This window comes from Acidithiobacillus ferriphilus, from assembly GCF_028215975.1.
Lineage (GTDB): Bacteria > Pseudomonadota > Gammaproteobacteria > Acidithiobacillales > Acidithiobacillaceae > Acidithiobacillus > Acidithiobacillus ferriphilus.
The window spans coordinates 512738-628080 of record NZ_CP116458.1 but is presented as its reverse complement, the minus strand read 5'-3'; the positions used below and the strand labels follow the sequence as shown (position 1 = coordinate 628080).

Below are 115343 nucleotides of genomic sequence, written 5' to 3'. Positions count from 1 at the left end.
CGGCGCCGGAATCTGCGAGCCGGGATCAGCCGCCATCAGCACGGCGGGTATCTTTCCCCAGCCCAGGGCGGCGGCAAGCCGTGGTCTGGGCGTCCGACCCAACGCCAGATAACGCAGGGGCGACAACCGCTCCAGCACCCGTCCCACCGCTTGGGGGTGGTCGCAAGGCCCGAAACCATAGCCGAGCCGCTCGGCACTCTCGGTGTGCTGTTTCAGGAGGGCCGGGTACTCCGTCTCGAAAGTCATCACCATGCGCAGATCACGGCGCTTTTCGGCGATGGCTTTCGCCAGCTCAATACCCAGTCTTTGCTGATCAGCATCGCTGAAGCTCTGCATCCACAGGATAGGACCGCGCTCGCCCGGAGCTTTGATCCAACCCCAACGGGCATTCGCCTGCGCCGTCCGCCCGGCGCGTGCGTCCCGCCAACTGGCCCAGCGCGCGCGCAGCAGGCCATTTTCGTAATACGTCATGATATCTTGTCTTGCATTTCAATCCGCCCGACGCGTGCATCGGCGCGTTGCCGCAAATCAATCATGGTCGCCTCAAGCGTCTGCTGCAAAGCGATCAGAGTATCCTTATCGGCGTCGCGCGGGATCCGCAGCGGTTCGCCCCAGAGGATCACCCCGCGCGCGCCCGGCAGCGGCAGCAGAAAGCCATCCCAACTGGCGAAACGTTTCGCCCAGCGTGCCGAATAGGTTACCGGCACGATAGGCAGACCGGAAATGCGCGCCAATTCGATAACGCCCTCTTGCAACACTTCGCGGGGGCCGCGCGGACCATCGGGGGAGATGGCCAGGTCGTACCCCGCATGGGCGGCCCGCAGCATCCCCCGGGCGCCCTTGACCGCCCCGCGCCGGGTTGAACCGCGCACCGCGCCGTAACCCCAGTGCGCCATGGTGGCGGCAATCAGTTCGCCGTCCCGATGTTCGCTGACAAGGATTTTTATCCTACGTCCGCCCACCCGCCAGTAGGCATGGGCGACCATAACACCCCGCCCATGCCAGAAGGCCAGCAGGAAAGGCTGTCCGGCCTCGATCAGGGCGCGGACGCTGGCATCCCCCTCCTCGTGCCAGCGCACACTGAGGGCCATACCTTTGATGATATAGGCCGCCAGTGCGGCCACCACGCGTAAGGAACGCCCTTCCAGCCGCACGGGTCAGTGATTGCTCAGGGTTGCGAAACTGATCCGGGTCAGGCCAGCTTCCTGCGCCGCGTCTAATACATCGATGACGTACTGCTGCGTCGTATTCTTGTCCGCGCGCAGGACAATCACCCGTTCGGGATCTTTGGCCGCCAGCGCTTTGAGTTGTCCGGCCAGATCGGCCATAGACATAACCTGCTTATTCATGCGCACCTGGCCGCTCGCGCTGAGATCGATGGTGATGGGCGATTTCGGCTCACCGGCGGCGGCCTGCTGGGCTTTAGGCAATTGCATGGAGAGATGGGACTGGTGCACAAAGCTGCTGGTGACCATGAAAAATAACAGCAGCACCAGCACGATATCGACCATGGAGATCACATTGATCTCCGGCTCTTCACTCACCCGCGGGCGCAGATTCATTTTTCAGCCCCGCTGGCTATGAGATTCACCAGTTTCAGGGCCTCTTTTTCGAGGGACAACACCAGCGTATCGACCTGCCCTTTGAAATAGCGATAGAACATCAGGCTGGGGATGGCAACGATAAGGCCGCTGGCGGTGGTGATAAGCGCCTCGGCGATGCCGCCCGCCAGCGCCTTGGGATCACCCGTGCCCACCATGCCGATAGCCGCAAAAGCGTGCATGATACCGAACACGGTTCCGAGCAGCCCCAACAGGGGCGCCACCCCGGCGATACTGCCGAGAAAGTTGAGGTAGCGGTCGAGATGCGCCACCTCATGACGACCGGTCTCTTCCACCGACTCTTTGATCACGTCGCGCGGCTGTCCCGCATCCTGCAGAGCCGCCAACATCATCCTGGCCAAGGGCGTGTCGTTTTCATAGAGTAACTTGACCGCCTGTTGTACCTTACCCACCCCTACCAGCTCGGCTATCCGGGCCGCGAGATCACGCGGCGCGACACGCCCCCGCCGCAAGACCCAGAGACGATTACCCGCGATGGCCAAAGCCACAATTGCCGCCAATATGAGAATCGGCAGAACAAATCCGCCCATTTTAAATAACCCCAGCAACTCTTGCACATCGCCTCCAGAACCCGTTCGATTGTGACGAAGCCGGAATATAGCATATCGCCCAGGAAACGGCAGCGACCGGCCCCGTGCAGACGTCCGTGTTCAGGCGCCGGGTTGCCAGTAGGCGGGCGCTGGTGGCAGGGCACGATGTAAGCGCCCGCCCTGCCAGGTCCATGTGCCCGACTTGCCCTCGCCCAGGTAAAAGACCCGCGCCTGCGCTGCCGCAGCCGATAACGCCGCTCTTTCCGTGTTGCCCAGACTGGCGGGGGCGAAGATGGCCTGCACACGATGCAGCGTGGCACCGTGCTCCGCCGCAAGCCGCTTGACCGTCGCGGCGTCGGCGTCCCCCAGAATAAGCACATCGGGTCCGGCGCCCCAAGTCACCATGCAGGGCTGGACAGGTGCACTCAGGGTCAGAAAATGCATTCCTGTCGGTGCCACGCCGTCGGCCCGACAGAAAGCCGGTGCTGGCGGTCCGCCGGGATAGTCGCGGGCTCCGGCAGGCCACCACTGACGAGCCGCAGCAGGCTGCGGCTGGGGTGCGGAAATGTCGCTGCGCAACCACGCATCCACCCGCGTCACGCCCTGCTGGCGCAGCGCCGCCGTAAGCGCGAGGCCGCCGCTGCGGCGACTGGCCGCCTTCCAGAGATTTGCCGAGAAAATACCGCTCTGTGCCCCTTTCTGCCAGAACAACAGCATGCCCGATCCCGCATCCAGAGCACGCAATTCCAGATCGGTGGTGTCGCCGGCGGGGATCAGGAGCGGCACCATGCCCAGCAAAGCCAGTCGGCGCCCTGGCCAGCCCACCGGCAGGAAAAAGATGCTGAATCCCAGCACCGCCGCCAGCAAGGCCCAGGTGCGACCAGTACCCGTGCTGATCCGGGCAAAAGGAATGTGCAGCAAAACACGGAGGAGCGCCGTCACTGCGTCCATTTCCAGAGCCACCAGATGAAAAAACAGGCGACTGAGAAGTTCCAGATCCAGCAGCGCGAACAGGGCGCCCAGCAAGGCCAGCGGCACGGCCAGCAATTCCACCAGCGGAATCACCAACACATTCGCAACGGGGGAAATCAGGGATACCTGTCCGAAGAGTCCCGCCAGCAGGGGCATCAAGGCGATGGAGACTGCCCATTGACTGCGCAACAGCGCGCGCCAGCCGGCTTCGCCGTAGCCAATGGCCACCAGCGCCGCCACCGCGCCCAGAGACAACCAAAAGCCCACATCCACCAGCGCGCCGGGATTTCTCAGCACAATCAGCAAGGCAGCCAGGGACAGTCCCTGCCAGGCATTGTTGGGGCGTCCCAGCAGATGGGCGAGGGCCGCTGCGCTGATCATCCAGGCGGCGCGTTCGCCGGGGATCTGCATACCGGCAAAACTGGCATAGGCCCAGGCCGCCGGGATACTGCAGAGGATACCCGCCGTCTGCGCCGGCCAGCGGGCGACCAGCCAGGGGATACGCCGCCACAGCCACTGACTGAGCCACAGGGCCAGTCCGGCGACCACGGCCACGTGGGAGCCGGAGATCACCAGCAAGTGGGCGGTACCCGTATCCCGGTACACTTGCCAAATCTCGGGCGGGAGCTGGTTACCGACACCGATACTCAGCGCCTGTACGAAGCCCGCCGCCTCATGGTCCAGCGCCATATTGCTGGCATGGAGCACTACTTCACGGGCCGCCGCGATATGGTCTTGCAGATTCCAGCGGGAAACCGGTAACAACCGACCACCCTGCAGCCGCGCCACCCCGCCCTCCCCGGCCCAGAAACGCTGGCGGGCGAGATCGGCAAAGGGGCTGCCGGGTAAACTCGCCAGAGATTCGCTGCGCAACCGCAACTGCCAGCGCTGCCCCACTACCGGCACCTCCGGAAAATTGCCGTGAATGAGCAGGCTGGCGGGCCGACCACTCGCCGAGGCATCCGCCGACCAGTGCTCCGGCGTCAAAAGAAAGCGATATTCCCGACCTCCCAACTGGGGTATGGAGACAATGCGGCCCCGGACACTGAAGTCCTGATCCACCGGCCAGTGCACAGCGAGACGCAGATCGGCCTGCCAGATGCCCCAGGCAAAGGCCCCCGCCACGGCCATCAGCAGCAGCGCAGGCCGCCATTTCCAAGCTAGGAGCAGTCCGAAAAGCATCACGGAAAGTGGAATCCACAAAGCGGGCAATTGCCGGAAGCTGTGAAAAAATCCCAGCCCCAGCCCCGCTGCGATGGCCAAAAACGGTAGTGACGGCCAGGATTTGGCCCAGGGCGGCAGCTTGGCTACACTAGCCCCCTTATGACCTAGGAAATATCGCATTGCGCCTACCTGCATTCTGTCGCCTTCCCACCCGCGAGGACATCCTTAGCAAACGTCCATTGGGACGCTTTACGCATTTTCTAGCCCGCCCGGTACTGTGGCATCCCCATCGTCACAACGTCGCGCGCGCCGTGGCCATCGGCACCTTTGTTGGCAGCCTGCCTTTTTTTGGCCATGTTCTGAGCATCTTGCTCATCAGCCTCTGGCGTCGCGCCTATATTCCCATCGGCGTCGTCATGCCCTTCATAGTGACCGGCCCCTTCACCATCGTGCCCTTTTTCTTCGCATCCTATGAACTGGGGTTCTGGCTGCTCAACCAGTTGGGGCTGGCCCCGGCTATCACCATCCATTATGCGGATATCCACGCGATGTTCCATGGTCAGATCAGCATGATGATCATGGGAGACCGCCTCTGGCACGCCTATCTGCTCACTTGGCTGGGCAGCGTCATCCTCGGCGGGGGACTCGCCCTGACACTGTATTTTGGCGTGCTCGGTGGCTGGCGGCTCTGGATACTGTGGCGACTGCGCCGTCGTCGCCTGCACCGCGGTCGGTTTTAATGCAGGGCTTTCAGGGGCAGTAAGACGCCATCTTGCAGCCGGAGCACGCGCCCCATGTGCGCCGCCAGCGCTGGCTCATGGGTGACAATAACCAGTGCCGTGCCCATTTCCTGATTAAGGTCGAGCATCAGTTGGTGGACGCTCTCCGCCGACTCACTATCTAGATTGCCGGTGGGTTCATCGGCGAGGAGCAGCGCCGGACGGGTAACCAGGGCACGCGCCAGGGCAACCCGTTGCCGTTCGCCACCGGAGAGCATGCCGGGCTTGTGGTCCAGGCGCTCGCCCAAGCCGACGCGGGTCAGAATTTCCTTACCCCAGGGCTCGACAGAGTGGCGCGACACCCGGCGTATCAACAGCGGTAGCAGCACATTCTCCAGCGCGGTGAACTCGGGCAGCAAACGATGCAACTGATAGACGAAACCGACACTCTGGTTACGTAAGCGGCTGCGCGCCGACTCGCCAAGTTTGTAGACCTCCTGCCCGAGAATCCGCACCTCCCCCCCCGACGGGCGTTCCAGACCGCCCATGAGGTGCATCAACGTGCTCTTGCCCTGCCCGGAGGCCCCCACAATGGCTACCCGCTCGCCGTGACGAACTTCCAGATTTATGTCGCGAATGACTTCCAGATGTTCGCGGCCAATGGCGAAGCTCTGGCGCAGGTGCTCGACGGAAAGAATGATCTGCTCACTCATAACGCAGGGCCTCGGCAGGGGCGATGCGCGAGGCACGCCAGGAGGGATACAACGTCGCTATCCAGCTCATGATGAGCGCGGCAATAGCCACATGGATCACATCCCAGGGCTCCAGCTTGGAGGGTAACTGGCTGATGGAATAAACCTCCGGCGAAATGAATTGGACGTGAAACAACTGCTCGATGGCTGGTACCAGGGTCGGAATATTCAACGCCAGCAATACCCCGAAAAAGACACCGAGGAGCGTGCCAAAGAGTCCGATGATTCCACCCTGCACCATAAAAATAAGCATGATGCTATGCGGCGTTGCGCCGATGGTGCGGAGAATGGCGATATCCGTCTCCTTATCGGTGACCACCATCACCAGTGTCGCCACGATGTTGAAGGCGGCGACGGCGATGATGAGCGACAGGATCACAAACATCACCAGTTTCTCCATGCTCAGTGCCTTGAAGAAGTTCTCATGGGTCTGGGTCCAGTCCTGGATATAAAAGGCGGCGCCGAGCTGTTGTTGCAGACGGGCTGCGAAGGCCGGGGCGGCAAAAGGGTCTTTGATCTGCATGCGTAAGCCAGTCACGCCCTGATTCAATCCGTAGAGCCGCTGCGCGTCGCCCAGGCTGATATAGGCCATGCCGCTGTCATAAGCGTAAATACCGACGGAAAAGAGTCCGACCACCGTGAACTGGCGCAAGGCGGGGGTTACCCCCAGCGGGGTGACCCCACCCTGGGGAGAGATCAGGGTAATTTTGTCCCCCACTGTCACCCCCAGTTGCCGCGCCAACGCACGCCCGAGGACGATACCCCAGGGATGGGTCCGCAGGGATTGCAAGTCACCCATTTTCATGTCGCTGGCCAGCTTGTTGACGCGGCTTTCCAAAGACGGATCAATACCCTCGATGACCGCACCGCTGACCAGTCCGTCGTGGGAGAGCATGGCCTGCGCCTGCACGTAGGGCGCCATACCCGTCACATCAGGAATCGTCGAAAGACGCTTTACCGCCGTCGGCCAGTCCAGCACCGGCACGCCGTTGCCCTGAATGATCACATCCGAAGTCACCGCCAGAATCCGTGCACGCAAGGTATGGTCAAAGCCGTTCATCACCGCCATGACAGCGATCAGGGCCGCCACGCCGATGACCATGCCCATGATCGCCGTGCCGGTGATGAAGGAGATGAAGTGATTGCGGCGCTTGGCGCGGGTGTAACGCAGCCCGATCCAGAGCTCGTAAAACCTCATGGCTGTTCCGGCCGCAGATGGGGAAAGAGAATCACCTCGCGAATGCTGGGCTGATCGGCCAGCAGCATGACCAGACGGTCGATGCCCAGCCCCACCCCCGCCGTCGGCGGCATGCCGTATTCCAGGGCGCGGATATAGTCGGCGTCGAAGCACATCGCCTCATCGTCCCCGGCTTCCTTCGCCTCCACCTGCGCCCGGAAGCGGGCGGCCTGGTCTTCGGGATCATTCAACTCGGAGAAGCCGTTGGCCAACTCGCGGCCGGCGATCATCAGCTCGAAACGATCCGTGACCTCGGGGTCGAGATCATTACGGCGCGCCAGCGGACTGACTTCCAGGGGATACTCGGTGATGAAGGTCGGCTGTTGAAGATGGCCTTCCACCGTCTTCTCGAAGATTTCGATGAGACGCTTGCCCCAGCCCCAGGCGGGCTGACAGGGCAGGTGCAACTGCGCGAGCTTAGCCGCCAGCACTGCGGGGTCCCGCAGGTCGGCATCCGCCAGATCGGGGTTATGGGCACGCACTGACTCCGTCACCGTCAATCGATGGAAGGGTTTGCCGAGGTCAATCTCCAGTCCTTGATAGCTTATCGCCGTCGTGCCCAGGGCCGCCTGTGCCGCGGCGCGGATCAGGGTCTCGGTGAGATCCATCGCGCGCACATGGTCGGCATAGGCCTCGTACCATTCGAGCATGGTGAACTCGGGGTTATGGCGGGTGGAGATGCCTTCATTGCGGAAGTTGCGGTTGATCTCAAAGACCTGCTCAATGCCGCCCACCACCAGCCGTTTGAGGTAGAGCTCCGGAGCGATACGCAGGTAAAGGGTCATGTCGAGGGCATGGTGGTGGGTGACGAAGGGCCGTGCCGTGGCCCCGCCGGGGACGGGTTGCATCATGGGCGTCTCCGCCTCATAAAAGCCGCGCTGGCGCAGACCATCGCGCAGGGCCGCCACCGTTTCGGCGCGAATCTGGAAGGTGCGGCGGGTGGCTTCAGTGACGATCAGATCGACATAGCGCTGGCGGAAACGGGTTTCCGAGTCGGCGAGTCCGTGCCATTTTTCCGGCAGCGGGCGCAGGGCCTTGCTCAACAGTTGGAGGCTATGCACTTTGACCGAAAGCTCACCGGTCTTGGTGCGGAACAAGATGCCATCCACACCGATGATGTCGCCGAAATCCAGGCCCTTGAAGCGCGCGTAGACTTCTTCGCCCAGGTTATCGCGGCTGACAAAGAGTTGAATACGCCCGGACTGATCCTGAATGTCGGCGAAACTGGCTTTACCCATGACCCGGCGGCTCATCAGCCGCCCGCCGAGCCGTGCCTCGATGGGTTCCTGCTCCAGGGCCGTGGCGTCCATATCGCCATAACGCTGTTGCAGATCGCCCGCCAAGGCGTCGCGACGGAAGCCGTTGGGATAGGCATGGCCTTCGCTGCGCCAGTGCCCCAGCTTGTCGCGCCGCACCTGCATCTGGTCATTGAGTTCCTGATCCACCATCCATCCCCTTCCTGCAAAATACTGAGTGACTACCGCTTACAATCCGGCCTTCAACGCCGCTTCAATGAACATATCCAGCGCCCCATCGAGCACCTTCTGGGTGTCGCCCACTTCGATCCCGGTGCGCAGGTCTTTGATCCGCGACTGATCCAGCACATAGGAACGGATCTGATGACCCCAGCCGATATCGCTTTTGCTGTCTTCCAGCGCCTGCTTTTCGACGGCACGTTTCTGCATCTCCAACTCATAGAGTTTGGAGCGCAACATGCGCATGGCCTCGGCCCGGTTCTTGTGCTGCGAGCGGTCGGTCTGGCAGGCCACGACGATGCCGGAAGGCACGTGGGTGATACGAATGGCCGAGTCGGTCTTGTTGACGTGCTGACCGCCCGCCCCGCTGGCCCGGTAGGTATCCACCTTGAGGTCCGCCGGATTGATATCCACCTCGAAACTATCGTCAATCTCGGGATAAATAAAGACGCTGGCGAAGCTGGTATGACGGCGATTGCCGGAATCGAAAGGCGATTTGCGCACCAGGCGATGGACGCCGGTTTCGGTCCGCAACCAGCCGAAGGCATGGTCACCGCGCACATGGATGCTGGCCGACTTGATGCCCGCCACTTCGCCCTCGGAGACCTCCACCAGCTCCGCCGCAAAGCCATGGGACTCGGCCCAGTGCAGGTACATGCGCAGAATCATTTCCGCCCAATCCTGCGCCTCGGTGCCGCCCGCGCCCGCCTGAATATCCACAAAGCAGTTTGCCGCATCCTGCGCGCCGGAGAACATGCGCTGGAATTCCAGCTTCTCGACCATGGCCAGAGCGGTGGCGAGATCCGCATCGACAGCGGCGAGGAGTTCTTCGTCCTGCTCGCTCAGGGCCAATTCAAGCATCTCGCCGCCATCGGCGAGGCTCGCGGTGAGCTTGTCCATGGGCGTGATGATGGCTTCCAGGGCAGACCGTTCGCGACCCAGCTCCTGGGCCTTTTCGGCGTTGTTCCAGATGATCGGGTCTTCCAGCTCCCGTTGAACTTCCTCTAAGCGACCGCGCTTTTCTTCGAGGTCAAAGATACCCCCTCAGGCCCGCGACACGGACCTGGAGATCGTCGCGCAGCGCACGCATCTCATTCACTTCTCTCATGATTCTTCCTTTTCCATCAGGCTGCGTCAGGATCATACCAGCGCGCACCTCGTTGCCCCGCACGCAAAGGCCGTAATTATGCGCAGTTTCGGCGCCGATCTCCAGCAGTGTTTCGACAGGGTTGGAAGGGCATCAAAAACGTCCATTCCATCCCTGGGACCCTGCAAGGCGATTTCGTTTCCACGGGGCGAGTATACACCACCCGCTCTCCGCAGTGAGTGCATGAACGGTGCGGATGACAGTGCTTTGGGGTTGTCGTTGGGCTAGACTAAACGCATGAACACTGCAGGGGAATGTGCCATACCTATTTCAACTGGAAAATCGCTGTGCTTGCCTTGGGTATTTCGGTACAACAGTGGCTACGGCAATTTACCAGGCCCACCCGATGGCCTACCCCCAGGAGGTCCGAGCGCGCCTTAACCACCCCAACAAAACGATCCGCTCATTAAAATGGATAACTCGTTGCCCGCGACGCTTATGCACCTCGATTCACTCCCAATCGGGGGCATGCGGCATATGATCAATATTTGTAATAAAAATTCCCACAATTAAGGTGACCTATGGCTATAGAAACCAACATTTTTGAAAAAATAGACTTCGCAAACGCTACAAAAGTAGTGCGTCCGACTTTAGGTAATGAGGCACCAATCGCACTATTCAGGCTGGTGCGCCTTATCCTTCTAGAGGATATGTTTGGTGTTAGCTCTACGGCACAAGCATACCTATCAGGAAGACACCTTGGGTATAGCCTTGGATTAAAAGATCTAAGCCAATTTGTAGAGTTATGCGAACAACTTAAAATAGGAGTTGTAAAAACTGGGGAAAATGATAAAGGGCAACTGCATATTGATGTTTACGAGTGCGTTACCTGCTCTGGAATGGAACCTGTCGGGCGCACCCTGTGTTCTTTCGAGGGCGGTTTGATTGCCGGCGTAGCAGAGGGCATATTTAAAAACAAGGTTAACGTCCGCGAGGTTACTTGCATAGGTGGACTTGGACATGAATCATGTGGCTTTGATGTAATACAGAGGTAATGGTAACGCAATAGAATGATACATGAGGTCTAAATTGATGCTTGCCGGGTCTTTGTTGCGGATGCCGCCTAAGAAGCCATGATAACTGTTACCGTTGCTCATTCGCAAAAGCGCATTAGTGAGGGGATCGGAACACCTTCCGTCAAGCACCCTCGCCGACCAACGCAGCATGCCGAATACGCAACTGCAAGGTGATTGCATCCCGGAACGTATTCACATCCAACTCGTAAGCCATGAGTACCGTCTGCCCACTCCCACCGGGCAGATGCCATTTTCCACGGCACCGAACCAGATGGCGTCGTAATCCGTCGAGTCCATTTTCACGATCAATTTCAGATGGCTGCCGTCTCCCACCGGGCGGATCTGTTCAATATGACCGTGGCTTCTGAAAACGGGGTGCTCCCATTGACGACCAAAGGGTTCCAGGGCCGCCAGTTCTTCCACAAGGGCGAAACTGGACGGCACCGCAAGTTCGCCGTCGGTGACCACCTCCGGACCGAGACAACGATCATCCAGCGCGCGTGCCGCTATACTTGCCCACGCCTCTGCAAAGCGCTGCAGACCATCCTGCTTCAAGGTCACCCCGCCAGCGCCCGCATGGCCACCCCAGGCGGTAAAATCATCGGGATAACGGTCGGCTATCTCCGCCAAGGCATCCCGCACATGAAAGCCGTGCACGGTTCTCAGAGAGGCGGTGATATGTTCGCCCTCGGCTTTCGGCGAGAAATAAGCGACCGGTCTACCGAAAGACTCCGCCAGTCGCGCCGCACAAATGCCGTAGACACCCGCGTGGCCTTCCGGGTCGAATATCGTAATGGCCGCCGCGCCATCCCGAACCTGCTGTGCCGCCTGTTTTGTGCTTCTTTGCAGCATGTTCGACTGGACCGCCTTACGTTCGGTGTTGTGCTCCACGAAATGCTGCGCCAGTTCTTCCGCGGCTGGAGCGTTATCACTCATAAGCAAATCAACACTGCCCAGTGCCGAATCCAGGCGCCCGCAGGCATTGATGACGCGAAATGAAAGGCCAGGATGGCCGCGGTAATGGGCCCTTTGCAATGGCTGGCTACGTACAATGCCTGCCAGGCGGGCCGCGCCGCCGGCGAGTTCATGATCGCCAGGCCGCGGGCGATAATCGCCTTGTTATTGGTGGACCGCGCCAGATTGACGCAATCGGCCATGGTTCCCAGGGCAACCAGGTCCAAAAGACCGCCGAGTTTTGGCGCACTGGCGGGAAGGTCGCCGTCCCGAATCAGCCGCTGGCGAACCGCACAGCACAGCAACCACGCCACCTGCACGCCAGCGATGTAAGGATCGGGAAATGCCGAATCCTCGCGCACCGGGTTTACACAAGCCATGGCCGCAGGGGGCGGCCCGGATGCGGGCACGCCGTGATGATCCGTGATGACGACGATAAAACCATGATCCCGCAGCCTGGCGATCCGTTCATTATCCGTGCTCCCCTGATCCGCGGTAATAATCAAGGCGGGGCGGGGGGCCTCGGCAATAATGCGGTCGGTCAGGGTTTCGGTGACGCCGTAACCGTCCCGCAGACGATGGCCGATATAGCTGTGAATCCGCGCTTCCGACACGCCGAAATAATCCCGGAACGCAAACTTCAGCACCGCATGGGCCGAGGCGCCATCCGCGTCAATATGTATTTATTTTGTTCACAATATTTTATTTATAACAATATAATCATCATGATATGTAAATAAAAGTTATAATACGTGTTTATGAACACCAATACGAAGTAAGCGAATCAAGCCCCCATAAAGCACAAGCATTCATCGTCTGGTCTAGGAGCACTCCCCGCTGTGTCCGTCCTACCGTAGGAAGAGGCACCCATTTCTATAGTCTGCACGACTCCCAGCATGAAGGTGCAACAATCCGTATTTAGGCCTTTAGTTATTATAGAAATAGTCATTCTTTATCCTTTTTAAGGACGGTGACAACTACTCCGCCAACAATAAGCTTCACAAAGAGAACCAACATCAGTAGATATATAATATATTTAAAGCTGATATCTATCCCAAAAAATTTAAATGAAAAATATATGATTACCCCGACTGCTGGCGTGATGCTAAAAAATAAAAAATATTTTACTGCCTTCGCCTTAGTCTTTGACAGTTTCATTTCTTCCCCAATTATCTGTTGAGTGATAACATTTATATTGTAATTGTTAGTACCTGTTTAATTGCCGCAACAGTGCTGCAATTGCCTATCATTTACGCAGGCTGCTTGTTCCCAAGAAAATCGCACGAAAGACGGGATCACCTCGCACCTGATGGAGGACGGCGGCCGAAACGTGACCAATCCAATAAACCCATGCAACATAGGAAATCTCTCTATGGACTCCAGAAAGCATGGTAAAAGCAGCGGCACCGGCTGAGGACGAAGATGCGCCGCGCCCACCGGGGATTACAAGAAAAATGAGTACGCCGGTAACCGCCAAGCCGGTCATGGAGAGGATTCCAATGCCATGCCAGAATCCGGGCAGACCAACGGTGCGTCCCGCCTGCGGTAGTTTCCCTTTAAATAGAGCCAGAATGTCTGTCTTTATTACCGATATTCCGTCACTGTTCCATGGGAAAAGAATTTTTGACTGTCCATCAGCGTAGATCCATAGCCACTCTACCATGAGGACAGTTGCGGCCAAAAGACCAACCCATTCATGAATAATGAAGTACAGTCTGGTATTCGGATCTGAGACCCAGAAGCCATCGAACAATTCAAATGTCAATGTGGTGGATAGACCGACATGTAACAACCTTGTGCCGCTATCCCAAGCGGTTTTTTGCATAATTGCCTCCCTCTTTCGTTATTCGCCTCATCTATGTTTGGCTTGCATACCCAATAATGGATCGCACCCGCTGGTCATCGTATATTTTGCTCTCTACCTTGCAATACACCGCGTTCTCATCCGGGAAAATTGCCACTTCTACTACTCCAGGCAATTGCAGAAGCTGCTGGGTGAGTTGCGCGTTATCCTGGCTATCGGCAGGAAGAGGAAATATCCTGGTGGCGACATAACGTGGCTGCTGCATCGTGAACGCCACTATCAACCAGATAAAATAGATGGCCGCCACGGCCCAAAAGACATCGCTGTAGTTGTGTTGACCGGGCAGATAAAGTAATCCTCCCAACAAACCGCCACTGAATGCCCCTAGAAACTCCGCCGTGGTATACACGCCAGTGGCCGTTCCCTTGGCACCCGGATGACAGAATTTGGCCACCAGTGAAGGTAAACTTGCCTCCAGCACGTTGAAACCCACAAAAAACAGAAACAGCGCGATGGCAATGGACCAGATGCTGTGATTGGAAAGCGCCATCCAGGCGACAGCAGCCAACAGAATCGCGATCGCCAGCACAAAGACTTCTCGGAGGCGATGCTTGGCCTCACCGATAATGATAAGGGGGATCATCGCCACGAAAGAAAGCAGCATGACCGGGAGGTACAACATCCACTGATCTGTCCCAGAGAGGAGAGGATGCTGCGGATCAATGAGTACCAGCGGAAGCACCACGAAGAGCGCCGTCAACCCTGTATGGAGTGAAAATATACCAAAGTCCAAACGGAGCAGGTTGGGATTCCTTAATACGTCCTTCAGTGCAGCAGGGTTCATTTCGGCATCACGATGGAAACGTGCCGGGACATCCGGTATCACCTTGTAGAGCACGCCGATGGCGAGAATGGACAAGGCAGCCGTTAACCAAAAGATTCCTTGTACCCCAATCCATTGGGCTAACGGCGCGGATAACACCAGTGACACACTAAAGCTGATGCCAATGGTAATGCCGATAGTGGCCATAGCCTTGGTCCAGCGTTCTTCGCGCACCAGATCTGCGGTGAGCGCGATGATGGCGGCGGCTACGGCACCTGCACCCTGTATGATTCGCCCTATCAACAACCATTCGATGCTGGTGGCCTGTGCGGCGATAACGCTGCCAATGGCAAAAATAAGGAGTCCCGCCGCAATGACGGGTTTCCTGCCCCACTTATCTGACAGCCTACCGAAGGGGATTTGGAAAATGGCCTGGGTCAGGCCGTAAGCACCCAGAGCAACGCCAATGAGTATCGGATGACGTATTGCCCCATGCAATCCGTGGGCATATACGGAAAACACCGGTAATACCAGAAACAAACCAAGCAGGCGTAAGCCAAATATTCCGGCCAAGGCAATAATGGATCGACGTTCACGTCCGTCCAGAGCGTTTTGTGGAGTAGTCATATTCATCCTTATCTAGGGTTATTTGGGCTATTATTAATGAATTACTGATTACTTATTAATTAGATTTAAATAGCTTTATTGTCATTGCATTCCACTGCCCGCCTATCTTTACGTAGGCCTCTTTTGCTATTGCGCAAGAATGTAAGGACATATCGGGGTTATGCTTGGCACACCAACTGAGTTGAACATGAAGCGCTTCAGTATTTTTCGTTCTTGAAAACCATGCCACGCTTTTATGCGGATATGGCGACTCATTAGATGTCACACCAGAGCACCCAGCCAAAAACAACATAGAAAACAAAAAAACAGCGACAGCGTTGCGGTATGACATGGCTAGATACCTTATCATGGTTCACATTCCAGTTTATTGACAAGATATGATGTTGTTGGTTCCCACGTCATCTCAACCGGGTAATTTATTTCACCAAATGAAGCTTGGTTGTATGGGATGTAAGGATTATTTGTCATCCATTTTCTCTTCGACGATGTAATGGTTTTCAGGAACGGGAAGCCCCTCGCGATGCAATGGCAGGGTATAAATGCTGTCCTGCAGAAACACACGGCGTACGGCAAAAGCAGTCAGGGCTGTCACCATGGCCGGCAGCAGAACATGGTAGTTTTCGGTTAACTCCACCACCATCACGGGCGCACTGAGCAAAGCCCCGGTGGTGGCCGCCACCATGCCAGCCATTCCACACAGGGCGAACAAGGCCGCCAGATGCGGGACACCGATGATGGGTTCCAGAAGCATTCCTAAACAACTGCCAAGTGCGGCCCCCATAAACAGGGAAGGCGAGAAAATCCCCCCGGAACCACCGGTACCGATCGTCAGACTGGTCGCTATGGCCTTGAGGGCCAGCAAAAGTAGCAGGAGCAGCGGCCAATGCATCTGATTGAGCAATATGCCGGATATCCCGGCATAGCTGCCGCCGATCAAATAGTAATGGCCCGTCAGCCGACAGGTGATATAGAGCAGGATGCCCACCAGCAGCATGCCGGACATATGGCGCGCATAAGGATTTTGTAGCCGTTTCCGACTGTAGGCATCGACACGGTCCATCAGCCGGATAAAACCGAGACTCATCAGTGCCATGAGACTGCCCACCACGGCAAAAGTCGGCAACATGAGGCTGCCGTTCCAATGGCTGATGTAGGCATGGGCAAAGAGATGACCGCTCCCGAACACCTCCTGCGTCACCCAACTGGCAGAGGCTGTTGCCACGAGTGTGGACAGGACGGTCCAGGGCCGCCAGTCGGGCACGATCACTTCCATGGCCAGAAACCACCCACCCAGAGGCGCATTGAATACGGCGGCGATACCAGCACCGACACCACAACCCAACAAATGGATACGTCGGTGATCCGGCACCCGAAAAAGATGTCCTACCAGGGCACCGATAGCGGCACCGAACTGCATGGCCGGACCCTCGCGGCCAGCGGAACCGCCCGTGCCAATGGTGATGGCTGTTGCCACCGGTCGTATGATCGCAATCACCGGCCGCATATGGCCCCGATCGGCATGCACCGCACGTAGTACCTGGCTGACACCGGCACCCTGTGCTTCCGGCGCGATGTTACGCACCAGCACGGTTACCAGCAGGGCGCCGATCACCGGCACAAGAATAATCCATGCGCCCCACGGGGAGACGGGAGTATGTTCCCGTGCGTTTTGCGCAATATCAAAAGTGCCTAAAATCGCTGCATTATGAATGCCGGCAATCAGATAATGGAAAAGTACGGCACCCAGCCCGGTCAATAAACCCACTCCGGCACCCAGCAGAATCAAACCAGGACCTTCGTGATGCGGCTCAAAACTGCTATGAAACCATGCGGAATGTTCCATCAGAGTACCCCTGTCATTGCGCCGTGTGAGGACGTAGCAAGCGCATGGGCAGGGAGGTGTAGGCCAGCACATCCGCAATCGTCACAATAGCTATAACATCTTCGTGATGTTCCGGGGGGTTGATCCGGCAGAGTAGTGCGCATTCCTGATGAGTGGCGCGGAATCGGGCGACCAAATCATATATTTGGTAATCCACAGGAACACTAAACCAATCCGCGCTGGCGAAATTTTCTATGGGGGTCGAGGTTTGTCGGTGTCGCAGCAACTCACGTACGCGCGGGGCGGTCAGTACCGCACGGGGTTGCGTCCCTTCGACGATCAGGATGTGCGGTATTTCACGGCCGCGATGGAGCAGCACCGCGATATCTGCCAGCGTCCGGCTATCTTTTACCCGGATCAGCGGGGTTTCAATAAACTCTCCAGCCGGGCGCATCAGGTAGAGGTTGCTGTGCCGCGCCTCAGGAATGAAATGACCGCGGCGGATCAGTTTGCGCGTGTAAATCGTCTCCCTGGTTATCAGTCGACGGGCTCCAAAGGCCAGAGAGGCGACGATAATCAAGGGGATGATAATGTGGTAGTCGCTGGTCATTTCAAAAATCATTACGGCACCAGTAACGGCGGCACCGGTAGATGCGGCAACCATCCCGGCCATCCCCAAGGCGGCCGCGATGGTCATACTGACCCCGATTCCCGGCAGTAAATGGTTGGCGATGACGGCATAGAGCCCACCCAGCACAGCTCCGACATACAGCGCGGGAGAGAACACACCGCCCGACCCACCGGAACCCAGCGTAACGGAAAAAGTCAGTATTTTCAGTAAAAGCAGGAGCAGGAGAAAACCGGGGTGCGTAATGACGCCGTCGAGGATATCCTGAACCGTCGCATAACCCACACCTTCTACGTAGTAATGACCGGTAAAGGTGATCATGAAATAAATGACCAAGCCCACGCCCAGCATGCCCGCAGCATGTCGTGCGTAGGGATTTTTGATCCAGTATTCGAAACGATCGTCAGTCCAATACAGACTGCTTGTGAACAGCAGGCCGGCCCCGCCCGTCAAAAGACCGAGCAGAACATAGGCGGCATAGGCACCGGCGCTTTGGTGCAAGGTCCGGTTGATCATGTGCTGAGAGATGATAAACGACGGATAACTACCCAGAAACAGGCGTGATACGAAGGCGGCGGTACCTGTGGCGATCATGACCGGAACAAGGGTCCGCGCACTGACTTCCACCAGCATGAGCTCGATCGCAAACAATATGCCGCCCACCGGTGTGTTGAATGTCGCGGCAATACCGGCGCCCGCTCCCGCCGCAATCAGTCCCAGTCTCTGCCATTCTTGCAACCGCAACCACTGGGCCAGGCTGGAGCCGAAGGCGGCTCCGATCTGAATAATCGGCCCTTCCCGTCCTACCGATCCGCCACTGCCGATACTGATAGAAGACGCGAGCGCCTTCACCAGAACCACCACGGGCCGAATAACGCCGCTCCCATAATAAATGGCATCCATAACTTCAGGTACGCCGTGCCCTTTGGCTTCTGGCGCAAAAGTTCTGACGAGCCAGACCACCACAAGCCCGCCGAGAACGGGGACCAGCACTACCCCTAAACCCCAGAAGCTGGCTGCGGAATGCTGCAAGTCATCAAAGCGTGAGGCAATCTGACCGAAGAAGAAGGCATTATGCATCAGGCCGATAAGGCGCCGGAAAGCGACCGCCCCCAAGCCCGCGACGATCCCCACAAAGAACGCCAGAATCAGATGAAAAGCCGGGTTCGTCCGAAACACCCCCTGCCATCCCATGACGAGGGTATCCATATCGGCGGCTAGGGACGAATCTTCAGGCATCAGGGCACTTTGGTCAGGTTTTTTTTAAAAACTACGCTATACTCAAGGCTTAATCAAATCGATTTAATTGAAAATAATATCGGAGAACCCGATGACGATGGATGCCGAGCAGTTGCTCACCCTCCTCGCGGTTGCAGAAACCGGCAGCGTCAGCGAAGCCGCACTACGTCTGGGACGGGGACAGCCTGCTATCTCGGAACGCCTGCATAAACTGACACGGGAAATCGGCGAGCCTTTATATGTCCGTGAGGGCGGTGGCATTCATCTGACCCCCGTCGGCCAAGCATTGATTCCCGATATCCGGCAGTTGCGCGCCAAGTTACAAGACATTGAGAATCTGCTCATGCGCCAGAAATCCTTGCAAGCCGGAGAACTGCGCATCGCCTCTACCAGCCTGATTGCCAATTATTTACTACCGCAATATTTGCAAAGTTTTCAAAACCAGAATCCAGGGATCAATCTCTACATAAAGAGCGGTGTGACCTATTGGGGAGACATCAATCTTTCCGAGCTGGACGTCTTCTTTTTTGAAGGAGAGATGGATATACCGCATCTACCCGATAGTTATGAAATACAATCTTGGTTGACCGGCGAAATCGTCGCAGTCATGCCCAAAACCCATCCCCTGGCATCATTGTCGGTGCTGAGCCTGGAAGACGTACAACCTTATCCTGTGGTATGGCGAGAGCCTTCTTCCGGAGTTCGAAGGAGGCTGGAGAAAGCGTTCAGACAAAAAAACATTGTGCCCGCGCATTTCATTGAGGTGGCCGATGTGGAATCCGTGGGGGCCATGGTAAAGGCTGGCTTGGGAATAGGCTTTATGACCCATACGGTTTTTGAACAGAGACCGGATTGGGATCTACTGTATAAGCCCATTCCATCCGCTCAACTGATTTGGAAGAGCTTTATGGCTGTTCCCAATCCGGCGAGGCGTTCCCGCGCTTTGTCGGTTTTTTTGGACCTTATGGGCTCTACACCGTTCCGATAAGTCCTAAGACAGTGGACACCGTAAGGACACGATGCATGTCTCAATGCATCGGTTTGGGATCCAGCCAGGTGTTGTCGGTGGCGATGGGCATGGTCGGTACATCATTAAAGAACGCCAGCAAGATGATCATGATGGCGGTGATGGGATAAAAATCGAAAACCAGCATGGCCAGTACGACGAAGACCATAATGCGAATGGTTTCGACGATACGGTAAATCGCATAGCTGTTCATGCGCTCGAAGATGCGGCGTGCCTCCTCAACAGCGCTGATGATGACATTCAGGCCCGGTGCCATCAGCACCAGAGCGGCCGCAGCCCTGGCGGCATCCGTGGCATCGGGCACCGCGATATCTACGTCCGCCTGCTTGAGCGCCGGGGCATCGTTGGCGCCGTCTCCGGTTATACCCACCAGATAGCCATCGGTTTCAACGTGTTGACGACTTGCGATAGGCCCCCAGTGCCCGGTAAGCAATGATCTTGGCCCCGCTGTTGATAAGGAACCAGGCCAGGACGTAGGTCCATACCATTAGGGCATAGCCCCAGCCGATGGGGGGAATGAGCCAGCCGTAGACGGCGGCGAAGGTACCGACGACCTTGGTGGCGATGGTGACGTTGAAAAAGCTCCAGCTCGGCCAGGGCCGCTGCCAGATGGCGCCGGTGTTGCGGGTCAGGAAGATGGTCAGGTGGCCGGCCACCAGCAGTTTCAGGAAAATCAGGGTGCGGATGACGCCCGCCGGTAAATGCAGGTAGGTTTCGGCAATCCAGAACATGGAAAATGAGGCGACGACGCCCAGCACGCCGAGGAGGATGGAGATGATCAGCACCCGTGTCATGTCCCAGCGCACCGGCTGGGGCGCCGTGGGGGCGTTGTCGTAAGCGATCATCATGATGGGAAAATCATTGAGCAGGGCGATCATGACGATCATCACCGCGGTGACCGGATAGAAGTTGAACACCAGGATCGACAGGCTCATGAAGAGCAGGACACGGATCGTCTCGGCGATCCGGTAGATGGCGTAGCTGTTCATGCGGGCGAAGATCCTGCGCGCCTCCTCGACGGCGTCGACGATGACCGTCAGACCGGGTGCGGTGAGCACCAGATCGGCGGCGGCGCGGGCGGCGTCGGTGGCGCCGCTGACGGCGATACCGACATCGGCCTGCTTCAACGCGGGGGTGTCGTTGACGCCGTCTCCGGTCATGCCGACGATATGGTTTCTGGCCTGCAGTGCCTTGACGATGGCGAACTTATGCTCCGGAAAGACCTGTGCGAAACCGTCGGCCTGTTCGGCCTGGGTCTGCGCGGCGTGGACATCGGTGGAGAGGGCTTCAGCCGGAATGATGTTTTGCCCCAGATGCAGCAGCGTGGAAACCTGTTTGGCGATGGCCAGGTGATCGCCGGTGACCATCTTGATGTCGATCCCCATCCGCTGACCCGCCGTGATGGTTTGCGCCGAATCTTCCCGCGGTGGATCGAACAAGGGCAAGAGACCGAGGAAGAGCCAGGTGCCATCCCCATCCTTTCGTGCCACTCCCAGGGTACGGTAGCCCTTTTCCGCCAGGGCATCGATCTGGCGGGTGGCCGTCTGCCTGGTGCCGACGTCCGGCTGCGCCAGATCCAGGATGACCTGCGGGGCGCTCTTGGCTACGCGAAAGCGCTCGGTGCCTGCCGCCACTTCTGCCTCGCTACGCTTGCTTACCGGATCAAATGGTTGATATTTTAGGACGGAATAGGAAGCCAATGGGGCAGACGCGGGCAAACCGCCCAGCACGGCGGTGTCGATGGGGTCGCCCGTATCCCGCTCGGAGGCCAAAGCGGCGGCGAGGATTAGTTCCTCTGCATCGCGGGCCCCGATCACCACGGGTTCACCGAGGGTGAGGCGGTTCTGGGTGAGGGTGCCGGTCTTGTCGGCGCAGAGCACATCCATGCCGGCCATCTCCTCGATGGCCACCAGACGCGAGACGATGGCTTTCAGCCGTGCCAACCGCTCCGCCCCGACGGCCATGGTCACCGATAAGACGGCGGGCAGGGCGACGGGGATGGCGGCCACGGTCAGGACCATAGCAAAGAGGATCGTCCGGATCATGGGCTCATGACGAATCGCCAGAGCCACGAAGAGGATCACCGCGATCAGAACCAGCGCCGAAACGATCAGGAAGTTGCCGATGGCGAGCACCGCCTTGCGGAAATGGGAGACGCTCTCCGCCCGCTCCACCAGTTGCGCGGTCTTGCCGAAAAAGGTCTGCAGACCCGTTGCCGTCACCACACACTGCATCTCGCCCATGCCCACGATGGAACCGGAATAGGCGCCATCCCCCCGCCCCTTGTCCACCGGCAGAGACTCCCCCGTCAGTACCGATTGATCGACCCTGAGGTAATCGCCGCTCAACAGCAGCACATCGGCGGGAATGATGTTTCCCAGCTTCAGGAGGATGGTGTCGCCCGGCACCAGGTCCTGCGCGGCGATCTCCTGCCAAAGGCCGTCGCGCAGGACCCGCGCCCGCAGTGCCAGCTTCCGTTTGAGCATGGCGATGGCGTTGCCAGCCTTGTGTTCCTGCCAGAAACCCACGCCGGCGTTTACCAGCAGGAGGGTCATGATGATGGCGAAGTCCGCCCAATGTGCCACCACGGCGGAAAGCACCGCGGCGATTTCGATCATCCAGGGGATGGGGCCCCAGAAATAGCCCAGAAACTGGCGGAGCGGGCTGAGGTGTTTTTCGGGGATGGCGTTTGCCCCATATTGGGCCAGGCGACGGGCGGCCTCCGCCGACGACAACCCGCGCTGGGGATCGCTCTGCAATTGCCGGAGGACCTCCGGAATACCGGGAGCGTTTGTCGGGTCAGGATTGATTGTCATAAGGACCGTCTCCTGGTCGGCTCAGCCCTTTCCAATCCACAAATGAGTCTGAACAGGCGGGCTGAGTGAGTCTACTCAAGCGACCGGGGTCAGGGCTTTGTTAATGGTACGGAACAGTTTATCCCGTGCCGCGTTTAGGCGACGGGCGGCTTCATTATCGCTGAACCGATGGGCTTGTGCATCCAGGTCAGCGAAGCGGATGCCGGGTCTGAGGAACCGGCTGGCCTCAGGCAGGGACTTGAGCTTGTCGTAGGGCGTCATCATGGCCTCGTAGCGGTAACGTTTGCGCAGGCGGCCCTTGGCGTCGAGGTATTCCTCCGGGAAGAAGCAGGGCCGGTGGAAGTTCAGGTAGGGCGAGAGGACGGTGAAGGTGAAGTCGTTGACCCGCTGGGCAAAGCGTCCGGGAATGTGGCTATAGCCCAGGTGTTTGCGTACCACCGAGCCGTTCTTGCTCTCGGCCAGGGCGTTGTCGTTGGATTGGCGGGAGCGCGACTTGGTGAATTCCTCGACGTGGAGCTTGTTGAGCAGTTTGGCGACGCGATGGTTGATGTACTCGGAGCCGTTGTCGCTGTGGAAGCCGTGGATGGTGAAGGGGAAGGCCTGGATGAGGTACTCCAGGATGGGGAGGAGGAAGCGCTCGCTGATGCGCTCGACGGCGCAGACAAACTGGAACTGGGTGACTTCGTCGACGGCGTTGATGAGGTAGAGGCCCTTGATGCCGTCCAGGTCGCCCTGGTGCACGGAGTCGACGCGCAGCCAGCCGGGGCGGCCGCCGGGACGAGGCTTGCGCCGCTCGCCAATGGCGTTGCGCAGCGGGCGGGTCTTGTCCTGGACTGTGCGCAGGCGCTGATAGCCGGTGCTCTTGCGCAGGTTGTAGAGGTGGCCGTTGGAGATAGCGGCCAGGCGCTCGTAACGGGCCTCGCCGAACACCTGGAACGCACGCTCGGCGAGCTTGCGTGTGGCAGGGCCGGAGAGCGTGCCGTGCAGACGGTCCAGTTCGGCCAGCAGGTGCACGTCCTCGTCCGTGTAGTGCCGCGCAAACGGCTTGGCGGGCGCCCCGCGCCGGTCCTGGACCTGCCGGGTTTCGCGGAACTGGCGGATATGCCGGACCACTTGCTGACGGGATAGGCCGGTCACTTGGCAGAGGAAGCGGGTGATAAGCCCCTTGTCGGCCTTGCGGCGCTGCTCGTAATGGAAGCGGCGCAGGGTGAAAGAGGGGCTTGCACATGGCCTTGCAGCGAGTAGCTCTCCACGCGTTCGACGCGAGCATGGCCTGCATGAGTTTGTGATGGACGCGCCAAGCAGCTGGGCAACTGACGATCAGTGGCCCACATTTCTGGATCATGGCTAGGGGGGGCATGTATTCGTTTTGCGTTATGCGACATCTAATGACACATTGCGCAAAATGACTGCCAGTCTCCCCATGATCACTGCCAAGTCTTTATCATCCGTGCTCGACACCGCGCTGAACGCACCGGCAAGCTCAACCTGCGCACTGAAGAAATTCGCGCGGCATTGCCCAGTGTCACTCCGACAGCCTTGCGCCAGCGATCTCCATACGCTTCGCGATGATCTCCTGGCTTTCTTGCGCGTAAGGCTTTTGGCCTTCAGCTATTATGCTGAGCACCGCCTGGTCGATGGGGGTCAACTCCGCCCATTTGCTGGGGTACTCAGCGGACTCTTGTATGGCCGCTTTGACCTCTTCTAGTGCGGTGGCGATATCGGTGCTGCCCGACTGGACCATATTCGCCATCATCAACCGGAAATGCTCTGGCACCAGCGCCAGATCGGTAAACGCTTGCCATGCCTCCGCTTCATTTAACTGACGCTGGGTCGCATTCGCAAAGGCGCGAAGCATGTGCTGCACGAACTCTGGCCCCAGTTGGGGAAAGGGTATCTGATGGCTAAACTGGAAAAACGGGGCCTTTTCCATCTGAAACATCCGCCGCAGGCCTTCGCTTGATGACCCAGTGAAAATCGCTTTAATTTGGTCTCCATGCTTGTCGAGGGCGCTCCTCAGGGCAGCTACCAGTGCGCCATACCGCTTCTCATCCGCCAGCGTCTGAATTTCGTCCACGAGCAGCAATGTGGGGTTTTTCTTTTGGGCCAACGTGTTCATCCACTGCCGGAGATCCAGCATGCGGTCGCTGGCCTCTGCCGTCCCCTGTTCCCATGATGCCTGTGCGCCTATTGTACCCGCGTGGGCTCTGACACCTTTTGATCCTGGCCAGCCCAACCGGCGCCATATGCCTGGAATAACACCCTCTCCCTCCGCGGCCGTTCGGATGGCATCGAGCAATACCGATTTGGGGTCCTCCCCGGACTCCCACAGGGACACGTAAATGGTGATATACCCGGCCTTTTCGGCGGCGGGCAGCAGGTCCTTACGGAGAAATTCCGTTTTCCCCATCCGTCGCTGGGCAAAGAGCACCAGGCTCTTGCTGAGTCCGATGCCCAACGTTTTCAGGTATTGATCGGCCAACGCTGTTCGCGGGTAGTGCCAGGGGTCTTTGGCCATTTCTATCCTGTTTGATTGCCATGATAGATAATTATGGCAATATGCAAAACAAGGTTGGAAACCGCAAGCCCAGCGGCTTTGATCGATCCGATGGTCTTAAATGCTTCTGGTTGGAACGTCCCATTGGACGGTAGGCAGCGGAACGCGATCAGTCTTTGAGTTCCAGTTGGACCGCATCAGTCCTTGTGGTAACCGGACGTGATAATGCAATTTCCAACGCTGTTTCAAGCCGAATTACCCGCTCCGTTAGATTCTCAATCTTTTCCTGCTGTGACTTTGCTGTGCCAGCCAGTGCCTCAACCTTGTCATTCATCTTGATGACGGTGGTTAACGCATCCCACATCTTGTCCGTGATTGCCATCAATACACCCGCCCAGATTCCATGGCTGCAATACGTTTGTTTGAGGTATCCACAAAGGACAATGCGTCGTCAACGGCAGCACTCGCCTGGGCAGTTGTCTTCAACATCTGGTCAATCATCCCCTCCAGCATCTTCTCGTCCTCGCTCGGGCGGAACGACGAGGCGGCGCGGCGTAGAAACTCTCCCATCGACATATGAGCGTCCCGGGCCATCTTGGCGATCAGTGCCTTCTCCTGCGAAGTCACCAGAACCGGAATGCGTTCATTGGCTGTTGCCATTGCTTTCTCCTTGCTGTGCATGTTCAGCACATGTGTATCATAAATGGAGCCCGCAAAAAATCAAGTGGGCTTGCAACCATGTTTTGCACAAAACGGAGGTTGGTCGGGTTTGATGCGAGCAAAGACTTCCCACCTCAGTTTGCACATAGCCCAAATTTTTATGGCTCAAAGCGACTTACAGTATCGATAGGCGGCTTTGCTGTTTGCGCATTACTCCTCTTAATGATTGCCGGGGGTTGTAAGGCATTGACGGTGGTAATGCCCGCGTCGTCGATCGCTGGCATGGCGCCCCCTCCCACCAAACTTGAACGTCTGCTCTCTGTACCAGACCCTCAGAGGGTAGTCTCGACCGACAGGCACTGGCCAGGAGCGGCGATACACCTTACTGCGCAAGCAGATCAGAGGTGGCTGATCGCTGGGCCATCAACGGACTCTTTGCGATAGCAACCGCATGCCGGACGCGCAATTGCAAGCACGTCTCGTCTCTGAAGGTATTGACATCCAGCTCGAAAGTTACTCGGACAACCTGCCCCATTTCCACTGGACACACACCGTCGCGGACCGCACCAAACCAGATGGCATCGAATCGATCTGGCCCGATGCCCATCAACAATTTCAGGTGTGTTCCGTCCCCGACGGGACGCACGCTGAGGATCCGGCCTTCAGCACGGAAGACTGGCGACTCCCATTGCCGACCGAAAGGCTCTAAGGCAGCGAGTTCTTTGAACAATTCCAAGCTTGGGCGCTGTTCGAGCTCACCATCGGTCAGTATCCGAGGTCCTGGGGTCCACGCTGTCAAGGCACGGGTTGCGACCGCATTGAAGGCACTCGCGAAACGATCAAATCCCTCACGTTTCAACGTGACCCCGCCAGCACCTGCATGACCGCCCCATGTGACGAAGTCGCCAGGATGTGATTCTGCGATCACTGCAAGGGCGTTTCGTATATGAAATCCGGGCACGGTGCGCAGCGAGGCGGTGATATGGTCGCTCCCCTGCTTGGGCGAGAAATAGGCAGCAGGACGTCCATAGGTCTCCACCAACCGGGCAGCGCACACACCATGTACGCCCGGATGCCCTTCCGGATCGAACACGGTAATTGCCATACTCCCGCCCACCGCCTGCTGTTCCGCCAATGGAAGGATTCGGCGCAGCATCTGGGATTGGACCCGCTTGCGCTCGCTATTGTGCTCCACCAAGATATGCGCCAAGCGTATCGCTTCCGCCTCGTCGTCGCACATCAATAAGTCGACGGCCCCAAGTGCGCAATCAAGTCTGCCCCGGGCATTGATGATCGGCCCGAAGGTAAAACTCAATGTCGCCGCCGTAATGGGGCCAGAACAACGAGAGACCGTGTACAAGGCACGCCACACAGGTCGCGCCTCCGGCGCATTCATCAGTGCGAGGCCACGTGTCAGCACCGCACGATTATTTGGCGAACGGGCCAGATCAACACAATCCGCCATGGTCCCCAAAGCAACCAAGTCGAGGAGACCACCGAGACGCGGCGCATTGGCCGGAAGGTGTCCCCAGTCGATGAGCCGTTGCCGTACAGCGCAGCAGAGTAGCCAAGCCACATGAACGCCCGCGATGTAGGGGTCGGCGAATGTCGAATCCGTGCGGACGGGATTGACACAGGCGATAGCTGCGTGCGGCGGGCCTTGCTCTGGAACCCCATGATGGTCCGTCACTACCGTCGTCAAACCATGATCGCGCAGCTTCTCGATACGGGCATGGTCCGAACTCCCCTGATCAGCAGTAATCACGAGTGCAGGACGAGGTGCCGAGTCCAGGATCCGCTGGGTTACGCTTTCCGAAACGCCATACCCTTCCCGCAGTCGATGACCGATGTAGCTGTGTATTCGGTGTTCAGGCACACCGAAGTAGTCACGCAACGCAAACTTCAGCACCGAGTGCCCGGAAGCACCGTCACAGTCGAAGTCTGACAGCAGAATCACCGGCAACCCTTGCTTCACCGCGCGTGCAACGGCCTCAGCTGCGACGCCGATGTCGGGTAAACGGTCTGGCGAATCGAGCGCACTCAACGGCGGGCGAACAAGCAATCCCACCTTTCCCGCATCCTCGTCACCCAATCGACTCGCGATGATTCGCGACTGTAGACGCGTATAACCAGCAGCCACTGCCGCACGCAAGACATCTTGCGACAATGGCCTATCGATGATCCGTATGGGTTCTGGCATCACTCGCCATCCTGGTTGACCATGGAGGGTGTCCTGAATTTTGTGTAAACGGCGTTTTCATTTAACGTTGTGGCATCCGGTCATCGAACTGGATGATAAAGCGGTTTAGAGCGGCTTTCCAATCCCGGATCGGCCTCGCCCAATCTACCGACACTACCGGCAATGATCCGGGCCTGGAGCGGGGTATATCCAAGCTCCAAAGCCGCGCGCAATATCGCCGCTGCCCACAGGACGATCGACAATGCGCGCGGCTTCAGGCACCTACCAGCCCCCCGGCAGCGCATGGCCCGGCCGGGCCGGTCTGCGCCAGAAGCGCCAGCGATCCGTACGGCGAAGCGTAAGGCGCTCTATACCACCGCTGGCAAGCACCCCCGTCAAACACTCCAGGCGCCCGCCGCTCCGCCACAAGGATTGCAGGGCCGGGGCCAGCGCCGCGAAAGACTTTGCCGCATCGGGATAGAGCCAGGCCCCGGACCAGACCCAGAGCAGATCATCGGGGAGTTTTACGGCGGCCTGCAACGCTTTGGGATAGGACAGGGGCAGACCGAGCCAGCGGGCCGCGGCCTGCAGGTAGTCAGCCTCCGCCGCCACGGTCCGCCACTTCGGAATGGGCCGCGCAGAAGGTAATCGCCCCTCCCCCCAGGCCCAGAACAGACACCAGGGTTCCTGACCGCTGGCATCGACATCCTGATTGACGGGATGCGCGGCGAGGAGCATCTGCAACTCATTGAGGAAGGCATTCCAACGCCGGGCATCGGTACCGGTGACTTGCAGGGCCAGAGGCTCACGGCCCCAGACTTGTTCGGGATCGGGACAGTGCAGGTCGGGCGTGTCGGCGGTCAGCACATACCAGCGCCGGGCGCCGCGCCGCAGTGTCCAGGGGGTATCCGCCATGTGCTCAACAGCAGACGTAAACAGTGCCGCGGCGGCGGCTTCCTCCAGGCCGGGCAGGGGCTGTAAGACCGCCCGCCCCGCCTGTCCGCGAAACGCCACCGGCTCCAGGGCGATGACCCAGTGCCCTTCGGTCGCTATACCCTCAGACTCCGCCAATAGAGCCGCCGCCGGCAGCAAGCCGTTGAAACCCAGCAAACGCCCTGCCACTTCCATTGAGGAATCCACCGATAGACGCTCGCTGCGCCCACGCCCCCAGTAACGCGGTAACACCGCTCCCAGGTCGTCCTCCGGCACGCCGCGCAAACCCGACAGCCAGAGGCAGAGATCGGCCATCAGCGGTCCAGGATGGCGCGCTGCACGGCCTCCAGACTGGCATCCACGGTGCGCACTTCGCCACCCTGAGCGATGGCGGTATCGGGATCTTTGAGGCCATGCCCGGTGAGGGTACAGACCACCGTCGCGCCCGCTTCAATTTTTCCGGCGCGAGCCGCGGCCACCACCCCCGCCACCGAAGTCGCCGAGGCCGGTTCGCAGAAAACGCCCTCGTATTGCGCCAGCCAGCGCTGCGCCTCCAGAATCTCGGCATCGCTATGACCGCCAAACCAGCCGCCGCTTTCGGCCTGCACCCGATGCGCCTGATCCCAGGACATGGGATGACCGATACGGATGGCCGTGGCGATGGTCTCGGGGTCTTGCACATAGTGGCCGACGATGAAGGGGGCACTGCCTGACGCCTGAAAACCCAGCATCTTCGGTCGTTTGCCCGTTTTACCGTGACCATAGGTGCAGGCGCCATCGCAGAACTTGCAGGAAGCGGTCAGAGACTGGGACTTGTCGGTCCGCCCGTCGGTGGCCTCACAATAGCCCATCCAGTGAGCGGTGATATTACCGGCATTACCCACGGGCAGGGCGTGATAATCGGGCACCTCGCCCAGCGCCTCGATAATCTCGAAGGCCGCCGTCTTCTGGCCCTGCAAGCGATAGGGATTGACCGAGTTCACCAGGGTGATGGGCGCATTGGCAGCGACATCCTGGACGATCTGCATGCCCGCGTCGAAGTTGCCGCGGATCTGCAACACCATGGCACCATGCATCATCGCCTGAGAGAGCTTGCCGAGGGCGATCTTGCCTTCCGGGATCACCACGAAAGCGCGCATTCCCGCCCGCGCCGCATAGGCCGCCGCGGCCGCCGAAGTGTTGCCGGTAGAGGCACAGATCACCATCTCGCTGCCCTCTTCCTTGGCCTTGGTCACCGCCATGGTCATACCACGGTCCTTGAAGGAGCCGGTGGGATTCAAGCCTTCGAATTTGAGGAAAAGACGTATATCGAGGCCAAGCTGGCGGGGCAGATTGATGCACTCGATCAGCGGCGTATTGCCCTCGCCCAGGCTCACCGCCGGAGTTTCGGGGGCCAGGGGCAGGAAGGCGCGGTAATGATCGATAATACCGGTATAACGGGTCATGAAGTTATCCTGATTGAAGATGAAATGCCAAAACTCGGTGTGGTGGATGGATCACCCTTCCGCCAGACTCTCGACGCGCAGGCGCAATACGGGCTGAACGACCACCGGCAAGGCTTCAATGCGGGCGATGGCCTGCTCAAGGTCACCCTCCCGGCAGCGGTGCAGCAGCAGGACGATGGGCACGCTGTCTGCCTCCGGTGTCTCTTTCTGCACCAACGCTTCGATGGAAATCTCATATTCCGCCAGCATCGTCGCCACCCGTGCCAGGACGCCGGGGCGGTTACGGGCATGAATGCGTAGATAATAAGCGCTTTTCACCTCGGCCATTGGCAACAGCGACAAGATACTCATGGCATTGGGCTGGAAGGCGAGATGGGGCACCCGGTTGCTGGGATCGGCGGTCATGGTCCGCGCCACATCCACCAAGTCCGCCACCACGGCGCTGGCCGTGGGATCGCCGCCCGCACCACGTCCATAATAAAGGCTCTGCCCCGCCGCATCGCTCTCCACCAGAATAGCGTTGAAGGGTCCCTCCACATTGGCCAGCAGATGACTTTCCGGGATGAGCGTAGGATGGACCCGCAACTCGACGCCATCCGCGCGGCGCCGCGCAATCCCCAGCAGCTTGATTCGATAACCCAGCTCGGCGGCATAGACCACATCGGTCTGTTCCAACGCACGGATGCCTTCCACATGGCAATGGGCGAAATCCACCGGAATACCAAAAGCGATAGACGCCATCAGGGTGATTTTGTGCGCCGCATCGCCGCCATCCACATCCAGCCCCGGATCGGCCTCGGCATAACCCAGCCGCTGCGCCTCAGCCAGGGCCTGCTCAAAGTCCCAGCCCGCGTGGAACATCTGGGAGAGGATATAGTTGCTGGTGCCGTTGATAATGCCCGCCAGCCACTGAATTCGGTTGCCCGCCAGCCCCTCGCGGATCGCCTTGATGATGGGAATGGCGCCTGCCACCGCCGCCTCGAAGGCAACCATCACCCCCTGCGCCTGCGCCGCCGCGAAAATCTCGTTGCCATGCTCGGCCAGCAGTGCCTTGTTGGCGGTCACCACATGCTTACCCGCCGCGATAGCGGCCATCAACAAGCTCAGGGTCGGCTCCTGCCCCCCCATCACCTCGACGACCACCTCCACCTCGGGATCGCGCACCACCGCCCAGGGATCGCTGCTGATCCGCGCATCCAGCCCCAATCCTTCCAAACGCGCCGGATTACGCACCGCCGCATGGACTACCCGTAACTCGCGCCCGACCCGGCGCATGATTTCTTCGGCATTGCGCTCCAACACCCGCACCGTGCCCTGGCCCACCGTACCCATGCCAAGAATACCGATCCGTACCGGCTCCATTGCAGACGCCATTACAGATCCTCACGAAACATGTGTTTGATGCCGCGGATGGCCTGTCGGGTGCGATGCTCATTCTCCACCAGCCCGAAACGCACATATTCGTCGCCCAACTCGCCAAAGCCGATGCCGGGGCTCACCGCCACCTTGGCGCGGTCCAGTACCAGCTTGGAGAATTCCAGTGAGCCCATCTTGCGCAATGCTTCGGGAATCCTTGCCCAGACAAACATGGTCGCCTTGGGCCTGTCGACCACCCAGCCCGCCGCGTCCAGCCCTTCGCAGAGCACGTCGCGGCGCTGCTCATACATCAGCCGAATATCTTCCACGCAATCCTGCGGCCCTTCCAGTGCGGTGATGGCCGCCACCTGAATGGGGGTAAAAGTGCCGTAATCCAGATAGCTCTTCATTCGCGCCAGCGCGCCCACCAGCTTCGGGTTCCCCACCGCAAAGCCCACCCGCCAGCCGGGCATGTTGTAACTCTTGGAAAGGGTGAAGAACTCGACGCCCACGTCCTTGGCCCCCGGCACCTGCAAAAAGCTCGGCGCTTTATAGCCATCAAAGACGATATCCGCATAGGCCAGATCATGCACCACCCAGATACGGTGCTCCTTGGCAAACTCGACAATCCGCTCGAAAAAGTCCAGTTCCACGACCGCCGCCGTCGGGTTGTGGGGGAAGTTGATCACCAGCATCTTCGGCTTCGGCCAGGCGGCCTTGACGGCCTTTTCCAGTTCCTCGAAGAAATCCACCCCCGGCAGCATCGGCACATGACGCACGTCGGCGCCCGAGATGACAAAGCCGTAGGGATGGATGGGATAAGTCGGACTCGGTACCAGCACCGTATCGCCGGGCCCCATGGTCGCCAACGCCAGATGGGCAATACCCTCTTTCGAGCCGATGGTGACAATGGCTTCTGACTCCGGATCAAGCTGCACGCCATAGCGCCGTTCGTACCAGTCGGTGATGGCGCGCCGCAAACGGGGAATGCCGCGCGACACGCTGTAGCGATGGGTATCACCGCGCTGCGCCGTTTCACAAAGTTTGTCGACAATATACTGGGGTGTAGGTTGATCAGGATTACCCATGCCAAAGTCGATGATATCCTCGCCCCGCTTGCGGGCCTGATTCTTCAGGTCCGTAACGATGTTAAACACATAAGGGGGCAGACGACGGATACGTTCAAAATCACTGTTCATGTGGCGCGGGCCTTCAGGGTTGTAGCGAATGCCGAAATCGAAGAACAATAGAGAGGCAAGGCGGACCTGTCAATCCGCACGAAGGACATTCAACATGAAATTACACCTGCAACGCGACGGTCACCGCAATCTCATCCATGCCTATGGGCCGCAGGGCATCGTCATTCACGGCAAGAACCACGCACACGGCCTGCTGGTCGGCGCCGACTGGCTGCACAGCCCCTGGGGACCGGGGCATGCCAGCGCGCTTCAGCTCTCGCACTTTGCCGAAGTGCTGGCGCGCAAGCCCGATATTGTGTTACTGGGCACTGGCAAGCGTCAGCATTTTCCGCTGGAACTCATGCGTGCCCTACGCATCGCTGATCTCGCCGTAGAGGTGATGAACACCGGTGCCGCTTGCCGCACCTACAACATCCTGCTGGCCGAAGATCGCGTGGTCATCGCCGCCCTGCTGCCGCCCGAGGCCTGAACACACTGGCATTCGCCGACGTTATCGTCAGCCGAAAAGACTCTCCGATGTCAGGCCTTCCTCTTCAATGCGACGGCGCAGCACCAGCAGTGCCTCCACCTGAATCTGCCGCACCCGCTCCCGAGTAACACCGAGGCGGGAGCCGACCTCTTCCAGCGTCGCCCCATCGGTGCCGTCCAGACCGAAACGCCAGAACAGTACCAACCGATGCTTCTCGGTCATGCTTGCAATCCACTGATGCACCTGCTGGGAGATATCCCGGTCGGCCAGAGCCGCCTCAACCCCCGGCGCATCAACATCGGCAATGATATCCGCCAGGGGTCGGTCCGCGTCTCGGCCATGGGGCACATCCAGGCTCGTCACCCGACCATCCATTTCCAGACAGCCACGCACTCCCTCTACCGGGCGGTTGAGCGCCTCTGCCACCTCCTCCGGCGTCGGGTCTCGTTGCAAGGTTTGCCCGAGACAGCGGACCGCGCGCAGCACGGTACTGAGTTCCTTCATGATGTGGATGGGCAGGCGGATGGTGCGAGTCTGATTCATCAACGCCCGCTCGATATTCTGGCGAATCCACCAAGTCGCGTAGGTGGAGAAGCGAAAACCGCGCTCTGGATCGAACTTCTCCACCGCCCGGATCAGCCCGATATTACCCTCTTCGATCAGATCCAGGAGTGGCAAACCCCGGTTGATATAACGCCGTGCCACCTTTACCACCAGACGCAGGTTACTCTCTATCATGGTGCAGCGTGCCGCCTGATCTCCGGTCTGAACCCGGCGCCCGAGGGTGACCTCCTGTTCTGCTGTCAGCAGCGGACTATGCCCGATCTCCCGCAAATAACAGCGGGTAGCATCCCAATCGTGGGCCTCACCGAAATCTTCCACCTCCTCGGCTTTTTCCGGAATATCCGCTTCCTTCTCCGCGACTCCTGTCTGAATGCCCTCTTCCTCGTCTCTGCTCGCGCTTTTCATCCGACACACTCTCCAGAGGCCACCGCAATCGTTCCCGCCAGCAAAGGGACAAAATGGCAGGCACCCAGCGGAATCACCTGCGCCGCACTGCCATCCCAATGGCTGACTTGCAAATGCTGCCTGCCGCCTTCTTCCACCGGCATCACCAGACTACCCCCGGCCCGCAATTGGCGATAAAGGGGCGCCAGGGCGCAGGGCACTGCAGCCGTGATGACAATCGCATCAAAAGGTGCCTTCTCCGGCCAGCCGCCACTACCGTCGCCATGATGCAGATGCACCTGACGGTAGTTCAGCCGCCCCAGCAACACCTCCGCCATTTCCTGAAGCGGGCCGATACGCTCAATGCTGAAGACCTCAGCCCCCAGTTCTGCCAACACGGCGGTCTGGTAGGCGGAACCAGTACCGATCTCCAGCACCCGCTGCGGCACTTCCCTGTCCTCAAGAATCGCCTCCATCATCCGCGCCACGGTCCAGGGCTGAGAGATAGTCTGTCCATAGCCGATAGGCAGAGACACCGGCTCATAGGCACGCCCCGCCAACGCCTGCGCGACAAAGTGATGACGCGGAACCCGGTTCATCGCGTCCAGCACCCGCTCGTCACGGATGCCTTCCGCGCGCAGACGAAGCACCATCCGCCCCCGGGTACGCGGGGAAATCATACCGACTTCAGGACTCAAGGCTAGCAACGAAGCAGCCATTGACTCAAACCCTCCAGAAAATTGTAGCGGGTCATATCCAGATCGAGCGGCGTAATGGAGACGTAACCGCGGCGCACCGCGTCAAAATCGGTACCGGGACCGGCATCTGCCTCTCGCCCGGAAGGGCCAATCCAGTAAACAGGATCGCCGCGCGGATCAGCCGCCGGTATCACCATGTCGCTCTTGTGGCGACGCCCCAGACGCGTCACTTCGAATCCGCGGATTTCATCGTAGGGCAAATCCGGTACGTTCACATTGAGAATGGTATCGGCAGGTAATGTATGACTCAGCACCCCGATCACCAACTTGGCGGCCACCTGCGCCGCAGTCGAAAAATGGGTGCAATCGCGTCCTGCCAAGGAAACCGCCATAGCGGGCAAGCCGAGAAAACGCCCCTCGGTGGCGGCGGCCACCGTGCCTGAGTAGAGCACATCATCCCCCATATTGGCGCCGCGATTGATACCGGAGACCACCATATCAGGCGTTTCCGCGAAGATGCCGGTAACGGCGAGGTGGACACAGTCCGTGGGCGTACCGCCGACCAGATAGTGAAAACCGTTGAGTCCGGTACGCATCCGCAACGGCCGGTCCAGGGTGAGAGAGTTACTGGCACCGCTACGATCCTGCTCCGGCGCCAGCACTTCCAAATCACCTAAAGGCCTTATTGCTTCGGCGAGCGCCGCCAATCCCGGTGCCAGATAACCATCGTCGTTACTGAGCAAGAAACGTGGCATTAGGTCTCCGAAAGGCGTGCAGTGGCTATCCTGCGGCTATGGTAAGCCACGATGCCCCTTCGGGTCCATCTTCAGATACGCGCCGCACCCGGCACAAACTAATGCGCCGCGCGCCCCGGGGCCGTCGGCGCCGGACCTTCATTCTGCACCTGTTGGATCTGTCGCTGGAGCAACAGCACGCGCAATTGCGCCGCATCCATCGCCTGTTTCAGGCCATTCACGCGATCCAGATAGCGGGCATAATTGCGCTCGTTGCCGGTGCGTATGGCCTTGCCCTGCTCGTAGTTTTTGGTCGCCTGGAGCAGCGCCAACCGCGCCACAACCAGTTCCGCCTGCATACGCTTCAAGGCCGGATTTACCGCGGGTCGGGTGGACGTGGGTGCGGCAGACGGCGCGGGCGATGGGGTGACAACACTACCACTGGACGCTGACTCGGGCGTGCTGACCGAGTTCTGCGGTGCTCCGGAAATCTGCTCGACGTCTTTAGCGCCCGCAGGTGGGGTTTCGCCATAGCTGACGACTCCATCGCCACTCACCCAGCGATAAATGCTTGACGCATCGGCGGAAGCGCTGATCAGAAAGACCGACAGGAAAATACACAAGCCCACCATTAGTGGGCGCTTTGATTCGCCCTTACCAGATGTAAAGGGAGGGGTTCTGCATTTCATCATTCTGCTCTCCTGACCAGCGCGGCATTCTCTATATGGTCGCCAAGCCCCCGATTGTCAAGGCAGCGGCCACAAAAAAGCCCCGTATAAAGCACGGAGCTGATTGGCGCCGGGGAAAGCCCGTCACAGCGGGCCGTATCCGGTACTCAGAGACTATAGTACATCTGGAACTCCACCGGATGGGTGGTCATGCGCAGGGCCTGCACCTCGGCCCACTTCACATCCAGATAACCTTCCAGCCAACTCTCGGAGAACACCCCCCCCTTCATGAGGAAGTCATGATCGGCTTCCAGGGCGCGCAGGGCTTCTTCCAGGGAAGCCGCCACGCCGGGAATGTTGGCCTGCTCCTCCGCGGGCAGATCATAGAGATTCTTGTCCATGGCGTCACCGGGATGAATTTTATTCTGGATACCGTCCAGACCCGCCATCAGCATGGCAGAGAACGCCAGGTAGGGGTTGGCGGTGGAGTCCGGGAAACGTATTTCGATGCGCCGGGCCTTGGGGCTGTTGACGAAGGGAATACGGATGGACGCCGAACGGTTCTTGGCGGAGTACGCCAGCAGCACCGGGGCCTCGTAATGGGGCACCAAACGCTTGTAACTATTGGTGCTGGGGTTGGTCAGCGCGTTGATCGCCTTGGCATGCTTGATGATGCCGCCGATGTAGTACAGGGCAATTTCCGACAATCCGCCATACAAGTCGCCCGCAAAGATGTTCTTGCCATCCTTGCCGAGCGACTGATGGACATGCATGCCGCTGCCGTTGTCACCGACGATGGGCTTGGGCATGAAAGTCGCCGTCTGGCCGTAAGCTGCCGCCACGTTGTGAACGACATATTTGAGAATCTGTACTTCGTCCGCCTTGCGGGTCAGCGTATTAAAACCGACGCCGATTTCGTGCTGCCCGGCCGTGGCCACCTCATGGTGATGCACTTCCACCTTCAAACCCATTTCTTCCATGGCCAGACACATGGCGGAGCGCAGATCCTGCGCCGAGTCAACGGGTGGGACCGGAAAATAACCGCCCTTGATGCCGGGGCGATGGCCCATATTGCCGGATTCATATTCCTTGCCGGAATTCCAGGCGGCCTCTTCGGCATCCACCTTGTAAGCACAGCCGCTCATATCGATATTCCAGGTCACGGAATCGAAAACGAAGAATTCATTTTCGGGACCAAAGTAGGAGGTGTCGGCGATGCCCGTGCTCTTCAGGTAGATCTCAGCACGCTTGGCGACGGAGCGGGGATCGCGCTCATAGCCTTGGCCAGTGGCGGGTTCAATGACGTCGCAGCGGATAATGAGGGTGGTTTCATCTGTAAAAGGATCGAGAACGGCGGACTCAGCCTCGGGCAGGAGAATCATGTCGGACTCGTTGATGCCCTTCCAGCCGGTGATAGAGGAACCATCAAACGCCTTACCCTCGACGAAGGTGTCTTTTTCGATAGTGTGGCCGGGGACGGAGACATGCTGTTCCTTACCCTTGGTATCGGTAAAACGGAAATCGACAAACTTGATATCTTTTTCTTTAATCAACTTAACCACATCACTGGGGCTATAACCCATTTGCTTCTCCTTCAATCAAGAAATATTCACGACCCTGAGCAAACTGCGCATACAAAATTCATACCGGGCCCTTAACCACCCGCTGATAACAATCAGGGCTCCATATGCACCAGTATTGCGCCCAATTATGGTGCAATAAAAAAATATGCACCACTATCGAGCGGTCGGTGTTTTTGGCAATTGCCAGACCACATCCACCTGCTGCAAGCCTGGCACCCGCCCCTGCAAGGCGTCCTGAAGCCGTGTTTCCATGTCCTGCAGGCTAGCGAATGTTTCCGCTGGCGGCAAGTGATAACGCATACAGATCACGACGCCGTTCTTGAGGTAATGCAAGGTCATCTGCTCTGTTAAGGGCAAATTCCGCGCCAGCAGACACTCGCACACCACTTTTTCTATCTCGCTGCGCGGCGGCAGAACCACGCCCCCATCCTCATCATTTTCGCTGTCGATGTGGATGGTGGCATCAGCCAGCTCATCCACCTGACGCAACAACGCTATTCGCACCCGCTCAGCAATCTGGTGTCCCTCGGAGACGCTCAAGGTCGGCATCACCTGCAGATGCACCTCGGCCAGGGCCTGATGACCGATTTTACGGGTCTTGAGCAGGTGCAAATCGCGCACCCCCTCGCAGCCGAGAATCACCTCGCGAATCGCTGCCAACGCTTCATCACTAAGACCACGATCTGCCAGCTCCTGCACCGCTTCCCAACCGGTGACCAGACCGATCCGCAGCACCATAAGGGCGACGATAAGGGCGACGACCGAATCCAAATAAGGCGCGCCCAACAAGCTGCCGCCGATACCGATAAACACGATGACACTGGAAATCGCATCGGTACGGTGATCCCAGGCATTGACGCGCAATGCGGCCGAACGGGTCCTGCGGGCTACCCGGATAGTGATCTGGTAGAGTGACTCTTTGGCGATGATGGCAAAAGCGGCGACGTAGAGGGTCCAGCTCGCTGGCATGCCATAATGACCAACAATGAGCCGCTGGACCGCCTCGTAGCCGATCCCGGCCCCGTTGACGGCCAACAGGCTGCCCGTGGCCAGCGCCGCCAGCGTTTCAAAACGCTCGTGACCGTAGGGATGCTCCTGATCCGGCGGCTGGCTGCTGAAGTGCATGGCGAACACCAACCCAAGATCAGACAGCAGATCCGAAAGGGAATGGATGGCGTCCGCCACCAGCGCACTAGAGTGCCCGAAAACGCCCCCCGCGAGTTTGATGAAAAACAGCACCACGTTGGTGCCCGCCCCCATCAGGGTCACCCGCATGTTCTGCTTGCCGCGTTCCGTGCGACTGATACCTTCTGTCACTACTCAGGGCCTCTCAAAGTCTTGTGCTCACTGGATATTTGGTCGGACAATCGTCAATTCGCTAGCGATTGTCAAGGCAATGCCCGAAGACTTGGTCGCCCGCGACAAAACCAGTCTGGATATTTTCTGGCGGCGGGCTTGCCGAAGAGCGGGGATATGCACAGTATATACGCAGATGCTGTTTAATCCTCCAGGCATCCACACCGAATTTACAGGACGAGGTGAACGTTATGAATACCGAAACGATTCTACAGAAGGCACAGGAACGGGCCAGGGTCGCCGGCAAACGCCACGCCGGGGACCTCACGCCGGAGGAAGCCCATGCCGTGTTGCGCGACCATCCCAAGGCCATCCTGATTGACGTGCGCTCCCAGCCGGAACTGGATTTTTCGGGCTTCGTAGAGGGCTGCTGTCATGTGCCGTGGCAACTGTATCCGGGCATGACTCCCAATGCCAACTTTGACGCAGAGTTGCGCAAGAAAGCCCAACCCGGCGAGTTACTGCTGTTATTGTGTCGGACGGGTGGTCGCTCTTTGGCGGCTGCCGAACATCTGGCCGACTTGGGTTATGGCCATTGCTATAACATCCTCGGGGGCTTTGAGGGCAAACACGACACCCATGGCCAGCGCGGCAAGGTAGAAGGCTGGAAGGCCAGCGGTTTACCCTGGAGACATAAGTAGGTTGCGCCTGATTAAGACTGGCAGGCCAGGCAGAACAGAGCGCTCTTACCCCCCACCGAAAGAGTTTCCAGCGCGCCACCACAACTCGGACAGTGCCCGTCTGCCCGATGGCGGGTGAGGAAGGTCTTGGGCAACAGGTTGCTCTTCGCCTGACAGCGCACGGCACGATCCAGCACCTTGGGGATCTGCTCCAGGAAACGCTCGCGCTCCTCTTCGCTGAGGCTGGTCGCGGTGCGGTCCGGCCGCAGGCGGGCCTGAAAAAGGATTTCATCCGCCCAAATGCCGCCGATGCCCGGCGCGAAGCCGTCATCCAACAAGATATTACGCAGGGCGCTGCGGCGACGGCTCAGGGCTTCGCGCAATACACCAAGCCCCTCCCCTCGCACCATCAGCGGATCGGGGCCGAGCTTGGTCAGGAAGTCCACATCGCTGTTTTCATCCAGCAGGCGCAGGCGATTACCCAACTGAGTCCCCTGAAGACGCAAGCGCTGCTGGCCATTGATCTGAATCTCCAATGCCGCACGCGGCTCTTCCTCGCCCGCCGCCTGAGCAGAACCGCGTTCGAGTTCGCCGCTCAACTCGCCGCCCAACTGCAGGGCGAGGATGTCTTTGCGATCCAGTTCCAGGAAAAGGTATTGACCATAGCGGTGCAAGTCGGTGATGGCCTTGCCTTTGAGTGCGGAGTCTTCGATGCCGGCACCATCGGTCAGTGACTCGCCTTTGGCATTCTGCATCCGCATGACGCCGACCCGCTTGTGCAGGATACCGCGCCGCAGTTTTTGTCTGAACAGTTCTATTTCTGGCAACTCGGCCATGTTTTTCTCCGGAACGATGAAATTTGAGACCCGTGATAAGCACCCTAGTCTAACCCTGTGGGCGCTGGCGCGCCAATGGCAACAAAGGCTGGGGACAAACCAAGTTTGATTATAAATCTGATTTCTGGTACGGTATTTGGCCATTAAGTCAATGAATCAGGTGCCATCCTCCGATGTGAGTTTCAACCCCCGCCCTTATATTGTGGTCACTGCTGACCGCACTCTGGCGAAGCTCTCGCCCTTCTCATTCTCGAACTCTTCTGCCGCTTCCTGCTGCACTGGGGCCTAAGCGCCCAACCCGGCATGGAGACGCATTTGCCTCAAGTGGAGCAGTCCGATGCAACGCCTGTCCCGATTCGAAGAAAACAAGATCAACATCCTCAGTGGCATTACCGTGGCGCTGGCTCTGGTGCCGGAAGCCATCGCCTTTGCCTTTGTCGCCCATGTCTCACCGTTAACCGGCTTGTACGCGGCGGTTATCCTGGTGTTTATCACTTCGCTCTGGGGCGGCCGGCCGGGTATGGTGTCCGGCGCCAGTGGTGCTACGGCGGTGGTGATGGTGGCGCTGGTGGTTTCCCACGGGGCCGAATACCTGTTTGCTGCCGTCATCCTGATGGGCCTGCTGCAACTCTTCTTCGCGGCGGCACGGCTGAGTAAGTTCGTGCGTCTGATCCCCCACCCGGTCATGCTCGGTTTCGTCAACGGCCTCGCTATCGTGATTTTCATGGCGCAACTGGAGCATTTCAAGATCAAGGATGCCCAAGGCGCCATGGTCTGGATGCATGGTACGCCGCTTTATATCATGATCGGATTGGTCGCCCTGACCATGCTGGCTATTTATCTGACGCCGCGCCTCACCAAGGCGATCCCGGCAACGCTCGCGGGTGCGCTACTGACCACCCTCTTCGTCGTCGTCTTCAAGATTCCTACGGTGACCGTCGGCGATGTGGCATCGCTGGCCGGTGGCCTGCCCAGCTTTCATCTGCCGGAAGTGCCATTGAACTGGCACACCCTGGTCGTCATTTTCCCCTACGCCCTGGTTATGGCCGCCAACGGTTTGGTGGAAACCCTGCTGACCCTGAACCTGATCGACGAGATGACCGACACCCGTGGCAAGCCGAATCAGGAATCCATGGCGCAGGGCCTTGCCAATGTGGTCAGCGGTTTTTTTGGCGCCATGGGCGGCTGCGCCATGCTGGGGGAGAGCATCATCAATGTCGGCAACGGCGCCATCAAGCGCCTGTCGGGCGTTACCACGGCCCTCTTTTTGCTGTCCTTTATCGTGCTGGCCTCACGCTGGATTCAGCAGGTGCCCATTGCCGCACTGGTCGGCGTGATGTTCGTGGTGGTGGAAAAGACCTTTGAATGGAGCAGTCTGCGTTTTTTCGGCAAGGTGCCGCGCACCGACATAGTCATCGGCATTCTGGTCGCCGCCATTACGGTGCTGGTCAATATCACCCTGGCGGTGGTGGCGGGGGTCATCATCGCGGCGCTGGCCTTTGCTTGGCAGCACGCCAAGCAGATTGAAGTCAAAACCAGCATCAATGCGGAGGGGCATAAGATTTACACCCTGCAAGGAACGCTGTTTTTTGCCTCGGTGAGCGCCTTCCGTAATCTCTTTACCCCGGCGGAAGATCCGGACGTGGTCATCATCGACTTCGGCGAGGCGCGGATTGTCGATCATTCCGCCATCGAGGCTATTGATGCGCTGGCCGAGCGCTACGAGAAGCGGGGCAAAAAGCTGTATCTGCGCCATTTGAGCGGTGACTGCCGGGATTTGCTGGAGAAGGCAAAGGATCTGGTCGTCTTTAACGTGTCAGAAGACCCGCGTTATCATGTGGCGGATGACAAGATTAGCTGAAGGCATCCCTGACCATGAAGTACTGAACCGCCAGAGGACGGTAGGCATCGAACAGCGCTAGGCAGTTGGTAAACCATTGCGCCACCCCGGTGCCTATGGCAACCTTTGTGCCACATTTGGTATCCGGCATAAGATAACTCCATGGACACTCCCGCCTATTCTCCACAAGAACTCGAAGCCGCCGTGCAGCAGCGCTGGCACGATCAGCAGGCCTTCAAGGCCGCCGCGGCACCCTCGGGAGACAAATTCTATGCCCTCGCCATGTTCCCCTACCCTTCGGGGCAATTGCACATGGGACATGTGCGCAATTACAGCATCGCCGACGCCATCGCCCGCTATCAGCGGATGCGGGGCAAGGAAGTTCTGCAGCCCATGGGTTGGGATGCCTTCGGCCTGCCCGCGGAGAATGCGGCCCTCAAGCACGGGTCAGCCCCGGCGCAGTGGACCATGGACAACATCGCCCACATGCGCGGCCAGTTGCAGCGGCTGGGCCTGTCTTACGACTGGTCGCGGGAGTTTGCCACCTGCACGCCGGATTACTACCGCTGGGAGCAGTGGCTGTTCGTGAAGCTCTGGGAGAAGGGGCTGGTCTATCAGAAGCTGAGCACCGTCAACTGGGACCCGGTGGACCAGACCGTCCTCGCCAACGAGCAGGTGGTGGACGGCTGTGGCTGGCGCTCCGGCGCGCCGGTCGAGCGCAAGGAGATCGTGCAGTATTTCCTGAACATCACCGCCTACGCCGAAGAGTTGCTGAGCGGCCTCGACACCCTGAGCGAGGGCTGGCCGGAGCAGGTGCTGACCATGCAACGCAACTGGATCGGTCGCTCGGAAGGCGCAGAGATTCATTTCCCACTGACCACTGGCGACGGGGTCATCAAGGTCTTCACCACCCGTCCCGACACCCTGATGGGGGCGACCTATCTGGCGGTAGCGCCTGAACATCCCCTAGCCGTTCAGGCGGCGGAAAATAGCGCCGAACTCGCGGCCTTCCTCGAACGCTGCCGTCATGGGTCCGTTTCCGAAGCCAGCATCGAAACCCAGGAGAAGGAGGGGCACTCGCTCGGCCTGCACGTGCGGCATCCCCTTACCGGTGCGGAACTACCCGTCTGGACCGCCAATTTCGTGCTCATGGGTTATGGCGAGGGCGCGGTGATGAGTGTGCCCGCCCATGATCAGCGTGACTTTGAGTTCGCGCGCAAATATGGCCTGCCCATTCGCGCGGTGATTCAGGCCGGGGGTGTCTCTTCCGACGGCGAAGCCATGCCGGAGGCCTACACCGGCAGCGGCACCTTATTCAACTCCGGGACTTTCGATGGTCTGCCCAATGAAGAAGCCAAGGACCGCATCACCGCGGCATTAGCCACCAAGGGACTGGGGCGGAAGACCGTCAACTTCCGTCTGCGCGACTGGGGTATCTCCCGACAGCGCTACTGGGGCACGCCCATTCCCATGATCCACTGCCCCCACTGCGGCGTCGTGCCGGTACCGGAACAGGATCTGCCGGTGATCCTGCCGACCCACTACCAGCTTAAAGACCCGCGTTCGCCGCTGCTGGACGACCCCGAGTTCACCCAGGTGGCCTGCCCGCAATGCGGCGCCGCAGCCCGGCGGGAAACCGATACCATGGACACTTTCGTCGAGAGCTCCTGGTATTACGCCCGCTTCGCCTGCCCCGATGCCGAACAGATGCTCGACCAGCGCGCCGCCGACTGGCTGCCGGTGGATCAGTATGTGGGCGGTGTGGAGCACGCGGTGCTGCATCTGCTCTACGCCCGCTTCTTCAACCGCCTGCTCCGCGATGTCGGACTGCTGCCTGCCGACGGCGCTCACGATGAGCCCTTCCGCCATCTGCTGACTCAGGGCATGGTGCTCAAAGACGGCAGCAAGATGAGCAAATCCAAGGGCAACACGGTGGACCCGCAAGGCCTGATCGACCGCTACGGAGCCGATACCGCGCGTCTCTTCATCCTCTTCGCGGCGCCGCCGGAACAACATCTGGAGTGGTCGGACAGCGCCGTGGAAGGTGCTTACCGCTTCCTCAACCGGTTCTGGCGCCTGGTCCACGAGTATGGCGCCACGCCCCCGGCACTGCCCGCAGAGCTCTCCGCCGAGGCGGTGGACCTGCGCCGCGCCGTGCATCAGTGCATTGATCGGGTCAGCCGCAACATGGACGGGCGCTATCATTTCAACGTCGCCATCGCCGCCATCATGGAGCTGACCAACAGCCTGATGAAGGTCTCTACGGATGCCCCGGCCGACTTACGGGCGGTGCTGGGCGAAGGACTGCGCGCCTTGACCCTGCTGCTGGCCCCCTTTGCGCCCCATATCGCCGAGGTGCTTTGGGAAAAGCTGGGGCAAAGCGGCGTGATCAGTCATGCGTCCTGGCCCGTCGCTGATACCGGGGCACTGCGTTGCGATACCGTGACGATGGTCATTCAGATCAATGGCAAGTTGCGCGAACGCATGGATTTTCCCGCTGATGCGGATAACGCCAGCGTCGAACAGACGGTACTGGTCGATCCGGCCATCCAACGCCATCTGGAGGGTAAAACGGTGCGCAAGGTGATTATCGTACCCGGTCGTCTGGTCAACGTGGTGGCGGGATGAGCCGCGCCCGGCAATGGAATCTCTGGTGGCTTGTCGCAGCCTTGGCACTGCTGCCGAGTGGCTGCGGCTTTCATCTGCAAACCGGCGCCAGTATTCCGTCGAAGCTGACCGGCTTGCGCGTGACGGGCACCGGCCCTGCTGGCGGCGCTCTGGCGCAGGCCGTTGATCGTGCACTACAGCGTGACGGTAACCACGCGCAGCAGGGCGGTCCCTTGTTGCAGATCGACAATGCATATGTCAGCCAGCGGATCATCAGCATCAGCCCAAGCAGCGGCGTGGCGCTGGAGTTTCTCGACACCTTGCACGCCGAAATCAGCGTCATCGGCAGCGACCATAAAATACTCCTCGCGTCGCAACCGCTGCTCATGGAGAACAGCTTCAGCTACAATAGCGGCAACCCACTGGCGACCAATGAGCAGCAGGTCACCTCACAACGCCTGCTGATGGAACAGGGCGCACGGCAAATTCTGCGGCGGGTGCTCAACAGCCCCGGTTTCCGCCGACAGGCTCCCTGAAATGCGGCTGAAGCCGGCGCAATGGGCCAGCCATTTACGCAGCCCTCTGGCATCGGTATATGGCCTCTTTTCCGATGAGCCCCTGCTCTTGCAGGAGGCGGAAGACGCCCTGATCGCCGCCGCGGCGCAGCATGGTTTCGCCCAGAAACAGCGCCTCGGCCAACAAGGTGGTACTGTCTGGGATGCCTTGCGCGACGAGCGGAACGCCGGTTCGCTTTTCGCTGAACAACGCCTGCTCCTGCTGCGTCTGGATAATCCCAAAGTCCCCAAAGAAGGTAGCGCCGCCCTGCAGTACTGGCTGGCCTCGCCACCTCCCGACGCCCTGCTGATCCTCAGTGGCCCCCGCCCTGACGCCAGCACGCAGAAAACCGCTTGGTTCAAGGCCGTCGAAACCCGCGGCCACACGCTCCTGCTGTATCGCCCGGAAGGGCAGGACTGGCCGCGCTGGGTAGAGCAGCGACTGCGCGCCACCGGGATGCAGGCCGATAGCGCCGCCGTCCAGTTGCTCACCGAGCTCAGCATCGGCAATCTCAGTGCCTGCCATCAGGCCATTCAGCGGCTGCAACAGGTCTATCCTGGGCAGAACATTGATGTCACCGCTATCCGCGCGATACTGGCAGACAGCAGCCAGTTCACCATTTACGACCTCGCCGATGCGGTCCTGCGCGGCGAGACGGAACAAATCCTGCGCATTCTCGACCGCCTGCGCAGTGGCGACGGTGAACCGGCGTTGTGTCTGTGGGTACTGCACAAGGACCTGCGCCTACTGGCTGAATTGCGGGCCGGCGGCGTGGATGCCGATGCATTCTTCCAGCAGAACCGTATTTTCCCGCCACGGCAGGGCTGGCTGCGCAATGCCGCCCGGCGCCTGACCCGCCCGGGGCTGCGGGCAGGTATTGAGGACTGCCTCGCCATTGACGCCCGCATCAAGGGACAGGACCCCACGCCGGTCTGGCCGGCACTGACCGATCTCTGCCTGCGGATGTGCAGGTGACGTTAGCACCCATGCGCCAGGCCCTGCCACTCACCGTTCTCGTTCTCGGATTGGTCAGTTTTTTCAATGATCTTGCCTCAGAGATGGTGGTCCCTCTCATCCCTGTCCTCCTGGCCACCATCCTCGCTGCGGGTCCGGTGGCCCTGGGCCTGGTAGAAGGGGTGGCGGATACCGTAGCAAGCTTTCTCAAACTCTGGTCCGGCCGGCATTCCGACCTCATCGGTGGGCGGCGCAAGGGGCTGGCGGTGATCGGCTACACCGTTTCCAATCTGGCGCGGCCGCTCATCGCTGTGGTGGGAAGCTGGCCCGCGCTCCTGCTCGTCCGCAGTATCGACCGGATGGGGAAAGGCATCCGCACCGCACCAAGAGATGCCTTGCTGGCAGATTCCACGCCGCCGGAACGCATCGGCTTTGCGTTTGGCTACCAAAGGGCCATGGACAATGGGGGCGCGGTGCTGGGGGCCTTGGTGGCAGCGGCAGTTTTACATTTTTCCGGAATCCCCTTGGAGGAGGTCATCCTCCTGTCGGCCATCCCCGGCGCCGTCGCCATTTTGCTCATCGGTGGCGGTGTACGTGAGCTGCGACGACCACCCAATCACCGGACCCCAACCCGTATCTCTCTGAACCCGCGCCACCTGTCACTCCACATCCGGCGCTATCTCCTTACGCTGAGCTTGTTCACCCTGGCCCGCGCCACCGAAACCTTCATTCTTCTGCGCGCTTATCAGCTCGGTATGGACGTCGTCCAAGTACTTCTCCTCTGGGCTTCCATCCATGCGGCCAAGAGCAGCACCGGCATGGGTGGCGGACGATTGGCCGACAAATTGGGACGGCGGCCCGTTTTATTCATCGGCTGGTCGGCCTACGGCTGCAACTACGCCTTGTTCGCCATGGTGGAAAGCCTCCCGTTGTTGTGGGCGGTGGCCTTGTCCTATGGTTTGTTTTTTGGTTTCAGCGAAGGGGCCGAACGGGCCCAGATCAATGATCTGACCACAGCCGACGAGCGCGGCACGGCCTTTGGCTGGTATAACCTGGCCACCGGCATCAGCGCGATCCCTGCAGGATTATTGTTCGGCTGGGTATGGGAAGAGGTCGGCGCCCCTTATGCCTTCGGCTTTTCCGCCTGCATCGCCATCGTCGCCACCACACTCCTCGCCACCTGGGTCTACCGCGGCACCCCTTGGCGGCAGTCCTGAATGCTCGCCGTCGCTGCCTGCGCTTCGCATCAAAATGTAGCCCTCACCCGCCAGACCTGATAGATTGCTGCTTTGCCGCTGATTACGACTTTATGCGACTCAATCAAACACCGTTTTCGGGATTTCGCCATGACTGAACCATGGGTTTCAGTCGAACATCTCACCGAGCATCTGGGAGTCACGCGCGACTCGATCTATCGGTGGATTGACCGCAAGGGACTGCCTGCGCATCGGGTTGGCCGCCTATGGAAATTCAAAATTTCCGAGGTGGACGAATGGGTTCGTGCGGGTGGTGCCGATGACGACTCAGGAGACAAGAGCCGATGAGAAGAACTGGGGGAGCCAGTATTTGAGTCAGGAAGGACAACTCCTCGACCAGAAGTCCTTGCGGGCAGTGACCGGCAAGACGGCAGACTGGAACGAAATCGCCAAGGATTGCATTGCCTTTGCCAATGCAACGGGCGGTCACTTGCTGCTGGGCATCGAGGATGGCCAGGATGCGCCGCCAGCCAGTCAATACATTCCTGCCGACCTGCCCGACACCCTTCGGCGCAAGCTGGCCGACCGCACCGTCAACGTTACGGTGCTGCCAGATGTCGTCACCGCCCCAAATGGAGGTCAGTACATCGAGTTGCGCATTCCTCGCGCCCTGGCGGTGGCATCCACCACCGACGGTCGCTACTTCCTGCGCGTGGCCGACCAAAGCAAGCCCGTCACGGGCGACGACGTGATGCGGCTGGCCAGCGAACGTTCCGCGCTGTCGTGGGAAACGCAGACCACCCTGCATATTCCTCGCGTCGAGGCGGAAGCTTCCAAACGCGACAAGTTGCTGCAGGCTTTGCGTGCATCCGACCGCGTCAAGGCATCGGTCAAGGAAAAAACTGACGAGGAGCTACTCGACCACTATCAGCTCGCGCAGGGGCAGGCCCTCACCAACCTGGGCGTGCTCTGCCTTGGCCGCCAGCATCACCGCGCCCAGCTGACCACGGCACCGGTGATCCAGTTCATCAAGTATGACGAGCACGGCCAGAAGGTCAACAAGCTGGTGTGGGACGATCACACGCAGAGCCCGATGGAGTTGATCGAGGCGGTCTGGCTGGAGGTGCCCGACTTCCGCGAGCGCTATGAATTACCCGATGGTCTGTACCGCCAAAACGTGCCGGCTTTCGACGAAATCGTGGTGCGTGAGCTCCTGGTCAACGCGTTGGTGCACCGTCCATACACCCAGCGCGGCGACATCTTCTTGAACCTGTACCCGGACCGGCTGGAGGTAGTCAACCCCGGTCCGCTGCCGTTGGGTGTCACGCCGCAGAACGTGCTGCACACCACCGTGCGCCGCAACGAGCACTTGGCCCGTCTGTTCCACGACCTGAAGCTGATGGAACGTGAAGGCAGTGGCTTCGACAATATCTTCGAGGTGCTCCTGTTGCAAGGTCGCCCGGCACCGGAACTGATCGAAACCCACGACCGTGTGCAGGTCACGGTGCGCCGCCGCATCCTGAAACCCGAGGTCATCGACTTCATTGCCAAGGCAGATCAGACCTACCAGCTCACCCAACGCGAGCGCATCGCCCTGGGGCTGCTGGCCCAGCACGACGCACTGACCGCCCGCGAACTCGCCGCCACACTGGAGCTGCCTTCTACCGAAGTGCTGCAGCCTTGGCTCAAGCGCCTGCTGGAATGGCATTTGGTGCAAAGCGCCGGCCGCACCCAGGCAACACGCTATTTTGTTGATCCGAGCCTGCTGCGCAGTCTGAAATTCACCGGCGAGACCACCCTCAAGCGCATCGAGCCGCATCGTTTGGCCGCGCTGGTGCTCGAAGACCTGCAGCGCTACCCCAGGTCCGCCATCAGCGACATCCATCGGCGCATCGGTGGCGAGATACACCCCAAACAAGTTAAACGCGCTCTGGAAGAGTTAATCGGGCGTGGTGCCGTGCGCTTTGAAGGCAACAACCGCTGGCGGCGGTACTGGGCAGTTTCATGAACGGGCTATCGGACAACTTGCACCATATCGGCGATAGCTGGGCGATAGCGGTTGGGCGACACGGCGGCGCCGGCCCAATGAATCAAATAGTTGCATTGCCCTTGCGCCGAGCGTCATGGGCGATAGACGCGTATCGGGCGCAGGAGGAGCACGCATGACGCCGGAAACCAAGGCACGCCAGCAGATTGACCAGAAGCTGGAACAGGCCGACTGGGTCATCCAAGACGTGAAGCAGCTCAATTTGGCGGCAGGCATGGGTGTGGCCGTGCGCGAATACCCCACCGACACCGGACCGGCCGACTACATGCTGTTCGTCAACCGCAATGCGGTGGGTGTGATCGAGGCCAAGAAGGACAGCGCTGGCGAAAACATCACTGCTGTCGAAAGCCAGACCGAGCGCTATGCCACCGCCAATCTCAAATGGCGCAAAGACAACTCGCCCCTGCGCTTCCTGTTCGAGGCCACGGGTCAGATCATCCGCTTCACCGACAACGCCGACCCTGCCCCGCGTTCGCGTGAAATCTTCCACTTCTTCAAGCCGGAAACGCTCGCCTCCTGGTTCGCGCAGCCTGACACCCTGCGCCGCCGCCTGGCCGAGCAAATCCCCGCGCTGCCGGAACAGAATCTGCGCGACTGCCAAATCAGCGCCGTCACCGGGCTGGAGAAGTCGCTTGCGCTGAACAAACCCCGCGCCCTCGTGCACATGGCGACTGGTGCCGGCAAGACCTTCACGGCGATCACCTCTGTTTATCGCCTGCTCAAATTCGGCGGTGCCAAACGCATCCTGTTTCTGGTCGATACCCGCAATCTCGGCAAACAGGCCCATCAGGAATTCATGGCCTACACGCCGCCGGACGATGGCCGCAAGTTCACCGAGCTGTACAACGCGCAGAGACTGGCCTCACCCAACATCGACCCCCACTCCCAGGTATGCATCAGCACCATCCAGCGCATGTACTCCATCCTGAGTGGTGAGCCGATTGACGAATCGGCCGAAGACGTGTCGCTCAACGAAGTGCAACAAACCGCCCAACAGGAAAAGTTCGTTCGCTACAACCTGGCCGTGCCGGTGGAAACCTTCGACTTCATCATCATCGACGAGTGCCACCGCAGCATCTACAACCTGTGGAAGCAGGTACTCGACTATTTTGATGCGAGCCTGATCGGCCTTACCGCCACACCCGACAAGCGCACCTTCGGCTTCTTCAACGAGAACATCGTGGCCGAATATACCTACGAGCAGTCAGTGGCCGATGGCGTCAACGTCGGCTATGACGTCTACGAGATCGAGACCGAGATCACCCAAAAAGGCGCCGAGCTGAAGGCCAAGGAATGGGTGGACCATCGCGACCGCCAGACCCGCAAGAAGCGCTGGGGCGAAACCGAGGAAGATACCGCTTACACCGGCAAGGAGCTGGACCGCTCCGTGGTCAACATCAGCCAGATCCGCAAAGTGATCCAGGCCATGAAGACCGCCGTAGAAACGCAGATATTCCCCGCGCGCAAAGAAACGCCCAAAACCCTCATTTTCGCCAAAACGGACAGCCACGCCGACGACATCATCAACATCGTCCGTGAGGTGTATGGTCAGGGCAACGCATTCTGCAAAAAGGTCACCTACCGCGCCGAAGAAGATGCCGACAGCATCCTTTCCAGCTTTCGCAACGACTACAACCCTCGCATTGCCGTGACGGTAGACATGATCGCCACCGGCACCGATGTCAAACCGCTGGAAGTGCTACTGTTCATGCGCGACGTGCGCAGCAAGGGCTACTACGAGCAAATGAAAGGCCGTGGCGTGCGCTCGCTGGATGGCGACAGCCTGAAGCGGGTCAGCAACAGTGCCGATGGGGCCAAAACCCGCTTCGTCCTCATCGACGCCGTGGGGGTGGAAAAGTCGCTGCAAACTGAAAGCCGTCCGCTGGAGAAAAAACCCGGCGTGGCGCTGAAAGACCTGCTGCAAGGCGTGGCCATCGGCCACCGCGACGACGACACCGTGCTCTCGCTCGCCAACCGGCTGGTGCGCCTGGGCAAGCAACTTGACGACAAAGCCCAGGCCCGCATAGCAAAAGCCTCGGGCGGCATCCCGGTAGCGGAACTGGGCAAAGGCCTGATCGCCGCGCTCAACCCCGACGCCATCGTCGCCGCCGCGCTGGCCACCGCCCAAGCCAAGGGCATCACCCGCAGCGAAGACACTCTGTTGCCCGAAGAAATCGAAGCCGCCCGCGCCGAACGCGTCGCCGCCGCCTGCGCGCCCTTCGATCAACCCGCCCTGCGTGACGAAATCGAAAATGCCCGCCGCGAACGCGAGCAACTTATCGACCATGTCAACCTCGATCAAGTCACCTTCTCTGGCTACAGCGAGCAAGCCGAAACGCAGGCCAAAGCGGTGATCGAAAGCTTTGCCAGTTACATCGCCCAACACAAAGACGAAATCGCTGCGCTGAGCTTCTTCTACCAGCAGCCCTACCAGCGCCGCGCCCTCACCTTCGACATGATCGAGGAATTGCACGACCGGTTGAGCCGCCCGCCGCTGCTGCTCACCACCGAACGCCTGTGGAGCGCCTATGTCCGCGTGCAGGCCTCGCAGGTCAAAGGCAGCGACACCCGCCGCCAGCTCACCGATCTGGCGTCATTGGTGCGCTTTGCGCTGGGCATGGAAACCGAACTCAAGCCCTTCAGCGAGCAAGTGGACAAGCGCTTCCAGGAATGGATCTTCCGCCACAACGCCCAGCGCGCCACCGCCTTCACCCCCGAGCAGACCGACTGGCTGCGCCTGATCAAGGACCACATCGCCAGCAGTTGCAGCATCGCCCGCGACGACTTCGACTATGCCGAATTCGCCGGCAAGGGCGGGCTGCAAAAGGCCTGGGGCGTGTTTGGCCCGCAACTGGATGGACTGATGGATGAAATGAATCAGGAGTTGGTGGCGTGAGTGATCTGAATTTGCCATCCGGTTGGGTTGAAACAACGCTTGGCAACGCTTTGATTTCGGTCGTCGGTGGCGGCACACCATCGCGCAAGGTGCCAGCCTACTTTAGTGGACGGATACCGTGGTTCACCGTCAAAGACATGAAGGCACTGAAGCCCAACGATGCAGAGGAGCATATCTCCGAAGCAGCAATTGCTGACAGCGCGACGAATCTCATCCCAGCAAACACATTGATTGTCGCGACACGTATTGCCCTTGGTAGGGCTATACGCCCAACGGTCGCATGTGCAATCAATCAAGACTTGAAAGCACTTGTGCTCGGCAGCGGCATCAATCCAGATTTTCTGCTTCATTGGATCGGCGCCACTCAGCGAGTAATACAGGATCTAGGTTCTGGCACGACGGTAAGTGGCATCCGCCTAGAGGCATTGCATGGGTTGCCGTTGCTGCTACCACCCGCCGCCGAACAAACCCGCATCGTCGCCAAACTCGAAGAACTGCTCTCCGACCTCGATACCGGCGTGGCCGAACTCAAGGCCGCGCAGAAAAAGCTGGGGCAATACCGCCAGTCGCTGCTCAAAGCCGCCGTGGAAGGCGCGCTCACCGCCGGGTGGCGCAATCAGAACCGGCCAACCGAAACCGGCGCGCAACTGCTGGAGCGCATCCTTACCGAACGCCGTGCCCGCTGGGAAGCCAAGCAACTCGCCAAATTTGCAGAGCAAGACAAAACCCCGCCCAAGGACTGGCAGAAGAAATACCCCGAGCCGGTGCAGCCGGATACCACCGATTTGCCGGAATTACCGGACGGGTGGGTGTGGGCGACGCTATCTCAAGTTGGTTGGCTGGATCGTGGTCGATCTAAACACCGCCCTCGCAACGCCCCTCACCTTTATGGAGGCCCGTACCCGTTCGTACAGACGGGTGATATTCGCCACGCTGATACGTTTCTATCCGACGTGGAGGCCTCTTACAGTGAGGCAGGGTTGGCCCAGAGCCGACTCTGGCCTGCTGGAACTATGTGCATCACGATTGCCGCCAATATCGGGAAGACGGCAATCCTTTCGATGGACGCATGCTTCCCAGATAGCGTCGTTGGTTTCCTCTCTGGTTCGGATGACGTTTCGATTCGCTATGTCGAGTACTTCATGCGAAGTGTCCAGCAGAAATTGGAAGACGAGGCTCCTGCCACGGCGCAGAAGAACATCAATCTCGAAATTCTAGAGAAAGTGGCGATCCCTGTTCCGCCGACGCTAGAGCAGCATGAAATCGTGCAGATGTTGGATGATTCGATGGGCGCAGCGAGGGAAAGCAACCGCGCCATTGACCTTTCCCTCAAACAATCCGCCGCCCAACGCCAGAACATCCTCAAAGCCGCGTTCTCCGGCCAGCTCGTCCCGCAAGACCCGAATGACAAATCTGCCAGCGTGCTGCTGGCGCGCATCCACGCCGAGCGGGTCGCGCGCGCGACAACCAGAAAACTGCGTGGCCGCAAGGCCAAGGAGGCAAGCCTGTGAAGCCCTATGTGCCGGATGCCCTGCCGCTGACCCATCTTGATCTGGTGCGATTGCTGCCGAAAATCGGCCCGGCCAATGCCGCGTTGGCGCGTTACGACGGTTTGCTGCAAAGCGTGGTGAATCCGGCGGTGATGTTGTCGCCGCTGACCCAGCGCGAAGCGGTGCTGTCGTCAAAAATCGAGGGCACGCAGGCCACGGTCGATGAAGTGCTGGAGTTCGAGGCCGGCATGGAGTTCGATGCGGAAAAAACCAAGGACATTCAGGAAGTCGTCAATTACCGCAAAACCCTGACCCTAGCCACTGCCGTCGTGGAGCAGCGGCCGATTGGCCTTGGTCTGATTCAGCAGATGCACGCTGCACTGATGGATAGTGTGCGGGGTGCCAACAAGACGCCTGGCGAATTTCGCCGCGAACAGAACTGGATTGGCAGCGCCGGTTGCTCAATGGAGCAGGCCAGCTTCGTGCCGCCATCGCCTTTGCAACTGCTGGATCCTTTGCAGGCTTGGGAGCGCTATCTGGCGAGCAATGATGTGGATGTGCTGTTGCAGTGCGCGGTGGCGCATGCGCAGTTCGAGTTGATCCACCCGTTCAAAGATGGCAATGGCCGCATCGGGCGACTGCTGATTCCGCTGTTCCTGTTTCAGAAGGGGGCGCTGGCCAGCCCGATGTTTTATCTGTCGGACTATCTGGAAAGCCATCGCGAAATGTATTACACCCGTCTTCAGGCTATCAGCCGCGAAGGCGACTGGACGGGATGGATTGCTTTTTTCCTCGATGCCGTGGCACAGCAGGCGCAGAGCAATACGACACGCGTTCAGGCGATGCTGGCACTGTACGAGCAGATGAAGGGGCGTATCGTGGAATTGACACACTCGCAGCATGCCATTGCCGTACTCGATGCGCTGTTCGACCGCCCCATCTTCCAGTCGGCCAACTTTGTGCTGCGTTCGGGCATTCCCAAGCAATCAGCGGCACCATTCCTGCGCGTCTTGCGCGAGACCGGCATTTTGCGAGTCATACGCGAGGCTAGTGGGCGGCGGGCGGCAGTACTGGCCTTCCCCGAACTGCTGAACTGTGCAGAAGGCCGGACGGTACTTTGAGTCCGATCCGCTCGACGCAAACCATATTGTGTCCTGAAATTGTCACAATTAAGGACACAAACTCGCTTGTGTCTGTTCGGCCGGACACAGGCGCCCTTCAAGGAGCAGCAAGCCCATGAACACTTTCACCCTCGTCCAGAAAGTCTGGAATTTCTGTCACACCCTGCGCGATGATGGCGTGGGCTATGGCGATTACCTCGAACAGCTCACCTACCTGCTGTTCCTGAAGCTGGCGCACGAGTACGCGCAAGAGCCGTATAACCGCGACACGCATATTCCGCCGGAGTTCGACTGGGCCAGCCTGCGCGGCAAAATCGGCGAGCCGCTGGAGGCGCATTACCTGGCGACGCTGCACAAACTGGGACAGGAATCCGGCATGCTGGGTGCGATTTTTTTTAAGGCGCAGAACAAGATTCAGGACCCGGCCAAGCTGTCGCGCCTGGTGCAGATGATCGACGCGGAAAACTGGATCAGCCTGGACACCGACACCAAGGGCGATCTGTACGAAGGGCTGCTGCAGAAAAACGCGGAAGACACCAAGAGTGGCGCTGGCCAGTATTTCACGCCGCGCGCGCTGATCGAGGCGATGGTGGCCTGCGTGCGGCCCGAGCCGATGAAGACCATTGCCGACCCGGCCTGCGGCACCGGCGGGTTTTTTCTGGGCGCCTACAACTGGCTGACGCGCCCGGGCGCGCAACTGAACAAGGCGCAAAAAGAGTTTCTGCGCGACCAGACCTTCCACGGCAACGAGATCGTGCCCAACACGCGCCGCATGTGCCTGATGAACCTGTTTTTGCACAGCATTGGCGAGCTGGATGGCGAGCCGCTGGTGGCGCGTTCGGATGCGCTGATCACCGAGCCCAAGCGCAAGGTGGATTACGTGCTGGCCAACCCACCCTTCGGCAAGAAGAGCAGCATGACCATCACCAACGAAGAGGGTGAGGAAGACAAGGAGGCGCTGACCTACGAGCGGCAGGACTTCTGGGAAACCACGTCGAACAAGCAGCTCAACTTTCTGCAGCACATCGTCAGCATGTTGAAGGTGGACGGTAAAGCGGCGGTGGTCTTGCCGGATAACGTGCTGTTTGAAGGCGGCGCCGGCGAGAAGATTCGTCGCAAGCTGCTGGAGAACTGTGACGTGCACACCGTGCTGCGGCTGCCGACCGGAATCTTCTATGCGCAGGGTGTGAAGGCCAACGTGGTGTTTTTCGACGCCAAGCCAAAAGACGGGCAGATTCACACCAAGGGGGTCTGGTTCTACGACCTGCGCACCAACAAGCATTTCACCCTGAAAACCCGCACTCTCAAGCTGGACGACTTGCGGGATTTCATCACCTGCTACAACCCGGAAAATCGCCACGAGCGCGTCGCCACCGAACGTTTCAAGTTTTTCAGCTACGACAACTTGATGGCCCGTGACAAGGCCAGTCTGGACATCTTCTGGCTCAAGGACGACAGCCTGGACAACCTCGACGATCTACCGCCTCCAGACGTTTTGCAGCAAGAGATCATTGACCATTTGGAAGCCGCATTGGCTTCATTCCGGGATGTCGCTGCCGGATTGCAGGGGAAATGATCCACGGTGCTGGCGGCAGCCCGCAGCAACCAGCGCCAGAGCTCACTGGCCCTGGCCCCCAATAGCGTGTTGTTCTGCTGTAAACTTCCCGCCACCACCATCCCAAAGCCCGGACATGCTCCGGGCTTTTTCATACCCGCGAAGGGCCAGCCCTGGCGGAACCTCGCAGTTGGTGCGAATTTCGATGATCGCCGGAGGCTGCGGATTTTACCCCTTTAGCCACCCGAATTCCTCTCTTTTCTCTGTTTTTATCTAGCTCGATCAAGACACGAAATCCTGTAACTACGCCGGTTTCCGGGCGGTGGCCAGGTCCCAGTAGCGCAGGCAGTTGTTTGTGTTGGGTACGGTGGCCTTCTTTCGGTATGGTAAAATGCCGTCGCTGCCTACGGATTGCCGGAATGGCCCCGGAACGGCACAATACCAACAATACCCGCGCGGGTTAGGCCACGCGGGCTGCCGTTTCCCGGCACGGGTCAGCGGCGGGCTTTCCGTTGCCCTCACGTCCGGCCCGAGCCCAGCACAGGAGGCTCCATCTTGGATTTACGTAGCGAACTGGAAAAAATCGGTGAACGCGCCCGTAGCGCCCAGCGCCGCTTGCAAAGCGCGGACAGCGCCGCCAAAGATGGCGCCCTGCGCTCCATGGCGGAATTTTTGCGCCGCGACGCCGACCATCTGCAACGCGCCAATCGCAAGGACTTACGCAGCGCCGAAGAAGCGGGCAAGGACGCCGCCTTCATCGATCGCCTGCGTCTGGACGAAGCCCGTATCGAAGCCATGGCCAAGGGCCTCGAAGAAATTGCCGCCCTGCCCGACCCCGTGGGCGAGATCACCGACCTGCGTTACCGCCCCAGCGGCATCCAGGTAGGCCGTATGCGCGCGCCCCTGGGCGTGATCGCCATGATCTACGAATCGCGCCCCAACGTCACCGCCGATGCCGCTGGCCTCTGCGTCAAATCGGGCAATGCCGTCATCCTGCGTGGCGGTTCCGAGTCCCTGCACAGCAACATGGCCATCGCCGAGCGCCTGCGCGCTGCCCTCGGCAGGGCCAACCTGCCCCTCGACCTGGTCCAGTACGTCAATACCGCCGAGCGCGAAGCGGTGGGTATCCTGATCGGCATGGATCGCCATGTGGATGTGGTGATTCCCCGCGGTGGCAAGGGCCTTATCTCCCGCGTCAAGGCCGATGCCACCGTACCCGTGATCATGCATCTGCATGGCAACTGCCATGTGTATGTGGACGCCGACGCCGATCCCCGCAAGGCACTGAGGGTAGTCCTCAATTCCAAAACCCAGCGGTTGGGCACCTGCAATACGGCAGAGAGTCTGCTCATTCATCAGGAGCGGATGGACGACCTGCTCGGCCCCATCGCCGCGGCTTTGCAGGAGAAGGGGATCGAGATTCGCGCCTGCGAACGCGGCCTGCCCCGCATCCCCGGTGCCATCGCCGCCACCGCAGAGGATTACGCCACCGAGTACCTGGGGCCGATCATTTCCGTCAAAGTGGTGGACGATCTCGACGCCGCGATGGAGCACATCAACCGTTACGGCTCCCAGCATACCGAGTCCATCATCACCGAAAATTGTACCCGCGCCCGCCGCTTTCTGCGCGAGGTGGACGCCAGTTCCGTCATGGTCAATGCCTCCACCCGCTTTGCCGACGGCTTTGAATACGGTCTGGGTGCAGAGATCGGCATCTCCACCAACCGCCTGCATGTACGCGGGCCGGTGGGACTGGAGGGCCTGACCCTGCAGAAATGGATCGTCCTGGGAGATGGCCATATCCGCTCCTGACGCGCCTTCGACGGCATTACAGGCCTTGTTGACGGCGGTGGCCGATGGATTGCCCCATGCCTGGCCTACCGATAATTTAGATGAACTGCTCGCGGAGGCCGGCGAATGGGGCTTCCCCCTCTATGCGCGGGATGGCGGCATGCACCTGAAATATCCCGCCGCGCCCCTCTCCGCCCAGGAAATTGCCGATGTCGGCGGCATCGACCCAGCGCGTATCCACCTGTCACTGTGCTGCGCCTCGACCAATACCGAAGTGTTGCAGGATACCCGCGTCGACGTCCGCCTGACCGAGAGCCAGTGGGCCGGGCGCGGGCGGCGCGGGCGCCAGTGGTCTTCATCTTTCGGGCGCCATCTCTACCTGAGTTATGGCTGGACTCAGCACAGCCCGGTCAATGCGGCACTAACCATCGTTGCCGCCCTGTCCGTGTTCACCCTGCTACAGGCACGCCTGCCCGATCTCTGGGTCAAGTGGCCCAATGATCTTTGGGTAGGGGGGCGCAAGCTGGGGGGTATTCTGGTCGAAGCCCGCCCGCGCCGCCACGGAGAAACCCGGCTGGTGGTGGGTTTGGGACTCAACATCCACGATGACCCCAGTCTGCCGGACACCGCGGTGAGCCTCGCCGATCTCGACATCAGGGTCACCCGCAGTACCCTCGCCGGCGCTATTCTCCGCCAATGGCGTGAAGACTTCGCGCGCTTTGCGGAGGAAGGCTTCACGCCTTTCCTGCCCCTGTGGAAGAAGGCGGATCGCCTGACCCGTCAGCGCGTTCAGGTCAGCGACGCGCAGGGCGTGCGTACGGCCCGGGTGCTGGGCCTCGGCCCGGACGGGCGCCTGCAGGTCTCTTATACGGCGGATACCGGTACGGTCTGGCTGAGTGCCGGTGACGTCAGCCTGCGGCCCCAACATCCATGATTCTCATCTCCGTCGGTAACACTCGCACCCTGCTGGCACGCAGCCGCGATGGCGTGCATTTTGACAGCACCAGCGTTGTCACTTCACTGCCACCCGCGGAAATCCTGCAGCAGCCCGGCTTGACATGGCTCAGCGCGCCTAACCGGGAACCCGTCGCGCTGGGCGGCGTCGTGCCTGCGGCGCTTGCCGCCTGGCGGGAAGCCTTCGCTACGGCAGAGGTCCGCGAACCCGACCCCGGTTTTTTTCGCCGCGCCGTGCCGCACGACTACCATCCGCCGGAAAGCCTCGGCTTTGACCGCCGCTGCTGCCTGCTCGCCGCCGCCATGGACTTCCCCGGCCAAGACAGCATCGTCATCGACATGGGCACCACCATCACTATCGATCTGCTGGTTGGCGGACATTTCCGGGGCGGACGTATCCTGCCGGGTATCGCCATGAGCCTGCGCGGTCTGCATGAAGGCACGGCGCTCCTCCCCGAAGTCGTCCTGAACACCCCAGCGGAAATGCTGGGCAATGACACGAGCAGCGCCATTCAGGCCGGGGTCATCCATCTCTTTGCCGATGCCCTGCGCGGCGCCATTACCGACTATCGCCAGTACAGCCCCCAGGCACAGATACTGATCACCGGTGGGGATGCCGGGCGTTGGCAACCCGGCATCCCCGGCAGCGTCTACCAGCCCCATCTGCTCCTGCGCGGCTTTTATTTGTGGATACAAGGATGGCCGCAGCCCCTTGGCGCCAGCCCCGCCCCCATGTAGGCTATCCTCATGGCCAAACCCTTCCAGCGTGTCCTGCTCGTCAGCAAATACCGTGACCCCTCGGTCCGCCCCGGACTGCAAAGCCTGCGGGATTTTTTGCTGGCCCAGGGCCTGCCTACCTTTCTCGAAACCGGGTGTGCGGCAGATATTGGCGAAAGTCTGGGACTACCACTGCTCTCTTTCGCAGAAGCAAAAGCCGATTCGGACCTCGTCATCGCCCTCGGCGGCGACGGTACCCTGCTGGGGACTGCACGGCAAACCGCACAAAGCGGCATCCCCATTCTCGGTATCAATCAAGGGCGGCTCGGCTTTCTCGCCGACCTCTCCATCGACCAAGTCAGCGAAGCCCTGCCCCCCATTCTGAAAGGCCACTATCAGCAAGATCCGCGCAGCGTCCTCCATGCCGAACTGTGGCGTGGTGAGGAGTGTGTCCATGCCGGCCTCGCCATCAACGAAGTCCTCATCCACAAGGGCGGCGGCGAGAGCATGATTGAACTGCGGGTGCAGATAGACGGCCGTTTCGTCTATACCCAGCGCGCCGATGGGCTCATCATCGCCACACCCACCGGCTCTACCGCCTACGCCATGTCGGCGGGCGGTCCCATCCTCACGCCCGCCCTCGCGGCGCTCCTCCTCGTCCCCATCTGCCCGCATACCCTCACTGCGCGTCCCCTGGCAGTAGCCGATACCGTAGAAATCCGCGTCCGCCTCACCGCCAGCCGCCAGTCGGCCGCACTCAGTCTGGACAGCCACTACAGCATCCCCCTGGAGATCGGCGACGAAGTCGTCATCCGTCGTGCGCCCTGCTCCGCCCGCCTCATCCATCCCGAAGAGGAAAACTTCTTCCAGATTTTGCGCGGTAAACTGCACTGGGCCGAATCCCCCGGAGAAGACTGATGCTCCTCAACCTGCAAGTGCGCGACTTTGCCCTGATCGACGCCGTCAGTGTCGATTTCGCCGCAGGGCTGACGGTGCTCACCGGCGAAACCGGCGCGGGCAAGTCCATTCTGGTGGACGCCATCGCCCTGCTCCTCGGCGACAAAGGCCATGCCGAAGACATTCGCCATGGTGCCGAGCAAGCGGAAATCAGTGCCGAATACGGTCTCGGCCCGGAACATCCCGCGCGTCAGTGGCTGCGCGGACAGGAAATCGAGGACGAGGATGTCTGCCTCCTGCGCCGCATCATTCAGCGCAACGGCCGCAGCCGTGCCTTCATCAACGGTCGCAGTGTCACCAATGGCCAGCTCAAAGAGTTCGGTGAAATCCTGGTCGAGCTTCTCGGCCAGCATGCGCATCAGAGCCTGCTTCAGCCGGAACGCCAACTGTTTCTGCTGGATCGTTTCGCCGGATTGGAGACCATCCTGAGCACCGTTGCCGACCGCTACCGGCAATGGCGCCAAGCCGCCCAGCGCTGCGCCGCGTTACAGGAACAGCAGGGCAGGCAACACGAGCAGGAAGACTGGCAGCGCTTTCTGCTCGCCGAGCTGGAAGCCGCCGACTTGCAGGCCGATGAATGGGAAGACCTGCGCGCTGAAGAGCAGCGTCTCGGCGCCGTGGACAAGCTCCGGGAAAATATCTTGACCGCTCTCGCCCGGCTGGATGGCGAAGATACCGCCGCTGGGCGCTCCCTCGCCGAAGCGCAACGCCACGTGAGCGCCGCCCGCGCCCATGATCCCCGTCTCGCGGAATGCGATGAATTGCTCAACTCGGCACTGATTCAGACCGAAGAAGCCATTACCGGCCTGCGCGCCTATGCCACCGACTTGGAGGCCGATCCAGAGCGGCTGGAAAGCATCGCCCAGCGCCTGCAACTCCTGCAGGATCTGCAACGTAAACACCACTGCGACATAGCCGGGCTGTTAGCCAAGCTAACCGCTCTGCGCCAGGAGTTGCTGGCCAGCGAAGATCTCGACGCCATGCGCAGCGCCGCCGAGCACGAGCTGGCCCAGGCGCGGGCGGCATACGTGGAGGGCTGCGCTGCCCTCAGCGGCGCGCGCCAGCAACAACAGGATGCGCTGGCCCAGGCCGTCGTCGCGCAAATCCAGCAACTGGGGATGCCCCATGCGGCCATCGAGCTACGCCTGAACAGCCACCCCGAAACCGAAAAACCATGGCGCGATACCGGCTGGGATCAGGTGGAAATATGGATTACCGCCAACCCCGGTCATCCCGCCCAACCCTTGGCCAAAGTGGCCTCCGGCGGCGAACTGTCACGTATCGGCCTCGCGCTTCAGGTCATTCTTGCCGCACCCGAACGCATCGACACCCTGATTTTCGACGAAGTGGATGTGGGCATCGGCGGCGCGGTTGCCGAACGGGTTGGCCGCCTGCTGCGCCGCCTCGGCATGCGCCAACAAGTCCTCTGTGTCACCCATCTGGCACAGGTGGCCGCCCAGGGACACCAGCACCTGCGGGTGGAAAAACAGGTCATGAATGGGCAAACCCTCAGCGCGGTACGCGCACTGAACCACACCGAGCGCCAGCAGGAAATCGCCCGCATGCTGGGCGGCATTGAAATCAGCGATGCCGTTACTCAGGCGGCAGCCGCCTTATTGGCCGGTGCTGAGTCCTGAGTATAACGGCCGGGGTCGACACAACACCAAACCACTCCATTCACATGGATGTTTAAGCGTAGCCAATGGTCTACACTAGGCCTCGACGCCTGGGTCGCTTACACTCTGGTTAGTGAGGGGTATCATGGGCATGCCAATGCGCGTCCAGTGCCAAAGACCCGGAGAACCAATGGCGGCCGATTTAATGGAAGGACACAGCACAGACCGCGAGTCAGTCGTCCCGACGCGCGTAGAATATAACAGAGCCGACTCCATCCCGCGGCGGGTACTGCTGGTCGCTTTGGCGATACTGCTGCTGGTGGGCGGTGTGGTCTACGTCGCGGTTCGCTCCATTCACACCCTCGGCAACAGCAGCGACACCCTCGTTCAGGTCGGGTTACCCCTGCAAAAACAATTGCTAAAAATTAAAAGCACCCAGCGTCAAGCGGAATTTTTTCGTCAGCTTGCCCAGGTGCTGCCGCAGGCGGGTTATGAAAAGACCTTCATCCAACTGGTGACCAGTGAAGAGCATGACCTGCAAACACTACAACGCGCCACCCGCAATCACCCCGCTCTCATGATGGCCATGCAACAGTTGCAAGGCAGCCTGGTCAATTATGCGCAGACCGTTGGCGACAGCGCCGCCGCGAAGGCCAGCAAGGCCGCCGTCGAAAAAAAATTTCAGGCCGTACATCTGGCGATGACGACGCTCCTCGCTCGGCAAGGCGCTGCGGCCGCTGCGGCACGGACCCGGGCCGTGCAACTCCTCTATGCACTGGTATTCATCACCGCTTTGCTCAGCATACTCATCCCCTGGCGGGTAGCCACCGCCCTGACCCGGCCCCTCAAGGACTTTCGTCGTGCCGTGGAGGATATTGGCGCGGGCAAACTGACGAATGTCGCCAGTGAAGGCCCCCAGGAGCTCCGCGATCTTGCCCGCAGCATTGAAAGCATGCAGACGCGGCTACGGGAAGAAGAACGTTTGCGACACGAATTCCTCAGCCAGGTGTCCCACGAGTTGATAACTCCGCTGGCCTCGGCGCGTTCCGGCAGTGAACTCCTGCTCAGTGAGCGCATCGGCCCGCTGTTGCCGCGCCAGCACGAAGTGCTCGAAATCATCGTCCGCCAGGTCAAAGAGTTGTATGCCGCCATTCATGAAATGCTGGATATGCACGCCCTGCAAGCGCGCTCCCTGGATTTTTCCCCGCAGGATCTCCCTGTTGCCGAAGTGCTGGTCGACCTGCAAAAACGTATGCAGCCGCTAACGGATAAAAAAAATCAGACCTTGGATTGTGACGGGGCAGAGCAACTCAGTGTCTATGCCGATCCGCAAAGACTGCGACAGATTCTGACCAATCTGGTCAGCAATGCCCATAAATATAGTCCGGCAGACGGACGAATTGAGGTTCGTGCAACGGCGCAGCAAAAGGGTGTCCATTTTAGCGTCAGCGACAGTGGCCCTGGTATTCCTGATGCTCTGCTGGAACGGGTCTTCGAACGTTTCTATCAGGTACCGGTCAGCAACAGCCTACCGCGCGGCACGGGCCTGGGCCTAGCGATCACCCGCGAACTGGTGGGCGCCCAAGGCGGCTGGATCAGGATGCACAATCGCCCCAGCGGCGGTCTCTGCGCCGAAATCTGGTTACCCGCTGCGCGCAATGTCGAAGCCGTTTGATGCGCCGACGCACTAAGCTCTCTCCGATTTTTGCCGCACTCGGTCTCGCCGCGATGCTGAGTGCGTGCGCACAGGTTACGCCACAGTCCCTCCTGCCCGGTGCAACACGTAACGTACCGCTCAATGACGATCTCGCCCACTGTGGCTTGGCCACATCCACTGCTTGCGCACGCATCCACGAAGCGTTAGCGGATGCTTACTTGCGTAGCGGGCCGCTGAATAGCACGGCTTTAGGAAATGCGGCGAGAGAGTTGGGGTTGGCGGCTCAGAATAACGAAGTGGCTGCCAAGACGCTCCCCCTGCGGCGTATCGTCCACGCTCTGCAAGAACACACCGCCACCAAGGACGCATGTACAGCAGCACTCCGAAAGGCCCAGGCACAATTAGCGGCCACCCATGCACAATCCGCTGCCACACAAGTGCGTCTGCATAGTCTGGAAAATCTCCTCCATGACCATGCCGAAAAATCTCTTGACCACCACGTTCCCAAACGGCCCTAAGATGCCCAAAGCTATCCCCACCATTCTCACCATTGACGACGATCCCGACTTTCTGCGTCTGCTCGGCCTCTGGCTGGAAAGTGAGGGATACCATGTTCTGGTGAGCAGTGATCCTGCGCAAGGCATGCAGATTTTGCACACGGACAGGCCCGATCTGGTCATCACCGATCTGCGCATGCCGGGCATGGATGGGATGGCCGTGCTCGAGGCGGTGCAGGCGCTTGACCCCGATCTGCCGGTCATTCTGCTCACCGCCCATGGCAGCATCCCCAACGCGGTAGCGGCCATGCGTGCGCAGGCATTCGGGTATCTGAGCAAACCCTTCAGCAACGAAGAACTCCAAGAACTGACCAAAGCCGCCCTTGTGCAGCGCCATGCCAGTCAGGAAACCCGCAAACTCCGGACAGCTTTGCGCGAACAGGCGGGGCAGAGCATTCTCCACCGCAGCCCGATCATGGCCGCGCTGGTGGACGAATTGGCGCGGATCGCCAGTTCGAAAGCCAGTGTTTTCCTTTCCGGGGAAAGCGGCTCCGGCAAAGAACGGGTCGCTCGTGCCATCCACGCTGCCAGCCCGCGCTGTGACGGACCATTCATTGCGGTCAACTGCGGCGCCATACCCGCCGAACTGGCGGAAAGCGAGCTCTTCGGCCATGTCAAAGGTGCCTTCACCGGCGCCACTCAGGACCATGTCGGATTAATCCGCAGCGCCAACAACGGTACCCTCTTTTTGGATGAAATTGCCGATTTACCTCTTACCCTGCAGGTTAAATTGCTCCGCGTCCTTCAGGAGGGCAGCCTACGTCCCGTCGGCGCGAAAACAGAGATATCTGTCGACCTGCGGGTCATCAGCGCCACCCATCAGGATATTCATACCCTCACCGCCAGTGGTGCCTTCCGCGAGGACCTTTACTATCGCCTGCATGTAATCCCGCTGCGGGTCCCCAGCCTGAGTGAAAGGGCGGAAGATATTCTCCTGCTGGCCCAGTACTTTCTTGATCGGGAAAGTCAGCGACTGAATCGGGATATTCTGGGCTTCAGCCCCGAAGCCCTCGACAAGCTGATGCAACGATCCTGGCCCGGCAATGTCCGGGAACTGGAGAACGCCGTCACCTTTGCCGCGGCGGTCACTGAAAAAGGCTGGGTCGCCGCCGACACCATTCCCGACAATGGTCGCCAAGGTGGGCAGAGCGCTTTTCCACCCCTGCAAGATGCCAAGGCTGCCTTTGAACGTGCTTATCTGGAAAACCTGTTGCGCGCTACGGATGGCAACATCTCCCGCGCCGCGCGCATAGCTGGCCGACATCGGACTGATCTTTACAAATTGATGCGCAAGCACAGTCTGGCTCCGCAACTTTTCAAGGGTCAGGAGGACCGGGATGAAGAGTAGTGATGCGCCGATGCTTTGCCCCCATCACCGATTTTGCTATGCTGAGCGTACTTTGACTCCGTCACCGGCCTGATGACACTACCCGTTCCCATTGCCCAGAAACCCCTCTTCCAGCGCATCCACCTGCGTCGCTGGTTCGCTCAGGGTTTGCTCATTTCACTGCCCATTGGGCTGACGGTTTATGTGGTGTTGTGGATTGGCGGCTGGCTGAATAGCCTTTTTGAGGCACCGATTAAGGCGCTTTTTGGCGTCGACATCCCCGGCCTGGGCTTGTTGCTCACCCTGATGATCATTCTTGGTGTCGGTTTCCTCGCCTCCCATGTCCTGACCGCCTGGATTTTTGAGAAGCTGAACACCGTCCTCGGACGCATTCCCGTACTACATAGCCTCTACAGCACTATTCACGAAACAGTAGGCTTGCTTTTTGGCGGGACGGACCGCGGTTTCCGTAGCGCCGTATTGGTTCGCCAAGGCGGCGACATGGGTTACCTCATCGGTCTGGTCACGCGCGATATCCTCAGCGAACTGCCCCGCTTGCCCGAGGAATGTATCGCGGTGTTTATCCCCATGAGCTACGGTATCGGTGGCTTCACCTGCCTCGTACCACGCGACAAGGTCATCCCCCTGCCCGATCTCACCCCGCAACAAGCTCTGCGCTTTGCCATGGCGGGCGGGGTCGGGGGAGGGAAAGCCATCCGTGATAAGCTGGGTGCCAACAGTGAAACAACCAGAGAGACAGCAACAAATCATTTTGACCAAAACCGGTGACAATTCCATTCGGTGGGTGCTTTGCGGCAAACCCACAGTCTTCGTTATACTCTCGTCATACAATTAAGGAGATAAAGCATGGCTGAAGTGCGCAAAGCAGTCTTCCCCGTGGCCGGCCTGGGTACCCGTTTTCTCCCGGCCACCAAGGCTAGCGCCAAGGAAATGATGCCGGTAGTGGATAAGCCACTCATTCAGTATGCTGTGGAAGAAGCCATCGCCGCAGGCTGCGACCAACTCATTTTCATCAGCGGACGCGGCAAGCGTGCCATCGAAGACCACTTCGACGTTTCTTACGAGTTGGAAATCGAGCTGGAAAAACGCGGCAAGGCGGCCTTGCTGGAGCAAGTGCGGGGTATCCTGCCCAGCCATGTCAGCACCATTTTTCTACGTCAGCCCTACCCTCTCGGGCTTGGACATGCGGTGCTGATGGCTCGTCCAGTGGTGGGTGATGAACCCTTTGCGGTTTTATTGGCAGACGATCTTATGCTCGGTGAGCCACCCGTGCTCGCACAAATGGTAGAACAGCACCACCGCTATCAAGCAGGCATTCTCGGCGTGGAAGAAATTCCACGGGAACATTCCACCCGCTACGGCGTAGTCGACGCGCGGCCCTGGGATGATCGTATTTACCAGATTAGCGGCATCATCGAAAAACCCAAGCCCGAAAACGCGCCCTCTAATCTGGGCGTGGTTGGACGCTATATCCTCCCCGCACGGGTGTTTCACTTTCTGGAACAGACTCAGCAAGGCGCGGGTGGCGAGATTCAACTGACGGATGCCATCGCCCATCTGTTGGAAGAACGGCAGGTGCTGGCTTATCTTTTTTCCGGGCAGCGCTTTGATTGCGGCGACAAACTTGGTTATCTGAAGGCGACCATCGCCTTTGGCAAGTTACACCCCGAGATAGGTGCCGATTTCACGCAATACATTGATACCCTTTGCGAACACCCGGCCCCGGTTGAGACCTTTTCGTGACTCCCTTCATTCTCTCCGAAAGGAGCGCTATCATCATCGCCCGTTTCCCCAAAGAGCGTATGCATCCATGATCATCATCGATGGCGTTACCGAAAGCGGTGGCAAATTCCGCCCCTCCGCCTGGGCGGAGATGCTCATTGAAGGGGTTGGACTGGCTCATTTCGGCGCCGACCACAAAATCCATTATCTGCCCCTCATTGAGCCCGCCACTATCAATGGCAACGCCGCCATTATCATAGACGAGAGCCTGGAAGAGATTCGCCCGGAGGCCTTTGCCGAAATCATGCGCTTCGCCGCCGAAAATCGCCTGCAGATACGGCATGAAGAAGGCAGTATCGCCGATCGCCGGGTACAGCAACCCGCCCGCCGTCACTACCAGACCCAGCGCCGCCACAGCTGATGGCAGAACGTCCGTCCGCCTCCGCCCGCCTGCGTTTTGCCTGGACAATCGGCATCATCATCATTACCTATGGTGTCCTTGCCATCGCCCTGAGTGTCCACGTCATTGACCAACAAAGCGGCGCGCGTACGGATCTCTATGTCGCCTTGCAGGCTCTGGATCATCTGCACCGGGAAGCGCTCTCACAAGCGCCTACTGCCCAGGAGCGCCAAGCCGTAGAAGCCGCCTGGCGCAACGAGCGCGCCTTCGCCGCCGCATCTCCGCTGCAAGCCTGGCATGTGGTACAAACACTGATTTCCCGCCTGAATCGGGAATATCCCGATAATGCCTGCGGTCGCAACGGCCCCTCTTTCGTCACAGTCGACACGCTCCCAGCTCAGCATGCCTGTATGGTCGCCATGAGAGTCAAGGGTGATGTCGTTCAGGCCACGGGCTACGACACGCAAGGCATCGCCATGGACAACTTTTATGAATACCTCTATGCCCCTGTCGGGCGCTCGGGCTGAGGGCACGATACCGACGCCATCCTGCGTACCGCAGGGGTCCACCATGGTTACTGGGATTGGTTAAATGTGCAGCATGCAGTCACCTGGCCATCGCTTGGCTTGCGCGCTGAAATAGGGCCTCACGATCAAAGGTCACGAACCTTAGCATGACTCGGCAGATCGACTCAGCGGCTGCCACAGACTGGATGCGGTCATTCGTTGATGGTCGATGATTATTCTGCGATTATAATCTGGCCGGGTATGTTGTAAGCGCATGACGCAAGGCGGATCAGATGAAGCTCCACGTTGAGTACGAACAGGAAGAAGATGGGCGCTGGACGGAGATACCGGAACTGCTTGGCGCCAGCGTCATGTGTTATGTTATATCGCGTAACGACGCAGCGGATAGTGCCCAGGCATGAGCCATTGGCCAGCTATGAAACAGAGGGGTACCTATGCAGTCACATACCGCAGGATTTCCACATCCTGAGCTGATCGGGACATTCCGCCAGTTCGGGCCGTTTGGGATTCCATACCAGATACTCAAGGAAGGTCACGATACCGATAAGGGTTGGACTGTCGAAATCGAGGTGCCTGAAACCGGGGAGCATCTGGAATACCCACTCAATGCCGTCTTGGATGACCCGGAAGCCCGCTAGTGTTCGCCATCGCTTTCGATCTGATCGTCAAGGAACCAAGCATCATCCCAAAGGCGTGTCCGCCGCCTATGCGGATATTGGGGCCGCTTTGGCAGAGTATGGGTTCCGATGGGTACAGGGCAGCATCTATGTCTGTGAGAACGAGGATATGGCCAACCTGATGGACGCCATGGATGCCCTGACGGATCTGCCTTGGTTCCCCTCATCGGTGCGGGATATCCGCGCCTTCCGCGTAGAGCAATGGTCGGATTTCACCGCCAGAGTGAAGCGCCTGGGCAGGACAAAATGAGCAACCTTATCGTAATATCTCATAACAACCCTCAACTTGCAGGCGGAGAAACCAGCAGAATCAGGCCATCCGCTCAGCCTGCCCAGAAGCCAACAAGACAAATGGAACATAGGGTCTCAAGTCCAAGATACTGGCTACAGTGTCCACTGCCGGAGGGGGTGCGTAGAATTGCCGTTAATCAGCAGATCGACGTGGACGCCAAGCAAAGACTCAAGTTCGCATTGTAAGCCGCCTAGATCGAACAAGGTTGCACCTGGCAGCGCATCAACCAGTAGATCGAGGTCGCTGCCGTCTTCATCGGTACCACGTATTGCTGAGCCAAACACACGCGGATTCGTTGTGGGAAAGCGGCTTACGGCTTCACGCACAGCATTGCGATGAAGTTCAAACGCGAGCGATGGGCGCATAGCATCTCTCCGATCCTCAATATAACCAGTCAATAGCATATGGTATTTTCATCTTTTCCACATCCTCCGGCCCCTCCAGTGATCCGTGTACAATCGGTTAGGCCAATCAGTCTCGATGACTGGTAACACTGCATACTTGCCACTGGAAAGCTCACCCGGAGACGGAGGATCCACGAGAAGCCAGGATGATACTTAAAGAAATTCGTTGTGTTCCGGCGCATCGAAATCGCGGTGGCCTGCTGGACGAGGGCATCTTCGGTGTGGTTCATGCATCCCCTTTCTCTTGCCGGGGTCCACGGCCAACAGGTTCATCACCAAGCGCACCATCAGATCCCTAGAGCAGATGGGCGGCGCGCTCCTCGCGGGTTTGGTACAGCGGGTCGCCAAACATGGTCTGCTCGATATTGCCGAGGATGGCCGCCAGCCCCTCGCCCCAATCGCGGGCAAACAGTTCACTGGCCTCGCCACGGCTTCTTAATTCATCGGCCAGCGCATCCAGCGCCCGGCGAGCCCCCTCAAAACCCAGGATCCCACGAGCAGGCTGCGCACCGACGGATACACCGAGCTTGTCCTCGTCGTAGTCCAGCAGCAGGCGCCAGGTTTTGGCATAACCCAGAATCAGGCCGACCACTTCCCGACCGATGTCGGTCACCAATTTCTGCCGGGTCAGGGTCTTGCTCAACAGATCCACCGCCTGCTCCAACTCGACCAGTCCCTGCTGGGCCAGCCGATATTCATTTATGCTGAATCCTTGGGTCAGATGCTCGCGCAGCACTCGCGTGGCCCACTGACGAAAGTGGCTGGCTTGGGTGGTTCACCCGGTAGCCAACCGAGATGATGGCTCCTTCACCGACAAATAACGGCTGTAGGCGTGGCGCAGGAACACCAGGCCCATGACGGGCATGAAGTATTCATTGCTGGCGTAGTTGGAGTTGGCGCGGAGGTTGTCGACGGCCTGTTGGCCATTATCTATATATGTCCCGCTATGTTAAACCGCATGCCACATCGGCGCGCGCCCAGCCCCGTCAGACTGCCCCGGGCAAAGCCCTGTCACTCCGTCTCCCCGGCCCGATAGGCGGCAATGGGGGCATGCCGCTTTTGCGCATAAGCCTTCAGATAAGCCACCTCCTTGTGCCAGGCCTTTACCCCCTTGGTGGCAATCCATTCCTGCTTCATCTGCTCAGGACCCGGCACCTTGAGCAAGGTCGTGGGCGCGTAGGCTTCCCCCTTACCCGGAGGCGGCAACCCGGCACCATGCTGCGCCTGATGGGCTTTGTACCAGATATACCATTTTGAATCCGGGCGCAGAGGATGTCCGGAAGCCCCGGCCTCGCGACGCATCAGGGTGTAGTCATCACATTGGCCCGCATTGAACGCAACCGGCACCTGCATCGGGAGCAGCCTGGTCTCGGCGTAATCCGGATGATGCGTCCACATGCCGGAGAATACGCCAGCATTTTCGTCCCATTGCGACATCGGCGGCAGCCCGAGGATGGCTTCGGTCGTTTTGAGCATGTTCACTTGCGAATAGAGGTGGGTCTCCAGATAGTCCCGCCTGACCCAGGGTCCCACGGCCAGCGCGAAGGTCCGGTGCGCATTGAGGTGATCGGCTCCTGACTGGGCATCGTCCTCGGTCAGGAACACCACCATGTGTTTCCATTCCGGTGTGGTGGAAAGGTAGTGAATAAACTTGGCCGTCGCGTAGTCATTGTTGGCCACGTAATAGTTCGGCGTGTAATAGCACGGCGAACGACCTGCGGTGTGATCATCCGGCAACCAGATGTAAATAAAGTGCGGGAACTTGGCGCCTGGATGGGCCTTCAGCCATTGTACCGCCATTCTTTCGCGGTAGGTGTCGAGGATCATCCGGTCCCAGCCGGGGAAGCCGGTGGCCAAATGCCTTTTCATCGCTGTGGAGATATTGCCCGCCTGGGAGCGCGAGACGAACTCGCCGAAGTCCTCAAACGACACCTTGTGATCCAGCAAATCATTAAACAAAAAAAGGCGCTGCGGATAGCTGATCCAGGGATTGGACCACTTGCCGAGTACCGAGAGATTTTCATAAATCGCATAAGGATTATCAACACCGAGAGGTATACCACCCGTCCCGCTCGCGCCACCGGGTAACAAGGACTGCGTCCAGCCCGGATTGGGGACCAGGCCACGCCCAGAGTAGTATTCCGGCCAGGTACGCTGCACAAAGTCAGAATCTGAAGCCGCCGTCGTCCACTGATGACCCTGCGCAGTCACCTCGCCATCGGCCATGAAATTCACAAACAAGGTGTTATGACGGGCAAGATGATAGAGGTTGGGCAGATCCTTGGGCCCATACAGGTCAAGACGCGGCTCCGCCCAGGCCCCGGCACGTTTGTAATCACCCAGATTTTCGTCGAAGGTCTTGTTCTCGCGCAAAATGAAGACCACATAATGGATGTGTTTGCGCAGAAAGGCAGCGTTTTTGACGTCTTCCGCGTGACGCGCGTGGCGTTGGGCATCAGTAAAACCGTCATTGCGCAGGCTTTGCCGGGTCCAGGCCGGGAGATGGGTCGAGAGGTCATTCAGGTCAATTTTCTGAATGAGTCCGTCCATCATGTCGCCCACCCACTGGTGGTCGACGTTGGGGCCGGAGCCCAGGCCTTTGGCGCTTACCACATAGAGGGCGTTGCCCGCATGGGTGATCGCCGTCGGATACCAACCTGTCGGGATGAGGCCGAGGCCTTTGCCGGTCGGCGCGTTATAGACGGCGACGTCGTTGTTGCCGGCATTGGCGACAAAGAGTTTACCATCGACGATGGTCAGTCCGTCGGGATAGCTGCCTGGCGGGGCGTCGGGATAGGGGCTGTCATTGAGAAAGCGTTTGACGCTGAGTTTGATGGTGTCCACTTCGACGATACGGTCGACGTTGGCGAGGGCTACAAAAACATCCGGCGAATGAGGGACGGCGGCCAATGCCGTGGGGTGGACACCGGCATCGGTATTGTCGGGACCGGGAGGGGGGCCGACACGCACGGTACCCAATAGCTTCATGGATGCCGGGTCCACTACCGCAACGGCGTTACCACCCCAGAGGCTGATTACCAGCTTCTGGCCGCCATCGGCAAAAGTGACCGCGTAGGGGTAGGGTCCAACATTGAGGTAATCGGTCTGCCCACTCTGAATGTTGACGCGGGCCAGGCTGTTGGACAGCATACCCGTCACATAGAGATAGTTGCCGTGGGGACCCACGGCAACGGCATCGGGGTAAAATAGCCTGGGCTGATTAATGTGGTGCCCCTGATATTCGTAGGGGTACTGGTCTTTTGGAAAAGGTTGCCAGGTCAGAGGATAACGGCGTAGGAGCGCGGGCTTGCCACCTCTTGGCGCAAAGGCGGCGACATCGCCACTCTCTCCACCGGCTGCATAGATCGTCTGGTCGGCGCCTGCCACCATGCCTTGAAAGAAGCTTTGATGAGCGATGATTTCACCATGCAAATCAGTGATATCCTTGGGTCTGGGAGCCGCTTTCTTGGCATCTTTTTTGTAGGCGGCAATTTCTGCCACCCGCTCCAGGGTCTTCTGATCGTAGAGGGTGATGGTCTGCGCGCGCGTCGCTCCGTTGGCCAGAGCGGCCACATGATTCCCTACCGGCACCACCTCAGTCACGAAGTTGGGGGCACCGTTGACCAAGCCCACGGGACTGACGATACGCCCTGTAGGCAGGATGTGGGTCACCCAACCTTTGTTTTCTGCACTGACGTGGATCGGGCCATTGATGTTGCGGGTGTTGGGGGGGGAGACGCCCTCAGAGCACGCATAGCCGGCGCAAAAAATGTTTAAAAACAGCATAAAAAAACATACCGCCAGATTCCGACACCCTTTTTCCATTACTTTTACTCCTCAGCACAACAGTATGGCGATTCGCTGTCGACACGACCGAAAAACGATGTTAGCCGCGTTTAACCCCAAATTTTTTTGTCCCTGCTTGTACGAATGCAGGTGAAACCGCCGCTTTCGCGAAGGTATCCGGCTGCCACGGATCGCGAAAGCCCCCGGAAAATGGAATGTCCTGATTCTTCTGACCAGCAAGGTAGTGGATCATCTGCAAAGCAATTTTATTGGAGCGCTGCTGCGCAAATACCGAACACTGGTGAAAGTACGCGTTCATTGGGGTTGGGATTCCCTTTCATGCACCCCTCGTTATCTGCCACCAAAGCACTAAACTGACCTGGTACGATGGTGCCACTTGCCTTAGTCATGTAGTTACTAAAATTTACCACCCTTGCTCCGACCACGACATCGCCCATCGACAGTTGTGGCAGATGGGATCCGGCAGTTCCCGGATCAATCATGATACCCGGCTTGAAAATACGCACCAACAGATAGGTGTCGATTGCCGTCAGGCTGAAGCTACCAATCGGCGGAGGTGAGGACAACACGACATGTACGCCATCAATGTCCCCCATCGTAAACTGAAACATGCCTTCATGATACCACCTTATATTAGTCATAACGGAGGTATATTGGCGGTATGTATCGGGATCGGCTGGCAACATAAGCCATGGAACCATACACCGTTAATATCACGCTGAAGCAGCCGTATGCTAATACACTAAAAAACCACCCTCTTTGTTCCCATTGTGCGCGCATCCAGAAACCATAAGATTACCTTCTAGTCAATAAAAAACGGCACTGCACCTGCTTAAATGAAAGCCTATGCAGTGCCCGTGAACTAAGCCGGATTAACCGCCCGGCACTTACTGGAAGCGAACGCTCACATTGCTCCCAACAAACACGGGGGCACCAGCCTGCCCCCGGTAATACGAGAACGGTTTCGTAACCTGTTCTGCGTAGACCAGATAATTATTGTCGAGAATATTGTCGGCGTAAAGACTAAACTTAACCGACTTCACGTAGGTCGATTTGATCGGCACCTCATAGGACGTTGTAAAGTCGAGCGTGTCATATGACGGTAAAGTGCTACCTATCGTTTGGCCCTTGTTAGTCGCCATATATTGACGTCCGACAAAATGGCCGGTAAGCGCTGCATAAAGACCGCCATGCTCGTAGCGGATACCCGTTGTTGCAGTGTACATCGGGATGTAAGGGCGGTACTCGCCGGGATAGGCCGTGCCGTTCACACCAGTGGACAAAGTACTGTATTTGGCGCTGGTGTAATTATATGACCCGAAAAGCGAAACATGGTCTTTAATGGGCACATCCAAATCAAGGGTAACCCCCTGATACAGGGCATTGCCATTATTGTACTCATAAGTCATTCCGGTAGCAGGATCGTAGTACTCGCTGAAAATATTATTAAAGTTGCGCCTGAAAACGGATAAGTTACCAGATACTACATTACTCGTGTATCGCACGCCTGCATCGTAGCTGATATCACCCTCGGGCTGAACAGAGATGGGCGCCGGTGTTGTGGTTGTTCCTATGGCCGAATAGAAGGCGCTAATATTCGGCACCTTGTTTGTCTTACCCACACTGAAATACAGATTCACGTTATGAATCGGCGTATAGGAAAACCCAAGAGAGGGCTCCCAGAAGTAGTAAGTATTATTTACATGGCCACCATAGCTGTAATAATAGCCAGTCACGTCATCACAACCGGTCGACACAATGTTATACTTGACTCCGGGATATATATGGAGGGCGCCATTCAATAGATTGATATTGTCCTGGAGATAGACATAGTTATAATTACGCGCGTCATGCTCGTCCCAAGCATTGTTATACCCATCGATATTCGGAACCGGACTGCTGCCATACCAATACTCGGCACTGTGATCCTGACTGTAATCCACCATCGCACCCAGCTCAATGGTGTTGTGCGGCGCAAAGAACGTCATCGATGGCAGGAAACCAACGCTTTGAATGTTATCGATATAGTTGTGGAACTGCGTTCCAGCCGCTCCCGAGCCAAACAGGGCCACCGGATTATAGCTATTGTTTACCGATGGATACGCCGCCCATGGCTCGAGATTACTCCCCACCGGATAGCCATCATAAGTAGCATAACCATAATAATTATGGTTAGAGTATGCCGCATTGGTGAATGACGTTCTGTTCGCCGCCTGTTGCTGTATGAAGACTTTCGTCTTGGCGAACATGTAATTGTTTAATATGCTTTTCCACGATAATATTACATTTAATGCGTGGGTATTCGTGCTACTGGACGCCACATCCAGCGGCGGCTGGTAAGAGCGTCCGTTCTGGGCAAGCAGGGCCAGCGGCACTAAAGATGGTTGACGCGCTGACTCATTGTTATATACGGCAATCAGTTTTAATTGAGACAGTCCGTTATTATATGGCTGAACCAAGGCAAAATAATACGAATTTATTTTGGCGAAGATATTGTTCATAAAACTTGGGGCATGCGTATAGGAATATTTGAATAGCATTTCGGTGCCCGTTCCTGGCAGCGCCCCGCTATTCGCCGCAAAACCCGTTGTGTAGTTGCCGCCGCGATACCCATACTTTCCACCAGAGGCATCGACGTCCAGATAATACTTTGATGTGGGTAATGCGGGCTCGTAAGAAATCGTGCCACCAAGCGAGTTTATACCATTTTGTGAGGGTTGATTAGCGCCGCTATATACCTTCACCGTAGAAATCTGACCCATCGTAAGTGGGGTAAAAGCGTGATTATCACCCGTACCACCAGCACCACCGCGAAAGGTATTAATAATGGGTACCCCATCAAAGTTCGACGCCATCTGCGCACTCGTGAAGCCTTGGTAGGTGAACTCGTTGTCTGTGGCAGACAGATTACCCGGCCCTTGTGAAATAACATTCATTCCCGGCACGTGCTTTAATATCGATTGAAAGTTCTGCGCCGGTGATGCATGGGTCACGGTCTTCTTACTTACCGAGGTCACCGCTTTTTCCGGAGGCGCAACCTTTTTCACGGAACCAACCTCTGTCACGGCCCCGGAAGGGTTTTGACTTTCGGTAGAGGCGACGACACCGGCACCGTCGGCATAAGAGAATGTGGTAGCAGATACACTGACTGCTGCGACTACTGCCGCATAAAGTATCGCCGGTGCCATCGTCGAGACAACGGCCCCCGCCCGTCTGCTGATAAATATTTTATTACTCTGTCTAATTTTCATACAAGCTTCTCCCTCTATAGTTGGTGACACAATAAAACATTAGCTAAATACATACCATTTACACAACCCATATAATGCTATTTTTTATTATACGTAACAAACCACATCACAGCGCCTTACAACTGTCAACCAACCCGCGGGGATCAGTTGGGGTTTTATAAAAATAATTCTGATATGGATCCCGTGACGGATAACTATATTCCTTATTAAGCAAATTATTACCGTAAACTTTAACTACTCTTAGTATTATTTTATCACTGATATCCTGCGTTATTTGCGACGCAGTTTTCCGATGTGCACCTTGCGGAGGTACGCCGTTCCCGTTAAATTCAAACACACTATCTGATATGGTACTGACCTCGATGAAAGGAATATTTGCCAGTTTTGCAACCGTAGCAGAAAACCAATCACCATCTTCATCAACTTCATGGAAAACATCATCTGTTTTCTTGATAAATGATTTGTCGGCTAGCCACATTGTCGATGTGCCCTGTATTCCATAATAATATATTTCTGGCTTTTGTATTTTGAATTTGCCATTAATCCAGGATGGTAATTTTTCTCTGCCAGATACGTATTGTGCCGCACAAGCGGCATATCTTTCCAACTTCTTGTTTATGAAAAAATATTGATAATCCTGAAGACTTGACTTTCCAGAAAACTCATCCGGCGTTATTTTACCTGTTGGCGACATGTAAAAATTAGTAAAATTTACCTGTTTCGTTCCTATAACAATGTCTCCCACATGCATCTTTCCTGGTGGAATATGAGCACCCGATGTCCCAGGGTAGAGCAAAGCCTTTATCTTAAAATGATCCACCATGACTTGAGCAGTAAGTGCGCGGGTATACTCTCCACCAAATGGCTGAATACAAATAACCACAGGAATCTTATAAATACTTCCAATTTGATAATCAAATTGACCTATCTGCACAGATTTTATTTTTTTAAATTTTTTAAGGATAACAGAATAATGGGCAGGCCCAACAGGAATAAGCAGCCCTAAATACTCATTATTACCTAAGTCTGCAGTTTGTTGACTAGCCCGCGCGCCGCCAACAGAAAACCAGAGGATACTAACAGCCGATAAAATATAGACAATATGTCGTGCAATTTTCATGAGTATAAATCGCTCCTATGTTATAAAAACTCGTGATTCAGCCTTGAAATCCACACCCAAACTGAGCCATCTTTTCTTGTCACCGCATTCGAATGGGCCTTGCACGAATTGACGCGCACTAGATCAGGCTGCGCCTTCGATACCATCACCTGGGCGGTATCTCTCAAAAATTTCAGAGTTGGACTATAATCGCGATATGTTGCGTACTATTAAAGTGCTATTTTCTCATGAGTGCGCATCAAAAAATGCAACGCCAAAGGGTCACGCGCGATCCGTCTGATCAGCCATGCCATGGAGAAATGGAGATCAGGAGCGACAAGAGACTGGAGCAGTCAATCGCATGACAAACGTCCACGGGTTTCTGGCTAGCGGTCGTGACAAATGTCCTGCGCTTAGCAAGGCCAGCGTCAGGCGTCCGGGAAAAGTCTGCTGGCTTCGCGCGTGAGAGTGGCGATCAGTCGTTGAGGTTTGCCCTCAACCATATCTCCACCCGTTGCTCCGGCGTACTGAGCAGCTTGGACCAGATTTTCCCGATGTATCAGGAGGGCGATTAGCTCTTGCAGATCATTTTCATCTGTCACATCGCCCGAAAATGAGGCGTAACGCTTCTGCGCTGGGCGATGGCGAGACTCACCGAGCAATCCCCTGCAAATCTGCTGCCCCGAAGCTATTGGGCAACAACTCGCCAAACGCCATTCGCTGCGGACTGCCCGTCAGCGTCGACGTGTAGACCCACATCAATGACGCGGCAAATTCATTGAGCCGCTGACGACAAGTCCCACAGGGCCAGGCCGGGGAATGCCCTTTACAGACGATAAAGGCCGCCCGGACAGGCGTTGACCCAAGAGTGGCGACCATCTGTCCGATCGCCACCGCCTCGGCACAGAGACCGGAGGGATACGCCGCATTTTCAATATTGCAGCCCTGAAAAATGTGCCCAGACTCGGTGAGCAGAGCGGCGCCCACCGGAAAATGCGAGTAAGGGGCGTAGGCGTGTTTCAGCATCTCTTCCGCAGCCTTGCGTAACTGGGCGAGGGTTGCCTCCGAAATGTCCGGCAAGATCAATGGACGATTCATGCCGTTTTCCTCCGTTGCACGCGCTGCTCCATGAAGCGTATTCCCATATAATAAATCCCTCCGGCGATCGCAGCCGAACAGACCTGCCAGGGTAATAGATGAATTATTGCCGGAGCCATCAGGAAATCCATCTGTGCCAGCACAACCCCCGAAATCAGCATGCTGATAGCCCAGGGTGCAGGCCACAGGAAATAGTCCGTCCAGATATAAACGCGCTGATAGAACTGAGAAACAGCATCGCTATAGTGCTTACCGTGGAACCAGTCGATCACCAAGATGAAGCTGAACGGAAAGAGCAAGGATCCCAGCATGGAAAGGAACCCCTCGATAAAATCCAGAATCCCGGCAATAGCCAGGGAGGTGGCGAATACACCGAGCAGAACGACAACGGTAGGCTGCGTAAATCGATGCGGCTTACCGGCGACATTGATGACGGCGAGCAGCTTGGTCACCGCTGGATACAGATTCATAGCATTGGTATGGGCGATGGCGAGGATCACCCCGATGGCAGAGACTTCACCCCAAAACGGCAGATTCTTGCCGAGCAGGGCGATGTTCCAGTCCCCGGTCATTTGCAGCGCCACCAGACCTAGGAGACCCATAAAAAGTACCGCAGACATGACGCCGACGGCGGGGGCGAGCAGGTAGAGCGCCCGGTCTGTCAGCGTCTCCTGTGCCGTAAGAGGTACACAAAAGCGGGTGACTGTCGGAAAATCATAGGCCCAGGCCAGCAGACTAAAACTCAGCACCAAATCGATATCTTTGCCCCAGTCTACCCGTTGTGTCGCTACCGGAAGCACAAAAGCATGCTGGGTAAGCAGATAATAAGCGAGCACCGCGTAGCAGAGCAGAAAGAGCAGGGCCGTGTATTTATAAAACTTTTCCAGCACCTCCATACCGAAAAATACCAGAGTAATTTGCAGCACACCCAAAACGATATACCAGAGCATACCGAAGCCTGGAAACAGGGTATCGAGGATTTTCCCGGCGACATCCGTATTCAGACCAAACCATCCCGCGCCGACAATGGTGTATAGAATGGCCAGCAAGGTAGCGCCCCCAATACCGAAAGTACGTCGCGCCATCACCATGGAGATGATAGGGACCTGGCGGCCCATATGCGATAGCAGCATGGCAGGAATCAGACCGATCAACGTGGCAAACAGCACGATCAGGATAAAGTTCCACATCCCAATCCCGTGGAGGAGCAAAGCGATCACCGGTGTCGTCGCCGAGGCGGACGCCAGCGCCCAGATCAGGAAGAGCATTCCGGGGCGCATGCACCGGTCCCGGTCAGGGACCGGTGCTACGCCCAGGGTTTCCACGTGGTGGATCTCCAATGCGGGGGGGGGGGGGGCTACTCACTGGTTCAGTCATGGATTGCACCTGAATAGCCCATAACTCAGGCTGGCCACCGAAAAAGTCCAAAATTAACCATCGTTACAGTAGCCGAATTCCGACGACCGCCCCGAGCAGACTCCCGTAACCAGAGAGTTCGGTGGAAATATAATAGGTGGCGGCATTCACCATAAGCAGCCTAAATGCCGCCAGATATCTCTAAAACACCATTTTCACGGTACCAAAGAACGAGCGTGGCATCATCGGCTCTGCTACGAGATAGTTGCCGGGCTGATTATTAATATAAGGGAACTGCTTTTTCAGAACCGCGGCTTCGGAGTTCAGAAGATTTACCCCGCTCAGACTAAACGTCATATTTTTTACCCCGTACTGATGTATCTGAAAGGTATGCGCAAGGTTGAAATTCATGGTCGCATAGGCAGGCATACTAATAGACGTTGCTGCACCCGTACTGGCCTCAATATATTGCGGACCGACCAGATTGCCGTACAATCGGGCGCGCGTACCCATGTAATGCCCCTCTACCCCCAGACCCGCAAGGTAAGTCGGGGTATTGGCCCGCGGCTCGCCAATGCTGGTGGCAACACCATAACTGCTCGACGAATTTGAGGTGTAATGCGCCGCCTGAAGTGAGTAGTTCCCATAAAGCGATACATAGTTATCTAACGCGTAAGCGGTGGCAATGTTAATGCCCTGATACAATGAAGAACCGATATTGTACTCATAAGTCAGCCCTGTTGTTGAATCATAGTAGGAACTGAATGTATGTGTAAAATCTGAGCGATAGAAAGAAATACTCGCATCAATGCCATCATGCCTGTAAGCTGCCCCAAACTGGTACGTGTTGACTTTCTCCGGTTTTATCGTCACCGGCGTCGATGGCGATGTCGATGTGGCATTACCATCCGCAGAGTAAAATGCAGTGATGTTCGGATATTTGTAGCCGACCGCATAGTTGGCATACAGCGTTACCGCTTTTATCGGCTTATACTGGATGCCGACATATGGACTCACCTCGCTGTAAGAGCGGCCACTGCTGGCACCTACGGGATAATAGTACCCCGGAACATCATTGATATGCGTGCTTACCGTCTCATATTTCAGACCAGGGGTAATCGCCAAAGAGCGCGTCAGCTTGATTTTGGCTTGCGCATAGAGCTTACCGTACAGACGCCATGCATGCTCATTCCAGAGGTTATTGTAACCGGCCACTTCGGGAACATTCGGGCTTCCGTAAACATAGTCCCGCGAATGATACAGAGAAACTGCGCCCAGTCCTCCGGCTTTCAAGTCCACATAATGACTGAGCCACTCGACAGAAGGATTAAACCCGAAAGTATTTGTGGTATAACTATAACTGTGATAATTATCCCCGTTAATGGTTTGCGCCTGACAGGCTGCAGAATTGTTACCGGCAAAATCATTTCCCGAAAACTGGCAGACGGTTTGCGCCGGGTTCAGATAAAAAGTGACAAAACTGTTGTAAGGCGAATTGGCATTGGGATTCACATATTCCAAACGATTGGAGTTGGTGTAGGCATAAAATCCCTTTACACCAAAAACAGCATGAGAAGATATAAGCGTTTTATTCTGCACAATAGCCATCATGTGTTCCGCCGTGCTATTCGCGTAGGTGAAAGACTGTGGCCACTGATAATAAGGTCCATATTGCTGCAACAGCGCGGTCGGCATTCGCGCGGCAGTGGCACCTTGGTTTTTATTCAGCAAAAAAATAACGGACCATTTTGAGGTCGGCGAAATTTGTGGCAAGTCATAGGCCGCGTAGTAGGAATATTCGCGATCAGGACTGTGATCGAGGTAACCTGCGGTCTGGCGCGAAGAGAATCTCAGCAGGAGGTTACCATAGCCAGGACTTACTCCAGTGTTGATCTCAGCACCATAGCTGCGCGTACTAAAAGAACCAAAACCAGCAAATACCGACTCGTAACGTTTTGCCGATGGAATCTTCGGCAGATAATCAATATTTCCGCCGATAGCCCCGATGGCGTTGATATCTGGCGAGGGAGTGCCGTAGGTCACGCGGATGCCAGAAGTTTCACCCAGCGTGATCGGGATGAGATTCGTCAAATCTGCATAATTGTTATTTCCGCCGGATAAACCTCCATTGAACAAATCTGCAATGGGCAAATTATCAAAGGTATAGCCTACTTGTGTCTGAGAGAAACCACGCACCGAAATATGGGTCTTGACGCCAATGGGGTTCGTGCTGGTGGCATTCACCCCAGGCACAAAACTCAGAATGGTTGAGGCATTTTGCGTTGACTCCTGACCTTCCAGGAATTTTTTGGGAATCAGCGCGGTTTCAGCGCCAAACACCGGCTTTATTTGGGTGAGTGCAGCCTTCTCTACGGTTCGCAATAAATTCTTGGAGACTGATTTGATCTTGTATATCTTTTTGGCTGGAGGCGGCGTAGCGGTGGTCGTTTCTGCATACACCGGTAGAAGTGAGCCACCCAGAAATCCCGTTGCCACCAACAAGCCCTGTCTTAAAAGACGTTTAATGGTCTTGTTCATTATAGACTCCTGTAGTTATACCGCCATAGCGAGAAGCAGCATATGTGCCATGCCGACCGACCAATATATTTGCACCAGACCCTTCTTTGCCCGCCCCGTAATGGGGCACAACGAAATTTTTCGCCCCAAAACGAGGCGCCGGCCATCATCTTATTGATCTGGTGCCAATTGCTTGTGTGGATATATTGGCCATATACAATCTACGATTAAAGTGTTATTTTTTTGCGAATGTGTTGCCCAAAACGCAACGCTTTGAAGGGCTGATCATGAAACACCTGCGCCTGTTTAACTACATTGACACAATCGTCAGAGAAGGCTCGGTCCGGCGCGCGGCCGAAAAGCTGCACATCACGGCATCGGCACTGGATCGCCGCGTTCAGGATCTGGAAGAGGAACTGGGCACCGGCATTTTTGAACGGCATCCGCGCGGGATGCGCCTCTCGGCTGCGGGAGAAGTTTTCCTGAGTTATGTGCGCCGCCACCTTTCCGACATGCAGCGCTTACGCTCAGAAATAGATAGCCTCAACGGACTTCGCCGCGGCCATATTTCCCTCGCAGTCAGCCCCGCATTGGCGGCCGATTTTATCCCGAGAATCATTAACACATTCAGAGAGCAGTATCCGGGGGTTTCCTTCTCGGTGACTGTAGCGAAACACAGCGACGCAATTCGTGCACTACTGGCGTTTGAAGCCGATCTGGTGGTCATCGTGGCGCCGCCCAGACACCCGGACGTTATCGACCTTGCCATATCCGAGCAGCCTTTGGTAGCGGCCATGGACCGCACGCACCCTCTTGCCAATCAAGGTACGCTTCGCTTGAGTGACTGCATCCAGTATCCGTTGGTATTGCCAGCACCGGGGCTTACCTCGCGTGAAATGCTGGAGTCCGTGCTCCATAGTCGACGATCAGAAACCCAAATCGCCGCCGAGACCAACTCCTATGAGGTGATGCGCGGCATGCTGTACGGTACCAAAAACATTGGTTTTGTTATTTCAACGGGGATGCCAAAAAATCGCGTCAACGAAAATATAGTGTATCGGCCAATTTCTGCCGTGGACATACGCCCCGTGCCATTAGTCTGTGCGCAACTCAAAAGCCGAGGAATTTCGGTCTCTGCCGCTCGTTTTTCCAATTGCATAGCAGAGGAACTAAATAATATGAGCCTAGGCGAACACCATACAGCTTAGGCATGGAATAGGGGTTCATTTAAAAAGACCATCTTACGGCACCGCCACGCTACCATCACTGCGCGGATCAGCAGCACCCGCAAATCCGCCCTCCGGGTCACGCGCCACCATACCCGCATGACCCATAAAGTCACTGTAATCGGGTACCCACGACACCTGATGCCCCCGGCGGCGCAAACCCTCAAAAACGGCGCGGGGATATCGCCGCTCCAGACGCAAACCCGCCGAGGCTTCCCCCCAGGTGCGCCCGTACAGCCAGCGCGGACTGGTTACTGACTCGGCGAGGGAAAGCCCATAGTGCTTGGCGCGCATGAGCAGCGCCGCCTGGGTTTGGGGCTGGCCATCCCCCCCCATACTGCCGTAGGCGAGTTGCACCCGCCCCTGTTCGGCATAGAGCGCTGGATTAAGGGTATGAAAGGGGCGTTTTCCAGGCTCCAGCACATTGACGTGCCCCGGTTCCAGAGAAAAGGCACAGCCGCGGTTATTCCACAGCACCCCGGTATTACCCGCCACCACGCCAGTGCCAAACTCGTGGTAGAGACTCTGAATCACACTCACCATCCGCCCTTGCCCATCCACCACCCCGAACCAGACCGTATCGCCCTTGGCGAGTCCAATGGGCGGCAGAGGCATCGCGATAAGGGGGTGTATCTCTCTGGCGCAGTCATCCAGAAAATCCGGATTCAGCAATGATGCAATATCCGCATCGCCAAAGTCAGGATCAGCTACTAACTGGTCCCGGTACTTAAAGGCCAGCTTGGTGATTTCTACCGTGTTATGAATCAGCTCCGCGCCCAGATGGTCCCCGCTGTTGAGTCCAACGCGATTCAGCAGGGCAAGGATCATGAGTGAGGCTACCCCTTGGGTGGGCGGCGGCATATTGATAGCCTCGCCGGCACCGAAGGCGGTGCGCATCGGTTCCACCCAGCGCGGCTTGAAGGCCCGCAAATCGGCTTCTGTCAGCAGACTGCCGGCGGCTTTGAGACCCTTCGCCATTTGCCAGGCGAGCGGGCCGTGATAAAAAGCCTCTGCACCATTCTCCGCCAGAGTCCCGAGAGTTTGTGCCAGCGCCCGTTGACTCCACAGTCGCCCGGTTGGCATTATCTCCCCCCCCGGCATGTATTGCGCTGCAAAACCCGGCTGCTGACGGAGCGCGTCGCCAAATCTGGTGAGGGTATGGCTCTGGTTAGGACTGAGCGGAAAACCAGTGGCGGCGTGGCAATAGGCGCTCTCCAGCAAATCGGACCAGGATTTACGGCCCCGCCAGCGATCCCTGGAGAACCCAAACGCCGCCGCCCAGCCGCCCACCGCACCCGGCACCGTCAAAGCGGACAAGCCACCACGGAACGGAATCTCGCGCAGCCCCCGATCACGAAACAACTCCGCCGAATAGTGTCGCCCGGCCGGACCAGCGGCGGCCAGTCCGCGCACCGTGTGCGCATCGCCGTCCGAAATCAGCCAGAACGCATCGCCCCCCAGTCCGTTCATGTGGGGATAGACCACGGAGAGGGTCGACGCCACCGCAATGCCCGCCTCTATGGCGTTACCACCGCTGCGCAAAATAGCGGCCCCGGCCTCCGCCGCCAGCGCGTGCGGAGCACTCACGACACCACCCTCCGAGCTCGCCGATAAGGAGATTTGAATGGGTTTCACAGAATGGACCTCAGTTTGTGACGCGCTGAACACCATTCCCGGCTGGTGTTCAGCCGGGGATAACGTAAAAAGTGGTTCCACGGCAAGCGGATATGCTCTGCCGCCGACAAATAACCCAGTTGTCGATCCAACCTTGCATCGGCTGCATCCACGGGTACTGCACAAAGTGACGGTGACCAACACTGCGACACCATCAGCGGATGCCCGCCACCACCCCAACGATCTATCGGACTTACTGCCGGAATATGCCGAGCATGTGCGATGCGCCGCAGCCGCCTGAGCCACGGCGCGGGTGGCAAAATCGTATCTACCGGCACCACCAGCGCGGGGCCAGATCGATGATTCAGCCCCACCTGGAGCGTCGAGAAAGGCCCACGCCTTGCCCGAAAGTTATGCCGTTTCATGGCACGACGATGCAGGCAAGCCAAAACCCGCCGTGGCCGATACCCCGTCACCAGATACACCGGGGCAAACCCCGCCTGCCGCAGGATATCCACCTGCCGGTCAATCCAGCTCCGGCCATCGCCGGGCAGACGCCTGCACGCTTTGTGCTGTCGCCCGGAGCGCCGGGACTGGCCGCCCGCCAGAATGATGGCTGCATCCATGCTGCGGGCGGCTTAGGTCGTCTTCGGCATCAAGCTCACATGCGCCGCGACGACACGCCAACCCTCTGGCGTGCGTATCCAGGTCTGACTTTGTCGGCCATGCACCTGTTCGCGCCGGAACTCCGTGTTGGCAGTCGCGAAGCCCTGTCCATAGGTGGTGATCGTCGTATTGACCAATTCCCGATTCAGCGCCGGGGCTGGACGGGATGCCCGAAACTCGGCAATGGCCGCATAGCCGTAGAGATTTTCTGCCACTCCGTAGCGCAACGTGTGTACGCTATTCCAAAATAACTCGTCCAATACATGAACGTCGTTTTCAACCAATGCTTTTTCATAACGGAAAAAAGCGGCCTGCACTTCTTGTAAGACTTCGGGCGTGTTGATTTCGGCGTAAACCATGGGATTTTTCCTCTTAGTGGGTGGGGATTGGACTGGTAAATCCGTGCAACTCAAGCTGTCGTGCGACTTTGAATATTCGCGCCTCCTGCCAGGGTGCGGCAATAATCTGGACCCCGATAGGCATCGCCCCCGCGCTGGCCACAGGCACCACCACCACCGGGAGGCCAATGAAGGAGAGGGGTTGGGTGTACAAGCCCAGATGCGGTCGCACCATCATTCGCTCCCCATCCAGTTCCATATATCGCTGCCCGATGGCGGGCGCCGACATGGGCGTGGCCGGTGCCAGCAACAGGTCATAGCGCGCGAAAACCTTGAGTACTTCAGCCCGATACCAGCGCCGGAAACGCTGGGCCTGAATATTCCAGGACGCGGGCAATAGCGTACCGGCCAGCATGCGATCCCGCACGTCCGGGTCATAATCTGCGGCGTGATGACGCAAACGATCCAGATGCAGATTGCTGCTTTCGGCATTGGTGATGAGATAGGCGGCGGCACGCGCCTGCGCGGTTCCGGGAAATTCGACGAGATCAGTCACATTCAGCGCCGCCGCGACCCGCGCCAGTGCCTGCTCCGCCGCTGGCGTCGCCTGTTGCGTGAAATAGCCGGCGGCAATGGCAATTTTCAGACCAGCGACACCGTCTGCCAGACTTCCACTGACCGGCTCACTCGCCCTATCCGCGCAAACGGGGTCCGCAGCATCCGCCCCTTGCATGGCGTCATAGGCCAGAGCGAGATCCGCCACACTACGTGCCAGCGGGCCGACATGATCGAGACTGGGACAGAAAGGAAAGGCTCCGGCCCGGGACAAGCGGCCATAGGTCGGCTTCAGTCCAAAAATACCGCAGAGGGAAGACGGCACCCGAATAGAACCATTGGTGTCAGAACCCAGTGCGATGGGCACCATGCCTGCCGCTACGGCGGCACCACTGCCGCCACTGGACCCGCCTGTCATCCGCAAACGGTCATGGGGATTGCGGGAAGGCCCATAGTGAATGTTTTCACCCGTAAAATCGTAGGCATACTCGCCCATATTGAGAGCGCCCACCATGACGGCGCCCGCTGCCGTGAGCCGCCTTACGGCGGTGGCGTCCGCTACGGCGGGGGTCTCTTTTTGATTGATCTTGGACCCGGCGAGGGTAATCTCGCCCAGCAAATCAAAAAGATTTTTGACCGCAAAAGGCACCCCCGCCAGAGGCCCGGGGTCTTCGCCCCGCGCCACCTTCTGGTCCACTGCCTCCGCTTCCCGTAGGGCACGCGCTTCCGTGACGCAGGTGAAGGCATTGATCTCGCCGTTCCTGGCGTGGATATGCCGGAGCGTATCCTGCACCACCTCCGCTGCGCGCCACTCGCCGCTACGGACCCGCTGCGCAATTTCCTGCGCCTGCGGACATGCGTCGTTCTCTGGCTTCATGGGCGGAATACCGGGGCCAAATCCTCCGTCATGTCCAGCGGATGCGCTTCCAGCACCTTGGCCATCCGCGCACTCAGCATGAAATAATGCTTCACGTCTGCACGCCATTCTTCGCGTACACTGAGCCCCAAAGAATCGAAGAGATAGTTCATATATGTATCCACGGGCGTTTCGGCATCTGTTCCGGGCGGATTCATCCTGCTTTTCCTTCTGTTAAAAATCAGTTTTTTGCTGCCGTAATTGCAGCAACTCTGCCAACACGCTGATCGCGATCTCCGGGGGCTTTTTACCCAGTCCGGGCAAACCCATGGGCATGTGTAAACAGTCCGGAATATCATGTCCGGCGCGGGACAGAGCGTGACTAAAACGCGCCGCTTTGGACCGGCTGGCAATTACCCCGAGATAAGCCAAGGGTTTCCCGATAAAATGCTCCAGCAACGCGTAATCCATGGCGTGGCTGTAGGTCATGATGAGCACCATGGCATCGGTTGCCGGGGCCTGCAGATCGGCCCAGGTCCAAGTGTCCACCAGGGTGACCTCTGGCGGAAAGGCGGCAGGATCGGCCCACTCGGGGCGCTGATCGAATACGGACGACGCGAAATCCAATTTGCGGGCGATGCTGGCGATCGCCCGCCCTACATGCCCCGCACCAAAAATCCATAGCGGCTGATGGTGGGGAGCGGGCAGCGCGAAGTGCCGCTCCTCGACATCCATACCTGGAGCGTTAGCGCGCAAAAGCACAGTCAAGGCATCAAATGAACCGATTTGCCGTCCCAGACGGGTAATCCCGGCCACAAGCTGCAACCGGCCTGCTGAATCCCTTTGATAGAGACGGGAGGCGCCAGACTGGTACAGATCGGAAAAAAATAGGGGCACATCCAGCACACAGATTTCCACCTGCCCACCGCAGCACTGATCATCCGCCGTGCCCAGGGTAAAACTCAGCAATGCCGGGGATGCGTCAGAACGGGGTGTGCGCAACACCTGACAGATCTGATATTCCATACGGCCACCACCTACCGTGCCCAGCAGGGAGCCATCTTCCAACAGACGCATACTGGCCCCGACCGCCGTGGGCGCAGATCCCCGCACCCGGGTCACAATAGCTTCCCGGACCGGAAGCAAGGGCCGCTGACGACTGGCGAGGGCATTCATGAGGCGTACCCGATCACGGCCACCGGCCCGCCCCCTTGGGGACCCTGATGCTCCGCGCGCGTCGAGACATAAATGCCGGTTTCCCCGGTGACCCCAGCCAATAAGGCTGAAACTACACAGCGGGAATAACGCATATCGGAGATATCCGCGTCTGTCCACATGGTATGACGACGATGGCGGATATGGCCTCGCGGGTCGGCATCGGATTTGGCGAAGACCGCCAGCACCTTCTCCGCATCGGCAGTCGCTAACTGCCCGTTGACGGGCTGCAGTCCCAACTGATTCAGCACGGCATGGATCGCCGGCACATCGATGATGTCCTGCATCACCCCGTGGGCGATGACCAGATCACCCTCCCACCAGCACGAATTGGCGAACAGCACCATTTCGGAGCGCTGCAATAAGGGTTTGGCGGAAACACTGGCCCGACTGGAGTACAAGAACCAGTCCCGGTTGATGGCGTCATCCGACAGCTCGGATTCCGCCACCTCACCCAGAGCGAGGGCCACCCCCAGGGCAGAAGCGCCGCGTGACCAGGCCATGTCACAGCGCAGGTGCTCGGCACGGACGTTTTCGGTCGTTGTAGAGTCCAGCGCTGGTATCGCCCCCTTGATCTGCACCAGATGCACATCCGCAGGCTCGACCTGCAGGGTATGCATGAGCCAGGTGACCGCGCGGGCGGTCTCCCGCACCATCGCCATCCGCCCCACTTCCTGCGCGCTAAAAGGGCGGGTATGGGCGGATGCAAGCGCCAGACGTTTTATCGGATAGGCTTGCTCCGCCGCCCGGCCCGATACTGCAAACACCAGAATATGCGGTGCCGCAACTCCTTCACTACCGCCCGAAAAGGACAACACCACGCGTTCTTCCACCAACTCTGGACGGCAATCCAAATGCGTTGCCAGCACCTGGCTCAAAGCCATCGTCGCCAAAGCTCGGGTAAAGTCGTTTATGCCGCCATTACCCTCGGTTTTGCCAATAATCGCGACGATGCTCTGGGGATTTATCATCCCCTCGGCAATCGCCCGGACCAGTCCGGAAACGTCGGCAGGGTCTGTCGTAAAAAACCGGTAGACGGAGGTACGCATGGTCTTCGCCTTCTGCGATTAAAAGGGAACCCGGAGCACCCGCCCGGTGCGACGTTGGATGTCGATCTTGTACACGTCCCCGTCGTCCATCTCATCTGCTGCCTGAGCGTTCGCCAAAGCAGTGACCACCTCGTCAGAATTCATGGTCATGACCGTCACCGGATCGCCAACAGACATTGGGAAATCGTGCCAGGTACCCGCATGGATCATCACCCCCTGCCCCGCTGGAATGCGAAAAGCGCGAACGTCTTCCAGGCGGGGGACATTTTCCCCGCTGCCCTGATTGGGTTTGCCCAGCACCATGGCGAAGGGAATGCTGCCCAGCCCGACAAAAATCTGCGTCATATTGAGGTGCCGTTCCAGCCAGGTAATCTCGGGGTTGCGGTGTGATATCCGCGCCGTGCGGACCACCGCGCGACCGGTATATTCAAAATCGAGATTTTGCCCCTCTTCCACACTCCCCTTATAAAAGGGAATTGAAAGTCCGGGCCGGTGTACCGCCTCGCCAATCATCACCCCGTATTCCGCGAGGTTCTCCGGCGTAGCGTCCAGCAATGGGACATCTACATAAACCGTCTCTGTCTGATTTGCATAGGCACCCATATTTTAATTCTCCTTTTTCGATTCACTGCGTCTATGTATGGCCTCCAGCACCAGCCGGGAAGCTATCTCCAAACGATAAGCCGTCGTCGAGCGAATATCCTGAATGGGTGCAATATCCTGCTTTACCCTCTGACGCACTTGCGCGTCGGCAATATCACGCAACGCACGTCCCAGCAGATATTGGCTCACGGATGGCAAGGTACAGGGAGTCGCCGCCACACTCGCCATGCCGAAACGCGCGCTCTGAATAATTCCATCACTATCTTCTTCGATGAACGCCGCGATACTCACCTTGGCAATAGCTTGCGCTGCCCGTGTTCCGACTTTCCGAAAATAGCCGCGACTGTGTTTGGGGGGGTAAGGAATCCAGAGAGCGCTGAGTAACTCTCCAGCTTGCAAGGCCGTCTTACGATACCCCTGATGGAAATCTCCATAAGGCAACCAGCGCGAGCCGTGATGATGGACGATCTCCAGACGTGCGCCATAAGCCAGCAACGCCGGCGCATTGTCCGCCGCAGGGGAGGCATTGCAAACGTTGCCACCCAGCGTGGCGCGGTTTTGAATGGGCGGCGCCCCGGTCACCGCCGCCGACGCTGCCAGCATTGGCCAGTGGGCGACCACTTCCGCATGCCGGCGAATCGCTTCTAGGGAAGTAGCGGCGCCAATCCGGATACCCTCTTCCGTAATCTGCAGCCCCTGCAACTCCCGCAGTCCGCTGATGTCCAGCCAGGACTCCGGGCGCCGTTCCGGGGCGAGATGACGCTCCACCATAAGATCGGTCCCGCCCGAAATCACCCGATATAGGCCGGGGGCTGTCGCCAATATCTCCAGGGCTTCCGGCAAATGTCGCGGCCTTATCCAATCAGACATCAGCAGACCCTCCGGCGGCCTGGGCGATGGCCGCATAAATGCGCCCATACCCGGTACAGCGACAGAGATTACCGCTCAGGCCCCAGCGAATCTCCTCCAGGGTCGGGTTCGCATGCTTCGCCAACAGGGCGGTCGCCGCGAGCATCATACCCGGCGTACAAATCCCGCACTGGGTAGCGCCGCACTGAACAAAGGCCCGTGCCAGGGCACTATCTTCGGGAAGGCCCTCTACCGTGGTAATCTCCGCCTGCTCCATCTGCCCGAGAGGAACCAGGCAGCTATTCACCAGCTTGCCATTCACCAGTACCGCGCAGGCGCCACACTCTCCTTCGCCGCAGCCTTCTTTGTTTCCCTTGAGGTCGCATTCATTACGCAATACATCCAGTAAACGGGCATTCGGCGCTGAGCTGCTCTGAAAAGCCTTACCGTTGATGCACATCGTCGTCGGCATGATCAATTCCCTCCGCTCACCGTCAGCTCCAGCAGCATTTCGGGCTTGACCGGAATCTGGCGAATATCGATATCCAGGGCCTGCTGAATCGCATTGACGATAGCGGGCGCCGGACCATCCATGGGCAATTCACCGACGCCCTTTGCCCCTTTGGGACCTGCTCCCAACCCGCCTTCCAACAACACCACGTGAATAAATCCTAAATCCGCGCTAGTGGGGATGATGTAATTGGTCAGACGGTCATTGGCCATGACCCCGCGCTCATTCCAGAGCACATCCTCATAGAGGGCATAACCAATACCCTGGGCGACACCGCCCTCAATCTGGCCCTGCACAATCACCGGATGCACCGCATTGCCGATTTCCTGTACCGCGGTAAAATCGAGCACCCGCGTTGCGAGCGTCAACGCGTCCACTTCCACTTCGGCAATGTAAGCCGCCCAGGCATAACTGGCGTAAGCCCGCCCCAAAAAGGCCTGCTCATCCCAACGCATGTCCGCCGGCGGCTGGTATTGTGCGGTCACCAACGTATCCCCTGCGGCTGCGCAAAGCCGGGTACACGCTGCGGCAAAACTTTGTGCGTCATGGGACGCCGCTAACTCCGCCGTTTCCCGCAGCCGTTGCAATAATTGTCCCGCCGCCTTCTGGATGAGATCCCCGACCACCATACAGGTGCGGGAGGCGACCGTCGGTCCGGAATTTGGCACCCTGGAGGTATCGGTTTGCGCTAAATGCACGCGATCCATGGGCAGGCCCAGCGCGTCAGCCGCAATTTGGACCAGCGTGGTCGCCGCGCCCTGCCCCATTTCGGTGTTGGAACAGAGAATTTCGACGTACCCACTGGCCAGAGCTTGCAAAGAAACCCGGGACGCCAGATGCAATTCACCGTTGCCGGTAAAACCGGCGCCATGGGCAAAAGTCGCCAAGCCAATGCCTTTGCGGGTCTGATGTCCGGCCGCATTCCAGGCCCTATACTCCGCCAGCCGATGGTAATAGTGTGTGTGTTCCAATGCCACATCGAGCGCGGCATGGGCAAAGCAGTCAGCACCCACCACATCACCCGTGGGGCTCACATCGCCGGTGCGCAACAAATTTATCCGGCGCAATTCGGCAGGGTCCATAGCCAGTTTTCTCGCCAGCCGGTCCATGGCCACTTCCATCGCAAAAATGCTTTGCGGCGCACCAAATCCGCGAAATGCACCAAAGGGCGGATGGTTGGTCGCGACAGCGCGCCCCCTGACCCGGATGTGGGGGCACTTATATGGTCCCGGTGCATGAATAACACCACGGGAGAGCACTACCGGACTGAGAGTACGATAAGCCCCGCCATCAATGGCGAAATCCATATCGATAAACTGCAATTCTCCGGCCTTATTGGCCCCCAAACGAATCAGGGTACGGGAAGGATGACGCTTGGGCGTCACCCGCAAATCCTCGCCCCGCTCATAAACGAGTTTTACCGAACGGCCACCCGCTTTGAGTGCCAGCAACGCCGCATGGCAAGCAATCACCGAGGGGTAATCTTCCTTGCCACCAAAGGCCCCACCGGTGGTACTTTGCACCACCCGCAGATGATCCTTATCCATCCCCATACACTGAACCAATGCGTCCAGCACGTAGTAGGGACACTGCATGGAACCTTCTACCAGAATGTTGCCGTCTTTCTGCAAATGCGCCAGCATCCCTTGCGGCTCAATATAGAGCTGCTCCTGGGACGGGGTGAGAAAGCGCTCTTCGATGACGACATCGGCAAGATGCTCCCCCTCCGCAACATCACCCCGATCCAGAAGATAATCCGTATAAATATTACCAGGTATGATTTCGTGTTGCGCAGCGAGTGCCGCATCGATATCAAAAATCGGCGCGGTATTGGGCAACTCCACCAAAGAAACACCCTTCAACGCCATTCTGAGTTTCTCCGGGTCCGCGTGGGCCAGCAATACCACCGCCTCCCCAGCGTGCCGAAATACGCGATCAACGAGCACTACCTGATCGTTCTCCAGGAGCTTTACGGCGTTCATACCCGGAATATCTCGCGCCGTGACCACCACAAATTCCGACCAGTCTATGGCAGGATCGAAAACCACCTCCTGCAGCGTTCCACCAGCCTCAGTAGTGCGCACCGTCGCTCCATGGAGCACGTCTGCGCAGGGCAGGTCATCGACATAGAGCGCCGTCCCCCTGATTTTGGCAACGCCATCGACACGGCGGGGGCTCGCCGTCTGCTGGTCAGTTCGCTGCTTCACCAAGGTCAAAGACACGGTGACACTCCTTGCTCCCGGGCCAGAAACTCACCAGCGGATACTTTGATGACCCGTATACTCATGCAGCGCCCTTCAACAGGTGCGCGATAACGGCCCTGGTGACGATCACGGCGTTACGCTCGGCGAGGGCGCTGGCATACAAATCGCCTGTTTTCCAGATTTCTTCTTCGGTTTTACCGGGGGGCGGAACATCCACGTCAGATATCCCCCGTATGGACAGATAATGATCCGCCAAACCGAAACGCGAGAGCACGGCCACATCCCCGAGATCCTCCATGGCCGTATTGGTATATTTCGCCTCTCCATGGGTATAGCGACGCACAATCTGTTCGGCAATAGCCTGGTTCGCTTTACCGATCCAAAAATCATTGCCGGTGATAGTGGCGCCCACCATCACCTTCGGCGCCACAGAGATAGCGAACGTTTTATCCAGCTTCTTCGCCTCTGCCGAGTTTTTCAGCGCGACATGAGCCGAGGCATTTACCGCCATGTTCAGCAGGGCCGGATTGATTTTATACGCCAGATTTTCCATGATATTCTGGGTATAATTTCCGCAGTGGCCCGGCGTGGCATAGTCCGCGCAGCCCGGAGGGGACCATGCCAACTGCTTTTGATCACTCAGGTAATGATGTCCAAAAGCCCAGGAGATTACCCAGCTATTGATATACACACTGCCCAATGCGGAGTCTTCTTTGTCCACACCGCCCGCAATGCCGCTGCGAATAAAAATAGTCTTCTTCACATCCAGAGCCGCGTCTTTCACCAGACTGGTGACGGTGACTGCGGCATTGATTTCCCCTTCCCCGGTTTCCGTAACACAGACGCCTTTGCTGTCGCAGATCATGGGCTTGATGAGACCTGGCACATGCAAGGCTTGATGCTGAAAAGATTTTTGTGCTGTCCATGCTTGCCACTCGGGCGGAAATGCTGTCAGCACGATCACTTTCGGGCGCATTTTCGCCGCCGCCGGTATAGCCTGGGCGTAGGCCAGTGGCGCCATCCATGAGAAGCCGACCGCACCACATAGCATCATATGCTTCCAAAGCGTGTTTTTCTTCACGAACATTCTCCCTGCTGAGTTCTTTATCATAGGTTCTGATGTGATGCGCCGTACTGATCCAGATCCCTGAACAGGGACTGCTTTCGTTGGTCCGTACAAAAAGCCGCTTCAACGGCGTTACGCTCAAGAAGTAATGCGTCTTTCGCGGTTAAATCCAGACTGGAAAGTGTCCCGATAAGGTTTTCGCTCAGGTACCCACCGAAGTACGCCGGGTCATCCGAATGAATCGTCGCCAACAATCCCGCTTTCAACAATCGACTCAGATTATGTTCGGATAACCGGCTAAACACTTTGAGCGCGACGTTGGAGAATGGGCAGACCGTCAGCGGAATTCGGTCATCCACCAGACGACGCACCAGTGTCGGATCCTCCAAACAGCGCACCCCATGATCTATGCGCTCGACATCAAGCACATCCAGTGCCCGCCAGATATAGGCGGGCGGCCCCTCCTCCCCGGCATGGGCAACACGATGCAGGCCCATGGACTTGGCCACCTTAAACACTTCCTGAAACTTTTCTGGGGGATTGCCCAATTCAGCGGAGTCGAGACCGATGCCGGCGATGCCCCCCAAAGCACAAGCATGCTCCAACAGCGCCACCGAGGGTTCCGGGTCGCGATCCCGCTCAAAGCAAAGAATCAGCGCGCTGGATATATGCCAGTCACGCTCGGCGTCTCGCAAGGCGGCGTTGATGCCACCCATCACCGCCGCCAATGCCACGCCATTGGCAAGATGCGTCTGCGGATCAAAAAACAGTTCCGTATGACGAATCTGCTGGGCTTTACAGCGGGACATATAGGCCAGGGTCAGTTCATAAAAGTCCCGCTCTTCCCGCAATACGGACGCCCCCAGATAATAGACATTCAGAAAACTTTGCAGATCCTCAAATTGATATGCCGCCCGTGCCGCCTCTATCGTCTTATAGGGAACATCCACGCCGTTACGCTGGGCCAGCGCGATGAGCAATTCGGGCTCCAGAGTGCCCTCAATATGCAAATGCAGCTCTACCTTGGGCAGATCCTCCACAAAGTCAGTCAGCATTCCCTTAGTGTTCATCGTACTTTCCATAAAAGGTGTTGCTCCGTATGTTTTTATAAGACTATGCATGTACACCGCTTAAGCCACCCGCTCACCCCTGAGCCAGGTTCCCAGCGGACGCTGTTCCAGATCGGTCGACTTACCACTTAAGCATTCCTCAAACCAGGCCTCTACAGAATCCGCTGCGGGCTTCTGCGGCAATAGCACGAAATCGGCACGTTTTCCCGCCGTCAAATCACCGCCGACGGATCCTCTGCCCATACATTCGGCCCCCGCCTTAGTAGAACGATACAAGGCCTCCTGAGGCGCAACAGGAGCACCCACGTCCCGATGTGTTCCCAGAAATCGCTGCATGACATGCAGCATGCTATGAGTGGGGCCACCACCGATGTCACTCGCCAATGCATAGGGAATGTCGTAAGCACGCACTTGCTCTAAGGGCATGCGTCGATTGCCCAGAGCCTCATTACTGGTAGGGCAATGCGCGACCCAGGAGCCGCGCTCCCGAAGGCAGCGCCATTCCTCGTCACGCATTTCAATACAGTGGCCCAATATCGTCCGGGGCGTCAGCAGACCCGCGCGGTCATATACCTCAGTATAGTGCGCAGCATCGGGAAACAGCTCTTTAACCCATTGCAGCTCCGCGACCGATTCCGCAAGATGCGTCTGGATTAAACATGAGCTCTCGGCGGCAATCTGTCCCAATGCCTTCAGCGATGCCGCCGTCAGATTGGGCGCAAAACGGGGTGTCAGTGCATAGTGTGTGATATCCGTTTGGCGCATAAATGCGCGCAACGCGTCAGGATCATGCAGGCTATAGTCAGTCAATGTATGGGGCGCATTAATTGCCATCAGGACATTACCAATGACCCAATCGCCACGCATCGATGTCAGTGCAATCTGCGTGGCCTCGGCATGCGGACTGGAATAGCTCATGCCCATCACGGTCCCCGCACGCAATACATCGCCATAGAATTGTGCCGCCGCAGCCTTGGCGAAATCGGTATCCACATAGCGCGCCTCTTCCGGCCAGATATACTCTTGTAGCCAGGTCAGGAGTTCGCCAGAGAAACGTCCCCTGACACGATGTTGCACCCAATGCAAATGGACATCGACAAAGCCTGGAACAATAACACCATCCAGATCCTCTACTTCCGTATCAGCGTTGACCTGATTCAGCATCGTACTAAAGTCACCCAGACGCACAATGATGCCTTGATCGACACCTAAAGCACCATCCTGGTAAAATCTCCAGGTATTCGCATCTATCGGGTTAAGTATCGGCGCTCTAAATATCTTTTCCATCATCTGTACCCGTTGGCACCTTAATCAGTAGTCTTACTGACAACCGGTTTTGATAACGCGCTCACCCGTCCCTGCTCGTCAGTGGCCGTATGGTGACAAAACAAAACCCGGTAGAGTATTGATACCGCAATCGTCGTCGCGACACCCACCAATGGTGATATGTCTGTACCATGCAATAGATGCGCTCCATATCCCTCCCAAATCGGATTATTTGAGAACACCACGGTAAGCGTGACCCCTATAACGAGCACCCAGACATTAGCACGCCTATGTGGCAACCTGTTCAATCCTCCGTGCGCTTCCGGAAGCACATCCCACAAAACATACGTGATCATCACACCGGTCCACGGCGCCGCTACGATAATCAGCAAATCCAAAAAAGTCTGAAAAGAATCCCAGAATGATGGCGCCACAAAAAGCATGTAGATACCGACCAGTGTTGCCAGCAGCGCATCCAGAACCGTAAACTTCTTGCGATCCAGATCCTTGCCCACCACCACCGCCAGGCTGAAAGCAGAACTGTAGGAGTTCAAAAAATTAGACGCCAACAAACCTAATATCGCAAACGTGCAAAAGCCTAAATACAGTGCCGAAGTGCCCACTCCCGTCGCCGTGATGCTTATTCCAGCAGGTCCCACCTGGATACCACCACGCATATACAACGTAATGGCTAATGCGAGAATGAGGCCACCACCTGCAAATCCGCCAAGGCTGGGCCATAACGCCATTCTGGTCAGGCTCGTGTCACGCCGCACATACCGCGAATAATCCGAAGCAAACATCGTCCATGAGAACGCACCGCCCATGAGCGCCAAGGCAATTCCACCCAGGGTTTGAACTCCGTCAAAATGGCCTACGGCAGGCGTCATCGAAAGCGCCTGCCCGCCATGCAGATATACTAGTATGGCTATCGCAAACAGCGCGAGAAATAGCGCCCCCACCGTCTGCGCCGTCACGATGGCCTTATATCCGATAATGGGCACTACAAAATTACCCAACACAGCCAATACCAGCGCGTAATAAATACTGGTATTTGTAGGTAACAAGCCGTAACTGTCAAAAACACTGCGGAGGATATACACCACAAGCACCAACACCACGGCCTGCCAACCCAACTGCGACAACCAGTTACTCAAGGAAATCAGTTTATTGACCGGCCTCCCAAAAACGCGTCCAGAAACCGCCATAGTCGGAATACCGTAGACAAATCCCGGTATACTGATGATACCCACAGCGGCAAAAAGCGCAGAAGCCAGCAGCACGACCCACAAAAATGGCGCCAAAGGAAACAGATGGGCGATCAAAACCCCGACCGGCAAGCTAGAAGCAGTCATGGTCGCCGCTAGCCAGATCAAAGCGACCCGCAGTGCTGAACTCGTGCGCTCCGCCTCTGTCGTGGCACTAATCGAATGCCTGTCACCCATCACTTTTCTCCCTTGCATAAACGCTAACTTGATCCAGCACCCACTTCAACGTCGATTTGAAAAACCGTATTCCGTTGAGGCATCTTTTTCAGAAATGGTGGGAAGCCACCATCCTTTACTGCTGCAAGTGCCGCACGATTGACCGCACTCAAGGGACTAGGCTGGATAATTTTCGCCCAAAGCAACTGGCCTGTAGGGGAGATCTCAAACTCAACGGTCGCCTTGCCGCTCAGACCCATCGCTCTTAACGCTGCGGGCACATGAAGATTCTGCTGAATCATTGGCCGCAATAGCCCGACATAACGCCCCATCAACGAGGCCGTCTGCTGGGCCGACATGGGCGGCGGGGCAGGAGGTGGCGTCACTAGCGGCTTAGGCGCTGACGCCGCTACCGATTTAGGAGTCGGCGTTGGTGGCGTGGCTGCCTTAACCGGCGGCGGCGCAGGCGGCGTCGGTGCCGGTGCCGGTTTCGGCGGAATCACCACCTTCGGGTGCGGACGGGGCCGTGGCGGCGTCACATGATGCACTACCGGTTTGGGAGGAACCGGTTTCGGTAGAGGGTTGGGTATCACCTTCGGCGGTGGTTGCGGCAAAGTCATCATTTGTACCGCAATGCCGTGATTCTTGGGCTTAACGGCGTTTACCGGAGGCCTGCTGTGTCCGTACCAGACCAAGCCGAGCACGAGCAGGACTTCAACTGCCACAGCACCGCCCACGGCATACTTAAAATGGCGTTCCTTCGGCTCCGGCATGAGTGAATAATTTGTGGCCCTAGGCATCGTGGTAGTCATATAAATTTATTCCCATTTTCGAGCACTGTCGCGCTCGCCAACTGTACGTTTGGCATTCGCTCACGTTGCCCCGAGTTAAAGACGCAACTACTCACGCGGGCTTCGCCGCAATACCGATACTGGTTACACCCGCTTTTTGACAAGCATCCATCACATGCACAAAATCTTTAAAAGGAACCATTTTATCGGCCGCGATCGTCACCTGTGTGTGTTTAGCATCGCCATCGCCCGCGAGGAAACTCTGCAATTGATCCAGGCTCATTTTTTTGCCCTTCACCACAACACTGCCATCCTTCACGATATTGAGCACGAAATGCGGATGCGGCAGTACTTTCGTCTCACTGGATGTGGGCAAGTCCAACTTTAACCCCTTATCCGTAATCATCTGCAAAGTAATCATGATGAAAAAAACCAGCAGGAACAGCATAACATCAATCATCGGGATGATTTCGATACGCCCCTTTTTGCGGGGCCGGCGTTGGGGTAACATGCTTTACTCCTTACTTTGCCTGGCAAGGTGAAAAACCTTCCGAAACATCATGCGGTCACTTCAAATGCGTTAGCTGATGACGGGGCGCTGACTGCCGTCTCCTCTAACACCACGGGCGCGCCATCCAAACGGTTCATGAGCACCACTTTCAACGACTCGAGCTGGAAAATGGTTTTCTCGATAGCGTTGTTGAATGCGTTAAAACTCAGCAAGCCGATCATGGCGATAAAAAGTCCAGACGCGGTGGCAATCAGCGCATCCGCAACACCGCCAGTAACGGAAGTAGGATTATGACCAGGTACCGCAAGAATGGAGAACGCGTGGAACATGCCGAGAATAGTTCCGAACAGACCCAGAAGGGGCGCCAGGGTGACAATAGTGTCCAAGATCCAAAGGCGCTTATCCAAACTTGGCGTCGTCAGGAAAATGGCTTCGTCCAAACGGTTCGCAAAGGCTTCGCCGCGAGCGCTGCCGTAGTGATGAATCAAATTGAAATGCCGGAGCGCTACACCCAGCAGAGATTCTTCGGGAAGCCCCTTAGACAAGATCACCAGATCTTCCAGATCAGGGCGCCGCAACTTGCCACGGGCGGATATTCTCCAAAGGATTTTCTTACCTTTGCTGATGGCGTTACGAAGATACCAGCCCCGATCGAAAATCACCGCAAGCTCGACCACGAAAAGGAGCATCAAGATGTACAGAACACCATCTGAGTAGTTGGCAAGATGTACAAGATAACTGAACGAGATCATATAAACTCCAGCACAAGGTGATTAACAAAACCATCCAGCATAGACTGAGCAGAAAATATGCCATTGGTAGTTGTTGGAAATGCCCATCATTGGGATCATAGGGCTACCCAAAACCGACAGGCCGACAATCTCTTTTTTAGTGCAGGCAACGCAGCTTTGCACCATAACGGTGCGGTCACTTGAATCCACCCGAGAACTTCTTCCATCCCATGATGGACACATCATTGGATTCGATAAAGTTCTTTTTTTGCGTGATATAGATTCAAAAAATGCAACGGTATGAAACTTTCGGAGGCGTGCTGCGGGAAATACCGATGGCTGCACAGGAAAAACGAAGATATTAGACACGATTTTCCCGCCACGGGCATGGTCGGAAAACTGAAAATGGGGTAGGCCTCTTGGGGCTTATATTTGCCAGTCCGAGCGGACCAAATTGCGTTTCGCAGGCACCTGTAGTCCGGTCAACGACGCCGGTCTACTTCTTGTAGTTTTTCCGCCGGAACAAATCAATCTTCCGCGAAACCAGCCGGTCCAGGAAAAGAAAACCGTCGAGATGATCCATTTCATGCTGAACGGCTCGGGCCTCGAAGCCTTCGCACTCGTAACTCCGCTCTCGTCCCGAGGCATCCTGCGCCTGCACTTGTATGCGTTCGGCGCGGATGACATTGCCGGTAAAGTCCGGCACCGACATGCAGCCCTCGCGGCCCACCGCCATGCCCTCCCACGCCACCAGCTCGGGATTGATCAACACCATGAGCCCGTGGCAGTTCTCCCCCAGCTTGGGACGCACGTCGACAAGCACGATGCGCTGCGGACGGTCCACCTGTGGCGCTGCAATACCCACACCCCCCGGACCGGCATACATGGTTTCCGTCAGATCACCGACAAAATGGTGCAGATCGTCGTCAAATACACTGACCGGCTCGGCTTTGCGCTGCAGCCTGGGGTCCGGATAGGTCAGAATGGAAAGCACCGCCATCAGAACACCGCCGCCTCGATGGGGTGCACACCGATTTCCACCCCTTCCCTCTCCCGCAACGGCGCCACGGCCTTGCGGACACTCTCCACCCCCTCTGGCGCATAGCCTTGAATGACCATCACATAGAGTGGCCGCTCGGCACTGCCGGAACTCTCGCTTTCCAAATCAATCACATTGAAACCGATGGCCGCCAAGGCCCCGGTGACGCCCGCGACAATGCCCGGATGATCGGCCCCGTAAACGGTGACCCGGGTGTTCGGCATATCTGCGCTCAGCGCCACGCTGGGGATAGGGTCCAGATGCACCCGCAGATTGAGGCGTTTGATGGCAGGGTCCAGCGCCATTTCCACGGAACCCAGATCACGCGGATAATCGATGACCTGCATAATGGTGAAGTAACCGCCGAGACGCATCATCGAGGCATCACCGATGGAGCAGTCTGCAGTGAACAGGGCTTGGGTGACGGCGGCGACGATACCGGGGCGATCTTCGCCGATGACGGTGAGAAGGGCTTGACTCATCCTAGACTCCTATGGCGAGGGCTTTCGCCTGTACGAGATAACGAAAACAGTATTCCAGCAATTCGAGATGATGCTTGGCCGCCAGGAAATCCGGGCCCCAGGCCGTCACCCCGTGCTGATGAATCAGCGCACCGGGAACGCGAGGCAGCGCCTGGGCAAAGGCCCTGTCCATATCTTCGGCAATCTGGGGGACATTCACATGATTGGCGAAGACCGGCAGATCCACCCGCGGCTCGGCATCGGGCACGCCCAGACCTTTGAGCATTTCCAGAGTTGGCAGGCGCAACCGTCCCTGCTGCGCAAAGTGCCCGCAGAGATTGGCCTCGATGGAGTGGACGTGGAAAATGACCTGGGCGTCAGGCACATGCCGATAGACCACCTCATGGATGGCGACTTCAGCAGAGGGTTTACGTCCCGGCGGGGCCTGCACAATCTGCCCCCGCAGATTCATCAGGACAAAATCCTCGGCGCCCAACTGATCCTTGGGACGGCCGCTGGCGGTAATCCAGAAAGCGTCCGCATCGCGGCGTGCCGACAGGTTGCCCGCGGTGCCCAGCATCCAGCCCCGCGCATAAAAATCGCGAGCCGCCGCCGCGAGATGGGTGCGCGGATCATGGTGCATGGGTAGGCTCCCGCCACCAGCCGCGTTGCTCAAGGGCGGCGCTCACATCCCGGAAGTCATCGAAGGGCAGGAAGGCACGCCCCTCCTCCCGCAGATATTCCGCGAGACGATCCCGTGCGCAGACCAGGGGACACTGCCGGGCCACCCGCAAATCGGTGATGGAGTCCCCAATGCAGACGGCATCTTCGGGTTGATAGTGCGCGATCACGGCGGCCTTGGCCACCAGTTCATGGTCATCCTGCCAGGGCGAGAACACCCGCAGGTATTCGCCGGTGATATCCGCCTCAAGACCATGGACGGCGTAAATTTCCTGACGATAAGGGGCGAGGGCGATCTCGGCCATGCGCGTGAAGCCGCCGGTGACGACAATAAAGGGGATATCGGCCTTTTTGGCCTGGGCCAGCAACCCGACCAACCCCGGACGCAATGCCGTATCCCGTACAAAATCCTCCAGCTCCGACCAACGCCGCGAGGGGATGGTGCCGAGCACCTGGGGCAGGCCATCGCGCAGGGTCAGGCGCTGTGCATAGATTTCCGGCAAGACCCGGGCGGCGGCCTCCGGCGCAAAATGGTGCATAAGAGCCACGAAGACTTCGGCCTCGGTGATGGTGCCGTCGAAGTCACAAAAAATGGCTCTTTGCATCAGCCCTGCCCCCATTTTTCCACCGCCGCCCGCAAGGGCCCGGCGGGCAAGTCTTCCAGAGTGCGCGGCGCCGCATCCTGCCAGCGCTCGATGGCTTCGTGAAAAGCCAGTACCCCGCTCGCGGCACCCTGGGGATGGTCCATAATCCCGGTCCCCGCGTTGAGGATGACTTCGGTTCCATAGTCATCGAGGATGCGCCCCACCATGCCGGGATGCACGCCCGCCGAAGGCACCGGCGCCACGCCCCGCGCCCGCAGCGCGGCGACGATGGCCCATTCGTCCGCCGCGGCGAAGGGCAGACTGCCATAATGGGCCGGATAGAGCACCGCATCCGCACCGCCACAAGCCATCAATGTGCCCAGCAAGGCGCCATAGGCAAAACCGTAATCCGGCGCGCCGCACCAGGCACCCGCCAGGGCGGGGTGGGTGAAGATCGGTACATCGATGTCGGGATCGGCGGCCAGTGCCTCCAGTACCGGAAAACCATACGCCAGCACATTCAGGAGCAGCGCATTGGCGCCGGCGGCCACCAGTTGCAACGCCAGCGTCTGCACCTGCTGGGCATCCCCCGAGAGATTCACCGCGTAGAGCAAATCACGACCCGTCTGATCACGCCGCGCCTCGATCACCGGCGCGCAGGCCTCCCAGCGCGCCAGGGTCGCCGCCATCGGCAGGTCCGGGAGGATTTCGTCATCCTTGATAATATCCAGCCCGGCAACGGCAACCTCCGCCAGAATCGCGGCATGATCCGCCGCCGTCAGCCCCAGCGCCGGTTTGAAGATGGCCATGACCAAGGGGCGTTCATGCACCCCCAGTCGTTCGCGGATGCCGCCCAGCCCGAAGCGTGGCGCCTGCCCGAAGCGCTCCGGCAGACGAATGGCCATCACCTTGGCGGGACCCGCCAGGGAGTATTTGCCGAAAATCATTGTGAGCAGGCTGCCGAGGCGACCATCCACATTGGCGGCGGGGAAGCGCACCGTGGCCTGATGCCGCCCAGCCGCCAGTTCGGCCATGGCGATCACCTCCCCCAGATGACCACGCAACTGCGCCTCCCGGTGCTGAAAGCGTGCATCCCAGCTCCCTGCAGTCTGGCCGATGGCGATGGCCTGCGCCTGCCGCCGGGCGTCTATCCCGGCGGGGAACTGGTAATCGACCTCAATAAAAGTCGTCATGGGTTGGGGAAATGCTGAAGGGCGCGGTCCGTATAATGCGGGGTCCAGCCCCCGCGCGCACTGAAGTAGCGCACCGCTTTGATCCGCTGCGCATCATTCAGGCGGAACCAGTGTTCCACGTCCGCCGGGATGTGAACATAATCCCCCGCCTGCACGGTCAATTCGACTTGTGCACCGTCTTCCAGAACGAAGCCAAAAACACCTTCTCCGTCCACAATATAGCGAACCTCTTCATCATCATGGGTGTGCATACGATGGAAGCGGGCGTTGAGTTCCGGCAACTGTGGATGCTCTGGATACAACACGACCAGATCCCGCTCCTGATAACCCTTTTCCCGCTGCAAACGCTGGAAGACATCGTCCAGAGCCGTCAGCAACGCCACCTGTGCCTCCGCATCCAGTTGGGGCTGAGCCAGCAGCGCCGCGGCGCGCCCCCCCGTCACCGGGATCGTCTGCAAGGTGATGCCCAGGGGGGCCAGGATGGTGGCAATCTGCGTCGCGTCCGTGATCCGCCGCGCAGATTCTGCATATTGCAAAGTCGCCATGCTATACGTCCTCCTTCCAGATCAGAGAAGCCATACGTCCGGTAACGCCGTCACGCCGATAAGAGAAATAATGTGCCGGATCAGCCACCGTACACAGATTACCACCAAAAATGGCCTGCACGCCGGCCCGCTGCAAACGCCGCCGCGCCAGTGCATAAATATTCGCGAGCCAGCGGTCCCCATGCCCGGGGCGGAAGGCGGCCGCCACCCCGGCATTCTCCGCCAGGAAAGCCGCCCGCACTTCCGGCCCCACCTCGAAATGTTCAGGCCCGATGGCAGGTCCCAAGTATATCAAAATATCCTCTGGTGCCACCGGCATGGCGGCCACACCGCGTTCCAGGATGCCCGCCAACAAGCCACGCCAGCCGACGTGAAAAACACCGATATGACGACCGTCCCCGCCGCAAGCCAGCACGGGCAGACAATCGGCGGTGAGCACCGCCAACACCATGCCCGGCATGGCGGTGACTGCGCCATCCGCTTCCAAAGCGCGCGCTGGCGCGGCCATCAGGGCGGCGACCTCCGTGCCATGCACCTGCCGCAACCAACAGGGCTCCCCAGGCAATTTCAGCATGGCCCGCAGCCGTTCCCGATTCCTTGCCACCGCCCCCGGTGCATCGCCCACATGGTCGCCGAGATTGAGCGATGCATACGCCCCCTGACTAACACCCCCGCTACGCACGGTGATGGCACTGCGTACCCCGTAGGGCACAGGCCAGTCCGGCACCCAATAACCAGCCTCTTCAGTCGCCATCACGCGCATGGCGCAGCAGAGTCAGCAATTCGGTCATGTCTGCAGGCAGCGGGCTTTCCCAGGTCATCAGCGCCCCGCTTTCTGGATGGTAGAGGCGTAAACGCCAGGCATGCAAAGCCTGGCGGCGGAACTGCCGCCAATGGGCCAGCGCGACCTCATCCAGCCCTTGCGGAACCATCATCCGCCCCCCATAGACCGGATCACCCACCAACGGGTGGCCGATGTGTGTCATGTGCACACGTATCTGATGGGTACGCCCCGTCGCCAGGCGCAGGCGCAGGTAGCTATGGCGGGGGAAGCGCTCCACCAGCCGATATTCGGTCTGCGCCGGTCGACCGTCATCGCGCACGGTCATCCGCAGGCGGTCGTGGGCATGGCGGCCGATGGGCGCATCTACCCGGCCACCACCGGTCATCGGCCCCATCACCAGCGCGAGGTATTCGCGGTGCATGGTATGGTCACCGAGCTGGTCGATCAGTGACTGTCGCGCCATCTCGCTTTTCGCCACCACCAGCAGGCCCGTAGTGTCCTTGTCCAGCCGATGGACAATGCCGCCGCGGGGCAGGTAGGCATTATCAGGCACATGGGCCAGCACGGCATTGACCAGCGTGCCGTCGGCATGACCGGCGCCGGGGTGGGTAAGCTGCCCTGCCGGCTTGTGCACAACGAGGATATCCGCATCTTCATACAGAATATGCAGCGGCAAATCCTGGGCCAGCCAAGCGCTGGGCTCGATCTCCGGCCAGTTGATTTCTACCTGTTCACCACCGCGAATCCGTGCGCTGGGCTTTTCGACCACACCATCCACCAGAATCCGGCCATCCCGCACCAAGGTCTGGATACGACTGCGGCTGGTTTCCGGCAGCAACTGGCTCAACACCGCATCGAGACGTTGACCAGCCTGCTCCTCTGGCAAAATCATGGGAATACCCGTACTATCGTCGCTCATGGTTCGCCACTATAGACTATTGTCCTTCATGAGCAAACGCATACTGATATCCCTGTGCTGTACCGCCCTGATCGCCGGTTGTGCCAGCAGCCCGAATAAACCTGACAGCTCTGCGGATCGCCACGAGTCTGCCGAGACGCTGTTCCAACCCGCCCAAAAGGCCATGGAGCACGGCGACTACACCTCTGCCATTAAGCAGTACGAAAATCTCGAGACCCGCTACCCATACGGCCCTTACGCCGAACAAGCGCAACTCAATACGGCATACAGCTATTATCAGCGCGGGGATTCCAAGGCGGCGGCGGCGGCGGCGGAGCGCTTCATCAAACTGCACCCGGCCAATCCTCACGTGGATTACGCCTGGTATCTGAAAGGCATCGCTTATTACCAGGCTATTCAGGGTGTGGAGGAAAACCCCAGACCTGCCGAGGAGGCCTTCAGCACTCTCGACACGCTGGCGAAACGCTGGCCAGACAGTGCCTATGCCATTGATGCCCGCCTGCGCATGGCCAAGATCATCGACATCCTCGGCCAGCGCAACCTGAATATCTGCAAATTCTACTATGTGCGTCACGCTTATGTCGCTGCGGCGAACCGCTGCAATACAGTGATCACCCGCTACCAGCTGAGCCCCGCGCGGGAAGAGGCGCTCTATTATCTGGCGCGCTCCTACCGGCGTCTGAATCTGCCAAATCTGGCGCGGACCACTGCCTCCGTACTCGCCTATAACTATCCGAAGAGCAAGTATCTTTCTGATCTCAGCAGTAGCGCGAAGCCCTAAGCGGAGACTCCGGCGGGGCGATCAGCGTCCCGCCATTATTCTCATCAGACCGCCTCATCGCCCTCTTCTCCGGTACGGATGCGTATCACCCGGTCCACCGCACCGACGAAAATCTTGCCATCACCGATCTTGCCGGTCCGCGCCGCCAGCTCAATGGCTTCAATGGCGCGATCCACCATATCATCGCTGACCACCACCTCCAGCTTGAGCTTGGGTAGGAAATCCACCACATACTCCGCGCCACGATAGAGTTCCGTATGTCCCTTCTGACGGCCAAAACCCTTGACCTCGGTGACCGTCATGCCGGCCAGACCCAACTCCTGAAGAGCCTCGCGCACATCATCCAGTTTGAAGGGCTTAATGATCGCCTCAATTTTTTTCATCGCAGAACTCCTCTTGCAGACAACAGGGCTTCCCAGGAATGGTAACCATTGGTAATAGGATAACGCCGATCCTTGCCGAATGCGCGGGCGCTGATCCGCACGCCTGGTGCCGCCTGACGACGTTTATATTCGGCACGGTCAATAAGCCTTAGCACCCGTGTCACCGTTTCCACCGAAAAACCGGCGGCGACGAGCTCCGCAGCGCTGCGATCTTCTTCCACATAAGCGGCAATAATGGCATCCAGGACCTCATAAGGAGGCAGGCTGTCCTGATCGCGCTGATCCGGCGCCAGCTCCGCCGAGGGTGGCCGGGTCAGCACCCGCTCCGGGATCACCGGACCCAGGCTATTGCGGTAACGGGCGAGACGATAAACCAAGGTCTTCGGGCAATCCTTGATCACCGCAAAACCACCGGCCATATCGCCATACAGGGTCGCGTAACCAACGGCAATCTCGCTCTTATTACCCGTGGTCAGCAGCAGATGGCCGAATTTGTTGGAATAGGCCATGAGCAACGCGGCGCGAGTACGTGCCTGCAAATTCTCTTCCGTGGTATCGGCCGCGCGTCCGGCAAAAAGCGGTGCCAGCGTCTCCAGATAGGTGTTGAACGGCCCCTCGATGGACACGATGTCGGTGCGCACCCCCATACTCTGCGCCTCAGCCAGCGCGTCCACAATACTCATCTCCGCCGTATAGCGGGAGGGCATAATCAGGGCGTGGACCCGTTCCGGACCAAGGGCGTCCACCGCTATCGCCAGAGTCAGCGCCGAGTCCACCCCGCCGGACAGACCCAGCACCACGCCAGGGAAGCCATTTTTTTCCACATAATCATGTACGCCCAGACGCAATACCTCGTAGACTTCGGCGGTCTCATCCGGCAGCGGTCGCAGTGGCCCGGCAGCCTGTATACGGATATCGTCGTGATCCTTGTCGATATCCAGCAGCACCAGCATCTCCTCACACTGGGATGCGCGCAGCGCCAACAGCCCATGCTGGTCTACCGCAAAGGACTGGCCATCGAAGACCAGTTCATCCTGGCCGCCCACCAGATTCACATAAACGATGGGCAGATGACACTGGGCGGCCAGGGCACCCACCTGATCTTCCCGGGCACGCTGTTTGTTCAGGTGATAAGGCGACGCGTTCAGCACCAGCAGCAGGTCTGCGCCTTGGGCCTGGGCGGCGTGCGCCACTCCCGGCCCATGCCAGACATCCTCACAAATGGCCACCCCATACCGCAGTCCGGCATAGGCAAACACCAGCGACTGCGCCCCCGGCGTGAAGTAACGCGCCTCATCAAATACCGCATAATTCGGTAGACAGTGTTTGTGATAAACCGCCTCGACCCGCCCCCCGCGCAGCAGGCTGGCGCTGTTGTAGAGGCGCTCCTGCTCACGTTGCGGGTGCCCTACCAACATGGGCAGAGGCGCTTCTGTCGCGAGACGCTGCAAGGCAGCATCGCAGACCTGCAAAAAGTCTGCACGCAAGAGCAAGTCTTCCGGGGGATAACCACTGAGGGCCAACTCCGGCGTCACCAGCAGGTCGGCCCCCGCGGCCTGTGCCTCGGCAGCGGCGGCCAACAGACGATCGGCGTTGCCCGCCACATCGCCGACCCGGCAGTTGACCTGCGCCAGGGCGATGCGCATCAGCGCCCCAGTACCTCGGCCGCCCGGGTGCCCAAATCGGCGGGGGAATGCACACAATGGACGCCCGCCGCTTCCAGTACCGCATATTTGGCCGCCGCCGTTCCTGCGCCACCGTCGATGATAGCCCCCGCATGACCCATGCGCTTGCCCTTGGGCGCCGTGGAACCAGCAATGAAAGCCACCACCGGTTTACGGACGTGCTTCTGGATAAAGGCCGCCGCGTCCTCCTCCATGCGTCCGCCGATCTCGCCCACCATGACAATCACCTCGGTCTGCGGGTCCGCCTCAAAAAGCTGCAATATTTCAATAAAATCCATGCCAATCAGGGGGTCTCCGCCGATGCCCACGCAGGTGCTCTGCCCCAGGCCCAGGCGGGTGGTCTGCTCTACCGCTTCATAGGTGAGGGTGCCGGAGCGGGAAACAATGCCTACCCGTCCGGTCTGGTGAATGGCGCCGGGCATGATCCCGATCTTGGACTGTCCCGGCGTGATGATTCCCGGACAGTTAGGGCCGATGAGTCGCGTCGCTGTGTCCGCCAGATAATGCTTCACCATCAGCATGTCATGCACCGGAATACCTTCGGTGATGCAGACGATGAGTTGGATACCCGCGGCAGCCGCCTCAATGATCGCATCGGCGGCAAAAGGTGAGGGTACATAGATCACACTGGCCTCGGCCCCGGTATCCTGCACAGCGCCAGCCACCGTATCAAACACCGGCAGATCAAGATGGCGGCTGCCGCCCTTGCCGGGGGTCACCCCACCCACCATGCAAGTGCCATAGGCCATGGCCTGTTGCGAGTGAAAAGTCCCCTGCTTGCCGGTAAAGCCCTGGCAGATCACACGCGTTTCGCGGGACAGCAATATGCTCATAGATGCACCAGAATCATGATAAGAAGAATGCCAATTACCGCCTCTCCGAGGAGCAGAAGAAGCACATAGGGATTGCGCCGGGGTGCCGGACCGATTTTATCGACATCCGCGCGCAAAGCCGCCAGATCCCGGCGCAACGCATCGATATCGTCAGCCTGCGCGACAGATTTAAGCCGCTCATCGAGAATCTGATCGAGCAACACCGCCATCTCCGCCATCACCTCAGCACTTTTTTGATCGGCACCACGTTTTACATAGACATCGGCGAGACGGGAAATCAGCGGGCCGGAGCTGCGCAGCACCGGCCACAGGCGTTGTAACCAGAGGATATTGATAGACACGTCAACCCTGTGCCGCGGCGACAGCTTTCATCGCCGCATCCGTAAGACCGTCGGCGGTGATCAGGGAGAGACCACTGTCACGCAGCAGGGCCATGCCCTCCTCCTTTTTAGTGCCCTCCAGACGCACCACCACCGGCAGATGAATACCCACCTCTGCCGCGGCCTGGATGATCCCTTCCGCGAGCAGATCACAGCGGGTGATGCCCCCGAAGATATTGACCAGTATCGCCTTCACCCGGATGTCCGAGAGAATGAGCTTGAAGGCCTGGGTGACCTTGTCCGCGGCCGCGCCACCGCCCACATCCAGAAAATTGGCGGGCTCGCCGCCGTGTAGTTTGATCAGATCCATGGTCGCCATGGCCAGGCCGGCACCATTGACCATGCAGCCGATGTTACCTTCCAGGGAAATATAGTTCAGTCCAAACTGTCGCGCGGTAATTTCCCGCCCATCCTGCTGGGTGGAGTCGAAGAGCTCGTCAGACTCGGGGTGGCGATACAAAGCGTTGTCGTCCATCACCACCTTGGCATCCAGCGCCAACAGCTTGCCGTCTGTGGTGATAGCGAGGGGATTGATCTCCACCATCAGAGCATCCAAGCGCTGCGCCAGACGATACATCCCTTGCATGATGCGGGTAAGTTGCTGCACCTGGCTGGCATCCAGCCCGAACTGAAACCCGAGCTGACGTGCCTGAAAAGGCAGGAAGCCGGTGCGCGGCTCGACCACGACCCGATGCAGGGCCTCTGGCCGGGAGGCCGCCAGATCCTCAATATCCATGCCACCTTCCTGGGTCGCCAGAAAGGTGATCCGCGCCTGTCCCCGATCCACCATCAAGGCCAGATAGAGCTCACGGGCAATCTGGCTGGGTTCCTCAATGAGCAAGGCCGCTACGTGCTGCCCCTGGGGGCCGGTCTGTACCGTAACCAGCGGCTTGCCCAGCAATTCCTGCGCCGTCTTTTCCACCTGGGCAATACTATTCACCACCCGCACCCCGCCAGCTTTGCCGCGCCCACCGGCATGGACCTGGGCTTTGACAACCCAGGCCGGGCCACCCAGTTCACGAGCCTGATTCACGGCCTCCCGCACCGAGAAGGCGGGAATGGCGCGGGGCACCAGCACCCCCTCTTCGGCCAGCAGGCGCTTGGCCTGATACTCATGCAAATTCATGAAACTTCCTCACAAACGACGCACCAGCGCCGCACTGAACTCCGCTGTGCTCAGGGCGGGTACATCACCGCGCAAGGCCGCCAGGTCACCGGTCACCTCGCCGCTGGCGATTGCCGCGTTCATGGCCGTCACGATGTGCGTCGCCGCCTCGCCCCAGCCCAGATGGTCCAGCATCATCACCGCCGACAAAATCAGCGAGCTGGGATTGGCCTTGCCCTGCCCGGCGATGTCCGGTGCCGTGCCGTGGGTGGCCTCAAAAATCGCATGGGTATCGGAGAGGTTCGCCCCCGGCGCCATGCCGATGCCGCCCACTTCCGCCGCCAGTGCATCGGAAATATAGTCGCCGTTGAGATTGAGCGTGGCCACCACTGAATAATCTTCCGGCCGCAACAAAATCTGCTGCAGGAAGTTGTCGGCGATGACATCCTTGATAATCAGCTTGCCATCGGCAACGGCCTGCTGCTCCGCCTGCTGCGCGGCTGCTTTACCTGCGGCTTTGGCGATGGCCGCCTTCTGCCGCCAGGTAAAGACCCGCCCGGCAAACTCCCGCTCAGCCAGGGCATAGCCCCAGTCGCGGAAGCCGCCTTCGGTGAACTTCATGATATTGCCCTTATGCACCAGGCTCACCGAAGGCTTGCCATGCTCCAGCGCATACTGGATGGCGCGCCGCACCAATCGCTCCGAACCCGCTACCGACACCGGCTTGATGCCGATGGCGGAACTGGCAGGGAAGCGAATTTTGTTGACCCCCATCTCTTCCTGCAAAAAGCGCAGGAGCCTTTCCACTTCCGGGCTGCCCGCCGGCCACTCGATACCGGCGTAAATATCCTCGGAGTTTTCCCGAAAGATGACCATATCCACCTTCTCCGGGTGGCACACGGGGCTGGGCGTACCCGCAAAATAACGCACCGGCCGCAAGCAGACGTAGAGGTCCAGATCCTGGCGCAGCGCCACATTGAGGCTGCGGATACCACCACCCACCGGCGTCTCCAGGGGCCCTTTGATAGCGACTTTATAGTCCCGGATGGCGGCCATGGTTTCCTCGGGTAGATATTGCCCCTCACCGTAGAGCGCCACGGCCTTCTGCCCGGCGAACAGCTCCATCCAGGCAATACACCGCTGATCACCATAAGCGGCCCGCACCGCTGCATCCACCACCGCGCGCATGGCCGGCGTGACGTCACAGCCGATCCCGTCTCCCTCGATGAAAGGAATAACGGGTTGATCGGGCACCCGCAGTACCCCGTCCACCTGAGTGATGGGCTTCCCCTGAGGCGGAATCTGAATATGCGCCATGGTCACGATACTTTCTCCAATTGTTCGCTGGCCCAGGACAAGGCGCCGCCCTTGAGGATCAACTCCAGATCACGGGCACTCGCCAACTGCGGCATGACCGGGATATCCAGTCCTTGGGTTGCATCGCGCAGCGTCAGCGCCTGGCCCAGCGCCAGCCCCTTCAGATCCAGACTGAGCTGATCCCCCGCCTGCACCTTGGCATAATCCGCCGCGTCCACGAAAGTCAGGGGCAAAATGCCGAAGTTGATGAGATTGGCGAGATGAATGCGCGCGAAAGACTGTACCAGTACCCCGCGCACCCCGAGATAGCGGGGCGCCAGCGCCGCATGTTCACGACTGGAACCCTGTCCGTAGTTATGTCCCGCCACGATAAAGCCACCCCCGGCCGCCTTGGCGCGGGTCGGGAAGGTCTCATCCACCATATGGAAAACGAACTCCGAAATGGCCGGCAGATTGGAGCGCAACGGCAGCACCTTGGCTCCGGCTGGCATGATGTGGTCGGTGGTGATGTCATCTCCCAGACGGATCAACACTTCGCCCTGCAA

The 115343-nt window shown here is 58.4% G+C and carries 109 protein-coding genes (2 of these 109 running past the window's edge); 33 read left to right on the top strand and 76 right to left on the bottom strand.

The window, feature by feature from the left end:
- The 5 genes from PJU76_RS03085 to PJU76_RS03065 all read right to left on the bottom strand — a co-directional run.
- Window positions 1-471: the beginning of a hypothetical protein gene (locus tag PJU76_RS03085; protein ID WP_271780439.1), read on the bottom strand. 675 nt of this gene lie to the left of the window's left edge; only the first 471 of its 1146 coding nucleotides appear in the window; the start codon lies at window positions 469-471; the stop codon falls past the left edge of the window.
- Window positions 468-1154 carry a lysophospholipid acyltransferase family protein gene (locus PJU76_RS03080; protein ID WP_271780438.1) on the bottom strand — a complete coding sequence of 229 codons (687 nt, stop codon included), beginning with the start codon at window positions 1152-1154 and terminating at the stop codon, window positions 468-470. Before PJU76_RS03080 ends, PJU76_RS03085 begins: the two co-directional genes overlap by 4 nt.
- A gap of 3 nt (window positions 1155-1157) precedes the next feature.
- Window positions 1158-1562 (bottom strand): ExbD/TolR family protein, encoded by a 405-nt coding sequence (locus PJU76_RS03075; protein WP_271780437.1) that lies wholly within the window; start codon window positions 1560-1562, stop codon window positions 1158-1160.
- Window positions 1559-2179 (bottom strand): MotA/TolQ/ExbB proton channel family protein, encoded by a 621-nt coding sequence (locus PJU76_RS03070; RefSeq protein ID WP_271780436.1) that lies wholly within the window; start codon window positions 2177-2179, stop codon window positions 1559-1561. The genes PJU76_RS03075 and PJU76_RS03070 overlap by 4 nt, the downstream gene beginning before the upstream one ends.
- A gap of 93 nt (window positions 2180-2272) precedes the next feature.
- The gene (locus PJU76_RS03065; RefSeq protein WP_271780435.1) at window positions 2273-4468 is read right to left on the bottom strand and encodes a ComEC/Rec2 family competence protein; all 2196 of its coding nucleotides are present in this window, start codon (window positions 4466-4468) and stop codon (window positions 2273-2275) included.
- Here PJU76_RS03065 and PJU76_RS03060 point away from each other — a divergent pair.
- On the top strand, window positions 4468-5028 hold the full coding sequence (locus PJU76_RS03060; protein ID WP_271780434.1) for a DUF2062 domain-containing protein: 561 nt from the start codon (window positions 4468-4470) through the stop codon (window positions 5026-5028). The genes PJU76_RS03065 and PJU76_RS03060 overlap by 1 nt on opposite strands.
- On the opposite strand, the gene PJU76_RS03055 is transcribed toward PJU76_RS03060, so the two are convergent.
- From PJU76_RS03055 to prfB, 4 genes are all read right to left on the bottom strand, one after another.
- A complete protein-coding gene (locus tag PJU76_RS03055) occupies window positions 5025-5720 on the bottom strand; it encodes an ABC transporter ATP-binding protein (RefSeq protein ID WP_271780433.1) in 696 nt (231 codons plus the stop codon). The two genes, PJU76_RS03060 and PJU76_RS03055, sit on opposite strands and share 4 nt — an antisense overlap.
- Window positions 5713-6957 carry a lipoprotein-releasing ABC transporter permease subunit gene (locus tag PJU76_RS03050; RefSeq protein ID WP_271780432.1) on the bottom strand — a complete coding sequence of 415 codons (1245 nt, stop codon included), beginning with the start codon at window positions 6955-6957 and terminating at the stop codon, window positions 5713-5715. The genes PJU76_RS03055 and PJU76_RS03050 overlap by 8 nt, the downstream gene beginning before the upstream one ends.
- Complete coding sequence (gene lysS, locus PJU76_RS03045) at window positions 6954-8444, bottom strand: lysine--tRNA ligase (RefSeq protein WP_334212475.1); 1491 nt, start codon at window positions 8442-8444, stop codon at window positions 6954-6956. The genes PJU76_RS03050 and lysS overlap by 4 nt, the downstream gene beginning before the upstream one ends.
- A gap of 36 nt (window positions 8445-8480) precedes the next feature.
- Window positions 8481-9579 (bottom strand): peptide chain release factor 2 gene (gene prfB, locus PJU76_RS03040; protein WP_271780431.1). Its coding sequence is split into 2 segments (ribosomal slippage): window positions 8481-9503 and window positions 9505-9579, totalling 1098 coding nucleotides; the frame shifts between segments, so codons are not numbered across the junction.
- Window positions 9580-10139: 560 nt separating this feature from the next.
- Here prfB and PJU76_RS03035 point away from each other — a divergent pair.
- Window positions 10140-10613 (top strand): V4R domain-containing protein, encoded by a 474-nt coding sequence (locus PJU76_RS03035; protein ID WP_271780430.1) that lies wholly within the window; start codon window positions 10140-10142, stop codon window positions 10611-10613.
- A gap of 213 nt (window positions 10614-10826) precedes the next feature.
- Here the strand turns inward: PJU76_RS03035 and PJU76_RS03030 are convergent, their stop codons facing one another.
- From PJU76_RS03030 to PJU76_RS03005, 6 genes are all read right to left on the bottom strand, one after another.
- Window positions 10827-11570: a DHHA1 domain-containing protein gene (locus PJU76_RS03030; RefSeq protein WP_271780429.1), complete on the bottom strand. Its 744-nt coding sequence runs from the start codon at window positions 11568-11570 to the stop codon at window positions 10827-10829.
- Window positions 11567-12235, bottom strand: coding sequence for a DHH family phosphoesterase (locus tag PJU76_RS03025; RefSeq protein WP_271780428.1), 669 nt, complete (start codon window positions 12233-12235; stop codon window positions 11567-11569). Before PJU76_RS03025 ends, PJU76_RS03030 begins: the two co-directional genes overlap by 4 nt.
- Window positions 12236-12834: 599 nt before the next feature.
- Window positions 12835-13413 (bottom strand): cytochrome b/b6 domain-containing protein, encoded by a 579-nt coding sequence (locus tag PJU76_RS03020; RefSeq protein WP_271780427.1) that lies wholly within the window; start codon window positions 13411-13413, stop codon window positions 12835-12837.
- A 31-nt stretch (window positions 13414-13444) separates the two neighbouring features.
- Window positions 13445-14842, bottom strand: coding sequence for an MFS transporter (locus tag PJU76_RS03015; RefSeq protein ID WP_271780426.1), 1398 nt, complete (start codon window positions 14840-14842; stop codon window positions 13445-13447).
- Between the two features lie 457 nt (window positions 14843-15299).
- The gene (locus tag PJU76_RS03010) at window positions 15300-16685 is read right to left on the bottom strand and encodes a chloride channel protein (protein ID WP_271780425.1); all 1386 of its coding nucleotides are present in this window, start codon (window positions 16683-16685) and stop codon (window positions 15300-15302) included.
- Window positions 16686-16698: 13 nt separating this feature from the next.
- Window positions 16699-18531, bottom strand: a complete 1833-nt coding sequence (locus tag PJU76_RS03005) for a chloride channel protein (protein ID WP_271780424.1) — start codon at window positions 18529-18531, stop codon at window positions 16699-16701.
- Between the two features lie 91 nt (window positions 18532-18622).
- Here PJU76_RS03005 and PJU76_RS03000 point away from each other — a divergent pair, with 91 nt between their 5' ends.
- Window positions 18623-19519: a LysR family transcriptional regulator gene (locus tag PJU76_RS03000; protein ID WP_271780423.1), complete on the top strand. Its 897-nt coding sequence runs from the start codon at window positions 18623-18625 to the stop codon at window positions 19517-19519.
- A gap of 40 nt (window positions 19520-19559) precedes the next feature.
- On the opposite strand, the gene PJU76_RS02995 is transcribed toward PJU76_RS03000, so the two are convergent.
- The 11 genes from PJU76_RS02995 to alaC form a co-directional block, all read right to left on the bottom strand.
- The gene (locus PJU76_RS02995; protein WP_271780422.1) at window positions 19560-19928 is read right to left on the bottom strand and encodes a hypothetical protein; all 369 of its coding nucleotides are present in this window, start codon (window positions 19926-19928) and stop codon (window positions 19560-19562) included.
- Window positions 19929-19944: 16 nt separating this feature from the next.
- On the bottom strand, window positions 19945-22374 hold the full coding sequence (locus PJU76_RS02990) for a plasma-membrane proton-efflux P-type ATPase (RefSeq protein WP_271780421.1): 2430 nt from the start codon (window positions 22372-22374) through the stop codon (window positions 19945-19947).
- A 75-nt stretch (window positions 22375-22449) separates the two neighbouring features.
- On the bottom strand, window positions 22450-23511 hold the full coding sequence (locus tag PJU76_RS02985; protein WP_271780420.1) for an integrase catalytic domain-containing protein: 1062 nt from the start codon (window positions 23509-23511) through the stop codon (window positions 22450-22452).
- A 388-nt stretch (window positions 23512-23899) separates the two neighbouring features.
- Window positions 23900-24892 carry an ATP-binding protein gene (locus tag PJU76_RS02980; protein ID WP_271780419.1) on the bottom strand — a complete coding sequence of 331 codons (993 nt, stop codon included), beginning with the start codon at window positions 24890-24892 and terminating at the stop codon, window positions 23900-23902.
- A gap of 148 nt (window positions 24893-25040) precedes the next feature.
- Window positions 25041-25253 (bottom strand): hypothetical protein, encoded by a 213-nt coding sequence (locus tag PJU76_RS02975; protein ID WP_064219364.1) that lies wholly within the window; start codon window positions 25251-25253, stop codon window positions 25041-25043.
- The gene (locus PJU76_RS02970) at window positions 25253-25531 is read right to left on the bottom strand and encodes a plasmid mobilization protein (protein WP_064219365.1); all 279 of its coding nucleotides are present in this window, start codon (window positions 25529-25531) and stop codon (window positions 25253-25255) included. Before PJU76_RS02970 ends, PJU76_RS02975 begins: the two co-directional genes overlap by 1 nt.
- 382 nt (window positions 25532-25913) lie before the next feature.
- Window positions 25914-27731: a single-stranded-DNA-specific exonuclease RecJ gene (locus PJU76_RS02965; RefSeq protein ID WP_271780418.1), complete on the bottom strand. Its 1818-nt coding sequence runs from the start codon at window positions 27729-27731 to the stop codon at window positions 25914-25916.
- A gap of 261 nt (window positions 27732-27992) precedes the next feature.
- Window positions 27993-28958 (bottom strand): hypothetical protein, encoded by a 966-nt coding sequence (locus tag PJU76_RS02960; protein ID WP_271780417.1) that lies wholly within the window; start codon window positions 28956-28958, stop codon window positions 27993-27995.
- Window positions 28958-30088: a threonine synthase gene (gene thrC / locus PJU76_RS02955; RefSeq protein WP_271780416.1), complete on the bottom strand. Its 1131-nt coding sequence runs from the start codon at window positions 30086-30088 to the stop codon at window positions 28958-28960. Before thrC ends, PJU76_RS02960 begins: the two co-directional genes overlap by 1 nt.
- Before the next feature lie 51 nt (window positions 30089-30139).
- Entirely contained in the window at window positions 30140-31462 is a 1323-nt protein-coding gene (locus PJU76_RS02950; protein ID WP_271780415.1) for a homoserine dehydrogenase, read from the bottom strand.
- Window positions 31462-32643 (bottom strand): alanine transaminase, encoded by a 1182-nt coding sequence (gene alaC / locus PJU76_RS02945; protein ID WP_271780414.1) that lies wholly within the window; start codon window positions 32641-32643, stop codon window positions 31462-31464. The genes PJU76_RS02950 and alaC overlap by 1 nt, the downstream gene beginning before the upstream one ends.
- A gap of 94 nt (window positions 32644-32737) precedes the next feature.
- Here alaC and PJU76_RS02940 point away from each other — a divergent pair, with 94 nt between their 5' ends.
- A complete protein-coding gene (locus tag PJU76_RS02940) occupies window positions 32738-33112 on the top strand; it encodes an Mth938-like domain-containing protein (protein ID WP_271780413.1) in 375 nt (124 codons plus the stop codon).
- Window positions 33113-33139: 27 nt separating this feature from the next.
- On the opposite strand, the gene rpoS is transcribed toward PJU76_RS02940, so the two are convergent.
- From rpoS to PJU76_RS02910, 6 genes are all read right to left on the bottom strand, one after another.
- Entirely contained in the window at window positions 33140-34081 is a 942-nt protein-coding gene (gene rpoS, locus PJU76_RS02935) for an RNA polymerase sigma factor RpoS (RefSeq protein ID WP_271780412.1), read from the bottom strand.
- Window positions 34078-34779 (bottom strand): protein-L-isoaspartate(D-aspartate) O-methyltransferase, encoded by a 702-nt coding sequence (locus PJU76_RS02930; RefSeq protein ID WP_215848886.1) that lies wholly within the window; start codon window positions 34777-34779, stop codon window positions 34078-34080. Before PJU76_RS02930 ends, rpoS begins: the two co-directional genes overlap by 4 nt.
- Window positions 34761-35513, bottom strand: a complete 753-nt coding sequence (surE, locus tag PJU76_RS02925; protein WP_064219045.1) for a 5'/3'-nucleotidase SurE — start codon at window positions 35511-35513, stop codon at window positions 34761-34763. Before surE ends, PJU76_RS02930 begins: the two co-directional genes overlap by 19 nt.
- Before the next feature lie 98 nt (window positions 35514-35611).
- Window positions 35612-36184, bottom strand: coding sequence for a DUF4124 domain-containing protein (locus tag PJU76_RS02920; RefSeq protein ID WP_271780411.1), 573 nt, complete (start codon window positions 36182-36184; stop codon window positions 35612-35614).
- Between the two features lie 143 nt (window positions 36185-36327).
- A complete protein-coding gene (glnA, locus tag PJU76_RS02915; RefSeq protein WP_271780410.1) occupies window positions 36328-37743 on the bottom strand; it encodes a glutamate--ammonia ligase in 1416 nt (471 codons plus the stop codon).
- 153 nt (window positions 37744-37896) lie between these two features.
- Window positions 37897-39060, bottom strand: coding sequence for a cation diffusion facilitator family transporter (locus PJU76_RS02910; RefSeq protein ID WP_271780409.1), 1164 nt, complete (start codon window positions 39058-39060; stop codon window positions 37897-37899).
- A 230-nt stretch (window positions 39061-39290) separates the two neighbouring features.
- On the opposite strand from PJU76_RS02910, the gene PJU76_RS02905 reads away from it, so the two are divergent.
- Window positions 39291-39740 (top strand): rhodanese-like domain-containing protein, encoded by a 450-nt coding sequence (locus tag PJU76_RS02905; protein ID WP_271780408.1) that lies wholly within the window; start codon window positions 39291-39293, stop codon window positions 39738-39740.
- A gap of 11 nt (window positions 39741-39751) precedes the next feature.
- On the opposite strand, the gene PJU76_RS02900 is transcribed toward PJU76_RS02905, so the two are convergent.
- A complete protein-coding gene (locus PJU76_RS02900) occupies window positions 39752-40555 on the bottom strand; it encodes a DNA-formamidopyrimidine glycosylase family protein (protein ID WP_271780407.1) in 804 nt (267 codons plus the stop codon).
- Window positions 40556-40892: 337 nt separating this feature from the next.
- Here PJU76_RS02900 and PJU76_RS02895 point away from each other — a divergent pair, with 337 nt between their 5' ends.
- Window positions 40893-42416, top strand: a complete 1524-nt coding sequence (locus PJU76_RS02895; RefSeq protein WP_215892955.1) for a SulP family inorganic anion transporter — start codon at window positions 40893-40895, stop codon at window positions 42414-42416.
- On the opposite strand, the gene PJU76_RS02890 is transcribed toward PJU76_RS02895, so the two are convergent.
- The gene (locus PJU76_RS02890) at window positions 42409-42546 is read right to left on the bottom strand and encodes a hypothetical protein (protein ID WP_271780406.1); all 138 of its coding nucleotides are present in this window, start codon (window positions 42544-42546) and stop codon (window positions 42409-42411) included. The genes PJU76_RS02895 and PJU76_RS02890 overlap by 8 nt on opposite strands.
- Window positions 42547-42557: 11 nt before the next feature.
- On the opposite strand from PJU76_RS02890, the gene leuS reads away from it, so the two are divergent.
- The 25 genes from leuS (at window position 42558) to PJU76_RS02765 (ending at window position 69989) form a co-directional block, all read left to right on the top strand.
- Complete coding sequence (gene leuS, locus PJU76_RS02885) at window positions 42558-45023, top strand: leucine--tRNA ligase (RefSeq protein ID WP_271780405.1); 2466 nt, start codon at window positions 42558-42560, stop codon at window positions 45021-45023.
- A complete protein-coding gene (locus PJU76_RS02880; protein WP_271780404.1) occupies window positions 45020-45538 on the top strand; it encodes an LPS-assembly lipoprotein LptE in 519 nt (172 codons plus the stop codon). The genes leuS and PJU76_RS02880 overlap by 4 nt, the downstream gene beginning before the upstream one ends.
- A gap of 1 nt (window position 45539) precedes the next feature.
- A complete protein-coding gene (holA, locus tag PJU76_RS02875; RefSeq protein ID WP_271780403.1) occupies window positions 45540-46532 on the top strand; it encodes a DNA polymerase III subunit delta in 993 nt (330 codons plus the stop codon).
- Entirely contained in the window at window positions 46529-47728 is a 1200-nt protein-coding gene (locus PJU76_RS02870) for an MFS transporter (protein ID WP_271780402.1), read from the top strand. The genes holA and PJU76_RS02870 overlap by 4 nt, the downstream gene beginning before the upstream one ends.
- Window positions 47729-47857: 129 nt before the next feature.
- The gene (locus PJU76_RS02865) at window positions 47858-48055 is read left to right on the top strand and encodes a helix-turn-helix domain-containing protein (RefSeq protein ID WP_271780401.1); all 198 of its coding nucleotides are present in this window, start codon (window positions 47858-47860) and stop codon (window positions 48053-48055) included.
- A complete protein-coding gene (locus PJU76_RS02860) occupies window positions 48027-49715 on the top strand; it encodes an ATP-binding protein (protein WP_271780400.1) in 1689 nt (562 codons plus the stop codon). Before PJU76_RS02865 ends, PJU76_RS02860 begins: the two co-directional genes overlap by 29 nt.
- A gap of 154 nt (window positions 49716-49869) precedes the next feature.
- Complete coding sequence (locus tag PJU76_RS02855; protein ID WP_271780399.1) at window positions 49870-52650, top strand: type I restriction endonuclease subunit R; 2781 nt, start codon at window positions 49870-49872, stop codon at window positions 52648-52650.
- Window positions 52647-54161, top strand: coding sequence for a restriction endonuclease subunit S (locus PJU76_RS02850; RefSeq protein ID WP_271780398.1), 1515 nt, complete (start codon window positions 52647-52649; stop codon window positions 54159-54161). Before PJU76_RS02855 ends, PJU76_RS02850 begins: the two co-directional genes overlap by 4 nt.
- On the top strand, window positions 54158-55261 hold the full coding sequence (locus tag PJU76_RS02845; protein ID WP_271780397.1) for a Fic family protein: 1104 nt from the start codon (window positions 54158-54160) through the stop codon (window positions 55259-55261). Before PJU76_RS02850 ends, PJU76_RS02845 begins: the two co-directional genes overlap by 4 nt.
- 115 nt (window positions 55262-55376) lie before the next feature.
- Window positions 55377-56837, top strand: a complete 1461-nt coding sequence (locus PJU76_RS02840; protein WP_271780396.1) for a class I SAM-dependent DNA methyltransferase — start codon at window positions 55377-55379, stop codon at window positions 56835-56837.
- 534 nt (window positions 56838-57371) lie between these two features.
- Entirely contained in the window at window positions 57372-58628 is a 1257-nt protein-coding gene (locus PJU76_RS02835; protein ID WP_271780395.1) for a glutamate-5-semialdehyde dehydrogenase, read from the top strand.
- Window positions 58609-59541, top strand: a complete 933-nt coding sequence (locus PJU76_RS02830; RefSeq protein WP_271780394.1) for a biotin--[acetyl-CoA-carboxylase] ligase — start codon at window positions 58609-58611, stop codon at window positions 59539-59541. Before PJU76_RS02835 ends, PJU76_RS02830 begins: the two co-directional genes overlap by 20 nt.
- Window positions 59538-60299: a type III pantothenate kinase gene (locus tag PJU76_RS02825; protein WP_271780393.1), complete on the top strand. Its 762-nt coding sequence runs from the start codon at window positions 59538-59540 to the stop codon at window positions 60297-60299. Before PJU76_RS02830 ends, PJU76_RS02825 begins: the two co-directional genes overlap by 4 nt.
- A gap of 9 nt (window positions 60300-60308) precedes the next feature.
- The gene (locus PJU76_RS02820; RefSeq protein WP_271780392.1) at window positions 60309-61196 is read left to right on the top strand and encodes an NAD(+)/NADH kinase; all 888 of its coding nucleotides are present in this window, start codon (window positions 60309-60311) and stop codon (window positions 61194-61196) included.
- The gene (recN, locus tag PJU76_RS02815) at window positions 61196-62872 is read left to right on the top strand and encodes a DNA repair protein RecN (RefSeq protein ID WP_271780391.1); all 1677 of its coding nucleotides are present in this window, start codon (window positions 61196-61198) and stop codon (window positions 62870-62872) included. The genes PJU76_RS02820 and recN overlap by 1 nt, the downstream gene beginning before the upstream one ends.
- Window positions 62873-63041: 169 nt before the next feature.
- The gene (locus PJU76_RS02810) at window positions 63042-64526 is read left to right on the top strand and encodes a sensor histidine kinase (RefSeq protein WP_215849205.1); all 1485 of its coding nucleotides are present in this window, start codon (window positions 63042-63044) and stop codon (window positions 64524-64526) included.
- On the top strand, window positions 64526-65026 hold the full coding sequence (locus PJU76_RS02805) for a hypothetical protein (RefSeq protein ID WP_271780390.1): 501 nt from the start codon (window positions 64526-64528) through the stop codon (window positions 65024-65026). The genes PJU76_RS02810 and PJU76_RS02805 overlap by 1 nt, the downstream gene beginning before the upstream one ends.
- Window position 65027: 1 nt before the next feature.
- Window positions 65028-66413, top strand: coding sequence for a sigma-54-dependent transcriptional regulator (locus PJU76_RS02800; RefSeq protein WP_064218878.1), 1386 nt, complete (start codon window positions 65028-65030; stop codon window positions 66411-66413).
- 72 nt (window positions 66414-66485) lie between these two features.
- Window positions 66486-67181, top strand: coding sequence for a DUF502 domain-containing protein (locus PJU76_RS02795; RefSeq protein ID WP_271780389.1), 696 nt, complete (start codon window positions 66486-66488; stop codon window positions 67179-67181).
- Window positions 67182-67259: 78 nt separating this feature from the next.
- Entirely contained in the window at window positions 67260-68156 is an 897-nt protein-coding gene (gene galU / locus PJU76_RS02790) for a UTP--glucose-1-phosphate uridylyltransferase GalU (RefSeq protein WP_271780388.1), read from the top strand.
- 67 nt (window positions 68157-68223) lie between these two features.
- Entirely contained in the window at window positions 68224-68556 is a 333-nt protein-coding gene (locus tag PJU76_RS02785) for a DUF3579 domain-containing protein (protein ID WP_271780387.1), read from the top strand.
- A complete protein-coding gene (locus tag PJU76_RS02780) occupies window positions 68556-69062 on the top strand; it encodes a hypothetical protein (protein WP_064218683.1) in 507 nt (168 codons plus the stop codon). Before PJU76_RS02785 ends, PJU76_RS02780 begins: the two co-directional genes overlap by 1 nt.
- Window positions 69063-69334: 272 nt before the next feature.
- Window positions 69335-69463: a hypothetical protein gene (locus tag PJU76_RS02775; protein WP_271780386.1), complete on the top strand. Its 129-nt coding sequence runs from the start codon at window positions 69335-69337 to the stop codon at window positions 69461-69463.
- 33 nt (window positions 69464-69496) lie between these two features.
- Window positions 69497-69700: a DUF5397 family protein gene (locus PJU76_RS02770; RefSeq protein ID WP_215861130.1), complete on the top strand. Its 204-nt coding sequence runs from the start codon at window positions 69497-69499 to the stop codon at window positions 69698-69700.
- Window positions 69669-69989 (top strand): virulence factor, encoded by a 321-nt coding sequence (locus PJU76_RS02765; protein ID WP_271780385.1) that lies wholly within the window; start codon window positions 69669-69671, stop codon window positions 69987-69989. Before PJU76_RS02770 ends, PJU76_RS02765 begins: the two co-directional genes overlap by 32 nt.
- A gap of 134 nt (window positions 69990-70123) precedes the next feature.
- Here the strand turns inward: PJU76_RS02765 and PJU76_RS02760 are convergent, their stop codons facing one another.
- The 9 genes from PJU76_RS02760 to PJU76_RS02720 form a co-directional block, all read right to left on the bottom strand.
- Window positions 70124-70396, bottom strand: coding sequence for a nucleotidyltransferase family protein (locus PJU76_RS02760; RefSeq protein ID WP_271780384.1), 273 nt, complete (start codon window positions 70394-70396; stop codon window positions 70124-70126).
- Between the two features lie 334 nt (window positions 70397-70730).
- Entirely contained in the window at window positions 70731-71171 is a 441-nt protein-coding gene (locus tag PJU76_RS02755; protein ID WP_271780383.1) for a hypothetical protein, read from the bottom strand.
- A 275-nt stretch (window positions 71172-71446) separates the two neighbouring features.
- Window positions 71447-74260 (bottom strand): bifunctional YncE family protein/alkaline phosphatase family protein, encoded by a 2814-nt coding sequence (locus PJU76_RS02750; protein WP_271780382.1) that lies wholly within the window; start codon window positions 74258-74260, stop codon window positions 71447-71449.
- A gap of 227 nt (window positions 74261-74487) precedes the next feature.
- Window positions 74488-74928: a phosphorylase family protein gene (locus tag PJU76_RS02745; protein ID WP_408629747.1), complete on the bottom strand. Its 441-nt coding sequence runs from the start codon at window positions 74926-74928 to the stop codon at window positions 74488-74490.
- A 201-nt stretch (window positions 74929-75129) separates the two neighbouring features.
- Window positions 75130-77493: a TonB-dependent receptor gene (locus PJU76_RS02740; protein WP_271780380.1), complete on the bottom strand. Its 2364-nt coding sequence runs from the start codon at window positions 77491-77493 to the stop codon at window positions 75130-75132.
- Window positions 77494-77599: 106 nt separating this feature from the next.
- A complete protein-coding gene (locus PJU76_RS02735) occupies window positions 77600-78613 on the bottom strand; it encodes a phosphorylase family protein (RefSeq protein WP_271780379.1) in 1014 nt (337 codons plus the stop codon).
- 630 nt (window positions 78614-79243) lie between these two features.
- Window positions 79244-79690, bottom strand: coding sequence for a cytidine deaminase (gene cdd, locus PJU76_RS02730; RefSeq protein ID WP_271780378.1), 447 nt, complete (start codon window positions 79688-79690; stop codon window positions 79244-79246).
- Window positions 79687-81015, bottom strand: coding sequence for a purine-cytosine permease family protein (locus tag PJU76_RS02725; RefSeq protein WP_271780377.1), 1329 nt, complete (start codon window positions 81013-81015; stop codon window positions 79687-79689). The genes cdd and PJU76_RS02725 overlap by 4 nt, the downstream gene beginning before the upstream one ends.
- A 232-nt stretch (window positions 81016-81247) precedes the next feature.
- A complete protein-coding gene (locus PJU76_RS02720; protein ID WP_271780376.1) occupies window positions 81248-83584 on the bottom strand; it encodes a TonB-dependent receptor in 2337 nt (778 codons plus the stop codon).
- 176 nt (window positions 83585-83760) lie between these two features.
- Here PJU76_RS02720 and PJU76_RS02715 point away from each other — a divergent pair, with 176 nt between their 5' ends.
- A complete protein-coding gene (locus PJU76_RS02715) occupies window positions 83761-84771 on the top strand; it encodes a LysR family transcriptional regulator (RefSeq protein ID WP_271780375.1) in 1011 nt (336 codons plus the stop codon).
- Window positions 84772-84804: 33 nt separating this feature from the next.
- Here PJU76_RS02715 and ggt read toward each other — a convergent pair whose 3' ends face one another.
- From ggt to rluD, 26 genes are all read right to left on the bottom strand, one after another.
- Complete coding sequence (gene ggt, locus PJU76_RS02710; protein ID WP_271780374.1) at window positions 84805-86376, bottom strand: gamma-glutamyltransferase; 1572 nt, start codon at window positions 86374-86376, stop codon at window positions 84805-84807.
- A gap of 44 nt (window positions 86377-86420) precedes the next feature.
- Window positions 86421-87029 carry a nucleotidyltransferase family protein gene (locus PJU76_RS02705; RefSeq protein ID WP_271780373.1) on the bottom strand — a complete coding sequence of 203 codons (609 nt, stop codon included), beginning with the start codon at window positions 87027-87029 and terminating at the stop codon, window positions 86421-86423.
- A gap of 12 nt (window positions 87030-87041) precedes the next feature.
- Window positions 87042-87428 (bottom strand): oxalurate catabolism protein HpxZ, encoded by a 387-nt coding sequence (hpxZ, locus tag PJU76_RS02700; protein WP_271780372.1) that lies wholly within the window; start codon window positions 87426-87428, stop codon window positions 87042-87044.
- 13 nt (window positions 87429-87441) lie between these two features.
- Complete coding sequence (locus tag PJU76_RS02695) at window positions 87442-88839, bottom strand: AtzE family amidohydrolase (protein ID WP_271780371.1); 1398 nt, start codon at window positions 88837-88839, stop codon at window positions 87442-87444.
- Entirely contained in the window at window positions 88836-89036 is a 201-nt protein-coding gene (locus PJU76_RS02690; protein ID WP_271780370.1) for a DUF4089 domain-containing protein, read from the bottom strand. Before PJU76_RS02690 ends, PJU76_RS02695 begins: the two co-directional genes overlap by 4 nt.
- Before the next feature lie 16 nt (window positions 89037-89052).
- Window positions 89053-89994, bottom strand: a complete 942-nt coding sequence (locus PJU76_RS02685; protein WP_271780369.1) for an XdhC family protein — start codon at window positions 89992-89994, stop codon at window positions 89053-89055.
- Window positions 89991-91082 (bottom strand): cyanuric acid amidohydrolase, encoded by a 1092-nt coding sequence (gene atzD / locus PJU76_RS02680; RefSeq protein WP_271780368.1) that lies wholly within the window; start codon window positions 91080-91082, stop codon window positions 89991-89993. The genes PJU76_RS02685 and atzD overlap by 4 nt, the downstream gene beginning before the upstream one ends.
- Before the next feature lie 18 nt (window positions 91083-91100).
- The gene (locus PJU76_RS02675; RefSeq protein ID WP_271780367.1) at window positions 91101-91685 is read right to left on the bottom strand and encodes an ureidoglycolate lyase; all 585 of its coding nucleotides are present in this window, start codon (window positions 91683-91685) and stop codon (window positions 91101-91103) included.
- A 3-nt stretch (window positions 91686-91688) separates the two neighbouring features.
- Window positions 91689-92555: an FAD binding domain-containing protein gene (locus PJU76_RS02670; protein WP_271780366.1), complete on the bottom strand. Its 867-nt coding sequence runs from the start codon at window positions 92553-92555 to the stop codon at window positions 91689-91691.
- Window positions 92548-93006: a (2Fe-2S)-binding protein gene (locus tag PJU76_RS02665; RefSeq protein WP_271780365.1), complete on the bottom strand. Its 459-nt coding sequence runs from the start codon at window positions 93004-93006 to the stop codon at window positions 92548-92550. Before PJU76_RS02665 ends, PJU76_RS02670 begins: the two co-directional genes overlap by 8 nt.
- Window positions 93007-93008: 2 nt before the next feature.
- Window positions 93009-95267 carry a xanthine dehydrogenase family protein molybdopterin-binding subunit gene (locus PJU76_RS02660; RefSeq protein WP_271780364.1) on the bottom strand — a complete coding sequence of 753 codons (2259 nt, stop codon included), beginning with the start codon at window positions 95265-95267 and terminating at the stop codon, window positions 93009-93011.
- Window positions 95268-95328: 61 nt separating this feature from the next.
- A complete protein-coding gene (locus PJU76_RS02655; RefSeq protein WP_271780363.1) occupies window positions 95329-96336 on the bottom strand; it encodes a phosphorylase family protein in 1008 nt (335 codons plus the stop codon).
- Between the two features lie 20 nt (window positions 96337-96356).
- Complete coding sequence (locus PJU76_RS02650) at window positions 96357-97385, bottom strand: adenosine deaminase (protein WP_271780362.1); 1029 nt, start codon at window positions 97383-97385, stop codon at window positions 96357-96359.
- 60 nt (window positions 97386-97445) lie between these two features.
- Complete coding sequence (locus PJU76_RS02645) at window positions 97446-98675, bottom strand: amidohydrolase family protein (RefSeq protein ID WP_271780361.1); 1230 nt, start codon at window positions 98673-98675, stop codon at window positions 97446-97448.
- A 17-nt stretch (window positions 98676-98692) separates the two neighbouring features.
- The gene (locus PJU76_RS02640) at window positions 98693-100096 is read right to left on the bottom strand and encodes a purine-cytosine permease family protein (RefSeq protein ID WP_271780360.1); all 1404 of its coding nucleotides are present in this window, start codon (window positions 100094-100096) and stop codon (window positions 98693-98695) included.
- Between the two features lie 23 nt (window positions 100097-100119).
- The gene (locus tag PJU76_RS02635; protein WP_271780359.1) at window positions 100120-100407 is read right to left on the bottom strand and encodes an energy transducer TonB family protein; all 288 of its coding nucleotides are present in this window, start codon (window positions 100405-100407) and stop codon (window positions 100120-100122) included.
- A 571-nt stretch (window positions 100408-100978) separates the two neighbouring features.
- Window positions 100979-101377 carry an ExbD/TolR family protein gene (locus PJU76_RS02630; protein ID WP_271780358.1) on the bottom strand — a complete coding sequence of 133 codons (399 nt, stop codon included), beginning with the start codon at window positions 101375-101377 and terminating at the stop codon, window positions 100979-100981.
- Between the two features lie 47 nt (window positions 101378-101424).
- On the bottom strand, window positions 101425-102129 hold the full coding sequence (locus PJU76_RS02625) for a MotA/TolQ/ExbB proton channel family protein (protein WP_271780357.1): 705 nt from the start codon (window positions 102127-102129) through the stop codon (window positions 101425-101427).
- 475 nt (window positions 102130-102604) lie between these two features.
- Window positions 102605-103108, bottom strand: coding sequence for a peptide deformylase (def, locus tag PJU76_RS02620; RefSeq protein ID WP_064218989.1), 504 nt, complete (start codon window positions 103106-103108; stop codon window positions 102605-102607).
- The gene (locus PJU76_RS02615; protein WP_064218990.1) at window positions 103108-103629 is read right to left on the bottom strand and encodes a glycine cleavage system protein R; all 522 of its coding nucleotides are present in this window, start codon (window positions 103627-103629) and stop codon (window positions 103108-103110) included. The genes def and PJU76_RS02615 overlap by 1 nt, the downstream gene beginning before the upstream one ends.
- Before the next feature lies 1 nt (window position 103630).
- On the bottom strand, window positions 103631-104251 hold the full coding sequence (gene mtnB / locus PJU76_RS02610) for a methylthioribulose 1-phosphate dehydratase (protein WP_271780356.1): 621 nt from the start codon (window positions 104249-104251) through the stop codon (window positions 103631-103633).
- The gene (locus PJU76_RS02605) at window positions 104241-104894 is read right to left on the bottom strand and encodes an HAD-IB family phosphatase (RefSeq protein WP_226817501.1); all 654 of its coding nucleotides are present in this window, start codon (window positions 104892-104894) and stop codon (window positions 104241-104243) included. The genes mtnB and PJU76_RS02605 overlap by 11 nt, the downstream gene beginning before the upstream one ends.
- Window positions 104894-106066: a RuBisCO large subunit C-terminal-like domain-containing protein gene (locus PJU76_RS02600; RefSeq protein WP_271780355.1), complete on the bottom strand. Its 1173-nt coding sequence runs from the start codon at window positions 106064-106066 to the stop codon at window positions 104894-104896. Before PJU76_RS02600 ends, PJU76_RS02605 begins: the two co-directional genes overlap by 1 nt.
- The gene (locus PJU76_RS02595) at window positions 106063-106611 is read right to left on the bottom strand and encodes a cupin domain-containing protein (protein ID WP_271780354.1); all 549 of its coding nucleotides are present in this window, start codon (window positions 106609-106611) and stop codon (window positions 106063-106065) included. Before PJU76_RS02595 ends, PJU76_RS02600 begins: the two co-directional genes overlap by 4 nt.
- A 1-nt stretch (window position 106612) precedes the next feature.
- On the bottom strand, window positions 106613-107374 hold the full coding sequence (gene pgeF / locus PJU76_RS02590) for a peptidoglycan editing factor PgeF (RefSeq protein ID WP_408629746.1): 762 nt from the start codon (window positions 107372-107374) through the stop codon (window positions 106613-106615).
- Entirely contained in the window at window positions 107355-108314 is a 960-nt protein-coding gene (gene rluD, locus PJU76_RS02585; RefSeq protein WP_271780352.1) for a 23S rRNA pseudouridine(1911/1915/1917) synthase RluD, read from the bottom strand. Before rluD ends, pgeF begins: the two co-directional genes overlap by 20 nt.
- Window positions 108315-108342: 28 nt before the next feature.
- Between rluD and PJU76_RS02580 the strand changes: the two genes are divergently transcribed.
- On the top strand, window positions 108343-109095 hold the full coding sequence (locus PJU76_RS02580; RefSeq protein WP_271780351.1) for an outer membrane protein assembly factor BamD: 753 nt from the start codon (window positions 108343-108345) through the stop codon (window positions 109093-109095).
- A gap of 44 nt (window positions 109096-109139) precedes the next feature.
- On the opposite strand, the gene PJU76_RS02575 is transcribed toward PJU76_RS02580, so the two are convergent.
- The 7 genes in view from PJU76_RS02575 to PJU76_RS02545 are tightly spaced (at most 9 nt apart) and all read right to left on the bottom strand, a layout consistent with a single transcriptional unit that may run on beyond the window.
- Window positions 109140-109478, bottom strand: coding sequence for a P-II family nitrogen regulator (locus PJU76_RS02575; RefSeq protein ID WP_271780350.1), 339 nt, complete (start codon window positions 109476-109478; stop codon window positions 109140-109142).
- Window positions 109475-111124 (bottom strand): NAD+ synthase, encoded by a 1650-nt coding sequence (locus tag PJU76_RS02570; RefSeq protein ID WP_271780349.1) that lies wholly within the window; start codon window positions 111122-111124, stop codon window positions 109475-109477. The genes PJU76_RS02575 and PJU76_RS02570 overlap by 4 nt, the downstream gene beginning before the upstream one ends.
- Window positions 111124-111996 (bottom strand): succinate--CoA ligase subunit alpha, encoded by an 873-nt coding sequence (gene sucD, locus PJU76_RS02565; protein WP_271780348.1) that lies wholly within the window; start codon window positions 111994-111996, stop codon window positions 111124-111126. Before sucD ends, PJU76_RS02570 begins: the two co-directional genes overlap by 1 nt.
- Entirely contained in the window at window positions 111993-112337 is a 345-nt protein-coding gene (locus PJU76_RS02560) for a hypothetical protein (protein ID WP_064219680.1), read from the bottom strand. The genes sucD and PJU76_RS02560 overlap by 4 nt, the downstream gene beginning before the upstream one ends.
- A gap of 1 nt (window position 112338) precedes the next feature.
- Window positions 112339-113502: an ADP-forming succinate--CoA ligase subunit beta gene (gene sucC / locus PJU76_RS02555; RefSeq protein ID WP_271780347.1), complete on the bottom strand. Its 1164-nt coding sequence runs from the start codon at window positions 113500-113502 to the stop codon at window positions 112339-112341.
- 9 nt (window positions 113503-113511) lie between these two features.
- On the bottom strand, window positions 113512-114798 hold the full coding sequence (icd, locus tag PJU76_RS02550; protein ID WP_271781032.1) for an NADP-dependent isocitrate dehydrogenase: 1287 nt from the start codon (window positions 114796-114798) through the stop codon (window positions 113512-113514).
- 2 nt (window positions 114799-114800) lie between these two features.
- A protein-coding gene (locus PJU76_RS02545; RefSeq protein WP_271780346.1) for an aconitate hydratase crosses the window boundary here: on the bottom strand, window positions 114801-115343 show its 3' portion. Its footprint extends 1395 nt past the window's final position; only the last 543 of its 1938 coding nucleotides appear in the window; the start codon falls outside the window, past its right edge; it ends in the stop codon at window positions 114801-114803.

Excerpts from the sequence above, each read along its gene's own strand:
- galU (WP_271780388.1), top strand. The coding sequence starts at position 67,260 with ATGGCTGAAGTGCGCAAAGCAGTCTTCCCCGTGGCCGGCCTGGGTACC.
- PJU76_RS02675 (WP_271780367.1), bottom strand. The coding sequence starts at position 91,685 with ATGGGTGCCTATGCAAATCAGACAGAGACGGTTTATGTAGATGTCCCA.
- PJU76_RS02895 (WP_215892955.1), top strand. The coding sequence starts at position 40,893 with ATGCAACGCCTGTCCCGATTCGAAGAAAACAAGATCAACATCCTCAGT.
- PJU76_RS02810 (WP_215849205.1), top strand. The coding sequence starts at position 63,042 with ATGGCGGCCGATTTAATGGAAGGACACAGCACAGACCGCGAGTCAGTC.
- recN (WP_271780391.1), top strand. The coding sequence starts at position 61,196 with ATGCTCCTCAACCTGCAAGTGCGCGACTTTGCCCTGATCGACGCCGTC.
- PJU76_RS02745 (WP_408629747.1), bottom strand. The coding sequence starts at position 74,928 with ATGTTGCCAGCCGATCCCGATACATACCGCCAATATACCTCCGTTATG.
- PJU76_RS03020 (WP_271780427.1), bottom strand. The coding sequence starts at position 13,413 with ATGCAAAAAACCGCTTGGGATAGCGGCACAAGGTTGTTACATGTCGGT.
- PJU76_RS02655 (WP_271780363.1), bottom strand. The coding sequence starts at position 96,336 with ATGTTCGTGAAGAAAAACACGCTTTGGAAGCATATGATGCTATGTGGT.
- PJU76_RS02780 (WP_064218683.1), top strand. The coding sequence starts at position 68,556 with ATGGCAGAACGTCCGTCCGCCTCCGCCCGCCTGCGTTTTGCCTGGACA.
- PJU76_RS03075 (WP_271780437.1), bottom strand. The coding sequence starts at position 1,562 with ATGAATCTGCGCCCGCGGGTGAGTGAAGAGCCGGAGATCAATGTGATC.
- PJU76_RS02575 (WP_271780350.1), bottom strand. The coding sequence starts at position 109,478 with ATGAAAAAAATTGAGGCGATCATTAAGCCCTTCAAACTGGATGATGTG.
- rluD (WP_271780352.1), bottom strand. The coding sequence starts at position 108,314 with ATGAGCGACGATAGTACGGGTATTCCCATGATTTTGCCAGAGGAGCAG.
- PJU76_RS02975 (WP_064219364.1), bottom strand. The coding sequence starts at position 25,253 with ATGGCAATCACGGACAAGATGTGGGATGCGTTAACCACCGTCATCAAG.
- PJU76_RS02690 (WP_271780370.1), bottom strand. The coding sequence starts at position 89,036 with ATGAATCCGCCCGGAACAGATGCCGAAACGCCCGTGGATACATATATG.
- PJU76_RS02670 (WP_271780366.1), bottom strand. The coding sequence starts at position 92,555 with ATGTCTGATTGGATAAGGCCGCGACATTTGCCGGAAGCCCTGGAGATA.
- PJU76_RS02570 (WP_271780349.1), bottom strand. The coding sequence starts at position 111,124 with ATGCGCATCGCCCTGGCGCAGGTCAACTGCCGGGTCGGCGATGTGGCG.
- glnA (WP_271780410.1), bottom strand. The coding sequence starts at position 37,743 with ATGGGTTATAGCCCCAGTGATGTGGTTAAGTTGATTAAAGAAAAAGAT.
- PJU76_RS02580 (WP_271780351.1), top strand. The coding sequence starts at position 108,343 with ATGAGCAAACGCATACTGATATCCCTGTGCTGTACCGCCCTGATCGCC.
- PJU76_RS02770 (WP_215861130.1), top strand. The coding sequence starts at position 69,497 with ATGCAGTCACATACCGCAGGATTTCCACATCCTGAGCTGATCGGGACA.
- PJU76_RS02855 (WP_271780399.1), top strand. The coding sequence starts at position 49,870 with ATGACGCCGGAAACCAAGGCACGCCAGCAGATTGACCAGAAGCTGGAA.
- PJU76_RS02635 (WP_271780359.1), bottom strand. The coding sequence starts at position 100,407 with ATGGGGCGTTATGTCGGGCTATTGCGGCCAATGATTCAGCAGAATCTT.
- PJU76_RS02740 (WP_271780380.1), bottom strand. The coding sequence starts at position 77,493 with ATGAAAATTAGACAGAGTAATAAAATATTTATCAGCAGACGGGCGGGG.
- hpxZ (WP_271780372.1), bottom strand. The coding sequence starts at position 87,428 with ATGGTTTACGCCGAAATCAACACGCCCGAAGTCTTACAAGAAGTGCAG.
- PJU76_RS02930 (WP_215848886.1), bottom strand. The coding sequence starts at position 34,779 with ATGGCTGCTTCGTTGCTAGCCTTGAGTCCTGAAGTCGGTATGATTTCC.
- PJU76_RS02940 (WP_271780413.1), top strand. The coding sequence starts at position 32,738 with ATGAAATTACACCTGCAACGCGACGGTCACCGCAATCTCATCCATGCC.
- PJU76_RS02905 (WP_271780408.1), top strand. The coding sequence starts at position 39,291 with ATGAATACCGAAACGATTCTACAGAAGGCACAGGAACGGGCCAGGGTC.
- PJU76_RS02765 (WP_271780385.1), top strand. The coding sequence starts at position 69,669 with ATGCCGTCTTGGATGACCCGGAAGCCCGCTAGTGTTCGCCATCGCTTT.
- PJU76_RS02640 (WP_271780360.1), bottom strand. The coding sequence starts at position 100,096 with ATGGGTGACAGGCATTCGATTAGTGCCACGACAGAGGCGGAGCGCACG.
- PJU76_RS02820 (WP_271780392.1), top strand. The coding sequence starts at position 60,309 with ATGGCCAAACCCTTCCAGCGTGTCCTGCTCGTCAGCAAATACCGTGAC.
- rpoS (WP_271780412.1), bottom strand. The coding sequence starts at position 34,081 with ATGAAAAGCGCGAGCAGAGACGAGGAAGAGGGCATTCAGACAGGAGTC.
- mtnB (WP_271780356.1), bottom strand. The coding sequence starts at position 104,251 with ATGCACCATGATCCGCGCACCCATCTCGCGGCGGCGGCTCGCGATTTT.
- sucD (WP_271780348.1), bottom strand. The coding sequence starts at position 111,996 with ATGAGCATATTGCTGTCCCGCGAAACGCGTGTGATCTGCCAGGGCTTT.
- pgeF (WP_408629746.1), bottom strand. The coding sequence starts at position 107,374 with ATGCGCGTGATGGCGACTGAAGAGGCTGGTTATTGGGTGCCGGACTGG.
- PJU76_RS02625 (WP_271780357.1), bottom strand. The coding sequence starts at position 102,129 with ATGATCTCGTTCAGTTATCTTGTACATCTTGCCAACTACTCAGATGGT.
- PJU76_RS02900 (WP_271780407.1), bottom strand. The coding sequence starts at position 40,555 with ATGGCCGAGTTGCCAGAAATAGAACTGTTCAGACAAAAACTGCGGCGC.
- PJU76_RS02840 (WP_271780396.1), top strand. The coding sequence starts at position 55,377 with ATGAACACTTTCACCCTCGTCCAGAAAGTCTGGAATTTCTGTCACACC.
- PJU76_RS02825 (WP_271780393.1), top strand. The coding sequence starts at position 59,538 with ATGATTCTCATCTCCGTCGGTAACACTCGCACCCTGCTGGCACGCAGC.
- sucC (WP_271780347.1), bottom strand. The coding sequence starts at position 113,502 with ATGAATTTGCATGAGTATCAGGCCAAGCGCCTGCTGGCCGAAGAGGGG.
- surE (WP_064219045.1), bottom strand. The coding sequence starts at position 35,513 with ATGCCACGTTTCTTGCTCAGTAACGACGATGGTTATCTGGCACCGGGA.
- PJU76_RS02865 (WP_271780401.1), top strand. The coding sequence starts at position 47,858 with ATGACTGAACCATGGGTTTCAGTCGAACATCTCACCGAGCATCTGGGA.
- PJU76_RS02760 (WP_271780384.1), bottom strand. The coding sequence starts at position 70,396 with ATGCGCCCATCGCTCGCGTTTGAACTTCATCGCAATGCTGTGCGTGAA.
- PJU76_RS02830 (WP_271780394.1), top strand. The coding sequence starts at position 58,609 with ATGGCCATATCCGCTCCTGACGCGCCTTCGACGGCATTACAGGCCTTG.
- cdd (WP_271780378.1), bottom strand. The coding sequence starts at position 79,690 with ATGAATCGTCCATTGATCTTGCCGGACATTTCGGAGGCAACCCTCGCC.
- PJU76_RS02720 (WP_271780376.1), bottom strand. The coding sequence starts at position 83,584 with ATGAACAAGACCATTAAACGTCTTTTAAGACAGGGCTTGTTGGTGGCA.
- PJU76_RS03010 (WP_271780425.1), bottom strand. The coding sequence starts at position 16,685 with ATGGAACATTCCGCATGGTTTCATAGCAGTTTTGAGCCGCATCACGAA.
- PJU76_RS02980 (WP_271780419.1), bottom strand. The coding sequence starts at position 24,892 with ATGGCCAAAGACCCCTGGCACTACCCGCGAACAGCGTTGGCCGATCAA.
- PJU76_RS02920 (WP_271780411.1), bottom strand. The coding sequence starts at position 36,184 with ATGATGAAATGCAGAACCCCTCCCTTTACATCTGGTAAGGGCGAATCA.
- PJU76_RS02685 (WP_271780369.1), bottom strand. The coding sequence starts at position 89,994 with ATGAATGCCCTCGCCAGTCGTCAGCGGCCCTTGCTTCCGGTCCGGGAA.
- PJU76_RS02950 (WP_271780415.1), bottom strand. The coding sequence starts at position 31,462 with ATGGCGTCTGCAATGGAGCCGGTACGGATCGGTATTCTTGGCATGGGT.
- PJU76_RS02615 (WP_064218990.1), bottom strand. The coding sequence starts at position 103,629 with ATGAGTCAAGCCCTTCTCACCGTCATCGGCGAAGATCGCCCCGGTATC.
- PJU76_RS02795 (WP_271780389.1), top strand. The coding sequence starts at position 66,486 with ATGACACTACCCGTTCCCATTGCCCAGAAACCCCTCTTCCAGCGCATC.
- PJU76_RS02645 (WP_271780361.1), bottom strand. The coding sequence starts at position 98,675 with ATGATGGAAAAGATATTTAGAGCGCCGATACTTAACCCGATAGATGCG.
- PJU76_RS03065 (WP_271780435.1), bottom strand. The coding sequence starts at position 4,468 with ATGCGATATTTCCTAGGTCATAAGGGGGCTAGTGTAGCCAAGCTGCCG.
- PJU76_RS03030 (WP_271780429.1), bottom strand. The coding sequence starts at position 11,570 with ATGAGTGATAACGCTCCAGCCGCGGAAGAACTGGCGCAGCATTTCGTG.
- PJU76_RS02990 (WP_271780421.1), bottom strand. The coding sequence starts at position 22,374 with ATGACAATCAATCCTGACCCGACAAACGCTCCCGGTATTCCGGAGGTC.
- PJU76_RS02775 (WP_271780386.1), top strand. The coding sequence starts at position 69,335 with ATGAAGCTCCACGTTGAGTACGAACAGGAAGAAGATGGGCGCTGGACG.
- thrC (WP_271780416.1), bottom strand. The coding sequence starts at position 30,088 with ATGACCCGTTATACCGGTATTATCGATCATTACCGCGCCTTCCTGCCC.
- PJU76_RS03005 (WP_271780424.1), bottom strand. The coding sequence starts at position 18,531 with ATGCCTGAAGATTCGTCCCTAGCCGCCGATATGGATACCCTCGTCATG.
- PJU76_RS02605 (WP_226817501.1), bottom strand. The coding sequence starts at position 104,894 with ATGCAAAGAGCCATTTTTTGTGACTTCGACGGCACCATCACCGAGGCC.
- PJU76_RS03050 (WP_271780432.1), bottom strand. The coding sequence starts at position 6,957 with ATGAGGTTTTACGAGCTCTGGATCGGGCTGCGTTACACCCGCGCCAAG.
- leuS (WP_271780405.1), top strand. The coding sequence starts at position 42,558 with ATGGACACTCCCGCCTATTCTCCACAAGAACTCGAAGCCGCCGTGCAG.
- PJU76_RS03000 (WP_271780423.1), top strand. The coding sequence starts at position 18,623 with ATGACGATGGATGCCGAGCAGTTGCTCACCCTCCTCGCGGTTGCAGAA.
- PJU76_RS02705 (WP_271780373.1), bottom strand. The coding sequence starts at position 87,029 with ATGGATGCAGCCATCATTCTGGCGGGCGGCCAGTCCCGGCGCTCCGGG.
- PJU76_RS02600 (WP_271780355.1), bottom strand. The coding sequence starts at position 106,066 with ATGACGACTTTTATTGAGGTCGATTACCAGTTCCCCGCCGGGATAGAC.
- PJU76_RS02750 (WP_271780382.1), bottom strand. The coding sequence starts at position 74,260 with ATGGAAAAAGGGTGTCGGAATCTGGCGGTATGTTTTTTTATGCTGTTT.
- PJU76_RS02595 (WP_271780354.1), bottom strand. The coding sequence starts at position 106,611 with ATGGCGACTTTGCAATATGCAGAATCTGCGCGGCGGATCACGGACGCG.
- PJU76_RS02880 (WP_271780404.1), top strand. The coding sequence starts at position 45,020 with ATGAGCCGCGCCCGGCAATGGAATCTCTGGTGGCTTGTCGCAGCCTTG.
- PJU76_RS03015 (WP_271780426.1), bottom strand. The coding sequence starts at position 14,842 with ATGACTACTCCACAAAACGCTCTGGACGGACGTGAACGTCGATCCATT.
- PJU76_RS02665 (WP_271780365.1), bottom strand. The coding sequence starts at position 93,006 with ATGCCGACGACGATGTGCATCAACGGTAAGGCTTTTCAGAGCAGCTCA.
- PJU76_RS02785 (WP_271780387.1), top strand. The coding sequence starts at position 68,224 with ATGATCATCATCGATGGCGTTACCGAAAGCGGTGGCAAATTCCGCCCC.
- atzD (WP_271780368.1), bottom strand. The coding sequence starts at position 91,082 with ATGCGTACCTCCGTCTACCGGTTTTTTACGACAGACCCTGCCGACGTT.
- PJU76_RS02860 (WP_271780400.1), top strand. The coding sequence starts at position 48,027 with ATGACGACTCAGGAGACAAGAGCCGATGAGAAGAACTGGGGGAGCCAG.
- PJU76_RS02965 (WP_271780418.1), bottom strand. The coding sequence starts at position 27,731 with ATGCCAGAACCCATACGGATCATCGATAGGCCATTGTCGCAAGATGTC.
- PJU76_RS03035 (WP_271780430.1), top strand. The coding sequence starts at position 10,140 with ATGGCTATAGAAACCAACATTTTTGAAAAAATAGACTTCGCAAACGCT.
- PJU76_RS02630 (WP_271780358.1), bottom strand. The coding sequence starts at position 101,377 with ATGTTACCCCAACGCCGGCCCCGCAAAAAGGGGCGTATCGAAATCATC.
- PJU76_RS02960 (WP_271780417.1), bottom strand. The coding sequence starts at position 28,958 with ATGGCCGATCTCTGCCTCTGGCTGTCGGGTTTGCGCGGCGTGCCGGAG.
- def (WP_064218989.1), bottom strand. The coding sequence starts at position 103,108 with ATGGCGGTGCTTTCCATTCTGACCTATCCGGACCCCAGGCTGCAGCGC.
- PJU76_RS03055 (WP_271780433.1), bottom strand. The coding sequence starts at position 5,720 with ATGAGTGAGCAGATCATTCTTTCCGTCGAGCACCTGCGCCAGAGCTTC.
- PJU76_RS02650 (WP_271780362.1), bottom strand. The coding sequence starts at position 97,385 with ATGAACACTAAGGGAATGCTGACTGACTTTGTGGAGGATCTGCCCAAG.
- icd (WP_271781032.1), bottom strand. The coding sequence starts at position 114,798 with ATGGCGCATATTCAGATTCCGCCTCAGGGGAAGCCCATCACTCAGGTG.
- PJU76_RS02970 (WP_064219365.1), bottom strand. The coding sequence starts at position 25,531 with ATGGCAACAGCCAATGAACGCATTCCGGTTCTGGTGACTTCGCAGGAG.
- holA (WP_271780403.1), top strand. The coding sequence starts at position 45,540 with ATGCGGCTGAAGCCGGCGCAATGGGCCAGCCATTTACGCAGCCCTCTG.
- PJU76_RS02735 (WP_271780379.1), bottom strand. The coding sequence starts at position 78,613 with ATGAAAATTGCACGACATATTGTCTATATTTTATCGGCTGTTAGTATC.
- PJU76_RS02890 (WP_271780406.1), bottom strand. The coding sequence starts at position 42,546 with ATGCCGGATACCAAATGTGGCACAAAGGTTGCCATAGGCACCGGGGTG.
- lysS (WP_334212475.1), bottom strand. The coding sequence starts at position 8,444 with ATGGTGGATCAGGAACTCAATGACCAGATGCAGGTGCGGCGCGACAAG.
- PJU76_RS02805 (WP_271780390.1), top strand. The coding sequence starts at position 64,526 with ATGCGCCGACGCACTAAGCTCTCTCCGATTTTTGCCGCACTCGGTCTC.
- alaC (WP_271780414.1), bottom strand. The coding sequence starts at position 32,643 with ATGAACAGTGATTTTGAACGTATCCGTCGTCTGCCCCCTTATGTGTTT.
- PJU76_RS02800 (WP_064218878.1), top strand. The coding sequence starts at position 65,028 with ATGCCCAAAGCTATCCCCACCATTCTCACCATTGACGACGATCCCGAC.
- PJU76_RS02695 (WP_271780371.1), bottom strand. The coding sequence starts at position 88,839 with ATGAAGCCAGAGAACGACGCATGTCCGCAGGCGCAGGAAATTGCGCAG.